General features: G+C 67.3%; 105 protein-coding genes and 2 pseudogenes. 38 read left to right on the top strand and 69 right to left on the bottom strand.

Features of this window, described 5'->3' with window-relative positions; translation table 11 throughout:
* The 10 genes from E4P42_RS05715 to E4P42_RS05760 all read right to left on the bottom strand — a co-directional run.
* A partial coding sequence (locus tag E4P42_RS05715; protein WP_135123959.1) for an MCE family protein occupies positions 1-1,416 on the bottom strand: 1,416 nt, incomplete at its 3' end.
* Complete coding sequence (locus tag E4P42_RS05720) at positions 1,416-2,612, bottom strand: MCE family protein (RefSeq protein WP_135123961.1); 1,197 nt, start codon at positions 2,610-2,612, stop codon at positions 1,416-1,418. The genes E4P42_RS05720 and E4P42_RS05715, both read right to left, overlap by 1 nt.
* On the bottom strand, positions 2,609-4,006 hold the full coding sequence (locus E4P42_RS05725; protein WP_135123963.1) for an MCE family protein: 1,398 nt from the start codon (positions 4,004-4,006) through the stop codon (positions 2,609-2,611). Before E4P42_RS05725 ends, E4P42_RS05720 begins: the two co-directional genes overlap by 4 nt.
* Entirely contained in the window at positions 4,003-5,061 is a 1,059-nt protein-coding gene (locus tag E4P42_RS05730; protein ID WP_135123965.1) for an MCE family protein, read from the bottom strand. Before E4P42_RS05730 ends, E4P42_RS05725 begins: the two co-directional genes overlap by 4 nt.
* Entirely contained in the window at positions 5,054-6,091 is a 1,038-nt protein-coding gene (locus E4P42_RS05735) for an MCE family protein (RefSeq protein WP_135123967.1), read from the bottom strand. Before E4P42_RS05735 ends, E4P42_RS05730 begins: the two co-directional genes overlap by 8 nt.
* A gap of 30 nt (positions 6,092-6,121) precedes the next feature.
* Positions 6,122-7,324 (bottom strand): MCE family protein, encoded by a 1,203-nt coding sequence (locus E4P42_RS05740; protein WP_135123969.1) that lies wholly within the window; start codon positions 7,322-7,324, stop codon positions 6,122-6,124.
* A gap of 9 nt (positions 7,325-7,333) precedes the next feature.
* Positions 7,334-8,176 (bottom strand): ABC transporter permease, encoded by an 843-nt coding sequence (locus E4P42_RS05745; RefSeq protein WP_135123971.1) that lies wholly within the window; start codon positions 8,174-8,176, stop codon positions 7,334-7,336.
* Between the two features lie 2 nt (positions 8,177-8,178).
* Positions 8,179-8,943, bottom strand: coding sequence for an ABC transporter permease (locus tag E4P42_RS05750; RefSeq protein WP_135123973.1), 765 nt, complete (start codon positions 8,941-8,943; stop codon positions 8,179-8,181).
* Between the two features lie 261 nt (positions 8,944-9,204).
* Positions 9,205-10,128 (bottom strand): 3-oxoacyl-ACP reductase, encoded by a 924-nt coding sequence (locus tag E4P42_RS05755; protein ID WP_135123975.1) that lies wholly within the window; start codon positions 10,126-10,128, stop codon positions 9,205-9,207.
* 13 nt (positions 10,129-10,141) lie between these two features.
* Positions 10,142-10,333, bottom strand: coding sequence for a ferredoxin (locus tag E4P42_RS05760; RefSeq protein ID WP_135123977.1), 192 nt, complete (start codon positions 10,331-10,333; stop codon positions 10,142-10,144).
* 172 nt (positions 10,334-10,505) lie between these two features.
* Between E4P42_RS05760 and E4P42_RS05765 the strand changes: the two genes are divergently transcribed.
* Genes E4P42_RS05765 through fadD17 form a run of 3 tightly spaced genes read left to right on the top strand, consistent with a single transcriptional unit; the run spans position 10,506 to position 14,304 of the window.
* Positions 10,506-11,687, top strand: a complete 1,182-nt coding sequence (locus tag E4P42_RS05765) for an acyl-CoA dehydrogenase family protein (protein ID WP_135124363.1) — start codon at positions 10,506-10,508, stop codon at positions 11,685-11,687.
* 11 nt (positions 11,688-11,698) lie between these two features.
* Positions 11,699-12,796 carry an acyl-CoA dehydrogenase family protein gene (locus E4P42_RS05770; protein WP_135123979.1) on the top strand — a complete coding sequence of 366 codons (1,098 nt, stop codon included), beginning with the start codon at positions 11,699-11,701 and terminating at the stop codon, positions 12,794-12,796.
* A gap of 2 nt (positions 12,797-12,798) precedes the next feature.
* Positions 12,799-14,304, top strand: coding sequence for a long-chain-fatty-acid--CoA ligase FadD17 (gene fadD17 / locus E4P42_RS05775; RefSeq protein WP_135123981.1), 1,506 nt, complete (start codon positions 12,799-12,801; stop codon positions 14,302-14,304).
* On the opposite strand, the gene E4P42_RS05780 is transcribed toward fadD17, so the two are convergent.
* A complete protein-coding gene (locus E4P42_RS05780; RefSeq protein WP_245233902.1) occupies positions 14,301-14,888 on the bottom strand; it encodes a hypothetical protein in 588 nt (195 codons plus the stop codon). The genes fadD17 and E4P42_RS05780 overlap by 4 nt on opposite strands.
* Positions 14,889-14,912: 24 nt before the next feature.
* Here E4P42_RS05780 and E4P42_RS05785 point away from each other — a divergent pair, with 24 nt between their 5' ends.
* Complete coding sequence (locus E4P42_RS05785; protein ID WP_245233903.1) at positions 14,913-15,629, top strand: AraC family transcriptional regulator; 717 nt, start codon at positions 14,913-14,915, stop codon at positions 15,627-15,629.
* Here E4P42_RS05785 and E4P42_RS05790 read toward each other — a convergent pair.
* The 3 genes from E4P42_RS05790 to E4P42_RS05800 are packed head-to-tail and all read right to left on the bottom strand — an operon-like array spanning position 15,566 to position 18,798.
* Entirely contained in the window at positions 15,566-15,961 is a 396-nt protein-coding gene (locus E4P42_RS05790; protein WP_135123984.1) for a VOC family protein, read from the bottom strand. The genes E4P42_RS05785 and E4P42_RS05790 overlap by 64 nt on opposite strands.
* A gap of 60 nt (positions 15,962-16,021) precedes the next feature.
* Entirely contained in the window at positions 16,022-17,143 is a 1,122-nt protein-coding gene (locus E4P42_RS05795; RefSeq protein WP_135123986.1) for a nitronate monooxygenase family protein, read from the bottom strand.
* 2 nt (positions 17,144-17,145) lie between these two features.
* Positions 17,146-18,798, bottom strand: a complete 1,653-nt coding sequence (locus tag E4P42_RS05800) for an acyl-CoA synthetase (protein ID WP_135123988.1) — start codon at positions 18,796-18,798, stop codon at positions 17,146-17,148.
* A 69-nt stretch (positions 18,799-18,867) separates the two neighbouring features.
* On the opposite strand from E4P42_RS05800, the gene E4P42_RS05805 reads away from it, so the two are divergent.
* Both E4P42_RS05805 and E4P42_RS05810 read left to right on the top strand, forming a co-directional pair.
* Complete coding sequence (locus E4P42_RS05805) at positions 18,868-19,668, top strand: crotonase/enoyl-CoA hydratase family protein (protein ID WP_135123990.1); 801 nt, start codon at positions 18,868-18,870, stop codon at positions 19,666-19,668.
* Positions 19,669-19,783: 115 nt separating this feature from the next.
* Positions 19,784-20,647 (top strand): hypothetical protein, encoded by an 864-nt coding sequence (locus tag E4P42_RS05810; RefSeq protein ID WP_135123992.1) that lies wholly within the window; start codon positions 19,784-19,786, stop codon positions 20,645-20,647.
* On the opposite strand, the gene E4P42_RS05815 is transcribed toward E4P42_RS05810, so the two are convergent.
* From E4P42_RS05815 to E4P42_RS05825, 3 genes are all read right to left on the bottom strand, one after another.
* A complete protein-coding gene (locus E4P42_RS05815) occupies positions 20,619-21,815 on the bottom strand; it encodes a cytochrome P450 (RefSeq protein ID WP_167759383.1) in 1,197 nt (398 codons plus the stop codon). The two genes, E4P42_RS05810 and E4P42_RS05815, sit on opposite strands and share 29 nt — an antisense overlap.
* A gap of 8 nt (positions 21,816-21,823) precedes the next feature.
* Positions 21,824-22,504 carry an acetoacetate decarboxylase family protein gene (locus E4P42_RS05820; RefSeq protein WP_135124369.1) on the bottom strand — a complete coding sequence of 227 codons (681 nt, stop codon included), beginning with the start codon at positions 22,502-22,504 and terminating at the stop codon, positions 21,824-21,826.
* Between the two features lie 94 nt (positions 22,505-22,598).
* Positions 22,599-23,630, bottom strand: coding sequence for an LLM class F420-dependent oxidoreductase (locus E4P42_RS05825; RefSeq protein ID WP_135123996.1), 1,032 nt, complete (start codon positions 23,628-23,630; stop codon positions 22,599-22,601).
* Between the two features lie 69 nt (positions 23,631-23,699).
* On the opposite strand from E4P42_RS05825, the gene E4P42_RS05830 reads away from it, so the two are divergent.
* The 5 genes from E4P42_RS05830 to E4P42_RS05850 are packed head-to-tail and all read left to right on the top strand — an operon-like array spanning position 23,700 to position 28,239.
* Complete coding sequence (locus E4P42_RS05830; protein ID WP_135123998.1) at positions 23,700-24,689, top strand: Zn-ribbon domain-containing OB-fold protein; 990 nt, start codon at positions 23,700-23,702, stop codon at positions 24,687-24,689.
* A 16-nt stretch (positions 24,690-24,705) separates the two neighbouring features.
* Positions 24,706-25,770, top strand: coding sequence for a thiolase domain-containing protein (locus E4P42_RS05835; protein WP_167759372.1), 1,065 nt, complete (start codon positions 24,706-24,708; stop codon positions 25,768-25,770).
* Between the two features lie 2 nt (positions 25,771-25,772).
* A complete protein-coding gene (locus E4P42_RS05840) occupies positions 25,773-26,954 on the top strand; it encodes a thiolase domain-containing protein (protein ID WP_135124000.1) in 1,182 nt (393 codons plus the stop codon).
* 2 nt (positions 26,955-26,956) lie between these two features.
* Positions 26,957-27,838, top strand: a complete 882-nt coding sequence (locus E4P42_RS05845; RefSeq protein ID WP_135124373.1) for a TIGR03619 family F420-dependent LLM class oxidoreductase — start codon at positions 26,957-26,959, stop codon at positions 27,836-27,838.
* Positions 27,835-28,239 (top strand): nuclear transport factor 2 family protein, encoded by a 405-nt coding sequence (locus tag E4P42_RS05850; RefSeq protein ID WP_135124001.1) that lies wholly within the window; start codon positions 27,835-27,837, stop codon positions 28,237-28,239. The genes E4P42_RS05845 and E4P42_RS05850 overlap by 4 nt, the downstream gene beginning before the upstream one ends.
* Here the strand turns inward: E4P42_RS05850 and E4P42_RS05855 are convergent.
* Positions 28,236-29,219 (bottom strand): MOSC domain-containing protein, encoded by a 984-nt coding sequence (locus E4P42_RS05855; RefSeq protein ID WP_209305705.1) that lies wholly within the window; start codon positions 29,217-29,219, stop codon positions 28,236-28,238. The genes E4P42_RS05850 and E4P42_RS05855 overlap by 4 nt on opposite strands.
* 156 nt (positions 29,220-29,375) lie before the next feature.
* Between E4P42_RS05855 and E4P42_RS05860 the strand changes: the two genes are divergently transcribed.
* Together E4P42_RS05860 and E4P42_RS05865 are read left to right on the top strand one after the other, a co-directional pair.
* Positions 29,376-30,533, top strand: coding sequence for a Rieske 2Fe-2S domain-containing protein (locus E4P42_RS05860; RefSeq protein ID WP_135124002.1), 1,158 nt, complete (start codon positions 29,376-29,378; stop codon positions 30,531-30,533).
* Positions 30,530-30,997 carry a hypothetical protein gene (locus E4P42_RS05865; RefSeq protein WP_135124003.1) on the top strand — a complete coding sequence of 156 codons (468 nt, stop codon included), beginning with the start codon at positions 30,530-30,532 and terminating at the stop codon, positions 30,995-30,997. The genes E4P42_RS05860 and E4P42_RS05865 overlap by 4 nt, the downstream gene beginning before the upstream one ends.
* Here the strand turns inward: E4P42_RS05865 and E4P42_RS05870 are convergent, their stop codons facing one another.
* The 3 genes from E4P42_RS05870 to E4P42_RS05880 are packed head-to-tail and all read right to left on the bottom strand — an operon-like array spanning position 30,998 to position 34,061.
* Positions 30,998-32,143 (bottom strand): sulfotransferase, encoded by a 1,146-nt coding sequence (locus E4P42_RS05870; protein ID WP_135124004.1) that lies wholly within the window; start codon positions 32,141-32,143, stop codon positions 30,998-31,000.
* Positions 32,140-32,934: an SDR family oxidoreductase gene (locus E4P42_RS05875; RefSeq protein ID WP_135124005.1), complete on the bottom strand. Its 795-nt coding sequence runs from the start codon at positions 32,932-32,934 to the stop codon at positions 32,140-32,142. Before E4P42_RS05875 ends, E4P42_RS05870 begins: the two co-directional genes overlap by 4 nt.
* Complete coding sequence (locus E4P42_RS05880; RefSeq protein ID WP_135124006.1) at positions 32,934-34,061, bottom strand: hypothetical protein; 1,128 nt, start codon at positions 34,059-34,061, stop codon at positions 32,934-32,936. The genes E4P42_RS05875 and E4P42_RS05880 overlap by 1 nt, the downstream gene beginning before the upstream one ends.
* 84 nt (positions 34,062-34,145) lie before the next feature.
* On the opposite strand from E4P42_RS05880, the gene E4P42_RS05885 reads away from it, so the two are divergent.
* Complete coding sequence (locus E4P42_RS05885; RefSeq protein WP_135124008.1) at positions 34,146-35,078, top strand: IclR family transcriptional regulator; 933 nt, start codon at positions 34,146-34,148, stop codon at positions 35,076-35,078.
* On the opposite strand, the gene E4P42_RS05890 is transcribed toward E4P42_RS05885, so the two are convergent.
* Positions 35,069-36,520: a cytochrome P450 gene (locus E4P42_RS05890; RefSeq protein ID WP_135124010.1), complete on the bottom strand. Its 1,452-nt coding sequence runs from the start codon at positions 36,518-36,520 to the stop codon at positions 35,069-35,071. The genes E4P42_RS05885 and E4P42_RS05890 overlap by 10 nt on opposite strands.
* 138 nt (positions 36,521-36,658) lie before the next feature.
* On the opposite strand from E4P42_RS05890, the gene E4P42_RS05895 reads away from it, so the two are divergent.
* Positions 36,659-37,312: a TetR/AcrR family transcriptional regulator gene (locus E4P42_RS05895; RefSeq protein ID WP_135124012.1), complete on the top strand. Its 654-nt coding sequence runs from the start codon at positions 36,659-36,661 to the stop codon at positions 37,310-37,312.
* On the opposite strand, the gene E4P42_RS05900 is transcribed toward E4P42_RS05895, so the two are convergent.
* Both E4P42_RS05900 and E4P42_RS05905 read right to left on the bottom strand, forming a co-directional pair.
* Complete coding sequence (locus tag E4P42_RS05900; RefSeq protein ID WP_135124014.1) at positions 37,309-39,420, bottom strand: ATP-dependent DNA helicase RecQ; 2,112 nt, start codon at positions 39,418-39,420, stop codon at positions 37,309-37,311. The genes E4P42_RS05895 and E4P42_RS05900 overlap by 4 nt on opposite strands.
* 38 nt (positions 39,421-39,458) lie before the next feature.
* Positions 39,459-40,172 (bottom strand): hemolysin III family protein, encoded by a 714-nt coding sequence (locus E4P42_RS05905; RefSeq protein ID WP_135124377.1) that lies wholly within the window; start codon positions 40,170-40,172, stop codon positions 39,459-39,461.
* 131 nt (positions 40,173-40,303) lie between these two features.
* Between E4P42_RS05905 and E4P42_RS05910 the strand changes: the two genes are divergently transcribed.
* Positions 40,304-41,269: a glycoside hydrolase family 26 protein gene (locus E4P42_RS05910; protein WP_167759373.1), complete on the top strand. Its 966-nt coding sequence runs from the start codon at positions 40,304-40,306 to the stop codon at positions 41,267-41,269.
* Here E4P42_RS05910 and dmpG read toward each other — a convergent pair whose 3' ends face one another.
* The 3 genes from dmpG to E4P42_RS05925 are packed head-to-tail and all read right to left on the bottom strand — an operon-like array spanning position 41,270 to position 44,050.
* Positions 41,270-42,325, bottom strand: coding sequence for a 4-hydroxy-2-oxovalerate aldolase (gene dmpG, locus E4P42_RS05915; RefSeq protein WP_135124018.1), 1,056 nt, complete (start codon positions 42,323-42,325; stop codon positions 41,270-41,272).
* Positions 42,322-43,254: an acetaldehyde dehydrogenase (acetylating) gene (locus E4P42_RS05920; protein WP_135124021.1), complete on the bottom strand. Its 933-nt coding sequence runs from the start codon at positions 43,252-43,254 to the stop codon at positions 42,322-42,324. Before E4P42_RS05920 ends, dmpG begins: the two co-directional genes overlap by 4 nt.
* 10 nt (positions 43,255-43,264) lie before the next feature.
* On the bottom strand, positions 43,265-44,050 hold the full coding sequence (locus tag E4P42_RS05925) for a 2-keto-4-pentenoate hydratase (protein WP_135124023.1): 786 nt from the start codon (positions 44,048-44,050) through the stop codon (positions 43,265-43,267).
* 73 nt (positions 44,051-44,123) lie between these two features.
* On the opposite strand from E4P42_RS05925, the gene kstD reads away from it, so the two are divergent.
* Positions 44,124-45,830: a 3-oxosteroid 1-dehydrogenase gene (gene kstD / locus E4P42_RS05930; RefSeq protein WP_135124025.1), complete on the top strand. Its 1,707-nt coding sequence runs from the start codon at positions 44,124-44,126 to the stop codon at positions 45,828-45,830.
* Positions 45,830-46,690 carry a MaoC/PaaZ C-terminal domain-containing protein gene (locus tag E4P42_RS05935; protein WP_135124027.1) on the top strand — a complete coding sequence of 287 codons (861 nt, stop codon included), beginning with the start codon at positions 45,830-45,832 and terminating at the stop codon, positions 46,688-46,690. The genes kstD and E4P42_RS05935 overlap by 1 nt, the downstream gene beginning before the upstream one ends.
* A gap of 60 nt (positions 46,691-46,750) precedes the next feature.
* On the opposite strand, the gene E4P42_RS05940 is transcribed toward E4P42_RS05935, so the two are convergent.
* Both E4P42_RS05940 and E4P42_RS05945 read right to left on the bottom strand, forming a co-directional pair.
* Positions 46,751-51,661 (bottom strand): CapA family protein, encoded by a 4,911-nt coding sequence (locus E4P42_RS05940; RefSeq protein ID WP_167759374.1) that lies wholly within the window; start codon positions 51,659-51,661, stop codon positions 46,751-46,753.
* Positions 51,662-51,729: 68 nt separating this feature from the next.
* Positions 51,730-52,266: an SET domain-containing protein-lysine N-methyltransferase gene (locus tag E4P42_RS05945; RefSeq protein ID WP_135124031.1), complete on the bottom strand. Its 537-nt coding sequence runs from the start codon at positions 52,264-52,266 to the stop codon at positions 51,730-51,732.
* Between the two features lie 206 nt (positions 52,267-52,472).
* Here E4P42_RS05945 and E4P42_RS05950 point away from each other — a divergent pair, with 206 nt between their 5' ends.
* The 3 genes and pseudogenes from E4P42_RS05950 to E4P42_RS05960 all read left to right on the top strand — a co-directional run.
* Entirely contained in the window at positions 52,473-53,522 is a 1,050-nt protein-coding gene (locus tag E4P42_RS05950; RefSeq protein WP_135124033.1) for a hypothetical protein, read from the top strand.
* Between the two features lie 201 nt (positions 53,523-53,723).
* Complete coding sequence (locus E4P42_RS27180; protein ID WP_209305706.1) at positions 53,724-54,365, top strand: hypothetical protein; 642 nt, start codon at positions 53,724-53,726, stop codon at positions 54,363-54,365.
* A 997-nt stretch (positions 54,366-55,362) separates the two neighbouring features.
* A pseudogene (locus E4P42_RS05960) lies at positions 55,363-55,994 on the top strand (IS21 family transposase); the annotation flags it as partial.
* A 156-nt stretch (positions 55,995-56,150) separates the two neighbouring features.
* Here E4P42_RS05960 and E4P42_RS05965 read toward each other — a convergent pair.
* The 26 genes and pseudogenes from E4P42_RS05965 to E4P42_RS06090 form a co-directional block, all read right to left on the bottom strand.
* A complete protein-coding gene (locus E4P42_RS05965; protein WP_245233904.1) occupies positions 56,151-56,813 on the bottom strand; it encodes a glycoside hydrolase family 16 protein in 663 nt (220 codons plus the stop codon).
* An 88-nt stretch (positions 56,814-56,901) separates the two neighbouring features.
* Positions 56,902-57,705 carry a serine aminopeptidase domain-containing protein gene (locus E4P42_RS05970; RefSeq protein ID WP_135124037.1) on the bottom strand — a complete coding sequence of 268 codons (804 nt, stop codon included), beginning with the start codon at positions 57,703-57,705 and terminating at the stop codon, positions 56,902-56,904.
* Positions 57,702-59,003, bottom strand: a complete 1,302-nt coding sequence (locus E4P42_RS05975; RefSeq protein WP_135124039.1) for a lipopolysaccharide biosynthesis protein — start codon at positions 59,001-59,003, stop codon at positions 57,702-57,704. Before E4P42_RS05975 ends, E4P42_RS05970 begins: the two co-directional genes overlap by 4 nt.
* Positions 59,000-59,923: a glycosyltransferase gene (locus E4P42_RS05980; protein ID WP_135124041.1), complete on the bottom strand. Its 924-nt coding sequence runs from the start codon at positions 59,921-59,923 to the stop codon at positions 59,000-59,002. The genes E4P42_RS05975 and E4P42_RS05980 overlap by 4 nt, the downstream gene beginning before the upstream one ends.
* Entirely contained in the window at positions 59,923-61,119 is a 1,197-nt protein-coding gene (locus tag E4P42_RS05985) for a glycosyltransferase family 4 protein (RefSeq protein WP_135124043.1), read from the bottom strand. The genes E4P42_RS05980 and E4P42_RS05985 overlap by 1 nt, the downstream gene beginning before the upstream one ends.
* Positions 61,116-62,282 carry a hypothetical protein gene (locus tag E4P42_RS05990; protein ID WP_135124045.1) on the bottom strand — a complete coding sequence of 389 codons (1,167 nt, stop codon included), beginning with the start codon at positions 62,280-62,282 and terminating at the stop codon, positions 61,116-61,118. Before E4P42_RS05990 ends, E4P42_RS05985 begins: the two co-directional genes overlap by 4 nt.
* Before the next feature lie 76 nt (positions 62,283-62,358).
* Positions 62,359-64,173, bottom strand: coding sequence for a hypothetical protein (locus E4P42_RS05995; protein ID WP_135124047.1), 1,815 nt, complete (start codon positions 64,171-64,173; stop codon positions 62,359-62,361).
* Entirely contained in the window at positions 64,124-67,015 is a 2,892-nt protein-coding gene (locus tag E4P42_RS27365; protein ID WP_245233905.1) for a glycosyltransferase, read from the bottom strand. The genes E4P42_RS05995 and E4P42_RS27365 overlap by 50 nt, the downstream gene beginning before the upstream one ends.
* A complete protein-coding gene (locus E4P42_RS06005) occupies positions 67,012-67,929 on the bottom strand; it encodes a glycosyltransferase (protein WP_167759375.1) in 918 nt (305 codons plus the stop codon). The genes E4P42_RS27365 and E4P42_RS06005 overlap by 4 nt, the downstream gene beginning before the upstream one ends.
* 41 nt (positions 67,930-67,970) lie before the next feature.
* On the bottom strand, positions 67,971-69,203 hold the full coding sequence (locus E4P42_RS06010; RefSeq protein ID WP_135124051.1) for a class I SAM-dependent methyltransferase: 1,233 nt from the start codon (positions 69,201-69,203) through the stop codon (positions 67,971-67,973).
* A gap of 9 nt (positions 69,204-69,212) precedes the next feature.
* Complete coding sequence (gene rfbF, locus E4P42_RS06015; RefSeq protein ID WP_135124053.1) at positions 69,213-69,992, bottom strand: glucose-1-phosphate cytidylyltransferase; 780 nt, start codon at positions 69,990-69,992, stop codon at positions 69,213-69,215.
* Positions 69,992-71,125: a DegT/DnrJ/EryC1/StrS aminotransferase family protein gene (locus E4P42_RS06020; protein WP_135124055.1), complete on the bottom strand. Its 1,134-nt coding sequence runs from the start codon at positions 71,123-71,125 to the stop codon at positions 69,992-69,994. Before E4P42_RS06020 ends, rfbF begins: the two co-directional genes overlap by 1 nt.
* A complete protein-coding gene (locus E4P42_RS06025; protein ID WP_135124057.1) occupies positions 71,122-72,186 on the bottom strand; it encodes an NAD(P)-dependent oxidoreductase in 1,065 nt (354 codons plus the stop codon). Before E4P42_RS06025 ends, E4P42_RS06020 begins: the two co-directional genes overlap by 4 nt.
* Positions 72,183-73,127: a hypothetical protein gene (locus E4P42_RS06030; protein WP_135124059.1), complete on the bottom strand. Its 945-nt coding sequence runs from the start codon at positions 73,125-73,127 to the stop codon at positions 72,183-72,185. The genes E4P42_RS06025 and E4P42_RS06030 overlap by 4 nt, the downstream gene beginning before the upstream one ends.
* Complete coding sequence (locus E4P42_RS06035; RefSeq protein ID WP_371286992.1) at positions 73,115-73,981, bottom strand: glycosyltransferase family 2 protein; 867 nt, start codon at positions 73,979-73,981, stop codon at positions 73,115-73,117. The genes E4P42_RS06030 and E4P42_RS06035 overlap by 13 nt, the downstream gene beginning before the upstream one ends.
* A gap of 158 nt (positions 73,982-74,139) precedes the next feature.
* Positions 74,140-74,811: pseudogene (locus E4P42_RS06040) on the bottom strand (glutamine--fructose-6-phosphate transaminase (isomerizing)); the annotation flags it as partial.
* Between the two features lie 89 nt (positions 74,812-74,900).
* Positions 74,901-75,635 carry a response regulator transcription factor gene (locus tag E4P42_RS06045; RefSeq protein ID WP_135124064.1) on the bottom strand — a complete coding sequence of 245 codons (735 nt, stop codon included), beginning with the start codon at positions 75,633-75,635 and terminating at the stop codon, positions 74,901-74,903.
* A gap of 508 nt (positions 75,636-76,143) precedes the next feature.
* The gene (locus tag E4P42_RS06050; protein ID WP_135124066.1) at positions 76,144-77,019 is read right to left on the bottom strand and encodes a response regulator transcription factor; all 876 of its coding nucleotides are present in this window, start codon (positions 77,017-77,019) and stop codon (positions 76,144-76,146) included.
* Positions 77,020-77,621: 602 nt separating this feature from the next.
* Positions 77,622-78,368 carry a PE domain-containing protein gene (locus E4P42_RS06055; protein ID WP_135124068.1) on the bottom strand — a complete coding sequence of 249 codons (747 nt, stop codon included), beginning with the start codon at positions 78,366-78,368 and terminating at the stop codon, positions 77,622-77,624.
* Between the two features lie 24 nt (positions 78,369-78,392).
* Positions 78,393-79,526 carry a hypothetical protein gene (locus E4P42_RS06060; RefSeq protein ID WP_135124070.1) on the bottom strand — a complete coding sequence of 378 codons (1,134 nt, stop codon included), beginning with the start codon at positions 79,524-79,526 and terminating at the stop codon, positions 78,393-78,395.
* 78 nt (positions 79,527-79,604) lie between these two features.
* Positions 79,605-80,771 (bottom strand): lipid-transfer protein, encoded by a 1,167-nt coding sequence (locus E4P42_RS06065; protein WP_135124072.1) that lies wholly within the window; start codon positions 80,769-80,771, stop codon positions 79,605-79,607.
* Positions 80,768-81,202 (bottom strand): MaoC family dehydratase, encoded by a 435-nt coding sequence (locus E4P42_RS06070; protein WP_135124075.1) that lies wholly within the window; start codon positions 81,200-81,202, stop codon positions 80,768-80,770. The genes E4P42_RS06065 and E4P42_RS06070 overlap by 4 nt, the downstream gene beginning before the upstream one ends.
* Positions 81,199-82,179 (bottom strand): bifunctional MaoC family dehydratase N-terminal/OB-fold nucleic acid binding domain-containing protein, encoded by a 981-nt coding sequence (locus tag E4P42_RS06075; protein WP_135124077.1) that lies wholly within the window; start codon positions 82,177-82,179, stop codon positions 81,199-81,201. The genes E4P42_RS06070 and E4P42_RS06075 overlap by 4 nt, the downstream gene beginning before the upstream one ends.
* Positions 82,176-83,339 (bottom strand): acyl-CoA dehydrogenase FadE29, encoded by a 1,164-nt coding sequence (fadE29, locus tag E4P42_RS06080; protein ID WP_135124079.1) that lies wholly within the window; start codon positions 83,337-83,339, stop codon positions 82,176-82,178. Before fadE29 ends, E4P42_RS06075 begins: the two co-directional genes overlap by 4 nt.
* A 1-nt stretch (position 83,340) precedes the next feature.
* Positions 83,341-84,357, bottom strand: a complete 1,017-nt coding sequence (locus E4P42_RS06085; protein ID WP_135124081.1) for an acyl-CoA dehydrogenase family protein — start codon at positions 84,355-84,357, stop codon at positions 83,341-83,343.
* Between the two features lie 30 nt (positions 84,358-84,387).
* Positions 84,388-85,635, bottom strand: coding sequence for a cytochrome P450 (locus E4P42_RS06090; protein WP_135124083.1), 1,248 nt, complete (start codon positions 85,633-85,635; stop codon positions 84,388-84,390).
* A 122-nt stretch (positions 85,636-85,757) separates the two neighbouring features.
* Between E4P42_RS06090 and E4P42_RS06095 the strand changes: the two genes are divergently transcribed.
* Positions 85,758-86,921 (top strand): steroid 3-ketoacyl-CoA thiolase, encoded by a 1,164-nt coding sequence (locus tag E4P42_RS06095; protein WP_135124085.1) that lies wholly within the window; start codon positions 85,758-85,760, stop codon positions 86,919-86,921.
* Here E4P42_RS06095 and E4P42_RS06100 read toward each other — a convergent pair.
* Entirely contained in the window at positions 86,918-87,325 is a 408-nt protein-coding gene (locus tag E4P42_RS06100) for a hypothetical protein (RefSeq protein WP_135124087.1), read from the bottom strand. The two genes, E4P42_RS06095 and E4P42_RS06100, sit on opposite strands and share 4 nt — an antisense overlap.
* Before the next feature lie 12 nt (positions 87,326-87,337).
* Here E4P42_RS06100 and E4P42_RS06105 point away from each other — a divergent pair, with 12 nt between their 5' ends.
* From E4P42_RS06105 to E4P42_RS06115, 3 genes are read left to right on the top strand one after another with little or no spacing between them, the layout of a single operon-like run.
* On the top strand, positions 87,338-87,790 hold the full coding sequence (locus tag E4P42_RS06105; RefSeq protein WP_135124089.1) for a nitroreductase family deazaflavin-dependent oxidoreductase: 453 nt from the start codon (positions 87,338-87,340) through the stop codon (positions 87,788-87,790).
* Positions 87,787-88,509, top strand: a complete 723-nt coding sequence (locus E4P42_RS06110) for a hypothetical protein (RefSeq protein WP_135124091.1) — start codon at positions 87,787-87,789, stop codon at positions 88,507-88,509. Before E4P42_RS06105 ends, E4P42_RS06110 begins: the two co-directional genes overlap by 4 nt.
* A gap of 37 nt (positions 88,510-88,546) precedes the next feature.
* On the top strand, positions 88,547-88,990 hold the full coding sequence (locus tag E4P42_RS06115) for a nitroreductase family deazaflavin-dependent oxidoreductase (protein WP_135124093.1): 444 nt from the start codon (positions 88,547-88,549) through the stop codon (positions 88,988-88,990).
* 4 nt (positions 88,991-88,994) lie between these two features.
* Here the strand turns inward: E4P42_RS06115 and E4P42_RS06120 are convergent, their stop codons facing one another.
* Together E4P42_RS06120 and E4P42_RS06125 are read right to left on the bottom strand one after the other, a co-directional pair.
* Positions 88,995-89,900: an SDR family oxidoreductase gene (locus E4P42_RS06120; RefSeq protein WP_135124095.1), complete on the bottom strand. Its 906-nt coding sequence runs from the start codon at positions 89,898-89,900 to the stop codon at positions 88,995-88,997.
* 39 nt (positions 89,901-89,939) lie between these two features.
* A complete protein-coding gene (locus E4P42_RS06125) occupies positions 89,940-90,704 on the bottom strand; it encodes an SDR family oxidoreductase (protein WP_135124097.1) in 765 nt (254 codons plus the stop codon).
* A gap of 63 nt (positions 90,705-90,767) precedes the next feature.
* Between E4P42_RS06125 and echA20 the strand changes: the two genes are divergently transcribed.
* The 4 genes from echA20 to ipdC are packed head-to-tail and all read left to right on the top strand — an operon-like array spanning position 90,768 to position 94,220.
* Positions 90,768-91,523 carry a (7aS)-7a-methyl-1,5-dioxo-2,3,5,6,7,7a-hexahydro-1H-indene-carboxyl-CoA hydrolase gene (gene echA20, locus E4P42_RS06135; RefSeq protein WP_135124101.1) on the top strand — a complete coding sequence of 252 codons (756 nt, stop codon included), beginning with the start codon at positions 90,768-90,770 and terminating at the stop codon, positions 91,521-91,523.
* Entirely contained in the window at positions 91,520-92,410 is an 891-nt protein-coding gene (gene ipdA / locus E4P42_RS06140; RefSeq protein ID WP_135124103.1) for a cholesterol ring-cleaving hydrolase subunit IpdA, read from the top strand. The genes echA20 and ipdA overlap by 4 nt, the downstream gene beginning before the upstream one ends.
* The gene (gene ipdB / locus E4P42_RS06145; protein WP_167759376.1) at positions 92,410-93,156 is read left to right on the top strand and encodes a cholesterol ring-cleaving hydrolase subunit IpdB; all 747 of its coding nucleotides are present in this window, start codon (positions 92,410-92,412) and stop codon (positions 93,154-93,156) included. Before ipdA ends, ipdB begins: the two co-directional genes overlap by 1 nt.
* A gap of 2 nt (positions 93,157-93,158) precedes the next feature.
* Positions 93,159-94,220, top strand: a complete 1,062-nt coding sequence (gene ipdC / locus E4P42_RS06150; protein ID WP_135124107.1) for a (3aS,4S,5R,7aS)-5-hydroxy-7a-methyl-1-oxo-octahydro-1H-indene-4-carboxyl-CoA dehydrogenase — start codon at positions 93,159-93,161, stop codon at positions 94,218-94,220.
* On the opposite strand, the gene E4P42_RS06155 is transcribed toward ipdC, so the two are convergent.
* Positions 94,221-94,427, bottom strand: a complete 207-nt coding sequence (locus E4P42_RS06155; RefSeq protein ID WP_135124109.1) for a zinc-ribbon domain-containing protein — start codon at positions 94,425-94,427, stop codon at positions 94,221-94,223. It lies immediately after the preceding gene.
* A gap of 81 nt (positions 94,428-94,508) precedes the next feature.
* On the opposite strand from E4P42_RS06155, the gene E4P42_RS06160 reads away from it, so the two are divergent.
* From E4P42_RS06160 to E4P42_RS06170, 3 genes are read left to right on the top strand one after another with little or no spacing between them, the layout of a single operon-like run.
* Positions 94,509-95,141 carry a SatD family protein gene (locus tag E4P42_RS06160; protein WP_135124111.1) on the top strand — a complete coding sequence of 211 codons (633 nt, stop codon included), beginning with the start codon at positions 94,509-94,511 and terminating at the stop codon, positions 95,139-95,141.
* Positions 95,138-95,887 (top strand): hypothetical protein, encoded by a 750-nt coding sequence (locus E4P42_RS06165; protein WP_135124113.1) that lies wholly within the window; start codon positions 95,138-95,140, stop codon positions 95,885-95,887. The genes E4P42_RS06160 and E4P42_RS06165 overlap by 4 nt, the downstream gene beginning before the upstream one ends.
* Positions 95,888-95,932: 45 nt before the next feature.
* Positions 95,933-97,045: an NDMA-dependent alcohol dehydrogenase gene (locus E4P42_RS06170; RefSeq protein WP_135124115.1), complete on the top strand. Its 1,113-nt coding sequence runs from the start codon at positions 95,933-95,935 to the stop codon at positions 97,043-97,045.
* An 11-nt stretch (positions 97,046-97,056) separates the two neighbouring features.
* Here E4P42_RS06170 and fadA6 read toward each other — a convergent pair whose 3' ends face one another.
* The 7 genes from fadA6 to ipdE1 all read right to left on the bottom strand — a co-directional run bounded on the left by fadA6 (position 97,057) and on the right by ipdE1 (position 104,141).
* Positions 97,057-98,214, bottom strand: coding sequence for a steroid 3-ketoacyl-CoA thiolase FadA6 (gene fadA6, locus E4P42_RS06175; RefSeq protein ID WP_135124117.1), 1,158 nt, complete (start codon positions 98,212-98,214; stop codon positions 97,057-97,059).
* Complete coding sequence (gene kstR2 / locus E4P42_RS06180; RefSeq protein ID WP_135124119.1) at positions 98,207-98,833, bottom strand: TetR family transcriptional regulator KstR2; 627 nt, start codon at positions 98,831-98,833, stop codon at positions 98,207-98,209. Before kstR2 ends, fadA6 begins: the two co-directional genes overlap by 8 nt.
* A gap of 55 nt (positions 98,834-98,888) precedes the next feature.
* Positions 98,889-100,424, bottom strand: coding sequence for a DUF4173 domain-containing protein (locus E4P42_RS06185; protein ID WP_135124121.1), 1,536 nt, complete (start codon positions 100,422-100,424; stop codon positions 98,889-98,891).
* Positions 100,421-101,452, bottom strand: coding sequence for a HAMP domain-containing sensor histidine kinase (locus E4P42_RS06190; protein WP_245233906.1), 1,032 nt, complete (start codon positions 101,450-101,452; stop codon positions 100,421-100,423). The genes E4P42_RS06185 and E4P42_RS06190 overlap by 4 nt, the downstream gene beginning before the upstream one ends.
* Positions 101,449-102,123, bottom strand: coding sequence for a response regulator transcription factor (locus tag E4P42_RS06195; protein WP_135124123.1), 675 nt, complete (start codon positions 102,121-102,123; stop codon positions 101,449-101,451). The genes E4P42_RS06190 and E4P42_RS06195 overlap by 4 nt, the downstream gene beginning before the upstream one ends.
* A gap of 78 nt (positions 102,124-102,201) precedes the next feature.
* On the bottom strand, positions 102,202-102,990 hold the full coding sequence (gene ipdF / locus E4P42_RS06200) for a (5R,7aS)-5-hydroxy-7a-methyl-1-oxo-2,3,5,6,7,7a-hexahydro-1H-indene-carboxyl-CoA reductase (RefSeq protein ID WP_135124125.1): 789 nt from the start codon (positions 102,988-102,990) through the stop codon (positions 102,202-102,204).
* Positions 102,987-104,141 carry an acyl-CoA dehydrogenase IpdE1 gene (gene ipdE1 / locus E4P42_RS06205; RefSeq protein WP_135124127.1) on the bottom strand — a complete coding sequence of 385 codons (1,155 nt, stop codon included), beginning with the start codon at positions 104,139-104,141 and terminating at the stop codon, positions 102,987-102,989. Before ipdE1 ends, ipdF begins: the two co-directional genes overlap by 4 nt.
* Positions 104,142-104,186: 45 nt before the next feature.
* On the opposite strand from ipdE1, the gene fadD3 reads away from it, so the two are divergent.
* Genes fadD3 through E4P42_RS06235 form a run of 6 tightly spaced genes read left to right on the top strand, consistent with a single transcriptional unit; the run spans position 104,187 to position 111,253 of the window.
* Positions 104,187-105,722, top strand: a complete 1,536-nt coding sequence (fadD3, locus tag E4P42_RS06210) for a 3-((3aS,4S,7aS)-7a-methyl-1,5-dioxo-octahydro-1H-inden-4-yl)propanoate--CoA ligase FadD3 (protein ID WP_135124129.1) — start codon at positions 104,187-104,189, stop codon at positions 105,720-105,722.
* Complete coding sequence (locus tag E4P42_RS06215) at positions 105,723-106,865, top strand: acyl-CoA dehydrogenase family protein (RefSeq protein ID WP_135124131.1); 1,143 nt, start codon at positions 105,723-105,725, stop codon at positions 106,863-106,865.
* A complete protein-coding gene (locus tag E4P42_RS06220) occupies positions 106,862-107,833 on the top strand; it encodes an acyl-CoA dehydrogenase family protein (RefSeq protein WP_135124133.1) in 972 nt (323 codons plus the stop codon). Before E4P42_RS06215 ends, E4P42_RS06220 begins: the two co-directional genes overlap by 4 nt.
* Positions 107,830-108,771: an acyl-CoA dehydrogenase family protein gene (locus E4P42_RS06225; RefSeq protein ID WP_135124135.1), complete on the top strand. Its 942-nt coding sequence runs from the start codon at positions 107,830-107,832 to the stop codon at positions 108,769-108,771. Before E4P42_RS06220 ends, E4P42_RS06225 begins: the two co-directional genes overlap by 4 nt.
* A gap of 10 nt (positions 108,772-108,781) precedes the next feature.
* Positions 108,782-109,942, top strand: coding sequence for a pyridoxal phosphate-dependent aminotransferase (locus E4P42_RS06230; RefSeq protein WP_167759377.1), 1,161 nt, complete (start codon positions 108,782-108,784; stop codon positions 109,940-109,942).
* A 30-nt stretch (positions 109,943-109,972) separates the two neighbouring features.
* Complete coding sequence (locus tag E4P42_RS06235) at positions 109,973-111,253, top strand: DUF222 domain-containing protein (RefSeq protein WP_135124138.1); 1,281 nt, start codon at positions 109,973-109,975, stop codon at positions 111,251-111,253.
* On the opposite strand, the gene E4P42_RS06240 is transcribed toward E4P42_RS06235, so the two are convergent.
* The 3 genes from E4P42_RS06240 to E4P42_RS06250 are packed head-to-tail and all read right to left on the bottom strand — an operon-like array spanning position 111,234 to position 115,305.
* Positions 111,234-113,171, bottom strand: coding sequence for an acetoacetate--CoA ligase (locus E4P42_RS06240; RefSeq protein ID WP_135124140.1), 1,938 nt, complete (start codon positions 113,169-113,171; stop codon positions 111,234-111,236). The two genes, E4P42_RS06235 and E4P42_RS06240, sit on opposite strands and share 20 nt — an antisense overlap.
* A complete protein-coding gene (locus tag E4P42_RS06245; RefSeq protein ID WP_135124142.1) occupies positions 113,168-113,914 on the bottom strand; it encodes a 3-hydroxybutyrate dehydrogenase in 747 nt (248 codons plus the stop codon). Before E4P42_RS06245 ends, E4P42_RS06240 begins: the two co-directional genes overlap by 4 nt.
* Entirely contained in the window at positions 113,911-115,305 is a 1,395-nt protein-coding gene (locus E4P42_RS06250; RefSeq protein ID WP_135124144.1) for an MFS transporter, read from the bottom strand. Before E4P42_RS06250 ends, E4P42_RS06245 begins: the two co-directional genes overlap by 4 nt.
* Positions 115,306-115,343: the final 38 nt, after the last annotated feature.

Genomic DNA, 115,343 nt, shown 5'->3' on the forward strand with positions numbered 1-115,343 from the left:
TGGCAGCGGTGGCGGGACGCCGGGCTCGTTCGGCGGGACCGGCAGCGGGAACGGCGCGTGCGGCGCCGGGCCCGGCCCCGGCGCGGCACCGGGCGGCAGCTGCACCACCGGCGGGCCCGGATCCGGGTCGACCTGCGGCGGGATGAAGGGGAACTTGTTCTGCGGCAGAATCATCCGCGGATCGGTGATCGGTTCGCCGATCGGGACGGGCGGCCCGCGCCACGGGTTGCTGCCGATCGGCACGTAGCCCCGGGGATCGCGGCACAACTGGATGGTGGGCGCCCGCTTGCCGGGGAACTCCTGGCACGGGTAGTTGCGCGCACCGCGCACCACGGCCGGATCGTTGTGCGGGGTCTTGCAGTACAGATCGGTCGGCAGGTCACGCACGGTCTCGTCGGCCGGCGAGCGGATCGACGTGGGCGGCAGGAAGCCGACCGAGCAGGTCGGCGGATCGTTGAGGTGGATCTTGAAGTCGAGCTTGCCGCCCTCGTCGGTCGGCACACCGCCTGCGACGGTGTTCAGCGCCGCCATCAGCGCCGGGAAGATCACCAGCGCCTGTTCGAGGGACTTGTGGTAGATGACACCGATACGGCCGAAGTTGGCCAGGTTGGCGGCCAGGATCGGGAACGTCGGGCGGATGCCCTCGAACGTGCGGTTCGCGACCGCGGTGGTGCCGGGCACGGTCTGCAGTGTGGCGAGCAGCTGCGGGTCGGCGGCCGCGACCTGACCGGTGAGCCGGGCCAGCCCGTCCGACAGTGACCGGATGTCCTCGCCACTGCGGATCTGTGCGTCGAGGAACGGGCCCACCTGGTCGATCAGTTGCGACGTCTGCGCGTAGTTCGAGTTGGCCTCGTCGACGAGCAGGCGCGACGACTGGATCAGCCGTGCCAGCTCCGGACCGGTGCCGTTGAACGCGTTGAACGTCTCCTGCAGCAGGTCCTGGATCCGGCTGTCGCCGACGCTGCTCACCAGCTTGTCGGCCTCGCCGAGCAGCCCGGAGATGTCCTGACCGATCGCGGTGCGGTCCATTCCGATGTCCGAACCGTTGCGCAGCATCGACGACGACGCCGTGTCCGGCGGCACCAGGTCGATGTACTGCTCGCCGACCGCCGAGACGCTCTTGACGGTGGCGGTGACGTTCTCGGGCACCGGGGTGTCACTGTTGAGCCGCATGTGCGCGACCACGCCGTCATCGGAGAGGCCGACCTTCTCGACACGGCCGATCGTCACACCGCGGTAGGTGACGTTGGCGTTCTCGTACAGTCCGCCGCCCGCGGTGAAATTGGCCGTGACGTCGTAGGAACCGATGCCGACGGCCGACGGCAGCCGCAGATAGAACAGGGAGATCGCGCCGACGGTCAGCACGGTGACGACCGCGAAGATTGACAGCTGCAGACGGGTGAGCCGGGTCAGCATTACGGCGCCCCCTCGTGTTGCGTGGCCGTACCGGGCGGGATCTTGAACGGATCGGCCGCCTGTCCCGACAGGTTGGCCATCGCACCGGTCAGGAAGTCCGGCGGGTTGACCACCTCGCCGATGCGCTTCATGTTCGGGTCCAGCCCCAGCGACGTGGTGAAGACCGACTCGCCCATACGGCGCAGCGTCAGGTCGAACGTCACGAACACGTTCATGTAGTCGCCGCGCACGGCTTGGCGCAGGTACTTGTAATGGAACGGGAACGTCGGCAGCAGTTCGAGGTCCTTGATGAAGTCGTCGACGTTGTCGTTGAGCGCCTTGATGACCGGGAACAGGTCCTTGAGGTTGGCCGCGAACTCGGTCTTGGTCTCGGACAGGATCCGCGACGCCACCGTCGCGAAGGTGCCCAGCGCACCGAACGCCTCGACGATGTGAACGCGGTTGTTGTTGAGCACCTCGAGCGCGGCGGGCAGCGTGTCGAGCGTGCGGCCGAGGCTGTCGCGGCTGCGGGCGAGGATGCCGGCGAACCGGTCGAGCCCCTCGGCCGCCCGGATGATGTCGGCGGTCTGCCGGTCCAGCGAGCTGGTCAGCTCCGCCAGGCGCGGCACCAGGTCGGTGAAGCTGCCCTCCCGGCCGGCCACCGCGGCGTAGAGCTCATCTGTGATGTCCTGCAGTGCACCGAGGTTGCCCTTGTTCACCACCACGCCCAGCGACGACAGCACCTCCTCGGTGCTCGGGTAGCGCCCGGTGCGGTCCATCGGGATGCGGGAGCCCTCCTGCAGCCGGCCCACGCCCGCCTCGCCCTGCGGCTCGGCGAGTTCGACGTGCTGCGAGCCCAGCAGCGAGGTCTGCGCGACCTTGGCGGTGGCGTTGTCGGGCAGGGTGACGTCGCCGTCCAGCGACAGCTGCACCGCCGCGTAGAACGTGCCGTCCGGCCGCTGCACCGCGTCGATACCGGACACGCTGCCGACCGTGACGTCGTCGATCATCACCGGCGAGTTCTGCGGCAGCGTCGCCACATCGGGCAGCTCGACCGTGATGGTGTAGGAGCCGGACCCGTGTCCGGCGGTGCCCGGCATGTCCAGCGAGTTCAGCCCGCCGAACTGGCAGCCGGCCAGGACCAGCACGCCGGTGCCCAGGGCGACCGACCGGTAGCCGACACGAAAGACGCTGCGGCGCAGCGATGGACGGGTCATCCGGCACCTGCCTCGGCCGGCAGCGGCGCTTGCGGTGCAGGCGCCGCGTCCGGACCTCCGTTGTGGGATGTCGCCGCACCCGGCTGTCCTTGCGCGGCACCGTCGGCTGCCGGCGGCACCAGCAGTGAGGTGAGGTCCGTGCCGGGCGGCAACTGCGGCGGGGTGACCCCGGGTGCGTTCTGCCACTGCAGGTACGGCACTGGCGTCTCGGACTTGGCCTCGGTGGCCGGGGTGTCGTAGAGGATCTGCCCCTTGTACGCGGTGATGCTGTTGATCGGGTGGAACAGCAGCGGCGGGAAGTTCATCGCGATCCGCTTGAACACCGGGCCCATACGCTGGCGGCAGATCTCCGCGCGCTTGTAGTTGTCCGGGGTGGCGCCGACGTCGAAAGTGCCGCCGCAGATGAACTGCACCGGGTTGGCGAAGTTGGGCAGCGTCAGCAGACCACCGACGGTGCCCTGCGCCGGGTTGTAGATGTTGTAGAAATTCGCCAGACCGTTCGGCGTGATGTGCAGGATCTGCTCGATGTCGTCACTGTGATCGGTGAGGATCTGGGTGAAGTCGGCGAGCTTGCCCACCTGCGCGATCAACGCCTCGTTGTTCTCGCCGAGCAGCTCCTGCACATCGGCGAGAGCCTGGTTCAGCGTGCCCAGCGTGTCGTCGAGCTCGACGGTGCTGTCGGCCAGCACCTGCGACACCGATGCCACGTGGTTGCTGAACTGCACGATCTGCTCATTGCTGTTGGACAGCGCGTTGACCAGGACCTGGAGATTCCGCACGGTGCCGAAGAGGTCGGTGCGCGAGTCGCCGAGCCGGCCCGCGGTCTGCGACAGTTCCCGCAGTGCCTGACGGAACGAGTCGCCGTTGCCGTCGAAGGTGTCGGCGGCCTGGTTGACGAAGGTGCTCAGCGGGCCCTGCATCGACCCGGCCTGCGGGCCCAATTGGGTGCTGAGCGCGGTGAGCTGCTCCTTGACCTCGTCCCACTCCACCGGCACCGCGGTGCGGTCCAGGCTGATGCCGGCGCCGTCGGCCATGGCCGGGCCGCTGGTGTAGGCGGGGGTCAGCTGGATGAACCGGGCGGCCACCAGGTTCGGCGCGATGATCAAGGCCTTGGCGTCGGCGGGCACCTGCACGCCGCCGTCGACGGTCATCGTGATCTTGACGTCCTGGGCCCGCGGTTCGATCGTGTCGATCGTGCCGACCGGCACGCCGACGATGCGCACCTCGTCGCCCGGGTACAGGCCGACCGCCGAGGTGAAGTACGCGGTCAGCTTCGTTCCGGCCCGCGACGGCCACACCAGGTAGACGCCGACCGCCAGCGTCACCACCAGCACGGCGGCCAGGGCGATCCGACCCCAGCGGCTGCGTGTGCTCACCGAATTCTCCTGTGTCATGGCGACTTCGGCCTGATGATCAGCCGCTCGGAGATGAACCCGCGCAGGTAGTCGGCCAGGCTGTCCGGCAGCTTGCCGGGCTGGAAGTACGTGTCGAGCAGCACCTCCGACAGCGAGGCGGGCGGCAAACCGTAGAGGTTGATCTGGAAGCCGGGTCCCGAGCCGACCACCTCGCCGAGCGCGGTGGCGTACGGCGGCAACCGGCGCAGCGCCTCACCGATGTGTTCCCGACGTTCGAGCAGGTTGTCCATCACGAGGTTCAGCTTCTCGAGCACGGGGCCGAACTCGCGGCGGTTGTCGGCGACGAGCCCCGAGAGCTGTTCGGAGACATCGTCGATACCGGCGATGAGGTTGCTCAGCGCCTGGCGGCGTTCGTCGAGCGCGGCGAACAGCAGATTGCCGTCGGTGATCAGCTGGTTGACCTGTCCGGCCCGCTGCGCGAGTGTGTCCGAGACCCGCTTGGCGTGGCCGAGCAGCTGGTCGAGCGCCTCGTCGCGGGCGTTGATGCTGCGCGACAGGTTGGTCACGCCGTCCAGCGCGTTGCGCAGTTGGGGGGTGGCGTCGCGCAGCGAGTCGGTCAGCGTTTGCAGGGCCTGCTCGAACCGCGGCTTGTCCAGCTCACCCACGTTCTGGCCGAGGTCCTGCAGCGCGGTGTTGAGCGTGTACGGGGTCGTGGTGCGGCCCAGCGGGATCACGGTTGACTTCCCCGAGCCCTGCGGGGTCACCGACAGCGATTTCTCGCCGAGCACGGTGTCGGTCTTGATGGCGACCAGGGACTGGTCCCCCACCTGGACGTCGCGGTCGACCGTGAAGTTCACCTTCGCGGCGTCGCCGGCCAGTGACACGCCGGTCACCTTCCCGACCGTGATCCCCGAGACGTTGACGTCGTTGCCCGGAGTGATGCCGCCGGCATCGGTGAAGTAGGCCTCGTACGGCTTGCCCTGCGGCCAGAACGGCAGGCCGGTGTAGCCGAACGAGACCAGCACCAGGCACACCACGATGACGATGCCGAAGATGCCCGTGCGCAACGGGTTACTGCTGTCGGGTCTACTCATCGGTGGGTGCGCACCTCCCCTTCGACGGGTCCGGCGGGCCGCCGAACGGGATCAGGATGTCGCTGCCGGCGGGACCGTTGATCTTCATCCGGATCGAGCAGTAATAGATGTTGAAGAACGATCCGTACGCACCGAGCTGGTTGAGCCGCAGGTAGTTCTCGGCGAGTGGCTCGATCACCTTGTTGACGTCGGCCTTGCGTTCGTCGAACCGCTGGGCGAACGGCCGGGCGTTCTCGATGACCCCCTGCAGCGGCCGCCGCGACGTCTCCAGCATTTCGGTGAGGTCGACCTCGGCCTGCGCCAGCGGGCCGATGGCCCCGGCGATCGGATCCCGTCCCTGGGCCAGGCCGGTGATCAGCTGCTGCAGCCGGTCGACGCTGGCGTCGAACTCGGCGCCCTTCTCGTCGACGGTACCCAGCACGGTGTTGAGGTTGTTGATCACATCGCCAATCAACTGGTCCCGGGCGGCGAGGTTCTGGCTGAACGAGCCGGTGGTGGCCAGCAGGTTCGACAGCGCGCCGCCCTGACCCTGCAGCATCTCGATCACGGCGCTGCTGACCTCGTTCACCTTCGCGCCGTCGAGGCCCTTGAGCACCGGGCGCAACCCGCCGAGCAGGGCGTCGAGATCCAGCGCCGGCTGGGTGTTCTGCTTGGGGATGGTCGCCCCGGCCGGCAGCTTGCGCAGTTCGCCCGGCCCCGAGGTGATCTCGAGGTAGCGGTCGCCGACCAGGTTCTCGTAGCGCACGACCGCCCGGGTCGAGGTGTAGAGCTGGTAGCGCTTGTTCACGTCGAATGCGACGTCGACGGTGTTGTCCGGCTGCAGGCTGACGCTCTTCACGGTGCCCACCGGCACACCGGCGATGCGCACGTCCTGGCCGGGCTTCAGCCGCGAGGCCTCGGTGAAGTTCGCGTGATAGCTGTTGCCGGAGGCGAAGCGGAACTCGCCGAACACCACCACGAGCATGCCGGCGACCAACAGCATCGCCACCGTGAAGATGCCGACGTTCAGCAGGGTGCGGTCACGGCGCATCCGGCCCTCGCTTCTTCGCGCAAGCGCTCATCAGTAGTCGTCCCTTTCGGCGAACGCGCCGTTGAACAGGAACTGGAGGGTGGACGGCGCATCGAACTGCAGCTCGGTGTTGGGCTGATAGGGCACGTAGGCGTTGTCGGTCACCACGAACGGCGAGTGGTACCACGAGCCGCCGAACTGCTTGGTGGGTGGTTCGGGAAGGCCGCGGCAGTTGGGACCACCCGAGGCGTTGACGATCGGCAGGCTCTCGGGATACGTGTAGGCCGGCGCGCCGGGCAGGAAGTTCGAGGCGACGAACAGACCGGGCCGGGTGCCGCCGATGATCGGTGCGAAGCGGTCCACGCCGATCGCCACACCCTGCAGCGTGCAGGGAATGATCGGTGAGTAGTCGGCGGCGACCTTCAGTGGTGCGCGCAACCGCTGCATCGCCGCGATGTAGTCCTCCGCGGCCGGTTGGAGGGTGGCCGTGCCGTTGTTGGCCAGCCCGGTGGCGGCCAGCAGCGTGGCGTTCAGGTTGTCCTGCTGGTCGACGATCGTATTGCTGATCGTCGGGGCGTTGTCGAACACCTGCACCAGATCCGGGCCGGCGTCGGCGTAGATCGCGGCCACCTCCGCGGTCTTGCGGAAATCCTCCTGCAACGTGGGCAGCTTCGGATTGAGCTGCTGCAGGTACTGATTCAGCCCCGCCATGGTCGCGCCCAGATCGTCGCCGTTACCGCGCAGGCCCTCCCCCAGCGCACTCAGCGTCGCGTTGAGGTTGATCGGATCGATCTTGCCCAGCACGTCGGTCAGGGTCTGGAACAGCGTGTTGACCTCGAGTTGCACGTCGGCGGCCTGCACTTCGGCGCCCGGCCGCAACGAGCTCTGCTGCGGATCCTCCGGCGGGATGAACTCCACGGATTTGGCGCCGAACACCGTGGTGCCGGCGATCCGGACCGCGGCGTTCGACGGGATGTAGCGCATCTCGTCGCTGCGGATCGCCAGGGTCAGCTTGGCCTGGTCGCCGGCGTACTCGATCGACTTCACCTCGCCGATCTGGATGCCGCGGTACTTGACCTTGGCGTCGGTCTCCATCACCAGACCGGCCCGCGGCGACATCACCGTCACCGTGTCGGTCGAGGTGAATGCCGCGGTGTACGAGAGGTACGTGAACACGGTGGCGGCCACCAGGATCGCGGCCAGGATCGCAGCCGCGATCCGGACGTGGCTGCGCTTCGCCTCAATGTCGGCCATCGGTCACCCCTACCCGGACAGGTTGAAGTTGCCGGACGCGCCGTAGACGGCGAGTGAGATGAACAGGGTGATGGTGACGACCACGATGAGCGAGGTCCGCACGGCCTGGCCGACGGCGATGCCCACACCCACCGGACCGCCGGAGGCGTTGTAGCCGTAGTAGGTGTGCACGAGCATGACGGCGATCGACATCACGATCGCCTGCAGGAATGACCACAGCAGGTCACTCGGGATGAGGAACGTGTTGAAGTAGTGGTCGTAGAGGCCCGCGGACTGCCCGTTGATGAACACCGTGGTGAACCGGGCCGCGAAGAATGCCGCGAGCACCGACAGCGAGTACAGCGGGACGATCGCGATGAGCCCGGCCATCAGCCGCGTGGACACCAGATAGGACACCGAGTGCACGGCCATCGACTCGACCGCGTCGATCTCCTCGGCCACGCGCATGGCGCCCAGCTGCGCGGTGGTGCCCGCACCGATGGTCGCGGCCAGGGCGATGCCGGCGATCACGGGTGCGACGATGCGGACGTTGAGGAAGGCGGACAGGAATCCGGTCAGGGCCTCGATGCCGATGTTGCCCAGCGAGGAGTACCCCTGCACGGCGATGACGCCGCCGGAGGCCAGCGTCAGGAATGCCGCGACGCCGACGGTCCCGCCGATCATCACCAGTGCGCCGGCGCCCATGGTCATCTCGGCGATCAGCCGGATGGTCTCCTTGCGGTAGCGGGTCAGCGCGTTGGGGATGTAGCGCATCGTCTCGCCGTAGAACAGCGCTTGTTCGCCGACGGTGTCGATGGCCTTGGGCACGCCGCGGAACATGCGGCGGAAGCGGAGGGTGGCGTCGTAACTCATGATTACCGCACCAGGACCCGGACGCCGATCGCCGTCATGATCACGTTGATCACGAACAAGCAGATGAACGCGTAGACGACGGTCTCGTTGACGGCGATGCCGACGCCCTTCGGGCCGCCCTGCACGGTCAGGCCGCGGTAGCAGCCGACCAGCCCGGCGACCACACCGAACAGCAGTGCCTTGATCTCGGCCAGCACCAGCTCACCGAGGCCGGTCAGCACGGTCAGGCCGTTGATGAACGCGCCCGGGTTGACGCCCTGCAGGAAGACGGAGAACACGTAGCCACCGGCCAGGCCGATCATGCAGACCAGGCCGTTGAGGAGCAGCGCGACGAAGGTGGACGCCAGCACGCGCGGCACCACCAGGCGCTGGATGGGGTCGATGCCCAGCACCCGCATCGCGTCGATCTCCTCGCGAATGGTGCGGGCGCCCAGGTCGGCGCAGATGGCGGTGGCGCCGGCGCCGGCGACGACCAGCACCGTCACCACCGGGCCGAGCTGGGTGATGGTGCCGAATGCCGTTCCGGCGCCGGACAGGTCGGCGGCACCGATCTCGCGCAGGAGGATGTTGAGCGTGAACGCCACCAGCACGGTGAACGGGATGGCGACCAGAAGGGTCGGGATCAGTGAGACCCGCGCGATCATCCACGTCTGGTCGAGAAACTCCCGGAACTGGAACGGCCGGCGAAAGATCTTGACGAACGTGTCGATGGACATCTCGACAAATCCGCCCACGGCCCGTGCCGGGGCCGCGAGCTGTTCCCTCAACCTCGGCTCCGTTCTCGGCGCGGGGTGCCGCGAATACCGGCCGCGGCGAATTCTCGTACTGTACTCGCCGGGACGGCGTTCCCACCCCTGTTTCAGACGATGCTCTGCGTGAGCCGGATCATATTAACTAGAACACGTTCGCAGTGTCAAAGAACGGAGAAATCCGTCTTCACCACACCAAATATGCTGGTCAGAGCCGGTGTGATCCAGGTCATTCTGTAACGTGTTCTAGTGCCCGGACGCGCGTGACAACCGAGACTGTCAGTCTCGCGACTCCATCAGCGCGGTGGCGGAGAATCCGCGCTCCGGGTCACGGTCAGCAAAGTACTCACGCAACGTGACGCTGAGGTCGCCGAGGTCCCAGGCTTCGGCGTCCGCCGCGAAATGCGCTTCCGCGACCGGCGCCGCCACCAGCGTCACCTTCGGACCGTAGACGATGAACAGCTGTCCGTTGACCCCTTCCGATGCGGGGGACGCGAGGAACTGCACCAGCGTGACGACGTGATCGGTCGACAGCGGGTCCACCGATCCCTCTGTGAGGGCGGGGGCGTCCCCGAAGACACCGGCGGTCATCGCGGTCCGCGCACGGGGCGCGATGGCGTTCGCGCGGACGCCGAACCGCTCGAGGGCCCGGGCGGCGGACAGCGTCAGCGCGGTGATTCCCGCCTTGGCCGCCCCGTAGTTGGGCTGACCGACCGGCCCCGACAGACCCGCCTCCGACGAGGTGTTGACGATGCGGCCGTAGACCCGGCCGTCGCCCGCCTTGGCTTTCGCGCGCCAGTAGGTGGCGGCGTTGCGGGTGAGCAGGAAATGGCCGCGCAGATGGACGGCGATGACCGCGTCCCACTCCTCGTCGGACATGTTGAACAGGATGCGGTCGCGGGTGATGCCGGCGTTGTTGATGACGATGTCGAGGCCGCCGAGGCCGTCGGCGGCCTCGACGAGCTCATCGGCCGTCGACCGCTCGCTGATGTCACCGGCGACCGCAATCCCTTTCGACCCCGCGGCGGCGATCTCGTCGAGGACGTCGGAGCGGTCCAGTGCGCCGGCCATGTCGTTGACCACGACGGTCGCGCCTGCGGCGGCCAGCCCGATCGCCTCGGCCCGGCCGAGGCCGGCGGCGGCCCCGGTCACCACCGCGACGCGGCCGGACAGATCAGTGAGCTCATTCTTGGGAGTCGACAATTTATGAATACCTCTAGTCTTTGCGGATCAGGGCGGCGCGGGGGCACTCCGCGATGGATTGCTCGGCGACGGCCTCCTGGTCGGCCGGCACCGGATCGGCCTTGACCACGGCGTAGTCCTCGTCGTCGAGATCGAACAGTTCGGGCGCTATTCCCACGCAGACCGCGTTGCCCTCACACCGGTCCCGGTCGACTTCCACCCGCATGACACCCTCCTTGCGACACCTGTCCGAACCAGCCCGGGCGAGCTTGGGGGTCAGAATACGACCGACCCGGGTCACGTGCGTGCAACACCGGCCTGGACCCCAAGACTAGAACGTGTTACAACCGGGTGGAGTGAACGGGTCCCCGGTGACCCTCAGGACAGTGAGGATTCGCATGCGCATCGGCTACACCCCCGAGCAGGAGGAGTTGCGGCGCGAGCTGCGCGCGTACTTCACCAAGCTGATGACGCCGGAGCGGGCCGAAGCGCTGGCGAGCAACGACGGTGAGATGGGCCGCGGCAACGTTTACCGGGAGACCGTCGCCCAGATGGGGAAGGACGGCTGGCTGACCCTGTCGTGGCCGAAAGAGTTCGGCGGACAGGCCCGCCCACCGATGGACGGGCTGATCTTCAACGACGAGGCAGCGATCGCCAACGTGCCGGTGCCGTTTCTGACCATCAACAGCGTGGCGCCGACGATCATGCACTTCGGCACCGAGGAACAGAAGAAGTTCTTCCTGCCCAAGATCGCCGCGGGCGATCTGCACTTCTCGATCGGCTACTCCGAGCCGGGCGCCGGAACGGATCTGGCGTCGTTGCGCACCACCGCGGTCCGCGACGGTGACGACTACGTGATCAACGGCCAGAAGATGTGGACGAGCCTCATCGCCTACGCCGATTACGTCTGGCTGGCGGTCCGCACCAACCCGGACGCCAAGAAGCACCGCGGCATTTCGATGCTCATCGTGCCGACCACCGCCGAAGGCTTCTCCTGGACCCCGGTGCACACCATGTCCGGTGTCGACACCAGCGCCACCTATTACCAGGACGTGCGGGTGCCGAAGTCCGCGCTCGTCGGCGAGGAGAACGGCGGCTGGAAGCTGGTCACCAACCAGCTCAACCACGAACGCGTCGCGCTGGTCTCCGCCCAGCCGATCTTCGTGGCGCTGAACGGGGTCCGGGAGTGGGCGCAGAACACCAAGGACAGCCACGGCAAACGGCTGATCGACTCGGAGTGGGTGCAGCTCAACCTCGCCCGCGTACACGCCAAGGCCGAGGTGCTCAAGCTGATCAACTGGGAACTCGCGTCGGCCGAGGACGAGGCGCCGTCACCGGCGGATGCGTCGGCGGCCAAGGTCTTCGGCACCGAACTGGCCACCGAGGCCTACCGGCTGCTGATGGAGGTGCTGGGCACCGCCGCCACGCTGCGGCCCGACTCCCCCGGCGCACTGCTGCGGGGCCGCATCGAACGGATGCACCGGTCCTGCCTCATCCTGACCTTCGGCGGCGGCACCAACGAGATCCAGCGCGACATCATCGGGATGGTCGCGCTCGGCCTGCCCCGCGTGAACCGATAGGACTCTGCGACATGGACTTCAAGACGACCGAAGCCTCCGACGACCTCGGCGGGCTGGTTCGCACCATCACCGAATCGGTGTGCACTCCAGAGCACCAACGGGAGCTCGACGGACTCGACCAACGCTTCGACCGGGACCTGTGGCGCAAGCTGATCGACGCCGACATCCTGACCACCACGGCGCCGGAGGCGCTGGGCGGCGGCGGTTTCGGTGTTCTCGAAGAGGTGGCCGTCCTGGTGGCGCTGGGTCGCCAGCTCAGCGCGGTGCCGTATCTCGAATCGGTGGTGCTCGCGGCGGGTGCACTGGCACGGTTCGCCCCGGACGGGCTGCGTGAGCAGTGGGCCGCGCCCGCCGTCGCGGGCGAGAAGATCCTGGCGGTCGCGCTGGACGGTGAGATGGGGCAGGGTCCGGTGCAGGCGCAGGTCGCCGGCGCCGGCTACCGGCTGACGGGGTCGCGCACGCTGGTCGCGTACGGACCGGTCGCGGACGCGTTCCTGGTGCCCGCCGAGGGTGACGACGGGGTGCAGGTCTTCCTCGTCAGCGCCGGCGATACGGGGGTGACGGTCAGCGCACTCGACACCACCGGCCACGGCAGCGCCGGGCACGTGGAGTTGTCCGGGGTCGAGGTGGGCGGTGACCGGGTCGTCGGCGGCGCCGAGGTACTGGGCTGGCTTATTACGCGGCACAGCCTGGCCCGTGCGGCATTCCAGCTCGGCGTGCTGGAGCGGGCGCTCGAGCTGACCGCGGTGTACGCCAGGGAACGGGAGCAGTTCGACCGGCCGATCGGCAGCTTCCAGGCGGTGGCCCAGCGGCTGGCCGACGGCTACATCGACGTCAAGGGTTTACGCCTGACGCTCACCCAGGCCGCCTGGCGGATCTCGGAGGACCTGCCTGCCGACATCGACGTGGCGAGCGCCGCATTCTGGGCGGCCGACGCCGGGCACCGGGTGGCCCACACCGCGGTGCACATCCACGGCGGCGTCGGCATCGACACCGACCACCCGATCCACCGGTACTTCCTGGCCGCCAAGCAGAACGAGTTCGCCGTCGGCAGCGCGACCGGCCAGCTGCTGCGCATCGGCCGCGAACTGGCCGACACCCCGGTGTGACGATGGGCTCCCCGGGGCCCACCGTCACCGCCCTGCTGGCGCCGCTTGCCGACGTCACCGACCGCGGGGTGTACACCGGCGACACCTTCGTCAGCTGGAGTGACCACCTCGCGTCGGGCGCCGCGGTCGGACGGGCCCTGCGGGCCCGGATGGATCCGGACCGCCCGCCGCATGTCGGTGTGCTGCTGGGCAACACCCCGTTCTTCTCCAGCGTGCTGGTTGCCGCCGCACTCACGGGGGTGGTGCCGGTCGGGCTCAACCCGACCCGGCGCGGGGCGGCGCTCGCCCGCGACATCGCCCGCGCCGACTGCCAATTGGTTCTCGCCGACGAGGACGCCCATGTCCCAGAGGGCGTGGACGCCGTCGATGTCGCGTCGTCCGAGTGGGCCGCCGACGTGGCGGCGCAGGAATGCCGGCCCGTCGAGTTCCCCGAGCCCGATCCCGACGACCTGTTCATGCTGATCTTCACCTCCGGCACCAGCGGTGAGCCCAAGGCGGTGCGGGTGACCCACGAGAAGGTGGCGTTTCCCGGCCGCATGCTCGCCGACCGTTTCAGGCTCGGCCCGTCGGACACGTTTTACCTGTCGATGCCGCTGTTCCACTCGAACGCCGTCATGGCCGGGTGGGCCGTCGGCGTCGCGGCGGGCGGGTCGATCGCCCTGCGTCGCAAGTTCTCGGCGTCGCAGTTCATCCCCGACGTACGCCGCTACGGCGCCACCTACGCCAACTATGTCGGCAAGCCGATGTCCTACATCCTGGCCACCCCGCCCCGCGACGACGACGCCGACAATCCGCTGAAGTTCCTGTACGGCAACGAGGGTGCCCCGCGGGACATCGACCGGTTCGCGAAGCGATTCGGTGTGGTGGTGGTCGACGGCTTCGGCTCCACCGAGGGCGGGGTGTCGATCGCTCGGACGCCGGACACCCCCGACGGCTCGCTGGGACCGCTCACCGAGGACGTCGCGATCGTCGACGTCGACACCGGCCGGCCGTGCCCGCCCGGGGTGGTCGGCGAACTGGTCAACCCGAACGGCCGCGGCCAGTTCCGCGGGTACTACAACGACGAGGGCGCCGAAGCCGAACGGATGGCCGGCGGCGTCTACCACAGCGGCGATCTGGCCTACCGCGACGCGGACGGCTTCATCTACTTCGCGGGCCGGCTGGGTGACTGGATGCGCGTAGACGGCGAAAACCTGGGCACCGCGCCGATCGAACGGATCCTGTTGCGGCACAGCGTCATCGTCGAGGTGGCGGTGTATCCGATCCCCGACCCCGCGGTGGGCGACCGGGTGATGGCGGCGGTGGTGCTGACTCCGGGTGCGGAATTCGACGCCGGGAAGTTCGGCGCCTTCCTCGCCGAGCAGTCCGACCTCGGGCCCAAGCAGTGGCCGTCGTTCGTGCGGGTCGCCGAATCGCTGCCCAGGACAGAGACGTTCAAGGTGCTCAAACGTCACCTGTCCGCCGAGGGCACCGACTGCGCCGACCCGGTGTTCGCGATCGGCCGTTAGGTGCGCGGCTGATGGGTGAACGGCCCCCGCCACACGTGCGGGCGGAACCGCTGCACGGCCCGCTCCACCCGTCGGGCCGCGTCGCCGTACGGGGAGACGGTGAACCGGTAACACCCGGCGGACAGGCCCGGCTGCGGCGCCGGCACCTCCTGCCAGTCGCCGCGCAGGCCGGGATGGTCGGCGGTGTAGCCGGCGTCCATCAGGTAGATCTCCAGGCCGGACAGTCGACGGGTCACCCCGCCGCGGTACCTGCCGAGGTACTGGCCGAAGCCGACCGCCCCGATCTCGTGCCAGCCGATCGTGCCGGTCCGCGCTCCGTCGAACGGGTGGATGCCCTCGGCGTCGATCTCGACGCCCATGCCGCGCAGCACCTTCGGTAGCCGCCGGCACACCCACAGGAACGGCACGGCCAGCACGGCGGCGATGACGCCGAGCACGATCTGCTCGCCGCGGCGGTAGTCCCCGAAACCCGCTTCCAGCGCGGGGAACACCCACAGCATGGCGGTCACCGACAGCATCAGCACGGCCACGGGCACGTTCCATTTGGTCAGCACGATCCGTTCGCCGGAACCGATCGCTGTCATGGGCCAACGGTAGCGTGGCCCAACGTGGGATACCGCGAGCTCCCGGTGACCGGGCCGATGCGTCCGCTGGTCGAATGCGGCTGGCTCAGTGACGGTCCCGGCCGGCCGGTGCACGTCCTGCCCGACGGCTGCATGGACCTGATCCGGATGGACGGCCGGGTCGTCGTCGCCGGGCCCGACACCGTCGCCTCCCGGTCCGTCCACGGCGAGGCGCCGGTCGCCGGGCTGCGGTTCCGGCCCGGGGTGCTGCCGCGCCTGCTCGGGGTGCCGGCATCGGCGCTGCGCAATGTGCGGGTGCCGCTGGCCGACGTCGTACGGGTGCCCGAGGCGCCGACGCTGACGGCCTTGGCGCTCACGTTGGCCGCCGATGCGGAGCCGGCGCAGTCGGCGCCGTGGACGCTGGGCGCGCTGCGGCACGTGACCGGCAGGGTGGCGGGTGGGGCATCCGTGGCCGAGGTCGCGGCCGAGCTGGGGCGCTCGCCGCGCACGCTGCAGCGGCAGTGCACCGCGGTGTACGGCTACGGTCCGGCGACGCTGCGGCGGGTGCTGCGGTTCCGCCGCGCGGTGCGGATGCTGCGCGACGGCGTGCCGTATTCGGAAGTGGCGGCCCGCACCGGCTACGCCGACCAGCCGCACCTGCACCGCGAGGTGCGGGCGCTGGCGGGGATGTCGCTGAGTCAGTTGGCCAGCGGCGCGTACAGATCCACCGAGGTGCCGTCGGGATCGGCCACCGTCGCGTAGCGGTGCCCCCAGAATGCGTCGAAGGGGTCGAGCACGCTCGGATGGCCGGCGGCCGTGAGCTTCTCATGCAGGGCGTCGACCGCCGCCGCGGCGTGCAGTTCGAACCCGATCACCACCCGGCCGGCCTGGGTCGGCGGCGTCCAGCCCGGGTGCAGCCCGGCGATGGTCTCCTCGGTGTCGAACGCCAGCTTCCCGCCGCCGGGCAGACCCACCTCGACATGCGGCCCGTCGGCGTCCGGGATCTCCAGGCCGAGCAGGCGGTAGAAGTCCAGGGAGCGATTCAGGTCCTTGGCGACGATCTCGATGGCGGTCGACGTGAGGCGAATATCCATGCCCGCGACGTTAGGCGGGACGCTGCGGTCCGTCGTGAACGAATCGGACACGCGCAGGCCTCAGCCCTCGCGGATCCCGTCGAGCCGCTTGCTGGCCTTCTCGAAACCGTCCACCAGTTCGGCGATGATGTCGGCGACCGGGCGGATCTCGTTCATCCGGCCGACGATCTGGCCCACGGGCATCGAGACGGTGTCGGGGTTGTCCGATTCGTTCATCCGCTGGTGGGCCTCGCTGACGAGGATGTTCTGCAGCGGCATCGGCAGCGGCTCCGGCGCGTCGGGCGCGTCCCACGCCTCGGTCCACTTCGTCTTGAGCAGCCGGGCGGGCTTGCCGGTGTAGATGCGGCGGCGCACCGTATCGCTGGAGGTGGCGCGCAGCATCGCCTCCTGGATCGTGGAGACACCGCTGTCCTTGCGGTGTCCGAGGTCGTACTCCGCGGATGTCAGGAACGCCGACCCCATCCACACACCCGACGCGCCGAGGGCGAGCGCGGCGGCGACCTGCCGTCCGGTGCCGATCCCGCCGGCGGCGAGCACCGGGGCGCGGCCGTCCAGGGCGTCGACGATCTCCGGCCACAGGACCATCGAGCCGATCTCACCGGTGTGCCCGCCGGCCTCGTGGCCTTGGGCAACGACGATGTCGACGCCGTTGTCGACATGTCGTTGGGCATGTTTGGCGCTGCCGGCGAGCGCCGCGACGGGGACGCCCGCTTCGTGGACCTGGTCGATGACGTCCTTGGGCGGTGAGCCGAGCGCGTTGGCGATCAGCTTGATGGGGTGTTTGAGCGCGACCTCGACGTGCGACCGGGCCACCGAGTGCAGCCAACCCAGCACCCCTTCGTTGCGGTCCCCCTCCTCGGGCAGCGGCGGGACGCCGAGGTCGGCCAGCGTCTTGTCGACGAAGTCGCGGTGGCTCTGCGGGATCAGCTTGTTGATGTCGACCGCGGTGCCCTCGGTGGGGATCTTGGCGGGCATCACCACGTCGACGCCGTAGGGCTTGCCATCGGTGTTCTCGTCCATCCAGCACAGGATGTTCTCGAGGTCGTCGGCGTCGTTGAACCGCACACAGCCCAGCACTCCCATGCCGCCGGCGCGGGTGACCGCCGCGGCCACCTTCTCCGAGGGAGTGAACACGAAGATCGGGTAGTCGATGCCGAAGCGGTCACACAGTTCGGTTCTCATGTCTATGCCCCTGCTGCCGCGTGCTTGGCGTGCACCTCGTCGGCGGGGCGCGCCTCGGTCTGATCCTTGGCCCACCGGTAGTCCGGTTTCCCGGCCGGTGAGCGTTTCACCTCGTCGACCAGCCACAGGCTGCGCGGCACCTTGTAGCCGGCGATCTCTTTACGCACGAACGCGTCCAGGTCGGCCAGCGTCGGCCGGGTTCCTTCGCGCGCCTGCACGACGGCGGCCACGCACTGGCCGTAGCGCTCGTCGGGGACTCCGACCACCAGCGCGTCGAACACGTCGGGGTGTCCCTTGAGCGCGGCCTCGACCTCTTCGGGATAGATCTTCTCGCCGCCGGAGTTGATCGACACCGAGCCGCGGCCCAGCATCGTCACCGTGCCGTCCTCCTCCACCTGGGCGTAGTCGCCGGGGATGGCGTAGCGGACGCCGTTGATGGTGCGGAAGGTCTCGGCGGTCTTCTTCTCGTCCTTGTAGTAGCCGACGGGGATGTGGCCGCGCTTGGCGATGATGCCGCGCACCCCGGAGCCCGGCTTGACCTCGTTGCCGTCTTCGTCGAGCACGACGGTGTTCTTGTCGATGGTGACGCGGGGACCGCCGGTGTGCGACTGCCCCTTGGCCACGATGCTGGTCCCGCCGAACCCGGTCTCCGAGGAGCCGATCGAGTCGGTGATGATGCGGTTGGGCAGCAGTTCGAGCAGCTTCTCCTTGATGCTGGTGGAGAACAGCGCCGCGGTGCTGGCCAGCAGGAACAGGCTCGACAGGTCGTACTCGTTTCCGGCGTCCTGATGTTCGAGCAGCGCGTCCAGCAGTGGGCGGGCCATCGCGTCGCCGGTGAAGAACAGCAGGTTGACCTTGTGCTCGTGGATGGTGCGCCACACCTCGTCGGCGTTGAATTCCGGTGCCAGCACCACGGTCTGGCCGGAGAACAGCGACATCCAGGTGGCCGACTGCGTGGCGCCGTGGATCATCGGCGGGATCGGGTAACGCACCATCGGCCCGTTCTCGACCGCCTGCTTGGCCAGGCCGTATTCGTCGGCGATGGGCTCACCGGTCGCGAAGTCGGTGCCCCCGAACAACACCCGGTAGATGTCCTCGTGCCGCCACATCACGCCCTTGGGGAACCCGGTGGTGCCGCCGGTGTAGAGCAGGTAGATGTCGTCCTGGCTGCGCGGGCCGAAGTCCCGCTCGGGGCTGCCCTGCTCGAGCGCCGAATAGAACTCGACGCCGCCGTATTGGCGGAAGTCATCGTCGCTGCCGTCCTCGACCACCAGGACCGTCTTCACATTCGGCGTCTCGGGCAGCACGTTGGCCACCCGGTCGGAGTACCGGCGCTCGTGCACCAGCGCCACCATGTCGGAGTTCTCGAACAGGTACTTCAGTTCGCCCTCGACGTAGCGGAAGTTGACGTTGACCAGAATCGCGCCCGCCTTCACGATGCCCAGCATCGCGATGACGATCTCGATCCGGTTGCGGCAGTAGAGCCCGACCTTGTCGTCCTTCTTGACGCCCTGATCGATCAGGTAGTGCGCCAGGCGGTTGGCCTTCTCCTCGAGTTGGCCGTAGGTCAGCTGTTCGCCGCCGCTGATCAGGGCGACACGGTCAGGCACGGCGTCGATGGCGTGCTCGGCAAGATCGGCGATGTTCAGGGCCACGAGACCTAAACTAGAACGTGTTACATTTCGTGACAAGTCTGTGGCAGCGACGCGGAGAGGCGGACATCTGTGAGTCAACCGGAAAAGGGCCCCGACGCCCTCGTTGAGCAGCGCGGACACACGTTGATCGTGACGCTCAACCGACCGGAGGCACGTAACGCGCTTTCGACCGAGATGCTCTCGATCATGGTGGCCGCATGGGACCGGGTGGACAACGATCCGGAGATCCGCACCTGCATCCTCACCGGAGCGGGCGGCTATTTCTGCGCCGGCATGGACCTCAAGGCCGCGACGGCCAAGCCGCCGGGCGACTCGTTCGCCGACGGCAGCTTCGATCCGTCGCGCATCGACGGACTGCTCAAGGGTCGTCGCCTGACCAAACCGCTGATCGCCGCGGTCGAGGGTCCCGCCATTGCCGGCGGCACCGAGATTCTGCAGGGCACCGACATCCGCATCGCCGGGGAGAGCGCCAAATTCGGAATCTCCGAGGCGAAGTGGAGCCTGTATCCGATGGGTGGGTCGGCGGTGCGTCTGGTGCGGCAGATCCCCTACACCATCGCCTGCGATCTGCTGCTGACCGGACGGCACATCACCGCGGCCGAGGCTTTGTCGTACGGCCTCATCGGTCACGTCGTGCCGGACGGTACCGCGCTGGAGAAGGCGCTGGAGATCGCCGAGGTGATCAACAACAACGGACCGCTCGCCGTGCAGGCGATCCTGCGGTCGATCCGCGAGACCGAGGGGCTGCACGAGAACGACGCATTCAAGATCGACACCAAGATCGGTATCGAGGTGTTCCTGTCCGAGGACGCCAAGGAGGGTCCGCGGGCGTTCAAGGAGAAGCGGGCACCCAACTTCCAGATGAAGTAGGCGCCCCGCAGCGGGGTCTCCCCGCCGAACGTGCGTCTACTGCGATTTTCCGGCCAGATTTCCGCAGTGAGCGCACGTTCGGTGGCGTGTCGGTGCCTGTCGGCACGATGCCCGCATGGCGGAGGATCCGTTCATCGGCAGTGAGGCTCTCGCGGCCGGCCGCCTCACGCCCCATGCCTTGCGCACCCGCTTCCGCGCCGTCTATCCCGATGTCTACGTGAGGCGGGACGTCGAGTGGAATGCGCGCCGGCGCGCGATGGCGGCCTGGTTGTGGACTCGCCGCGACGGCATTGTCGCCGGCCAGTCGGCGGCCGCGCTGCACAAAGCGAAGTGGGTCGACGCGGCTCGGCCGGCAGAGGTGCTGTGGCCCAACCGGCGGCCGCCTCCCGGTGTGCACACCTGGTCGGATCGTGTCGCCGGCGACGAGATTCAGATGATCGACGGCATGCGGGTCACCACCGCCGCCCGCACGGCGCTCGACCTGGCGTGCCGGTATCCGGTGGGGCGCGCGGTCGCGGCGATCGATGCGCTGGCCCGCGCCACGCGGCTGAAGATTCCCGACGTCGACCTGCTGGCCGAACGATACAAGGGCCGCCGCGGTCTCCGGCAGGCCTGCACCGTGTTGGGCCTCGTGGACCCCGGCGCGGAGTCACCGCGGGAGACGTGGTTGCGACTACTTGTCATCCGCGCGGGCTATCCGCCGCCCACGACACAGATCCCGGTGCACGATAGATGGGGAACGCTGGTGGCGGTGGTCGACATGGGTTGGGAGCACCTCAAGGTCGGACTCGACTACGAGGGTGCGCACCACGGCGAACCCAGCCGATACAAGCCAGACATCCGGCGGTACGACGCGCTCACCGACCTCGGCTGGATCGACATCCGGGTCACATCTGAGGACACCGAGGCGCGCATCCTCGATCGCCTGCAACGCGCCTGGGCGTCAGCGTCTAGTCGAGCACTCGCTTCGTCGGGGTGAACACCACCGGCATCGACTCGGGCCCGCTGACGAAGTTCGCCGGCCGCAGCGGCACGTCCGCGTCGTCGGCGAGCCGCAGATCCGGCAGCCGGGCCAGCACCTTGGTCAACATCAGCCGCAACTCCAGGCGGGCCAACTGATTGCCGAGGCAGAAGTGGGTTCCGAAGCCGAACGCCAAGTGGCTGTTCGGTTGCCGGTCGATCCGGAAGTTCTCCGGGTCGCCGAACACGGCCTCGTCGAAGTTCGCCGACTCGAACATCAGCATGAGCTTCTCGCCCGATTTGAGATCGGCACCGTGGAACGAGGTGTCGGCCGTCAACGTGCGGCACATGTTCTTCACCGGAGAGGTCCAGCGCAGCATCTCCTCGATCGCACCCGGCAGCAACTCCACATCCGCGACCAGCCGGTCCCACTGATCCCGATGCCGCAGCACCTGTTCGGTGCCGCCCGAGAGCGTGTGCCGCGTGGTCTCGTCACCGCCGATCAGGATGAGCAGCGTCTCGAAGACGATCTCGTCGTCGCTCATCCGCTGACCCTCGACCTCGGCGTTGACCAGGATCGAGAACAGGTCGTCGGTGGGTTCGGCGCGGCGCTTGGCGATGACGTCCATCGTGAACGCGGTGTAGGCGGCGAAGGTGTCCATCAGCTTCTGGATCACCAGCTCGTCGACGTGCGAGCTCAACCCGCACACCAGATCGTCGGACCAGGTCAGCAGCATCTCGCGTTCGGACGGCAGCACGCCGAGCATGTCGCCGATGACCGCCATCGGCAACGGGGCGGCGATGTCGCGGACGAAGTCGCACTCCCCCCGCTCGCACACCGCGTCGATCAGCGTGTCGCACAGCCGCTCGATCGACGGCACCTTGTCCATCACCCGCTTGCGGGTGAACCCCGAGTTGACGAGCTTGCGCCGCAACAGGTGTGCGGGGTCGTCCATGTCGATCATGTACGGCATCCCCGGCTGGTCGGGCCGGATACCGCCGGTCGACGAGAACAGCTCGGGATTGCGTTCGGCGTCGAGCACCGCCTGATACGTCGCCGCCGCCGCCAGCCCGTTGCGGTCCCGGAACACCGGCTCGTTGGCCCGCATCCACCGGTAGGCCTCGCGCGCGTTGCGGTCGGCGTAGAACGTGCCGTCGGTGAGGTCGACGTCCGGCTTGGTGGACAAGACCTGTGTCATCGAACCTCCTGTGCGTCCCCGAACGTCATCTCGACATTGGCAGATGCCTGGCTGGCGAACGGGCGTTTCGGTAAACCGAGCGCAAGAAGCTCCCTGGCATAGGCGTGGTCACCCAGCCGCAGCCGGGCGCCGCCGAGCCGGACCGACATCCCGGTGTTGCGCATCTCCCACGGGATCTGCCGCGTCACGCCGTCCAGACAGCTGAACGTCGTGAGGACCTGCGGCCGCGAGGTCAGCCGGGACGGGACCGGCACCCCGCGGCTGTACTCGATCCCGGCGATGAACTTCCCCTCGTGGGTGACCTCGAAGTCGAACTTCGGCGTCTCGCGAACGGTGAAGTCGGCCATGATCTTCGGGAAACCCCAGATGCGGCGCCCCGCCTCGAGCGTGAAGCTCTGGTCGACGGGCAGGTGGTGGATGAACGCCGCCGCGGATCCCAGCGCCTTCGGTCCGCGCGCGGTGACGCCGGGCGGGTTGACCATCACCGCGGTGCCGAACTCGTGGTACTGCCCGAGGTCGCCGTCGACGTACCGCACCAGCATGAGCATCGTGACCGCCCGGCCCGGCAGGTACTCGCACACCTGCAACCCGCTGTAGTCGATCATCCGCTGCGCGGCGCGCGCGTCGACGGAGAACATCGCGACGTGGGTATTGGCTTTGCGGATCCGCACCGGCATGGTCAGCACGGTGCCGGCGATGGTGTGTTGCGAGACGGGGCTGGTGGTCACGCGCCAAATCTAGAACGTGTTCTAGACAGATCGCAAGAAGTGTCTACACCAGCGCGGCGAGCTCCCGGACCTGCTCGGCCGAGCGGGCGCTGACCACCATCATCGTGACGCCGGAGGCCTCCCAGACCTTGATCTGCTCCCGCACGTAATCGGCGTCGCCGACGATCGCGGCGTCGTCGACGAGTTCGTCGGGGATCACCTTCGCGGCCTCGTCCTTGCGTCCACTGCGGAACAGCTTCGTGACGTCGTCGACGACCTCCGCGTACCCCATGCGGCGGTAGACGTCGGCGTGGAAGTTGGTGTCCTCGGCGCCCATCCCGCCCATGTAGAGGGCCAGGAAAGGCTTCATCATCTCGAACGTGGCGGGGCGGTCGTCGGTGATGACAACCTGGGCGGTCGCGCAGATCTCGAAATCCTCGCGGGTGCGGCGGGCGCCGGGCTTGGCGAAGCCCTCGTCGAGCCAGGAGTTGTAGGTGCCGGCCATCCGCGGCGTGTAGAAGATCGGCAGCCAGCCGTCGCAGATCTCGGCGGCCAGCGCCACGTTCTTCGGGCCCTCGGCACCCAGCATGACCGGGATGTCGGCGCGCAGCGGATGGGTGATCGGCTTGAGCGGTTTGCCCAGCCCGCTGGTGCCCTCGCCGGTCAGCGGCAGCGGGTAGTGCGGACCGGGACTCGTCACCGGGGCCTCCCGGGCCCACACCTGGCGCAGGATGTTCACGTACTCCCGCGTGCGGGCCAGCGGCTTGGGGAAGCGCTGCCCGTACCAGCCCTCCACCACCTGGGGGCCGGACACCCCGAGGCCCAGGAGGTGGCGGCCGCCGGAGAGGTGGTCGAGGGTCAGCGCGGCCATCGCGCACGCGGTGGGCGTGCGGGCCGACAACTGGATGACCGAGGTGCCCAGCCGCATCCGGGTGGTCGACGCACCGAGCCAGGCCAGTGGGGTGTAGGCGTCCGAACCCCATGCCTCGGCGGTGAACACGGTGTCGAAGCCGGCGTCCTCGGCCGCGGCCACGAGTTCGGCGTGGTTGGCCGGCGGCTGCGCGCCCCAGTAACCGAGCTGGAGTCCAAGCTTCATTCCGTTGCCTCTCTAGCCTGTCTAGACGGTCCCTTGAAACCGTTCTTAGAACCTGTTCTACTCGATGCCGTGACCGCCAGCCAAAGCAGCCCGGCGCTGATCGAGACGCATGAGCCGCCCCTTTCCGCGCCGCTGAAGTTGTCCTTCGACTACACCCGTTCGGTCGGGCCACTGCTCGGCCAGTTCTTCACCGCGCTGCGTGAGAAACGCATCGTCGGCGTACGGGGCTCCGACGGGCGTGTGCTCGTGCCGCCGGCCGAATACGACCCGGTCACCTACGAACGGTTGACGGAGATCGTACCGGTGGCACCCGTCGGAACCGTGGTGTCGTGGACGTGGCAGTCCACGCCGCTCGAGGGTCAGCCGCTGGACCGTCCGTTCGCCTGGGCGCTGATCCAGCTCGACGGCGCCGACACCCCGATGCTGCACGCGGTCGACGCCGGTGAGTCCGGGAACATCAGCACCGGCGCCCGGGTGCACGCGCACTGGGTCGACGAGCCCGAGGGCGCGATCACCGACATCGCGTGGTTCTCGCTCGGTGAGGATGCGGAGCCGGAAGGCCAACCCTCCGATAAGGATCCGGTCACCATGCTGGTGGTGCCGAGCAGCATCGAGATTCAGCACACCGCCTCTGCGCCGGAGAGCACGTTCCTGCGGGCGCTCGAAGAGGGCAAGCTGCTCGGCGGCCGCGCCGGCAAGGACGGGAAGCTGTACTTCCCGCCGCGCGAGGCGGATCCGGCCACCGGCCAGCCCATGACCGAGTTCGTCGAGCTGCCCGACAAGGGCACGGTGACGACGTTCGCGATCATCAACATCCCGTTCGCCGGTCAACGGATCAAACCGCCCTACGTCGCGGCCTACGTGCTGCTCGACGGCGCCGATATCCCGTTCCTGCACCTGGTCACCGAGATCGAGGCCGATCAGGTGCGCATGGGCATGCGCGTGCAGGCGGTGTGGAAGCCCCGCGAGGAGTGGGGCCTGGGCATCGACAACATCAGCCACTTCCGGCCGACCGGTGAGCCGGACGCCGACTACGACACCTACAAGCACCACCTGTAGAGAGAGGTCACACGTGATGACTGGCTCGACTGACATTGCAGTGGTGGGCTTCGCGCACGCGCCGCACGTGCGACGCACCGACGGCACCACCAACGGCGTCGAGATGCTGATGCCGTGTTTCCATCAGCTCTACGACGAGCTGGGTCTGCAGCAGACCGACATCGGCTTCTGGTGCTCCGGGTCGTCGGATTACCCTGCCGGGCGCGCGTTCTCGTTCATCTCGGCGATCGACTCGATCGGCGCCGTGCCGCCGATCAACGAATCGCACGTCGAGATGGACGCGGCGTGGGCGCTGTACGAGGCCTACATCAAGTTGCTCACCGGTGAGGTCGAGACCGCACTGGTGTACGGCTTCGGCAAATCCAGTGCGGGCACGCTGCGCCGGGTACTGGCCCTGCAGACCGATCCCTACACCGTCGCGCCGCTGTGGCCGGATTCGGTGTCGATGGCCGGTCTGCAGGCGCGCATGGGCCTCGACGCCGGTAAGTGGACCGCCGAGGACATGGCGCAGGTGGCGCTGGACTCGTTCGCCGCTGCCGGGCGCACCGACTCCGAGAAGCCGGCGAAGACCATCGAAGAGTTGCTGCAGCGCCCCTATTTCGCCGACCCGCTGCGCCGCCACGACATCGCCCCGATCACCGACGGCGCATCGGCGATCGTGCTCGCCGCCGGTGACAAGGCCCGCGAGCTGCGCGAGAACCCCGCCTGGATCACCGGTTTCGAGCACCGCATCGAGACACCGATCCTGGGCGCACGCGAGCTGACCACCTCACCGTCGACCGCGGCGGCCGCGCAGGTGGCGACCGGCGGCGACGCCGGCTCCATCGACGTCGCGGAGATCTACGCACCGTTCACCCATCAGCACCTCATCCTCAAAGAGGCGATCGGGCTGACCGATTCGACGCGGATCAACCCGTCCGGCGGCACGCTTGCGGCCAATCCCATGTTCTCGGCCGGGCTGGAGCGGATCGGGTTCGCCGCCCGGCACATCTTCGACGGCTCGGCGCAGCGGGTGCTCGCGCACGCCACGAGCGGCCCTGCGCTGCAACAGAACCTCGTCGCCGTGCTGGAAGGGAAATAATCATGGCGGGCCAACTGGCCGCGGTGCTGGGCACCGGGCAGACCAAGTACGTCGCCAAGCGTCAGGACGTGTCGATGGCCGGCCTGGTGCGTGAGGCCATCGACAAGGCACTCGCCGATTCCGGTGCGACGATGGACGACATCGACGCCGTGGTCGTCGGCAAGGCGCCCGACTTCTTCGAGGGCGTCATGATGCCCGAGCTGTTCCTCACCGATGCCGTCGGTGCGACCAACAAGCCGCTGATCCGCGTGCACACCGCCGGGTCGGTGGGCGGGTCGACGGGTGTGGTGGCGGCCAGCTTGGTGCAGTCGGGTAAGTACCGGCGCGTGTTGGCGATGGCGTGGGAGAAGCAGTCGGAATCGAATGCCATGTGGGCGCTGTCGATCCCGGTGCCGTTCACCAAACCGGTCGGCGCGGGGGCGGGCGGCTACTTCGCGCCGCACGTGCGGGCCTACATCCGCCGCTCCGGTGCGCCGGAGCACATCGGCGCGATGGTCGCCGTCAAGGACCGCATCAACGGCGCCAAGAATCCGCTCGCCCATCTGCATCAGCCCGACATCACGCTGGAGAAGGTGTTGTCATCGCAGATGCTGTGGGACCCGATCCGGTTCGACGAGACGTGTCCGTCCAGCGACGGTGCCTGCGCGGTGGTGATCGGCGACGAGGAGACGGCCGATCGCCGCGTCGCCGAGGGGCATCCCGTCGCGTGGATTCATGCGACCGCCCTGCGCACCGAGCCGCTCGCGTTCTCCGGCCGCGACCAGGTCAACCCGCAGGCCGGCCGCGACGCCGCCAAGGCGCTGTGGAAGGCCGCGGGCATCAGCAGCCCGATCGACGAGATCGATGTCGCCGAGATCTACGTGCCGTTCTCGTGGTTCGAACCCATGTGGCTGGAGAACCTCGGCTTCGCCGGTGAGGGCGAGGGCTGGAAGCTGACGGAGGCCGGCGAGACCGCGATCGGGGGACGGCTGCCGGTCAACCCGTCGGGTGGAGTGCTCTCGTCCAACCCGATCGGCGCGTCGGGCATGATCCGGTTCGCCGAGGCCGCGATCCAGGTGATGGGCAAGGCCGGTGACCATCAGGTCGACGGCGCCCGCAAGGCGCTCGGCCATGCGTACGGCGGCGGTTCGCAGTACTACTCGATGTGGGTGGTCGGATCCGACAAGCCCGCGGACAGGCCATGACCATGAAGTACACGGTCAGCATCGCGATGGGCCCCATCGAGGAACTGACCGAGATCGCGAGATGCGCCGAGGAGACCGGCTACGACGCGATCGCGCTGCCGGATTCGCTGTTCTACATGGAGAAGCAGGCGGCCGACTATCCGTACACCCCCGACGGGTCGCGGATGTGGAACGCCGACACCCCGTGGGTGGATCCGCTGATCGCCGCGGCCGCGATGGGCGCGGTCACCTCGACACTGCGGTTCTACACCAACGTGATGAAGCTCGGCTCACGTAATCCGCTGCTGCTGGCCCGCCAGGTCGGATCGGTGGCGAATCTGACGAACAACCGGTTCGGCTTCGGCGTCGGGATCGGCTGGGCGCCCGAAGAGTTCGAGTGGTGCGGGGTGCCGTTCGCCCGGCGCGGCAAGCGCGTCGACGAGATGATCGAGGTCATCAAGATGGTGCTGGCCGGCGGCATGGTCGAGTTCCACGGCGAATTCTTCGAGTTCGACAGGTTGCAGATGAGTCCCGCGCCCTCACAGCCGGTGCCGTTCTACGTGGGCGGGCACACCGACGTCGCGCTGAAGCGCGCGGCGCGGGTGGGTGACGGCTGGACCAGCGCGATGATGACCGGTGAGCAGCTGGCCGAGACCATCGGCAAGATCGAGGCGCTGCGCGCCGAATACGGCCGTGCCGATACACCGTTCGAGTACCAGGCGGTGTGCATCGACAAGTTCGGCGTCGACGGGCACCGGGAACTCGCCGAGGCCGGGGTCACCGACAACATCGTGATCCCCTGGATGTTCGACGGCTTGAGCTTCGACGCGCCGCTGGAGAAGAAGAAGGACTCGATGAAGCGCTTCGCCGACACCTACATCCACTCCGGCTGGCAGGAGAAGTGACCGAGCATCCGGCCTCGGCGGCGGGCCGCCGGTCCCGGGAGGCGGCGATGGCCCACGACAAGCAGGCGTGGCTGGACAACTTCGCCGACGACGCGATCGTCGAGGACCCGATCGGCCCGTCGCATTTCGACCCCGAGGGCAAGGGCCACCGCGGGCGCGACGCGATCGCGGCGTTCTGGGACAAGGCGATCGCGCCCAACAAGCTGCGCTTCGAGTTCGACGACTCGTTCCGCTGCGGCAACGAGGAGGCCAACGTCGGGCGCATCCTCATCACCACCAATGGACTGCGGGTGACGTGCGAGGGCGTGTTCACCTATCGGGTGAACGACGACGGGAAACTAGCGGCGCTGCGGGCGTACTGGGAGCTCGACCGGGCGGCGGCCACCGCGCGCGAGACCTAGCGCGACAACCGGTCGGCGGCCGCGGTGGCCAGGCCGAACGTGACCCGTTTGGCGCGCCGCGTCACATCGGCCATGACCTTCTTCGGGCCGGCCACGGACGTCAGCTCCACCGCGTCACCGGTCGTGACGGCGCCGTCGGCGGCCACCCAGCAGTAGACACCCAGGCAGCGCTGCGCCCGTCCGGCGACCGCGCGGGTGATGCGGCGGTCCACCTCGAGGCCGGGTTGGCTGCGGCTGGGCACCACACAGCGGATCGTCGGCATCGTCACCTCGAGTACCGCGCCGCCGACCGAGAGCCGGCCTCCGGTCCAGTGCGATTCCGGCAGCCCGTCACCGGAATCGTCGAGCGCCAGCAGGATGTTGGGCCGGAACCGGCGCACGTCGACGTCCGCACCGATCTCGGCACCGATCGTGGTGAGGCTGGCCCGGGACATCACATGCACGGGGGCCAGGTCGACGAAGGCGCCCGGCGGGGTCGAATAGCGGGCGAACATGGCCAGATCCGCCATCCGGAACATCGACACATCCGGGAACCGCTCCCCGTCTGCGACACCGAAATCCTTGCGCAGCGCGGCGATCGAGGCGTTCTCCCGCTCGTGTCGGCTCAGCCGGTGCAGGCTGGTGTCGCCCACCGGCGGCAGCGCGGTCAACCGCATCTCCCGCCCGACCAGTTCGGAGAGTTTGGCGTGCACGCCGTCGTCGCTGCTGGACCGGACCGCGCCGTCCGGGAAGGTGATGTGCACCTCGGGGGCGTGCCCGGGCCCGGCGTCGTCCGCGACCGGCCCGGCGTAGTGGGCCGTCGCGCCCAGCAGCGCGGGGATCCGGCGTGCCGTGGCGGTCACGTCGTTCGCCACGTCGCGCACCGCCCACAATCGGTCGCCGTGGACCCCGCGGGCGCCGATCGCGACGCGGTCGACGACCTCGCCGCCCAACGATTTGACGGGATAGCGCCACAACCCGGCGACCTGACCGACACGCATGGGCTCACCGTACGGCGCGGGCGGCCGATCGCGCCGATCTCCTCGAATAGCCGCCCGTCAGGCGGGTATGCCACACCTCACGCGCCAATCGTTGCGAGACCCTCGGGCAAAACTGTAACGTGTTCTAGTTAGAGGCCAATTTTCTGGAGGCGCCACGTGAGCACCGACACCGCACACAGCGGCATCCGCGAGATCGACACCGGTTCGCTGCCCGACCGCTATGCCCGGGGCTGGCACTGCCTGGGCCCGGTGAAGGACTACCTCGACGGCAAGCCGCACGGCGTCGAGATCTTCGGCACCATGCTGGTGGTGTTCGCCGACTCCCACGGGGATGTCAAGATCCTCGACGGCTACTGCCGGCACATGGGCGGCAACCTGGCCCAGGGCACCATCAAGGACGACACCGTGGCCTGCCCGTTCCACGACTGGCGCTGGGGCGGCGACGGCAAGTGCAAGCTGGTGCCGTACGCCAAGCGCACGCCACGGCTGGCCCGCACCCGGGCCTGGCATACCGACGTGCGCGGCGGCCTGCTGTTCGTCTGGCACGACCACGAGGGCAACCCGCCGCAACCCGAGGTGCGCATCCCCGACATCCCGGAGTTCGCCAGCGACGAGTGGACCGACTGGCGGTGGAACACGATGCTCATCGAGGGCAGCAACTGCCGCGAGATCATCGACAACGTCACCGACATGGCGCACTTCTTCTACATCCACTACGGTCTGCCGACGTACTTCAAGAACGTCTTCGAAGGCCACATCGCCAGCCAGTACCTGCACAACGTCGGCCGGCCCGACATCGACGACATGGGCACCACCTACGGGGAGGCCCACCTCGACTCCGAGGCGTCCTACTTCGGCCCGTCGTTCATGATCAACTGGCTGCACAACAACTACGGCGGCTTCAAGGCCGAGTCCATCCTGATCAACTGCCACTATCCGGTGACCCAGGATTCGTTCGTGCTGCAGTGGGGCGTCATCGTCGAGAAGCCCAAGGGCCTCGACGAGCAGACCACCGACAAGCTCGCCCGGGTCTTCACCGAAGGCGTCAGCAAGGGCTTCCTGCAGGATGTGGAGATCTGGAAGCACAAGACCCGCATCGACAATCCGCTGCTGGTCGAGGAGGACGGTGCCGTCTACCAGATGCGCCGCTGGTACCAGCAGTTCTACGTCGACGTCGCCGACGTCACTCCGGAGATGACCGACCGCTTCGAGATCGAGGTCGACACCACCGCGGCCAACGAGTACTGGCACGGTGAGATCGAGGAGAACCTCAAGCGCCAGGAGGCGGAGAAGGCCGAACAGCCGACGTCATGACCGACCACGACAGGCAGGACGACGAGGTCGACCGGCTGGCCCGGTCGATGCTCCTGCTGCACGGCGGTCACGACGACGACGATCATCCCGAGCCGTCGTCCGCCGGCGGCCGCCGGAGTTGGTCCAAGGCGCCCGACTTCGCGAACGACGAGGCACGGGCCGCGGCCGTCCGCGAGGCCACCGCGCGTGATCGCGAGCGGTACCTCAATTCGGGCCTGGTGTCGGTGGACTGCCGGTTCTGCCACGTCGCGGTGAAGGTCAAGAAGCTGGGGCCGGCGCACACCTCGGTGCAGTGGAATTCCGAAGCCGCGCAACGGTGTGCGTACTTCACCGAGGTCCGGGAATCCGGCGGTCAGCCGGCGCGCAGCCGGGCCTGCCCGAAACTCGCGGACAGCATCAAGCACGCCGTCGCCGAGGGATGCCTCGAGGAGATGTCCTCGGCGCCCTCCCCCGGCGACGGGTGATCACAGCCCGGCGAAGCGCTCCCTGACCTGCTCGTCGGTCAGGCCGTAATCGGCCAGCGAGTACGTGTGCTTGGGCGCGCGGGGACCCTGCTGGCTCGCGGTGTGGCTCGCGGCGATCGCCTCGCGCGCCGCGTCGGTGAACTCGAGGCCGAAGCGCCGGTAGATGCCCTCGACGCTGGCGACCGGATCCTTGATGAACTCGAAGTAGTCGACGTCGCAGAACTGGTCCGGGTTCTGTTGCGCGCGAACCTCGTTGAACCGCCGCAGCCCTCGCGACCACGTCTCCATCGCGTCCTCACCGATGCGCGTTCCGACGAACGAGTTCGACCAGCCGGCAGTGGTGTGCTGCGACAGCGAGCACATCGACGCCATGATGGTCTCGACCGGCCGGTGGCACTGCACCACCAGCGCGTCGGGATAGGTGGCGAACAGCGCATCGAGCGCGAACAGGTGGCTCGGATTCTTCAGCACCCAGCGCTTCTCGACGTCGTTGAGCCCGATCAGCTGCAGGTTCTTGCGGTGGCGCTGGTAGGGCTTGGTCCAGTCCTGTCGTGCCAGCCACTGTGAATAGGTGGGCAGGTGGGCCAGGGTCTCGTAGGACACCGAGTGCAGCGACTGCCGTAGCAGCTGCCAGCATTCCTCGACCTCGTCGGGGGTCATGAAGTGCAGGCCGGTGTAGTCGGGGTCTTCGGCGTGCGCCTTGGCGAACTGTGCGTCGAGCTGCTGGAAAACCGGGTTCTGCGACCACGTCTCACGTGGCGGACGCGGCTGCGGGAACTCCGCGAGCCACAGTTCCAGCCCCTGGTGACGTGGATCGGCGGTCAGCAGCCGGTGGATGACGGTGGTTCCGGTGCGCGGGAGACCGGTCACGAAGATCGGCCGCTCGATCGCGACGTCGGCATGCTGCGGGTACTGCTTCCACGCCGCTTCGGAGACCAGCCGGGCCACCAGCGCGTTGCGGACGAAGAAGCGCTGCATCTTGCTGCCGAACTCGGTCAGGTCCGCATCGCGTTGGAAGGACTCGAGCAGAACGCCGAGCGCCTCACGGTAGTTGTCGTCGTCGCCGCCGAAGTCGTCGAGCCCGCACGCCTTCGTCGCGGAGGCATGCAGGTCCTCGACCGTGCCGACGTCCGTGCGGGGGCTCACGCCTTGTACTCCCCGCAGTTCACGTCGAGCGTCTGGCCGGTGATGCCGCTGGACAGATCGCTGGCCATGAACAGGATCGCCGAGGCCACCTCGTCCTCGGTCGGCAGCCGCTTGAGGTCCGACGCCGCCGCGGTGGCCTGGTAGATCTGGTCGACGGTCGTGCCGTACTTGCCGGCCTGGTGGGTGAAGTAGCTCTCCAGCGTGCCGCCCCAGATGTAGCCGGGCACCACGGAGTTGACCCGGATGCCCTGCTCGCCGAGTTCGGTGGCCAGCGACTGCGACATGGCCAGCAGCGCGGACTTGGCCATCTTGTAGGCGCCGTACTTGGCCTGCGAATGCCGCACCACCATCGAATTCACGTTCACCACCGATCCATTGGCCTCGGCGAGTGCGGGGGTGAAGCCCTGGGTGAGCCGCAGCGCACCCAGCACGGTCAGCTCGATGGCCTCGCGGATGTGCTCGAAGGTGGTGTTGGCCAGGGGCTTCATCGACGGCACCCGGAACGCGTTGTTGATCAGGACGTCGACCTTGCCGTAGGCCTGCATGGACTGTTCGACCAGGTTGGCCACCTGCCCGTCGTCGGTGATGTCGGTGCCGACGGCGACCGCGCGCCGCCCCATGTCGGTGATCTGCTTGGCGACGTCGTCGAGGCGCTCGACGGTCCGTGCGGCCAGCACCAGATCCGCTCCTGCCTCGGCGCACCGCCGCGCGAGCGTGGTGCCCAGCGCGGGACCCACCCCGCTGATCACGACGACTTTGTCTGCGAGCAGGCCGTTCCCGATTGCGCTCATCAACCCACCATCCTGTTGCCGATCTGCTTCTGGCGCAGCGCGATCCGCGCGCGCCAGTCCTCGTCCGAGATCTTGTTCTGTTCGTGGTAGGGCAGGGCGCCCGCCACCTGATCGACGTCGACGATCTCCACCGTCGGGCCGTCCGCCTCGGTCAGCTCGCGCGAGACCCGCTGCCACCGGAACTGCACGTAACCCTTGCGGTGGCCGAGGGTTTCACACCAGTTGGTGACACCCGGGTTCGCCTCGGAGACGACGATGCGGATTTTGCCGTCCGGATCCGGTTGCGCCTGAGTGCCGTTGAGCGAGGTCTGATGGTTGATGTAGTCCAGCGAGATGTACCAGAGGCTGCCGAGCTGGAAGCCCATGTAGGGCGCGTCGGAGACGGGAACCGTGATGACCATGGCTTGCGCGGGGTCGAGGTCGTAGTGCCCGGCCGACGAGTATTGCGTGGCCAACCCGCCCGGGGTCAGGCGTGGGGCGACCAACGTGTTCACCGGCAGGTTGTCGTAGAACCACTGCGGGAACTGCAGCCACGTCTTGACCCGCTGCACCAGCTGCTTTCCGGCGACGGCGTAGCGCTTGTCGATGAGTTCGCGGGTCAGCGGTGGCGGCGCGGTGCCTTCGGTGTCGGTGCGGGCGATCGCGAAGGTGCCGCGCCGGGCGGCCCAGTCGTTGTAGACCTCCCGGATCACCAGCTGCGACGGCACGTCCGGGGTGAACCGCCACTCGAAGGTGCCGTCGTCGGCGATGGTGAGTCTGCGGTCGTCGAAGGCGGTCTCGCTGTCGGGAACCACCTCGTCGGTGTATTCGCCGCCGAGCAGCTGGAAGCTGACATCGGTGGTGGTGCCGCGGGTTCCGGTGACCACATATTCGTGCCCGGGCTGCACCCGGGTGCCGAAGTAGAGGGTGTCGGGGTTGTCGAGTCCCATCTTGGTGAACGGGCCGGTGCCGCTGTGCAGGAACGGGCGGTCACGGTCGTAGTCGAACGCGACGTGGGTGCATGCGGCGATACAACCGGCGAGGTACTGCAGGCCTTCGAGCAGATCGGCCTCGGATTCGATGAACGGGGCCTCGGACACCAGTTTCTCCGCCTCGGCGATCGCCTCGGCCAGCGGCTGTGAGAACACGCCTCGAAACTAGAACGTGTTCTCATCACAGTCAATATACGAACCGCTTCGTTCCAACTGTGGAACGCGCGCTAGTGTCGCGGCATGTCTCCGACACAGGCCGAGACGTCCGGCCGCACGTCGCCGCCGTCCGAGCGCGTGATGCGCATCCTCGACTTCCTCGCCGACCATCCCGACCGGCGCTTCGGTGTGTCCGACCTGGCCCGCCGGGTCGAGCTGAGCAAGCCCACCTGTCTGGGCATCGTGACCGCCCTGACCGACGCCGGATACCTGCTCCGCGACGCGGCGGACAAGACGTACCGGCTCGGGCCCGCGCTGATCAGGCTGGGACACAAGGCACAGGAGTCGATGCGGGTCAGTCCGGCGGCCCGGGAGGAGTTGCGTCGGCTGTCAACCCGATTCCGCGTCACCGCGGCGCTGTCCGGTGTGGTTGAGGATCGGATCACGCTGCTCGACCTCGTCGCGCCGGCAGGCGCCCGGCCCGGCGTCGAGGTGGGCCAGAGCTATCCGTTCGCTCCGCCGGTGGGGTTGATGTTCGTGCTGTGGGACGACGATGCGGTGCGCAGCTGGCTCGCCAGAGAGCCCACGATCCCGTTGCGCACCGGCACCGAACGGCTCGACCGAGTGATGGCCGAATGCCGTGCGGACGGCTATCTGGTTGAGCGGCAGACCCCCGGCGGACGACGGCTGTACCGGTTGATGGCGGGTATGTCGAGCGATCTTCCCGAAGAGTTGAGAGCCCTGCTCGGCGAACTCGTCTCCGACATCGGTGAGCGGGTGTACCTCCGCAGCGAACGTTCGCAGGGACGGAGACGGCATGACATCAGCGTCATCTCCGCCCCGGTCTACGACCATCACGGGCGCCAGGTCATGGTGGCCTCGATGCACATCGGCACACCACTGAGCGACAACGAGATCCAGGAGCGCGCCCGCGCAGTGGTCGCGACAGCCGATGCGGTGACCCGCCAGCTCGGCGGCACCCCGCCCAGCGGTGGCCACGGACGGGCTCAGCGGTGACCGCCGGACGTTCTGCGCCGCAACGTCACGGGTAGTCCGTCGGCCGGCGTGGGGCCGGTGCCCCAGCTCAGCACCGGGCGGTAGTCGGCGGGCACGCGCCAGTCGAAGTGACGCAGAAGTTGCTGCATGACGGCCTTGACGTTCATGTCGGCGAACCGCTCCCCGAGACACTTGTGCACCCCGCCACCGAAGGGCGCGAACGCGTAGCGGTGCACCGGGCCGGCGTCCGCGCCGTCGAGGAACCGGCGCGGATCGAACCGATCCGGCTCGGGCCACCAGTCGGCGAGCCGCATCGAGGCATAGACGTTGATCGCGATCTGACTCCCGCGCGGAATGAAGTGACCGGCCACGTCGGTGTCGGCGATCGCCTGGCGGAACAGAGTTCCGGCCGGGGCGTACATCCGCAGCGTCTCCTTGAACGCTGCGTCGAGCAGTGGATAGCCCTCGTCGAGGTCGCGAATGCCGAAGCCCCCGCGTGCGTTTCCGAGTGCCTCGTCGCGCAGCTGGTCCTGCCATTCGACATTGCGGCCGAGTTCGTAGACCAGCATCGAGATGGCGATGGCACTGGTGTCGTGGGCGGCCATCAGCAGGAAGATCATGTGGTTGACGATGTCGGCATCGCTGAAGCGCTCCCCGGAGTCGCTGCGGCTGCGGCACAGCATCGAGAGCAGGTCTGTGCCGTCACCGGCCCGCCGCGCCGGGAGCTGAGCGGCGAAGTAACGTTCCAGCCGTTCGCGCGCGCGCAGACCGCGCGCCCAGGCGCCGCCCGGGACGTCGGCGCGGATCACCGCCTGGCCACCGCAGACCGTATCGTGGAAATCGGCGGCCAGCTGGGCCGATTCGGTGCCGAGCCGGACGCCGACGAAGACCTCGGCGGCCTGGTCGAGGAGCAGGCGCTTGACCGCGGTGTAGACGGGGAAGTTCGGCGACGCCGGCCAGCCGGTGACGGTTCGCTCGATACCCGGCCGCATGAGGTCGAGGTATCCGTCGAGTGCGCTGCGGGTGAACGCCTGCTGCATGATGCGGCGATGGTCGCGGTGTTCTGCAAAGTCGAGCAGCATGATGCCGCGGTGAAAGAACGGCCCGATCACCGGAGCCCAACCGCGCGTGCTCGAGAAGGCCTTGTCCCTGTTGACCCACGCCGCCTCCAGAGCGTCGGGACCCATCAATTGCACGATGCGGAAACCGATCCCGCCGGCCCACGACACCGGCCCGTAGCGCTCGTAGCGTCGCCGGGCGAAATCGAGCGGGTCGACGATCGAACTCATGATGTGTCCGAGCACGGGGAATCCGTAGTTGCCCAGCACCGGTTTCAGGTGGGAGCCCGCGGGCGGACGGGCCAGGGCACGGTCTCGGCTGGGATACCGAGCCGTCACGCCCGCCGCCGCCGACTGCAGACGGTGTTTGGCGAACGCCACGGGGTCGGCGGCCGAGCTGGTCATCGAGTGAGTCCCATCGGAGCTCCTCACCTCACGTCTGGCACGAGCCGTGCCAGATAATGTGGTACTGAACCGTGCCAGATATCGGGCCCGGGGTCAAGGGTCCTCCGTCGCACCGAACCGGGGTGCGACGATCATGCGGTGGCCGACACACCGGGACGGAGTTACGGCGGGCAGACCGCCGACTCACGCCGCATGCAGCGGCGCGCCCGATTGGTGGATGCCGCGATCGAGGCCATCGCCGACGATGACTGGCGCACCATCACGGTCGACCGCCTGTGCGCCGAGGCCGGCCTCAACAAGCGGTACTTCTACGAGAGTTTTGCCGGCCTCGACGAGGTCGCGACCGCCGCGGTCGACGACATCGCCGGCGAGGTGCGCGACGCGACGACGACCGCGATCGCGGGCACCTCGGGCCAACCGCTGGAGGCGCAGGCGACCGCGGCCGTCGACGCGCTGGTGCGCACCCTGGTCGAGGACCCCCGGCGCGGCCGGGTTCTCCTGGGTGGCGTCGCCGGTTCGTCGGTCCTGCACGGTCATCGGGCAGCCGTGATGCGGCAATTGACCGCGGTGCTCATCGGTCATGCGCGCACCGTCCACGACGTCGAACTCGAGTCCGACCCGCTCGCGGAGGTGACTCCCGCGTTCATCGTCGGCGGAACCGCCGACGCCATCCTCGCGTACCTCGATGGTCGCGCTGACGTCACCGTCGAGGAGCTCGTCGCCGGCCTGACCACGCTGTGGCTCATCACCGGCAACGGCGCCGCCGAAGTGGCACGGAGGCGCAGGCGCTAACTGACCGCGGCGATCGCGAACGGCAGCACCTCCGGCGCGCCGGCCGCCCGCACCACCCGGGCCGCCATCGTCAGCGTCCACCCGCTGTCGGCGAGGTCGTCGACGAGCAGGACCGGGCCGCCGACCGCGGACAGATCCGGCGACTCCCACGAATCCTGCAGTGCCGCAACGCGGTACGCCGAGTTCGCCGCCGTCACCGGCCGGCGCTCCGGCCGGTAGCGCAGGGTGCCGAGGTCGGTGAGCCGGCCGAGTTCGGCCAGCCGCGCCGACAGCGAGGCAATCAGCCGCGGCCGGGTCGCCGAGTCCATCGCGAGCACGGCGACCGGACGCGTCTGCCAGTCCCAGGCGGCCAGCACGTCGACGGCGGCGCGCACCACGTCGTCGGTGACGTCGCCATCGGGTTCGTCGAGGACGCGACGCAGCCGGGCGCCCCAGCCCAGATCGGTCAACCGCCCGATCACCCGGCCGGTGGCGGGCCCGTCGCCGATGCGGCCGGACAGCTCGAGGCCGAGCTTGGCCAGCCCGGACGGCCACTGCTTACGCGGGCTGAGTTCGACGCCGGGACGCATCAGCCGCTGCCGGGCGTCCTCGGCCGCGGCCGCATCGACCTCGCCACCCAGCCGGGTGCCGGTGCAGTTGTCGCAGCGTCCGCACCGCTCACCGTCGGCCAGCTCCGGGTCGTCGAGTTGCGCGCGCAGGAATGCCATCCGGCAGCCGTCGGTGCCCTGGTAGTCCAGCATGGCCTGCTGTTCGCGGCGGCGGGCCTCGTCGAGCTTGCGGTAGCGCTCCTCGTCATAGGTCCACGGCTGCCCGGTGCTCACCCAGCCGCCCTTGACGCGGCGCACCGCACCGTCGACGTCGAGCACCTTGAGCACCATCTCCAACCGGCTGCGGTTGAGGTCGACGAGCGGTTCGAGCGCGGGCGTGGACTGCGGCCGCTCGGCGTCCAACGCGCGGATCACGTCGCGCACCATCGCCTCGGACGGGAACGCGACGGACGCGAAGTACCGCCACACGTCCTGATCCTCGCGGCCGGGTAGCAGCACCACCTCGGCGCTGTCGGTCGCGCGCCCCGCACGCCCGACCTGCTGGTAGTACGCGATCGGCGAGGACGGTGCGCCGAGGTGGACGACGAAGCCCAGATCCGGCTTGTCGAACCCCATCCCCAGCGCCGAGGTGGCCACCAGCGCCTTGACCCGGTTGCCCAGCAGGTCGGCTTCGAGCTGTTCGCGTTCGGTCGCGTCGGTCGAACCGGTGTAGGCGGCGACCGGATGGCCGTGTTCGCGCAGCAGCGTGGCCATGTCGTGGGCCTGGGCGACGGTCAGCGTGTAGACGATGCCCGACCCCGGCAGCTCACCGAGATGGGTGGCCAGCCAGGCCGCCCGCTGCGCGGGGTTGCCGGCCCGGACCACCGACAGCCGCAGCGATTCGCGGTCCAGGCCGCCGCGCAGCACCAACGTGTCGCGTCCGCCGACCCCGAGCTGTCCGCGGACGTCGTCGACCACCCGGTCGTTGGCGGTGGCGGTGGTGGCCAGCACCGGGATGCCGTCGCCGAGCTCGCCGATCAGGGTGCGGATCCGCCGGTAGTCGGGACGGAAGTCATGACCCCAATCCGAAACGCAGTGCGCCTCGTCGACGACCACCAGACCGGCGTCGGCGGCCAGCGCGGGCAGCACGTTGTCGCGGAAGTCGGGGTTGTTCAGCCGTTCGGGGCTGACGAGCAGCACGTCGAGGTCACCGTCACGCACCCGCTGCTGGATCTCGTCCCATTCGGCGACGTTGCCGGAGTTGATGGTCGCCGCCCGCACCCCCGCACGCTGGGCGGCGGCCACCTGGTTGCGCATCAGCGCCAGCAGCGGAGACACGATGACCGTGGGCCCGCGGCCGGCGTTGCGCAGCAGCTTGGCGGAGATGAAGTACACCGCGGACTTCCCCCAGCCGGTGCGCTGCACGACGAGGGCCTGCCGCCGGTGCACCACCAGCGCCTCGATGGCCGTCCACTGGTCGTCGCGCAGGGTGGCGTGCGGACCGGCCAGTTGTTCGAGCAGAGCCTGGGCGTCGTCGCGGGTCGCGGTCTCGGGCGAGCGGAGCGACGGTGGGGTCGACATGCCCCCATCGTGCCCGGCGGCGGTGACAGTCCGGACGCCTACCGGATGACCAGCCAGATGGCGGCGAAGTGGCAGACCGCCGCGGCCGCGGTGAACGCGTGGAACACCTCGTGGTGCCCGAAGGTGCTCGGCCACGGGTTCGGCCACCGGGTGCCGTAGCAGACGGCACCCGCGTTGTAGAGCACCGCGCCGGCGACCAGCAGCGCAACGGCGGTGGCGCCCGCACCCAGCAGCAGTACCTCGGCGAAGAAGATCGCCACGTATCCGAGGGTCAGGTAGAGCGGCACCCCCACCCATCGCGGGCTCGACGGCCACAGCATCTTGAGCAGCACGCCGGCGGCCGCACCGGTCCATACGATGGCCAGCACCTCGTATCCGGTCTGCGGGGGCATGGCCAACAGCGCGAAAGGGGTGTAGGTGGCGGCGATGAACACGAAGATGGCCGAGTGATCGACACGCTTCATCCACTTCTGGGCGGCGGCCGAGGTCCAGCGGACGCGATGGTAGGTGGCGCTGACCGTGAACATGCCGACGATCGCGGTCACGTAGACCAGGGCGGCCCAGATGGCCAGCGGCTCGTCGGCAGCGGTCCAGGCCACGCCGAGAAGGGCCGTCCCGCCGATCACCGCGCCTGCCGCGGCGACGACGTGGATCCAGCCCCGGGCGCTGGGCGGGCGCAACACCTCGACGGGCAGGCCGACACCGGCCAACTGATCGTTCAGAGCATCTCCGATGTCGCAGCGGCCGGTCATGCTCACGGCGCCGTCGCAGCGGCGACAGCGCTGCACAGCCTACCGGCGGCGGGCCGCCCCGACGCGGGGCCACGCGGTGGCGCCGAGCGATGTGTCAGCTCACGGATTCGCGGGAACGCAGCGGTGTGCACGTGAGAGCTCTCGCCCGGCGACTGCTGACCGTCCTGGTGGTGAGCGTGGCCGTGGGGGCGTGTTCGCCCGAACCGTCGGCACAGTCGTCGCAGAGCGCCCCGCATGCCCTCGACTGGGGGGTGTTCGTCCCGGACGATCAGGCCGGCTCGAGCGACCTCGCGGTGGTCACCGACATGGCCGGCGCGACCCCCGGCTACGTCCTGCGCTTCGCCGCGATCAACGATCAGGTGCCGCTCGGCGCGCTGTCCGCGATCACCGCCGGCGGCGCCGTCCCGATCCTCACGCTCGAGCTGTGGCAGCCGGGCGCGGGACCCGAGCAACCCGCGTACTCGCTGCGTCGCATCCTGGCCGGCGACTTCGACAGCCGCCTCGAGGCGTGGGCGCGGATCCTCGCCGACTGGGGTTCCCCGCTGATCCTGCGGACCGGCCACGAGATGAACAGCACCTTCTACCCGTGGTCGGTGCGGGTGAACGGGAACACGGCCGTCGAATCGGCCGCGGCGTGGCGCCACGTCCGCGAGATATTCCGCCGGGCCGGCGCCGACAACGTCGCGTTCATGTGGTGCCCGGACGCCTCGGCCGACGGGCTCGGCGACATGGCGGCCGCGTTCCCGGGCGCCGACAGCATCGACGTCCTGGGGCTCGACGGTTACAACTGGGGCGAGGGCGACGGCCGCAGCTGGCGCAGTGCGGCCGAGATCTTCGGTGACAGCCTGGCGCAGCTACGCCGCCTGGATCCGCGCCACGACATCGTGATCGCCGAGACCGCCGGCGTCGAGGGTCCGCGGTCGGGCATCGACAAGGCCGACTGGATCTACGGCCTGTTCGACTACCTCGCCACCCAGGACCGGGTGACCGGCGTGGTCTGGTTCCAGGCGGTCAAGGAACGCGACTGGCGGTTCAACTCCTCACCGCAGGCGCAGGAGGCGTTCCGCCAGTCGGTCGCCAAACACTCCGGCCGCTGATCAGCTCGCCGGCGCGGTGTCCATTTCCCGCTTGATCTCGAGTGCGATGTCGATGAGTTGGTCTTCCTGGCCGCCGATCAGCTTGCGCTGACCGGCCCGGTGCAGCAGCTGGTGGGCGGGCACGCCGTAGCGTTCGGACTGGCGGATGGCGTGTTTGAGGAAGCTGGAGTACACCCCCGAGTAGCCCATGATCAGCGCGTTGCGGTCGAGCAGGCATTCGGCCGGCATCGCCGGGGCGACCACCTCCTCGGCGGCGTCGGCGATGTCGAAGAAGTCGATCCCGGTCTTCACACCGATCTTGTCGAACACCCCGATCAACGCCTCCACCGGGGCGTTGCCCGCACCGGCACCGAACCGGCGGCACGACCCGTCGATCTGCTTGGCCCCGGCCCGCACCGCCTCGATCGAGTTCGCCACCCCCAGGCCGAGGTTCTCATGGCCGTGGAAGCCGACCTGCGCATCGTCGCCGAGCTCGGCGACCAGCGCCGCGACCCGGTCGCGCACCCCTTCGAGCACCAGCGCCCCGGCCGAGTCCACCACGTACACGCACTGACAGCCCGCATCGGCCATGATCCGGGCCTGTGCGGCGAGCTTCTCCGGCGCAATGGTGTGGGCCATCATCAAAAACCCGACGGTCTCCAGCCCCAGCTCACGCGCCAGCCCGAAGTGCTGGATCGACACGTCGGCCTCGGTGCAATGGGTGGCGATCCGGCAGATCGCCCCGCCGTTGTTCTGCGCCTGTTTGATGTCCTCCTTGGTGCCCACCCCGGGCAGCATGAGAAACGCGATCTTGGAGTTCTTCGCCGTCTCGGCGGCGAGCTTGATCAGCTCCTGCTCGGGGGTTTTGGAGAACCCGTAGTTGAAACTCGACCCGCCCAGCCCGTCGCCGTGGGTCACCTCGATCACCGGCACGCCCGCGGTGTCCAGGGCCGCGACGATCGCGCCCACCTCATCGGTGGTGAACTGATGGCGTTTGTGATGCGACCCGTCGCGCAGCGACGTGTCGGTCATCCGGATGTCCCACATCGGATCGAAATAGATGTCATTGATGCTCATGATTGGCCTCCCGCCGGAACTGCCACCGATTCCTTGGCGATCTCCTCGCCGACCTTGGCCGCCGCGGCGGTCATGATGTCGAGGTTCCCGGCATACGGCGGCAGGTAGTCCCCCGCACCCTCGACCTCGATGAACGTGGTGACCACCGCCTGGCCGCCGGAGTTCATCGACGGCTCGTCGAACTGCGGGTCGTTGAGCAACCGGTAGCCCGGCACGTAGGTCTGCACCTCGGCGACGACGTCGCGGATCGACTGCGCGATCGCATCGCGGTCGGCGTCCTCGGGAATCGCGCAGAAGATGGTGTCGCGCATGATCATCGGCGGATCGGCGGGGTTGAGAATGATGATCGCCTTCCCCCGCTTGGCGCCCCCGATGTTCTGCACCCCCGCACTCGTCGTCTTGGTGAACTCATCGATGTTGGCCCGCGTACCCGGACCCGCGGACGCCGAGGACACCGACGCCACGATCTCCCCGTAAGGCACCTCCACCACACGGCTCACCGCATGCACGATCGGAATGGTCGCCTGCCCACCGCAGGTCACCATGTTCACGTTCGGCGCATCCAGATGCTCGCGCAGATTCGCCGGCGGGATCACCCCCGGCCCCACCGCCGCCGGTGTCAGGTCGATCGCCCGGATACCCGCCTCGGCATACCTCGGCGCAGCGTCGCGATGCACATAGGCACTGGTCGCCTCGAACACCATGTCCGGCTTCTCCGACTGCCCCAACAGCCAGTCCACCCCCTCATGAGAGGTCTCCAACCCCAACTTCCGCGCCCGCGCCAACCCCTCGGACTCCGGATCGATCCCGATCATCCACCGCGGCTCGAGATACTCCGACCGCTGCAACTTGTACAACAAATCAGTACTGATGTTGCCCGACCCGACGATCGCGACTGACATCTTCTTCCGGAGAGCGGTCTCCGTCATAGTCTCTCCCCTATTCGAAACTCAGCTGTACTGAACCTAACCCGGCGAAGTCGGCGACGAAATGGCTGCCGGGTGGTGCATCTATCGCACGGGTGCACGACCCGGGCAGCACGATGTCTCCGGCCTTCAGTCGTACGCCGAACCCCTCGACCTTGCGGGCCAGCCAGGCCACCGCGGTGACCGGATTGCCCAGCACCGCATCGCTGCGCCCCTCGGCCACGGTCTCCCCGTTGTTGGTGAGCACCGCGTCGATGGCTCTGATATCGATGTCCTTCGGCGACACCCGCGCCTCGCCGAGCACCCACCCGGCCGACGAGGCGTTGTCCGCGATGGTGTCGCAGAGCTTGATCTTCCAGTCGGTGATGCGGGTGTCGATCAACTCGATCGCCGGAGCGAACGCCGCGGTGGCGGCGAGCACGTCCTCCTCGGTGCACCCGGCGCCGGGCAGGTCGTCGGCGAGGATGAACCCGACCTCCACCTCGACTCGCGGATAGAGGTAGTTCGCGCTCTTCACGGGTCGGTCCTCGTAGACCTGCATCTCGTCGAGCAGGTGCCCGTAGTCGGGTTCGTCGACGCCCATCATCTTCTGCATGGCCTCTGACGACAGGCCGACCTTGTGGCCGATGACGCGGGCGCCCTCGGCGACCCGCTGCCGGATGTTGATCAGTTGGATCTCGTAGGCGTCCACAACATCAATGTCGGGTTGTCCGTCGGTCAGGGGTGTGATCGGCACGCGGCTGCGCTCCGCCTGCGCCAGGTCGGCGGCCAGCTGCTCCCGCACCTCGGAACTGAGCATCTCGATGAATTCCCCTCGTTTCGTCGACCGGCGCAGTTGTGGGTCGGCCGCGCAATTCTATAACGTGTTCTACATGACCGGACAGGAGTACGACGTCATCGTGGTGGGCAGCGGAGCCGCCGGCATGGTCGCCGCCCTCACCGCAGCTCACCAGGGCCTCTCGACGATAGTCGTCGAAAAGGCTCCGCACTATGGTGGTTCCACTGCGCGGTCAGGCGGCGGCGTGTGGATCCCGAACAACGAGATCCTCGAGCGCGACGGGGTCAAGGACACGCCGGAGGCCGCCCGGCAGTACCTGCACGCGATCATCGGCGACGTTGTCGAACCGGAGCGCATCGACACCTACCTCGACCGCGGGCCCGAGATGCTGTCGTTCGTGCTCAAGCACTCGCCGCTGAAGCTGTGCTGGGTGCCCGGGTACTCCGACTACTACCCGGAGACGCCCGGCGGCAAGCCGACGGGCCGATCGGTGGAACCCAAGCCGTTCGACGCCAAGAAGCTCGGCGAGGACATGGCCGGCCTGGAACCGCCGTACGGCAAGGTGCCGCTCAACGTCGTGGTGATGCAGCAGGATTACGTGCGGCTCAACATGCTCAAGCGGCATCCGCGCGGAGTGCTGCGCAGCGTCAAGGTCGGCGCCCGCACCATGTGGGCCAAGGCCACCGGCAAGAACCTCGTCGGGATGGGCCGCGCGCTGATCGCCCCGCTGCGCATCGGCCTGCGCCAGGCCGGTGTGCCGGTGCTGCTCAACACCGCGCTCACCGACCTGTACGTCGAGGACGGGGTGGTGCGCGGCATCTATGTCCGGGACATGAACGCGCCGGAAAGCGCCGAGCCACGGTTGATCCGGGCGCGCCGCGGCGTGATCCTGGGTTCGGGTGGGTTCGAGCACAACGAGCAGATGCGGGTGAAGTACCAGCGCGCCCCGATCACCACCGAGTGGACGGTCGGCGCGAAGGCCAACACCGGCGACGGGATCCTCGCGGCCGAGAAGCTCGGCGCGGCGCTCGATGTCATGGAGGACGCGTGGTGGGGCCCGACGGTGCCGCTGGTCGGTGCGCCGTGGTTCGCGTTGTCCGAACGCAACTCTCCCGGGTCGATCATCGTGAACATGAACGGCAAGCGGTTCATGAACGAGTCGATGCCGTATGTCGAGGCATGTCATCACATGTACGGGGGCCAGTACGGCCAGGGCGCCGGGCCCGGCGAGAACATCCCGGCCTGGCTGGTCTTCGATCAGCAGTACCGCGATCGCTACATCTTCGCCGGATTGCAACCGGGTCAGCGCATTCCGAACAAGTGGCTGGAGTCGGGCGTCATCGTCAAGGCCGACACGCTGGCCGAGCTGGCGGCGAAGGCGGGGCTGCCGGCCGAGGCGCTGGCCGCCACGGTGGACCGGTTCAACGGCTTCGCCCGCTCCGGGGTCGACGGGGACTTCCACCGCGGCGAGAGCGCGTACGACCGGTACTACGGCGACCCGACCAACAAGCCGAACCCGAACCTCGGCGAGATCAGCCACGGCCCGTTCTACGCCGCCAAGATGGTGCCGGGAGACCTGGGCACCAAGGGCGGTGTGCGCACCGACGTGCACGGCCGGGCGCTGCGCGACGACGGGTCGGTGATCGAGGGTCTCTACGCGGCGGGCAACGTCAGTGCGCCGGTGATGGGCCACACGTATCCGGGCCCCGGCGGCACGATCGGGCCCGCGATGACGTTCGGCTATCTGGCGGCGCTGCACCTGGCTTCCGCCGGAACGGCGGCATCGGGCACGGTGAACTGATGCCGATCAACCTGGACGAGGCGCTGGGCGCCGAACTGCCTCCGGTCGAATTCTCTTGGAGCAGCAGCGATGTGCAGCTCTACCACCTTGCGCTCGGCGCGGGGGTGGACCCGATGGACGCGCGGGAGCTGCGGTACCTGGTCGACAACACCCCGCAGGTGCTGCCGACGTTCGGCAGCGTGGCGGCCAGCTTCCACATGACCGAACCGCCGTCGGTTCAGTTCCCCGGCATCGAGATCGAACTGGCCAAGGTGCTGCACGGCAGCGAGGCGGTGACGGTTCCGGGCCCCATCCCGCCGTCGGGCACCGGCACCGCGGTCACCCGGGTCACCGACATCTGGGATAAGGGCAAGGCCGCGGTGATCTGGTCGGAGACGACGGTGACCGACGCGTCGGGCACCCCGCTGTGGACGCAGAAGCGGTCGATCTTCGCCCGTGGTGAGGGCGGCTTCGGTGGTGAGCGCGGGCCGTCGTCGTCGACCGAACCGCCGCAACGCACCCCCGACACCCAGGTCGACCTTGCGATCCTGCCGCAGCAGGCGCTGCTGTACCGGCTCTGCGGTGACCGCAACCCGCTGCACTCGGACCCTCAATTCGCCGCGGCAGCAGGCTTTCCGCGCCCGATCCTGCACGGGCTGTGCACCTACGGCGTCGCGTGCAAGGCGATCGTCGACACGTTGCTCGACGGTGACGTGGCGCGGGTGAAGTCCTACGGCGCCCGGTTCGCCGGTGTGGTGTTTCCCGGCGAGACGCTGCGCGCGAACATCTGGCAGCACGAGGGGCGCTACGTCGCGACCGTCACGGTGCCTGCGCGCGACGATGCGGTGGCGTTGTCGGGTGTGGAATTGGTGCCGGCGTAGGGGACGGGTCACAGCGGGGTTTCGGCGGGATGAGGGTTTGGAGTCGCCCCGGAGCTTGGGTCAACCGTCGCTGGCAGTGCGCGTATCGCCCCTGTGCCGACCGGTCCACACCTCGGCGAATGCGTCGAACCGCTTGCCTGCAATCACGTCACCGATCAACCGCGCTTCAGCTCTTGCCCACGCCTCCCCCATCCGTCGATCCCACATCGTGGAGTAGGTGTGGAACTTTCCATCCCTCGGGGTGAACTCACCGAAGACGAGATCGTCTTCACCGCGCAACATGTCGATACGCATGAACGGTGCGGGGATCTCTCGGCTGAGCTGCTCGACCAGTGCCACCTGCTCGTTCGTGACACCGTCGCCGTCGAACCGATGCTCATCCCAGGCGACGCTGAGGGGGTCGCCATCCCGTGACCAGTAGCAGGCTTCGATACCGGGAGAGCGCCGCACCTCGAGAACGAAGAGCACCTCACCATAGAAGGTGTAGAACTTCAGGTTGCGGGCAGGACGCATGGCGGTGGCGTCCTCGAGTACCAATTCCTCCGTGATCCACTTCTTGTCGCGCGCCCGACGACCGCCGTAGGACATGGTGCCGGCATGTGCAATCATCTCCTCCCAGGAGGACAGCGTCTTACCGTCCCGGACGTGATAGATATGGTCTTCGGCGTACACCAGGAATACCCCGTGGCCACCGGTGCCGGAGATCGGCTTCACACAGCAGGGGACTTTTGGTCGCAGGCGGTTGAGGGGAACAGGATCGGAAGACCGCGGCCGTCGGATGCCCAGGGAATCGACGAATATGTATGCCGCGCTCTTACTGTCCAACGCCCAGGCGGCTTGCCGGACTCCCAGTTTGCGCGCCTCAGACTGCTCGATGAGTTTCCCGGCGAAGGATAGCCCAGCCCGCACGGGCAGGCTGTGACTCTCCATGACCCTGACCATGTAATGCGTTAGGTGCCTGGGCTCAGCGAGGTCGAGGAGCGCCCTGATTTCTTCGAGGCGGTCAATGCCACCAGTCTCAATGGATTTCCGCGTGAGCGTCTTCAGCAGTCTGCCGCCGAGTTCAGCGTCGTACGCGTCGCGTGCCGCGAGAACCTGCGCGACATTGTCCGCAGCACGGATGGAAGCCGGACTTCGCTCACCGGCCCGCCCGGACATCACCGCACTGTCGCTGGGTCGTGGCGCACCCAACCTGGAACTGATGTCGGTGGTGCACGTCAGATGCCATCCTCGTCCGTCATGTCCGAGGACGAAGTCGTCGCGAAAGGTGCCGCCGCTATGGCATTCCATGATGTCGTACACGCCAGCCGCCTCCGATTCCAGAATCGGCCGCGGACGGAAGCCAGTGGCTCGGTTGTCCGAGACAAGGGGGTAAAGGCGAAGAGACCCAGTGAGTCCTTCCCCCCGTTGCTCAATGTCCACTCGGGCTACCAGGCTGAACGGTGGTGCGTTGAACTTGCGATACCGGCCCAGCGAATTGAAGATGAAGTTGCCCAGGGAGAAAACAGTCGTTCCATCTGAGCCGGAAACGACTTCTTGCATCCGGTGCGCTCCGTGGCCGATCACGAGATCCGCTCCCGCAGACCACAGCTCCCGATTGAAGTTCACCATCCCGTCGGTGGCCCACTGGTAATTCGAAGGCCCACTCCAGTGCGGGAACACAACGATCACCGAATTGGGATCCTCTGCACGAATTTTGGCGACAGCCTGCATAAGGGATGACGCCCGGCCGTCTGACAGTGGGTTCACCCCCGCGCGTTCTTCGGAGGCATAGAACGCCCACTTACGGGCGTAGCTCGATCGGAACTCGAATCCCGCGAACACATGCAGATTGCCGAAGGGCGCGGGCAGAGTCAACGGTTCCGCCGCGGTGGCGGAATTCGGACCCGCACCGAGAACGCTGATTCCCGCGCCACCGAGTTGGGCGATGGTCTCGAGCAACGGCTTGGCTCCGTAATCCATTGCGTGATTGTTGGCGAGAGATACAACGTCCACGCCGAGCAACTGCAGGACCGATATGGTGCGTTGAGGCTGATCCCAGCCCTGGTATCCCTTCCTCCCACCGAACGGATCGGGTGGTCGCTCACTGAGCACAGTCTCGAGATTCGCTACCAGCAACGATTTGTCCTGGACCAAGGGAGCCACCAGCTCAGCGAAGCTCCACGGGTCCGCCTCCAGTCGACGAAGCTGGTTGGTCAGCCGTGGGTCGGAGAGATAGTGGTCACCCAAGCTCATGTCGCCGACGAACACCAGGCTGACGAGCGACGACGCCTCACCCGGAAGTGGCCGGATCTGGCGCACGGAAAGTGGAGATCTGCGGTCAGCACGTTGAGCGGCATCGGCCCGGGAAGCCCGTGGGCGAGCTGGAGCGGGCTCGGTGGGCGACTGCCCCTCCTTCTTGAGCTTGGCGACGACTTTGTGGAGGTCCGTACCGTGTGAGCCTTTGAAGAGGACGACGTCGCCGTCAGCGAGGGCCGGCTCGAGAATGGCCCACAGGTCGGCCGCCTTGGCGCTATGCGCGCCGCGCACGCCAGGGGGCAGGACATCCCACAATGCGCGCATGTGGGGACCCACAAGGTATACGCTGTCAGCTCCTGACCGTCGGACTGATTCTGCAAGACCGATGTGCAAGTCATCACTGTCGGGACCCAACTCCAGCATGTCGGCCAGAACCGCGATGCGCCGCCCTCCGTCGGGTACCGGGCGTTGTGGCAGGGTGCTCAATGCCGCACGGACCGATGCCGGATTCGCGTTGTACGAGTCGTCGATGATCGTGACCGTGCGGCTCCCGATTTCGGCGACGAACCTGCCACCGCGACCTACCACCTCTTCGGTGGTGGCGAGGGCCGCTGCCGCGTAACGCCAATTCAAGCCCAGGACGGCGACGACAGTGAGTGCGGCAACACTGTTGAGGGCCAAATGTTGACCGCACGGTCCGAGTTTGTAGCGAATCAGCTCTCCCAGGATGCTCGCCTCAACGATCCCGTCTGCTGCGGAATATGACAACAGCCGTGAATCGGCGTCGGCGCTCGTACCGAAGGAAACCGGTACTGCGCCGGCCTGCGAGGCGCGGCGCGCCATGTAGTCGAAGGTATCTGCATCCCGCGGGATCACCGCCGTGCCGTGAGACATCAAGTCGAAGAGGTTGCTCTTCACTTCGGCGATACCTCGCGAGGATCCGAAGTACTCCATGTGCGCCTCGCCAATACTGGTGATTAGCGCAACATCGGGCCGTAGAACGTTGCGCGGCAGCTTGCGGCCGTTTCGCCGGCTCAGGTAGCTCGCCGCCACCTCTAGCACCGCGACTGGCTCGCCGGCCAGGTTCGCCACCTCGCCGTTGATGCCGTCCACGATGTTGAAATTCCTCGTCGGTCGCTTGGGAACTCCGAATTCAGCGAGGAGATTCCCGATCATGTCGCAGGTGCCGGTCTTACCGGCGCTGCCGGTGACAGCCACGAGACGGCCGTGGTATCGAGCTCTGGCGGCGAGGGCCATGGCGGCCACAGCGTTTCGAACAGACGGGACCTTGAGGCGCGGTATGTCATCCGGGATGCCGGCGGCACTCCCGTCGGTAAGCACAGCATGATCGATCCCGGTTATGGCGCATACGGTTTTGAGATTGACTCCGTACCGGAAACTGCGACACCTCGGGATCACAAGCGCATGCCGCTGCACCCGTGACCGCTCGAACGCCAGAGCCGACATCGACCAACCCTCGTCAGGCATGACCTCCCACGTACCACCGGTGACTTCGGCGAGTTCCTTCACCGTCCATGGCGGCGCAGTGGTCTCCACCTGCGCCCTGGCATCCGCCGTCGGCGAACCTGCGCTCATCGTCACCGCCGGCTCGATTGTGCCGCCGGCACAGCGATGTCCGGCAGCCTCGACGCCATACCGCCGGGCGAGGATCAGCGCGTGCAACTGGTGTTGCGTCACGTCGACCCGGAGCGCCGACTCCTTCCTGTGGTTCTGAACCGCGCCATGGAAGCGCGCGGGGGCGGACCGCAGTGCCGCGGGCGCGAGCGGATGACCGAGTTGCCACGAGCACAGTTTGCGAAGTCCGCGGTGTATCACGCATGCGAGTTTTCGAGCAGTTTCGTCATCTCCGATTCGTCGTGCCCATTCCCAAGCCGGAACGATGCCTTCATAGGCGTAGCCGGTATTGCGTGTACGTTCCAGCGTCCGGTGGACGTCGACCATCCACAGCGCTTGCTCGATCAGCCGGCGACCCCAAATAGTCTCGCACTGACCGCAATCAGCGAATGCGAACCAAATCAATGAGCCCCACTGGTAGTACCCTTTGGTCACGTCGGGGTCCGGCTCCCGTGTGAGTGGTTCCCTGACGAAGATCTCGTAGTCCTCTTCCGCCCACTCGAGCGCCCGGGAAATACGGTCGTGCAGACCGAGCTCGAGCGCTGAACGGGTAAGCAGTAGTAGAGCCTCACCACTCGAATAGGGGTCGGCGTCTTTCCCGTGGGTACCGCTCGACGAATCGTAGGTTCCGCTGAATCCACCGTCCGGCAGACGGGCCGCGGACACGAACTCGCAAATGGCATCCAGCGAGGCTCTGACTCTCTCCTGCTCCGCCGGCCCGTCGGAGACGGCGAGCCTCTCGAGGAGCGACAGACCGACCAGGGCCGAAGCCCCGAGTTTGCCCCGGCGGGCGCCCGGCTGTGGCTGCCAACGCCTTCCGCCCTCAACCCGGGCGGTCTCCTCCCACCGTGCGAGCGAGAGGTCGAGCGCTGCCTGATACGCCGGTTCACCTACATCGCGATACAGCAGCGCCATCCCCCAGGTGGCACCAGCTTGTCGCACGACGTTGTCATCGTCGGTCTCTCTGCCGGTCATCCAATCGACCTCGTAGACGAACCGCCCTGCCGGGCGTTGAGCTCCGAGGAGGTAACGCCCGCCCAGATTGATTCCGACGTCCAGGTCGGCGCGTGTGAGCGGGGCGCATCGGGAGTCGGTCATTGGTCCTACGCTCGACGCTGCGGAGCCCTGCCGGGGCGGTTCCGGTTCCATCTTCTCCTGCACCACGGTCATCTCAGACGTACGTGAGTGTTGTCGGCCAGGAGAGGCACAAGATGCTGCGCGAGCAATGGCAGCAACAGTTGCCGATCCTCGGTCGACAGGTAACGGAAGCCACTGACGGCTCCCACACAACTTGTGCTCGCGCAGCGACATTCGAACGGCTCGGCCATGTCGTACTCAGTGGTGTTGTAGTTGAAGGTGATCTCTTGCCACGGCTCAATTCGGGTCATCGCGACCAACCTGCGATCCCGGATAACCGCATTGGGCTCGCAGCTGTGGTTGGTGAAGCGCCACGCGTAGCGACCGAACAGATCGTCCGAGTTCGGTTGACCTTCGGCGTCTATGTGCGCACTCGTGCCCACCTGGACCGAATACCGCGTCGGCGTTGCCGTGATATCGCCGGCGATATCGATCAGCGGGGTTCCAGGTGGAACCGCCATGGTCGCCACCAGCTTGTATCCGCCGAAGCCGTCCTCAGCGCCTACGGCACAACGGGCAGCGGAGCTCGGTTCACGAACGTCCTCCATCGGATCCCCCAGATCCACGATGTTTGACAGCGAAACTTGTCTGTCCCTCCATTGAGCAAACTACTCGGAGGCGGACGTCTGCGTCAGACATTCAGCCGACGGATTGCTTTTGGGCGCGCGTCTCGGCTGTGCCGCGAGATCGAGACGGCAACGCTCATTCAGGTGTCGCCGGGGGATCGTTCGTTATTGTGAATCGACGCTGCAGCCGGCGGGAGGGGGCGTCAATGCGGCCACTGGGCCAGGTCGAGCGGTCGGTCGCCGAGGAAATCGCCACGGCGTGCGTTGATCACCTGTTTTCACAGCTCAAGTCCCGCGGGAAATTCGTCTATGCGCATCAGTATCAGCAGCCGAGCGTGGTCCACGGGGGTTACAACCTTCTCCGGCACTGCGGCACGGTGTGGTTCATGTGCAGAGCGATCCGAAGCCTTGATATCCACCTCACGGCGCGGCAGGAGCGACGTCTTGGGGCGGCTGTGGGGTATATCCGAGGTAAGACTGCGACACCGAGTTGGATCCCGCAGACCACTCCGGCTCTCTGCATCACGTCGCGTGGCGTGGTGAAGCTGGGAGGCGTTGCGCTAGCGACGTTGATGTTCCGTGAGTTCGGCCGACTCCACCAAGTCGACGGAGAGGCGCTGGCCGCCCACTTCCCTGATGGCGTCGAGCAGCACTGCATTCAGCTGGATAACTACATCGTCTCCCAACTCAGGGGCGATGACTTCGTCCACAAGCGTGTTCTCAGCACCGGCGAGGTCCTCCCTTTTAGGAGCGAGTACTACACGGGCGAGGCGATGCTCGCCCTCATGCAGTCGACACGGCAGGTCCTCGGTGTCAGGATCGCCTTGGGGAAACTGCTCGACCGGGGGTACGGGTTGACCGAGCAGAGTCACTGGATGGCATATACCGCCTGCGCCGCATTGAGATCCGGCTACAGCAACGAGAGTAAGGTGGCGCTGTACCTCGAACGACTCATCGAGAGCATTGCGTCGGATCCAAGCTATCGGGAGCGTCGAGAGTCTACGCCGATAGCGTGCCGGACCGAGGCGCTCGTCGAGATTCTCCGGACATACCAACAGGACAACTACCTGAACGCACACCTTCCGCGCAGTGCAGCCGACACCGCTGAGGCAATCGCCGCGGAGAACCTCGCACTTCAGATGAAATACTACGGCGAGGGCCAATTCAGAAAGGGAGATGGATCAGACAAGGTCCAGATCGACTACATCCAACACAACGCAGCGAGCTTCCTGGGCTGGTTCGAGCTCGGGCATTAACGGCCACACCATCTTCGCGCCGAAGCTCGAATCCCGCGTGGGACGGCTGATTCCTTTCTTGTAGCGACTATCTCCCAATCTCCACGGATCGATCAGACGACAACCACGTAGGCGGATCCGAGGCTCCGATAAGCGCTTTATGCGACGCAGCGCCCTCCTGCCAGCGGCAACGGTGATCCCACCTCGGATCCCCTAGATACCTTGTTCGCTCGAATCGTCCTGCGCGTCGGCCGCTTCCAAGTCGTCATCATCGTCATCGTCATCGTCATCGTCGTCATCGTCATCGTCATCGTCATCGTCATCGTCGTCATCATCGTCGTCATCGTCATCGTCGTCATCGTCATCGTCATCATCGTCATCGTCGTCATCATCATCGTCATCGTCATCATCATCGTCATCATCATCGTCATCATCATCGTCATCATCATCGTCATCATCATCGTCATCGTCATCGTCGTCATCATCATCGTCATCGTCATCGTCATCGTCATCGTCATCGTCATCATCATCGTCATCGTCATCGTCGTCATCGTCATCGTCATCGTCATCGTCATCGTCATCGTCATCGTCATCATCGTCATCGTCATCGTCATCGTCGTCATCGTCGTCATCGTCGTCATCGCCATGGTGGATCGCGAAGAGCCGATGTATGAACTCGATGAAATCCCTGATCACGGAATGGATGTGGTTGAAGACGGCGCGGAAGATCCCGTGGACAGAATGCTCCGCCTCAGCGAAGTCCACGCCCGCGCGGCTCGCCAAATGGAAACCACCCGACGAAGGGGCAAGGCTCAGGCGCACCAGGGCGCCACGCAGCTCCGCATCGTGGTCACCACTCAGTGACGCACCATTGAGGCCGCCTCCCTGAACGTCGTTGACTGCGCGCGGGCTTCCGTCGCGCGACTGCAGATACCACAGGAACGGAAGCGGAGTCTGTTCCGATGCCGGGTGCTCCGATCGATAGGCCGCAGGCAGAGAACTGCCCTCGCGGCCGGTCAGGACGACACCGCCAGCGTTGTCCCCGTGAGTGGCCGTACGTGCTGCTTCCAAAGAGCCGATCGGACCCATGAAACTGCCGGCGACGTAGAGCCCGCTCGCAGCCAAAGCGGCGGCGAGCCGCTTGTTGATGCCGTTGGTGTTGTCGTCCTGCTTCCGGTGCTTGCTCATCGGACCGTCCTCCCCACGATTGCCAATCTGTGGTCCGGCATCGGCATCGCCGTGTGTCCGCTGCTCCGGTGCTGAACGAATAGACGGGATGTTAGTAGTTTGCTGGCGCGCCTACAATAGAACCGGTTAGTAGTTTCAGCGAATGTTTCCTAGGTCAAATTTTGCGCCCATACGGTAGTGGACGTTGCCATACCGTCGAAGGCTCCATAACGCCTGATCATAGGCGGGCCGTGTGATCGGCTCCTCCGCCTTCCGACCCAGGGAGCGCAAAAATGCGCCGCTGAACTGGATATTTCCTTCCTAAAGGACTTGGCGATGCAAACCCGGTGAAGGCGACCCGATCGCGGAGTACGGCGTGTTTGCGTCACGATGAACGCGGCACCATCGCTGAAGCTCGCCGACTCTGGCGGTCGAGACAGCAAGGGTAACCGCGCGCGTATTGATCTTCGCCGCGCGATGAGCGTGCAGCGCTTCCTCGGCGCAAATCACGCTTGGTCGTACGCGGACGCCTGTCAGTCGCTTACCGGGTTCGGCGATGTTTTCCCGGGCGCACCGACACCTACCGGTGTGACGGTGTGGCAGCACGAGGGGACTCTGTCTCGTGACCGTCGCGGTGCCCTTCGCGACAATACGGTCGAAAAGTGAGCACCCTCGTGATTGGAGAGTGATCACTGTGGAGGATTGGGCGGAGAGTCGCCGGCTGCATCGGTCGGAGAACCTGTCAGGCTGCGATCGCGCGGAGATCGTCGCTGTCGCGCAACACCGTGGCGAAGGCGATCAACGCCGAGGCGCCACCACGCTATGAACGCGCACCGTCGACGACGTGGGCGTGGGCGCGGGTCGAGATGGCGGTGCGGGTGCTGCTGGGGCGGTTCCCGACAAAGCCGGCCAGGTGCTCGCGCAGCGGGTCGGTTGGACTGGCGGGCATTCCTGGTTCGCCGAGAACGTCGCGCGGATCCGCAGGGAGTACGCCCGGCCGATCCGTGTGACCGGCTGGTACAACTGGCCGGCGAGCAGGTGCAGTGCGACCTCTGGTTACCCGGTGCGCTGGTGCCCGATCAGCCGGAGTCCTGCGGTCGTTTCCGGTGCTGGTGATGGTGGCTGCCTATTCGCGGTTCATCGCGGCGATGTGATCCCGTCGCGGATGACCGGCGGTCTGCTGGCAGGGATGTGGCAGCTGCTTCAAGATATCTGCGCGGTGCCTCGATCACTATTGTGGACAACGACTCCGGTATCGGACAGCGTGGGCGTCTGGCCGAGGATGTGTCGGGGTTCCGCGGGGTGCTGGCCACTCGGTTGATTCAGAACACACTGCGATCGACACACTGCCCTCCGTGGAAGTCGATCGTCAGGCAAACTCAACCCTGTAATACTGCTCACTTTTCAACCGGAGCAGGCTGCTCAGGAGTAAACCGGAACCGACAAGCCCCGGGGCGAGCCTCCCGGGGGCGACCCGGCGAATCAGGCCGGGTACTGCCGCGCCCAGTCGACCATCAACTGCCCTCCTTGGCTGCTGTCACCGCCGAAGTTGTCCAGCTGAATGCAGAGATGCATCGGACGGGGTGGGAAGTGCGCGGTGTTCGTCGTGCGCCACCACGGCCGACCGTCGACGAAGTAGACAATTGCCTCAGGTGTCCACTCGACCGCCCAGCTGTGCCACTGGGTGGCGTCGATGGCGACGACGCTGCCCTCGCGCCGATCATCGGGGCCGTAATGCAACCAGCCTTCGACGAACTGGCGGGCGGGGTCGGTGATCTCCATGAAGTCGATCTCGCCGCCCACCGGGAAGTCTTCGGCATCGGGCCACAACAGCAGCACCGGATGATACGTCGCGGCGCCTGCCGTCGAGCGCGCGCAGACCTCCCACCGCCCGTGGAGCTGGCCGGATTGCCAGCCCATGCCACCCGAATTGCCTGCCCCGTCGGCGGAGATGGTCAGGATGCCGCCTGAGGTCGAGACCGCCGCAGGCGTGCGTCGGCCGTTTCCGTTATGCCCCGGACCGCTATACACATTCCAGCCACTAGGTGTCGAATCACTGAAGTCCGACGTCATGTTCGGCGGACCCCAACCGTTCGATGCGGCAGCGGTCAGTCCGCAGCCGTCGGGTTCGGCCTGGGCGGTCATGGCCGGGCCTGCGCAGCCCTGGACGGCGGCAATGCAAGCCAGCAGCGCGGCGACCAAGCCACGGCTTAACGCCTTTCTGCACTCTTCACTATTCGGCATCGGACTCCAATTGGGTGAACCATTTCACGAGGTCGTCGGCCTGGACACACGATGGATCCCCGTGCGGGCCGGTGCAGGACACCATCGAGATGTCGGCAACTTGGCCAAAGCGAGCTTGGAAGGCAAGCGCGTTGGCGTCGCGCGAGACCAGCGGATCCTCCGGTGACGCATATATCCGAATCTTCTTGCTTTGAAAGTTGTCTGTCGGCAGGCCGATTGGATCAACTGACTCGATAGACTTGTCAGGAAAACTCAGGGCGATAGCCTCCCGGTGTTCGGCAGGTGGGTGGGCAAGATTCAGGACGGGGCTGATTGCGGCAAGCCCCAGCATCTGCGGCGGGTCGCCCGATGCCAGCAGGTTAGCCGCCGCGATTGCGCCCATCGACTCGGCGAGGAGGAACACATTCGCGACGCGGTAGTGCTCCACGGCCTCCTTGGCCAGTTCACGGTAGTTTCGTTGCGAGGCAGAGTTCCCGTACGCGTTGCCGCCGGCCTTGCTTGCGACCACCGCGAAACCCGCGTTGACAAGGGTTTCGGTCAGCTCCTGATGCGGCTCGTCCTCGATGAGGGAGTACTCCTGGTGGTCTAGGCCATGGAAGAAAACGACCACGCCCCTGGCCTCCACATCCCTCTTGACAATCCCGAGCGTGGGCTGGCCATCAATCGAGACCCGCATGTAGTCGAGTTCTGGGGGGGGCTGCGGTGCACACGACGCCACCACCGTGGCGACGGACACCACAAGCGCCGCAATCGACCTGCGCACGACCGCCGTTTCGGGCGACTGGGACTTCATCGCTGTACCAACGCCTTACCCGATTGCGCGCGGCGAATCCACAGCACAGCAGGACCCAGCAAGGCGGTGGCCGCCACCGACTCCGCTGCCAGGCACGCCCACCCCACGCCGGATACTCCTACTGCTCGGGTGAGGATCAGCGAGCCGCCCACCATTACCAGCATGGCCACGAAGCGCGCGGCCAGCAGCAACCGCAGTCTGCGTTGCAGGCGCGCAAAACCCTCGTATACGGCGGTCACGGCTGCGAGCGGCAGGAAGATGCCAGCCAGATAGAGCAAGCCTTGACCCTCGTCTCGGTACTGCGCACCCACGACATTCAGCATGGCCGGCGCAACGACCACGAGGCTGATGCTGCCGACGCACGTGACCAACGTCAACGTGCGAATCATCCGCCAGGTCAGCGACATGACCTTGTCCGGGTGGGCAGCGACCTCTGCCACGTACGGACTGACAATGAGGTCCAGGGTGACGTAGAGCGCGATGATGATAGCCCAGGCGACAGCGAAATACGCATTTGCCTCTGCGCCAACCTGAGTGAGCACGATCAGAGGAACGGCAAGATTCCCGATGGCCCAGCACGCCGTCAGCCCGAACGACGATTGGAAGTATGACCAGAGTTGTTGTCGTGACGGCAGATAGGGGATCCCCAAGAATTGGGGATTCGAGCGGGAACGGTGCTCGAGAGCGATGAGGAGGTACACAGCTGCCACCGCGGCGGTCGCACCCCAGGCCGCCACGATCGTCACGGCCTCGTCGGTCCAGGCCAGCGCCACGATGACAATCAGTTTGGCCAGCGAGTGCACGGCATTCTTCGCAGCCGACCAGCGCGCCACCCCGAGACCGGCGGTCGCCTTGTCCAGCAAGGCGAACACCGTAAGCACCACTACGAGTAGCGGATAACTCGCCATCGTCCAACCAGAGTCGAACAGAGATTCCTTCGGGCCGAACACCACCAGCGCGGATCCGGCCACCGCCGCTACCGCGGCCACCAACAGGAAGCCGCGTTTGAGAAGCGATCGCGCGTGGGTGCCGGCGACCGGCAGGAAGCGTTCGTAGATGGCGTCGATGCTCAGGATCGACAAGAACGACAACATCACCGCGGAGTTGATCTGTGCGGCGGCAATACCTACTTCTCTCGCCGGAAACAGCCGGGCGGCGGCGATCCAGAACACCAGACCAAGCGCTCCGGTGAGCAGATTGGAGACAATCAGGGCGTAGGTGTTGAGGCGAAGGTTCCGCTCCGCGGGGTGCTCGGCGTCGGGGTCCCGCGGTTTGGTTTCGGGTCTACTCAGGCTCATCGCGGAACCACTTCGATTGTGGCGGCGCATCCGTCGGCGGCGCGCCGTCCACGCCATGAGGCGCGCATTGCGCTGATTAGGTAGAGAAGGTTGCGCCTCAGCGCCATGTCGTAGCACCTGACCCGACCGACGATGCGATCGGTCAGGGTGATCTGCCAGCGGGTATCATCTGACAACCGACGTGCGATTTCGATCTGTTGGAAGAGTTGCGAGCGTGTCGGCATCAAGGCCGTCGTCGTCCCACTGGTGATGCGGAACGCGGCAAGCACCCGTGGTATGCCGACGAAGTCGCCACCGCGCAACAAGCGCGTCCACAGGTCCATTTCCATCACGAACGGCAGATCTCCGAAAAAGCCACCACACCGGTCGAAGTCGGTACGCCTGAACATCGCCACCACCGGAGCCCCGATGGGATTGCTTCCGCTGCGCACTATTTCCTTGACGACGCGTTGTGCCGAATGCCGACCCGCAATGCGCGCCACTCCCCGCGCGCGTCGCAGCAGCTTCCCGGCGTCGTCGATGAAATCCGTTCGGACGGCGACCAAAGCGACGTCGGGATTGTCCGCGAGAACAGCGCACTGTGCCGCAATGCAGTCCGGCTCGAGTGTGTCGTCTGCGCACACCAGCTTCACGAACTCGCCGCGGCTTTGCCGGATCGCGTGGTTGAAGTTATCGACCATCGGCAGAGTGGTCTCGTTCCGGATCACCCGCACGCGATCATCGTCCAGCTTCTCGAGGATCCGTCGAGTGCCATCGGAGCTGTTGTTGTCGACGATCACGATTTCGAGATCGAGGCCGGCGTCGTCCTGCGCCAAGACACTGTCGATCGTCGTCTGCAGGTGGCGCTCGGCTTGGAACGCCGGAATGCAGATCGACACCTTGGTTCGCCGATTCGACTCGGTCCGCGCAGAATTCGCCATCACGTGGCTCCCATCCGAATTGCGGTCGCCTCGCGTCCCGCGCCAATCTGTCGGTACAGCGACATCACCTTTTGTGCTCGAGCCTCTGCGCTATAGCTGGTTCTGACCCGGGCGCGACCCTCTCGGGCGATCTGTTCACGCAGGCGTGGATCGTGCACCAGTCGTTGAAGGGCGTCGGCGTAGCCGAGCGGATCATTGGACAGCACAAGCATTCCGGTCCGGCCATGGGCTATGAACTCCCGGGGTCCGCCGGCCGCGCTCGCCACAACAGGCACCCGGCACGCCTGCGCTTCCAGCAGGATCAATCCGAAAGGCTCTTCGACGGAGGGACAAACGAGGACGTCGGTAGATCGAAGCACCCCTGGAACATCCTCAACCTGGGGCAGCATGCGAAACGCACCGGGCAGCAGCTCCTGACCGAGGGCTTTGAGTTCCTCGCGGTAGGTGCCGTTGTCCTTGCTCGGCGCACCGACCAGCGCGAGGTGCAGATTGGCGCCGGCCTCCCGGGCGATCGCCACCGCGCGAATGAGCACGTGTAGATTCTTCTCCGGGTCGATGCGTCCAATGGCGGCAACCAGGGTGCAGTCCGGTTCGGAGGTGAGTTGGCGTCGCCACTGGCCGGGCCCGTCATCTACGTCGAACCGATCGGTGTCGATGCCTTGCGGAATCACCACCACTCGACTTCTGGCCCAACGCGGAAGCTGGTTCTTGACCGCGGAGCTGACCGCGATCGCCCTTCCGGACAGCCGCACCGCCACCCCCATCATCAGCCGACCAACTCCGGGAGCGACGATATCGTGGAGCTCCAGCACGGACGGAGTGCGTGTGATCATGCCCGCGGCCGCGCAGTCGAAGTGCGTCATGAGGCAGCTGGAATGAATGATCTCCGGCCGAACAACCCAAGTTGTCCTGATGATTCGGCGTACCGCGAGGAGCGTCCGGTACGGCAGGCGCGACAGCTCTGTGATGCCGTGGTACCCCTTCCCGGTGGACGGCCGAAAGCCGCGGCGGCTCGGCAGCGCCACCACCTGGAATGGCAGACCGAGAGCACGCCACCGCTGCTCCAACGAACGGCCGCCACGGGCGGCTAACGTCATCTCGACGTCGGCCGACAACAGCTTCTCGGCCAGATTCAGCAGACTGTGCTCCGTGCCGCACACCTCAGCAGCATCGGTCACCGCAAGGACGCGGATCATGAGCCCCGACCAGTCTCACGCAAGATGCCGGCTGGGTCGGAAGCGACCAGCCGCAGTGCTCGTTCCACCGCTGCGGCGTCGATGACATTGTCGTGAAAGGACGCACTGATCCAGGTGGACAGGGCCATCTGCGACATCAGGAAGGTCAGGCCCAGCGGGCCATCGGGTTCCACACTGCCCGCGACTACCGAATTGTGGCCCGGCAGGAACGGCAGATCGTTGAACTCCGGGGTGGGAAGGCCGCTGAAGGTCACCCGGATCGCACCGTCCGGGTCCACCGAGCGGACGGACGCGCTGTTCGCACCACCGCTGCGCATGGAGGAGAGCATCTGAGTGGCGAGCGGCCGGCCCGAGCGCACGGTCGCCCTTATGGTCGCTGCCACCTGTTCCCGTGCCATGTCCGGTCCCACCCTCACCGGTACGCCGGCGAGGAAGTTCCCGTCGATGAACCGCCAGCCGAGATACCGACGCAGGTCGACGACCAGGTTGACATCGCGGCTCACATTCAAGCCGACAGCCCGCAAGGCCGTCAGCGTCGAACACACCTGTGCCGCAAACCTGTTCGACCCCTGCCCCGCGTTGGCCGCGACGGAGTTCATCTCGTCGAAATCAGAGTGCTTGATCGGCACGGCGATGGTGCGCCGGGATGGCGTCCAAGGCAGTGTCGACGCAGGTGCTTGCCCGCGGTCCTTCGCATAGCGGTCGGCTACTGCCGCTCTGACCAGAGACGGGTGCCGGCCGAACGTCAGGCAGACCGCGGTAGCCAAGGGAGCGCGACCCCCAGGTTGCAAGGGCCACGGCCGGACTTCCGAAGTCATCGCGGTATGCAAGACCGCAGCGAGGATCGTGCTGAAGACGCGGCCGTCGCCAATTCCGTGGGACATTCTGAGTCCGAGATAGTTCGGGAACCGGATGAGCGACAGCGGCGGGTCAAGCGAGTTGTCTGCGACGATGGCGTCGAGTGCTTCCCCGACCGACATGTGGTCCCGCGAAGGCGCTTGGCTCACCATCGCTTCGGCTGTTCGGGTCGCCTGCCATCGCCGTCCGGTCGCATCGAGGCACCAGTTGAGGCGACTATCCGGATACGTCTGCGTCAACGTGGTTACCGCTTCGCGGACCTGGGCCAGCGACGGCATCACAAAGGGCCCGATCAGTGCTCCCACGTAGGCCCCGAGCCATGGTCGGTCACGCCGCTGCACAGGCGGGGTTCGATACGTCGATCTAGAGGCGTTGGCCATGTCAGCTAACTACCACTCGGTGTAGATAAACGGATATTCCTTGGTCGTCGTAGACCAATTGCCACTCTGGGTCATTCTTTATGCGCCCCTCCAGGTTTGGCAGCGCATCTAGCGGCATAACTCCGTAGTACCAGGTGTACAGCCGCGCCTGCTCGGTGAACAACAGGTAGGTCGATGCATTGGATCGTTGGGCCACCGTGTAACGGAATCTCTGGTAGTCGGCGTCGGTCGAGAAGTCCATCAGCACCAGATCCGACACGTCGATCATGGACCCGTCAAATCCTTTGTCGAACCGCGCGAAATCGACGTATCGCCATGAGCTTCGTTCCGGCCACACGGGGGCAATCGCCGTGATGTAGGACGGGAACTCGGCTTGCTCCAGCAGCCGTTTGGCTCCCTCCACTTGTTCGGTGGGCATGATGTTGGCGAACCACGATCCGGTATTGCCCTGCGCCGACAGGCCGGTGACTACCGACAGCACCAACAGCGCACCCACGAATGTCGGGATCCCGCGCTGCAGACCGGCAACGAATACGGGTGCGAGGACGATCGAGCATCCGATCAACGAATACAAGAAGACGCGGAAGATCGCCTCGTTGCCGTAGCCCTGGCCACCGAGAATCACCATCGGGCTCATTGCCAACACACCCAGTGCCCAGAACGGCTGCTTGCGCCGCCAACGGATCAGCAGCACGACCGCGGTCGTGAACCACATGGAACCGCTGAGCATTCGAACGCCGAGGCTGGTGAGTTCTTGGCCGGGGGTGCCAACTGCCGGGATGTTCGACTTGGAATTATCTACAACGTCGAACGACAGTAGCCCGTAGCCGCTGACTTCGTTCCAGTTGTAGAGCAGAATGCCGAACAACAGTATGGCCAACGGAAATACGATCCACCACGGCTTGAGTTTGCCAGTGGCGGCGAGGGCTCCGATCACCAGCAGGGTCCAGAAAGGGGTCAGCTGGTGGGTGATGGTCGCGGTGGCGAATGCGACGACGAGGAGCCACGTACCTACCGGCCGATCTCGGGACAACCCGACCAGCGCGACAATTCCGGCGGTGAAGAGCATCGTCACGGCCTGCGGCGAATAATAATCTTGCTCAACCCAGTTGAGGGTCGCGACCAGAAAGGTCGCGGTGATGGCCGCCGTCGGCGCGAGTGTCCATGCGCGCGCTGCGGCATACACAATCAGAGCGAAGCCGACATGGAAACAGACGGTGAACCAATGCGCGATTGAGACTGGGTCGACTCCCGTGAGATCGCAGAACCATGCCGTAAGCGCGAACAGGCCCGGCCACCCGTGGTAGACGTCCACACCTCGCGCCAGGGAATGCGAGTGCTGCAGGTAATCGACCACGCCGAGGTGCTTGTAGGTCCATGCGTACATCGGGTAGTCGGTCACCAACGCCCTCGGTAGGCGTTGCACAACGATCATGAGGACCGTGGCGGCCACCGCCGCCGAGAAGTTCGCCCGCCGAATCGCGACCGCGAATCCGACCACCGTCAGCAGGATCGAGGCACCGTATGCGGGTGATGCGGCCGCGAGAAGACCCCATTGCGTGCCCGCCGCCGACCGCAGCGTCGTTGCGCCGTAGCAGAACGAGGTCAGACCGACGCCGAGCACCAGCCATGGCCACCAGGGGTGGGTTCGCGAGGCAGCCAGGACTGGGCCAGACAGCCGGCGTGGTGCGGGTCGAGTACCCGACCCGTCGTCAGTCGGCGCCTCGAGCGTATTGCCGGTGATCGAATGCAAACTGGTGGTCATCTCACGCGCCGACTCTTTCGCGCGCAGTAAGGCGACCGATCCGTAGCGCACCGACTATCACCGTCGCGCAGGTCAGACCGACGAGAACCCGGGTGGGGCTGTAGACGTCCAGCATCAGTAGCGTCGTCACGACGAGGAGGCAAATCGCCAGGCTGACGACTGGTACCAGCGCGGCCACCGCATAAGACGGAAGCTGCGGGTACCAGGACAGCAGCACGCTGCCCGGACCGGCGAACATGAACATGGCAATCGCCGACTCCAGCAATGGGCTTGGCAGCATTTGCACTGCGCCCAGTGCGCCCACCAAGCCCACGACGACCGCCGCTACGGCCAGGCGAGCCGCTCGAAGTCGATGTCGGGGCTCGCCCTGCGTCCCCGCGTCACCACTCAACGGCGCCGCATGCCGGCCGGCCATCCTGCTGCGGAGCAGCGCCCGCGGCCCGTGCAAGACCCCGTTCAGCTCGCAGCGGCTCAGCCCATCGAGCGTCGCGTCGGGCTGGCTGTCCACCGCCCGGTCGACTACGGTGATCACCCGCAGGTGGCGGACTCCGTTGACCGAACGACGAATGATCATTGCCAGCGTCTTCGGGTGCAGCAGCAGTTTGCAGATCCACGCACCGAGACCCAGCCCGTAGTTGTAGATCTGCGTCTGCAGGTCGGCTGGGCTGCGCCGATGCCGGTGCCACACGACGGCGGAGGGCTCTCTGGCCAGCTCATGTCCTGCCAGCACAATGCGAACGAACATGTCGATGTCCTCGCCGCCGCCGGCGGGTGATCCGACGCCGAGCCCCTCGTCGAACCCGCCGAGATCTAGGATGACGGCCTTGCGGACCGCGAAGTTTGCGCCGGTCCCGTAGTTGGCCACCCGCAGTGGGAACAGTGGGTCGTCCTTCGGCGGATCGGCGAGGCTATAGATCGCCGGCTCGCAATCGCCCGCCCACCCGACGCGGCGGTCGAAGTACGATTGCGCAGGCGTCACCACCTCGGCACTGGGCACCATGCCGCAGACGCACACCACGCCCTCGGACCGACAGAATCCCAACGCCAGTCTCTTCAGCCACCGATGGTCGACGATCACGTCATCGTCGGTGAACGCCACGATGTCGTAAAGGGCGTTCATGATCCCTACATTGCGGGCGATCGATAAACCGGCGGCCGGCGCATCCACCCGCCGAACCCGCGGCGAGGCATACGAGTCGACGATCGGCCGAGTCAGGCCGCTAGCCGGGTTGTTGTCGACGACGACGATTTCGAAGTTCGGATAGTCGAGCGCGACCAGACCTTCCAATGCATCACGCAGCTGAAGGGGCCGGTCCTTTGTGCACAGCACCACCGAGATCGGGTGCAGCTCCACTTCTGGTTCAACAAGTGCGCAGGGCAATTCGCAAATAGCGGCACGCAAGTCGGCCGCGTTCACCGCGCTGTCGTCGACGGCGACCTCGACCGAACCGCGTACCTGGTCGTTGCTCCACACCAACAGCCGGGCCCGGCGAAACCCACCGCCGCCGTGCAGAAGCACGCGGTCATCGGCCAGCTGGCCGTCATCTACCTGGCCGACCCAGACGGCGTCCTGCCACGGTGCGCCCGGCTCACCTAATTCACGATGATCGGCGATCTCGGGTTCGTCCGTCCCATGGCCCTGCCCCTGTCGGCGGGTGACGATGATGTGTGCGGCCGCCCCGGCACTGAGCACCGCCTGTGCGACGAGCAACACCAGCGCACCGCCGAGCGCCCCATGGCTCGCGGCCATGGCCGGGATGGCGGCAAAGAAGAGTGCCGCAGTGACGACGTTGAGGGCCAACAGCGCCTTCATCTTCCGTTGTGCCAGTTGCATCGACGCCCACGTCATGTACACGACCCGTATGACCGAACCTGCGCACATCACAGCGATGACGCCGAATGCGCCCATCGCGCCATACGCGGGATCGAGTCCCGTCAGTACGATCGGGGCCAGCACCGCGATCACAACACCCCCGGAGGCCACCAGTGCCGCCGTCCGCACCAGGACGGGCTGTGCCATCGTCCAGGTGTGCGTGGACGATCCGGAAGCATGGACGACGAGCGACACCCCCATCGCGGCACCGATCAAGTCGATCGCCTGCACGATCGACAGCGACAGCGCAAAGAGCGCGCCTTGACTCGGCCCGCCGAATGCGGTGACGAGCAATGGGGACATGAGCAGAACGCCCAGACTCAATCCGACCGACGGCACCGACCTGACGACGAGCCGGTTGAACTCCGTGCGTGACCGTGCCACTGACAACACAGTCGTCGTCGGCAAGTTGTCGGCCGTGACAGCACGCCGAATCATCGGCGCAAGAACCACCACCACAACTGCTGCCGACAATACGGTGGCCAGTTCGAGGCTATGCCGGCTTGCGGCGAAGACTAGTGCCGGCAGCAGCACGATCTTGCCCACGCTTGCCGCCACGTTGGCCGGGGGCAACCAGTCGGCCCGGGCCAGCGCGGCAAGCGTGGAGTTCTGCAGGACGAAGGCCGACCACACGACAACGCCTGCCGCCACCAGCAGGCCGACGCCAATTGAGCCGCGAACCTCTTCCAAGAATAGGGTCACACCCAAAGCGGCGGCGACGCCGCCAATCCCGGCCGACACGAAGAACATGCGCTGCCCGTGTCGATACAGGGCCGCCCGTGCCGGGCCGGCGGCGGGCAGCATCGCTGTGTACGCGTTGCCGATACCGGATCCAATGACAAGCCCTACGGCGACGATCACCGCAAGTACGGCTGTCATCACCCCTAGCTGCTGTGGCGGCACCAGCGTGGCGGCGAGCGCCCAAAACGCGACGCCCAGCACCACGTTTGCGGCCGAGGATGTCGCGATCGAACGGGCGTCGCGATATAGACGCTGATGGCCACCGAACGGCGCGGTCATGCTGGCCGCTGCTGTACTGGGACCAGTGGCGGTCCGAAGAAGCCGCCGGCCCGACCGACAAGGTAACCGCATGCCGCGCTGCTCAAACCGAGCAACATCACTACTGCCTGCAGGCCGAGAGCCAGCCGACGCGAGCCCAGCCGGAGCGCCACGGCGCGCAGAGCTCGTTCGGCGTGGGCACGCTCTGTATCAAGGATCGAGCCGGCGCCAAGCGAGCGCCTCATCATCGCTTTTCCCACTCCTTCCGAGAAGCAGCGAGAGGCGAAGAAGCGCAGTGACGTTCGCGTGGCCGGCACATCGTGATAGATCACCGCGGATGGCACGTACATCCACCGACCCCCAGTCGTCGCCGACATTCGGATGCACAGGTCGGTGTCCTCCGGACGCGGGATGGAACCGCATTTGCCGAAGCCGGTCTGAAATCCGCCCACCTGCCGGAAGGGCGATGTCCGAACCGCCATGTTTCCGGACCAGACATTGCGAACCTCCGACGTCGTCGTCGGAAGTCCTTCGTAGGCTCCTCCCACGACCCATGCGAACTCGTCGGGAAACCACGAGGGTTTGCCGGCGAGCCATGTCGCTTCGTACTTGCCTCCGGTGCCGACCACCTCTGGGTTCTCGAAGGGCTGCATCAGCTCGAGGAGCCAATTCGGGTCCGCGGCTTCGTCGTCGTCGATGAAGGCGGTGTAGGTGGTGTCGACGATCTCCACGCCCCGATTGCGTGTGGCCGAAGCGCCGCGTTCGCCGCGATTGAATACCACCGTGACCCAGGAGAATCCACTCCTCAAGTATTCGGCAAGGGGCTCGTTGTTGTCGACGGCGACGATTACGCTGCGGGGTGGCAACGACTGCCCTTTCAGGGAATCGAGCGCGGCCTCGATATTGGTGATGCGCTGCTCGGTGTAACACGCCATGACGACCGATATGTCGAAGCAATCCCTCATTGCGGACCCACTCAATCCACGACGACGAGATCTGGAATAGGGATGACGAACTTCCCACCCCACTCGCGGATGTAAGATATGTCCGCGATGATTTCGTCCCGTAGATTCCACGGGAGGATCAACACGAAGTCGGGCCGCGTTTCACGAATGTGGTCGGGAGCGCAGATCGGCAGGTGGGTGCCCGGCAGGAATCGGCCCTGTTTGTGAGGGCTGCGGTCGACGGTGTACTGCAGGAGGTCGGTCCCGATACCGCAGTAATTGAGCAAAGTGTTTCCCTTGGCCGGCGCACCGTAGCCGACGACGGATAGGCCATGGTCTTGGACGTCGAAGAGAAAGGACAGCAGCGCACGCTTAGCGCGCTTCACCCGCTCGGGATATGCCACATGGGCTCCCAGTCGGTCCAGGCCGCGCGCACGCTCAATCTCGATCAACTCCGGGACCCGGCGCGTTGTCGGGTGCCCGCCGTAGTCGTAATGGCACGCGTAGATGCGCAACGATCCGCCATGAGTCGGCAGTTGCTCGACATCGAACACGCGTAGTCCGTGGATCTCGAAGAAGCGCGTCACGGTCAGCAAGGAAAAATAGGAGAAATGCTCGTGATAGATCGTGTCGAATTGGTTCAACTCGATCAACTCGAGCAGGTGTGGGAATTCCAGGGTGATGAGCCCGTCAGACGCCAGCACGATTGACATTCCCTGGACGAAATCGTTGAGGTCGGGCACGTGCGCGAGAACATTGTTGCCGATCAGTAGGTCGGCGTAGGTCTCTTCGCCGGTGAGTTCCTTCGCCAACGACGTTCCGAAGAACGCCACCTTGGTGTTGATGCCGCGGCCACGGGCGACGGCAGCCACGTTCTTGGCCGGCTCGATGCCCAGAGTGGGAACACCTGCTTGATCGAAGTACTGCAGCAGATAACCGTCGTTGCTTGCGATCTCGATTACCTGGCTGTCGCCGTCGAGGTGGAACCGACCTATCGTGTCCGTTACATACTTGCGCGCATGGTCGAGCCAACTTTGCGAGTAAGACGAGAAGTAGAGATAATCGCCAAAGATTGCCTCCGGCGATTGGAACTCAGCGAGCTGGACCAGATGGCACTCCATGCATACGTAGGCGTGCAGCGGGTAGAACATTTCCCCATGATCCAAATCTGCCTCGGTGAGATAAGAATTAGCCAGCGGTGACATTCCGAGGTCGCAGAAGGACTGCCTCAGCGGCGTGCTGCATTGACGGCATAACGAGTCCATGGTCGGCCCCTACACGATTTCGCTAGCCCAGATGCACCACGGCGCCTTATCGTTCTCCCACAACTCGTTGAGATAGATTTTGTCCCAAAGGGTGTCCATCCCCCGCCAGAAGCCATGGTGCTGATAGGCGGTGAGTTCACCATCCATGGCCAGACGCTGCAACGGTGCCTGCTCGAAGACGGTGTCGTCGCCGTCGATGTAATCGAGAACCGTTGGCGACGCGACGAAGAATCCGCCGTTGACCCAGCCACTTTCGCCCTGCGGCTTCTCCTGGAACCGAACTCGGTCCTCGTCGAACTGCAGCGTGCCGTACCTGGCCGGTGGCTGAACCGCCGTCACCGTCGCTACCGACCCTGTCGCCCGATGGAATTCGATGACCTTGCGGACATCCAAGTCGGTGACACCGTCGCCGTAAGTAAACGCAAACACCTCGTCGCCGATATACTCCTTGGCACGCAGCAGGCGCCCGCCCGTCATGGTGTCCGCGCCCGTTTCGAGCAGGGTGACCGTCCATGGTTCGGTCTTGGACTGCAAGGTGCTGATGGTGTCCGATGCCAGGTCGATCGTGACGTCCGACATGTGCAGGACGTAGTTGGCGAAGTACTCCTTGATCATGTAGCCCTTATAGCCAAGCAGGACGATGAACTCGTTGATCCCGGCAGCGGAATAGATCTTCATGATGTGCCAGAGGATCGGGCGCCCACCGATTTCGACCATCGGTTTCGGCCTCGTTTGCGACTCTTCACTTATCCGGGTGCCACGGCCCCCGGCGAGAATGACAGCTTTCATCAGGACTCCCTGCTCAACAGGAACATTCGCAGCAGGTCACATACCTTGGCGACCTGTGCTTCGGTGAGATTGAGTGCGGATGGAAGATTGATCGACCGATCCGCGAGGTCGTACGCAGCCACATTCTGCGCTGCCGCGTTGACAGACTCGCGGTACTGCGCGAACGCCGGCAGTGAGCTTAGCGGCGGCAAGAACGGCCGGGTATCGACACCATGTTCGTCGAAAAGCGCCATCAGCTCACGGGTGGCCAGCCCGTATGACCGGTCGAGGACTACGGTGGTCATCCAGCAGGTGTTCCTGACGCCAGGCTGGCGGGGATTCAACCCGACGCCAGGCATGTCGCCCAACCGTTCCTCATACCATGTGAAGATCTGCTGCTTCTTGCCCACGAGCTCATCGATGCGTGCCAACTGAGCCCTGCCAAACGCCGCCTGCAAGCTGCTCATCCGGTACTTGTACGCGAGTTCTCTGGTGACGAAGTATTTGAAGTCTGTTGCGGTACGGCCGTGGTCGCGCAGCCGGGCGATCCGCTCGCCGATCTCGGCCCGATCGGTCACGACCATCCCACCCTCACCGGTGGTCATCGTCTTCGTACCGTGAAAGCTGAAGGTGCCGACTTCTCCCAATGTTCCGGCCGGACGGTCGAAGTATCTCGCGCCCACAGCTTGTGCGGCATCTTCGATCACCGGAATCCCGTCGGCGATCAAATCGATGGCATCCATGTCGGGCAGTCCGCCATACAGGTCGACGGTGACGATTGCCTTGGTGCGCGGGCTGATGCGCCGATCCAGCGATTCGGCGGACATGCACCAGGTCTTGGCATCGATATCGGCGAATATCGGGGTAGCCCCGAGGTACTTGATCGGCGCTGCGGTCGCCACCCACGTCGACTCGGGGACGATGACCTCGTCCCCCGGCCCCACCTCGAGTGCGGCCATGGCCAGGTGCAGTGCGGAGGTGCCGTGCGGCACCGCCGCGGCGAAGGAGGTACCGAGGTAGTCGGCGAACTCAGACTCGAACAGCCCCACCGACCTGCCTGCGTTGCCGTACCAGTCGGTGACGGCAGCCTCAGCGACGTAACGCATCTCGAGATCGGTTACAGATGGACCTGCTATCGGGATCCTGTCGGTCATGCGGATTGCCTCTCGCTGGTTCGCGTGTCGCGCTTAGAACGAACCCAGCGCAAGTCGCTGTCGAGCTCGCCATCCCGGAGGCGCTGTCGAATGGATCGCAGTCGGAAGAAGGTGGGTGCTTCGAATGCGTCGCGTGACAGCCCGCCATCGGAGAACGCCGCCCACAGTTGGGCTATCCCTTGGCGCAGAGTCCACTGAGGTTGGTAGCCGGGTAGTTCGCTTTCGATCTTGCCGAAATCCACCCGGTAATCACGAGTGTCCGCGGTGGCGCCGACGCCATACTGCACGACACACCCGTCGGCGACCTCGGCCACAGTGTCGGCGACCTCGCGGATCTGGTAGTTCTCGCCGACTCTGCCCACATTGAACGCCTGATTGTGGATGGCTCCCGTCGGTGCATCGAGCGCCCTGGCGAATGCCTGTGCAACGTCGAGGACGTGCACAAGGGGTCGCCACGGGGTGCCGTCACTTTGTAGTATGAGCGTGCCGGAGGTGGCTGCGTAACCGACAAGGTTGTTCACGACGACGTCGGCGCGCAGCCTTCGGGAAAGCCCGTACACCGTGGCATTGCGCAAAAACACCGGTGAGAAATCTCGGTCTGCAAGCCGTGATACCTGCTGTTCTACCGCGGCTTTCGTCGCGCCGTACGCTGTCACGGGGGCCAAGCACGCCTGTTCGTCCACCTCTTCGTCGCCACCTTTGCCGTAGAGGCTGCACGATGACGAGTAGACGAAGCGATTGACGCCGGCCGCCTTGGCCGCCTCGGCGAGCCGCACGGATGCATGCAGGTTGATGTCATACGTCAGGCCTGGATTGAGATCGGAAAGCGGATCGTTGGAGAGAGCGGCGAGATGCACCACGGCGTCGAAGCCAACCAGATGAGCTGGAGTGATATCCCGAAGGTCGATATCCAGCGCGGGAAGCCACTCCGGCGGGGTGGAAAAGTCGCATCCGGCAAAATAGTTGGTGTCAAGCCCGACCACCTCGTGGCCGAGCTGCCGGAGTACTGGCGTCATCTCCACGCCCAAGTAGCCCAGATGGCCCGTGACGAGAACTCTCATCGCCGGTTCGCCACGGAGCTCAGGACCGACGGGTCGAACACCAGCACGCCGTCGACACTGCCGTCGTGGTCGTACTGCTCGATCACATGATCGGGAAGCGGATCGAGGTTGTCGGCACGCCGGAAGTCCCGCAGCGAGGTACCCGTCGAGTCCGAATCGATGTTCTCCGGGCCGGCATGCGCAACGAGATCGTCGACATTCACGGTGCGGAAGTCGAAACTGATCCGGGCCTCGCGCGTGGTGTTGGGCACCGTGGCGTGCAGTTGAGCTGCCGAGAACGAGATAATGGACCCCGGGTCACCGATGATTCGGATTTCGGTACCGGGTTCCCGCCCGTTTTCGAGACGGGGGTGCGGCCGTGGGTCGTCCTTGACATAGCGCGCCGCGTCACGGCGTGATGTCCGATTCCATTCGTAGGCATCGAACCTGCAACTGGTGTTGTGCGTCGGTTGCTGCCAGAACTCCGGGTGAAAACACATGCAGCTGTCGGCGCTGACCCCACGGACCGGAACCCACCAGTTGTTTTGACACTGCGGGGCGGAATACCAGACATCGCGATGCGGCGTGTAGTTGTAGCCCAGTCCCGCATTGAGGTAGGTTGCCGGCGGCACGATGCGCAGCTTGGGCACATCGAAGTAGGTCCGCCGGAGATCGGCGCCCAGGTCGGCGAGCACGTTGCGCAGAAGTTCCTTTGATGTCGCGCTGTGCGTGAACTGAGTCTTCAGCGGTCCCAGGATGTCGACGTACTCCTCGACGGGAAGTTCCTCGTGGGCCTTAAGCGGATCAATTCCGCCGAAGGCCTCGACGATCACCTGCCACGCGAACTCCGCGAAGTCGACGACTGCATCGCGCGGGGGCATGCAAAACACCTCGCCCGCGTAGATGCGCGAACGTCGCTCTGCGTCAGAGAGTTTCGACTGAGTCGAGATCATGAATGCCATGGTTCCGTCCTCTCCAACAGGTGAATATTGATCGAAGGCCGTACCACTCGGTACGGCAGACGTGGTGCTATGTGGTTGGAGCGAGTTCGGTGCTGTACCCGACTCATCGCTTCAACGTCGAGCGGTCGGCGACGGCCGCCCACGACCGTGCTCAACACGCGCTTCCCGTCTCGGATCGCACGCAAATTTGATTTGCCCGCCCGGCGCGGCATCTCGAGGCTGGGCACCTCGGCGATCCGTAGCCCGGCCTGCATCGCGCGAACGGTCATCTCCGCCTCAATCTCAAATCCGGTTGCCGTGAGCTCGAGCAGGTCGAGGTAGCGGCGATGGAAGGCGCAGAATCCGTAGCACAGATCGGTGAGCTCGGATCCGTAGAGGGAGTTGAAGACTCCGAGCAGGAATCGGTTACCCATTCGCCGGAACCGGGTGATGTCCAATGACCCACCGCCACCGATGAATCGCGAGCCTTTGACGAAGTCGTAGCCGTTGGCGAGGAAGTGGAGATAGTGACGAATCTCCTGTGGGGCCATGCTGCCGTCGGCGTCCATCATGACGATGATGTCGCCTGAGGCAGCCAGGAATCCGGTCCGCAGCGCGCTTCCCTTGCCGACTCCCTCTTGGGTGACGACCTTGATGTCCGGTCGGTAGCTGCGGGCAGTTATCAGTGTGGCGTCGGTCGAATTGCCGTCGACCAGGATGATTTCGTTCACCTCGTCGGCGATCTGCTCGAGCACCCAGGCGATGTTCCTGGCTTCGTTTCTGACCGGTATCACCAGGCTGACGGTGGGTGCGGTCTGCGCTGCACGGGGATGTCCCGGCTGGTGAATGAGGGCTAGGGGCTCCGGAAGTGGCATACCGGTACGTGTCCCGTTGCCGTTCGTGGACAAAACCTCGGTCATATCTGTTCCTCACTAATTTCTGACGATGTGGTCTGACTTGCCATCGAGGTGGGGACACCGCACCTGATGACCTGCATCGGTACGACCCGCCGAGCCGTTCGGACGCTGTTGCGCCAGCGGTTGGTACTGGTCAGATCGACGACGTCACCGTCACTGAGAACCTGGAACTCGTCGGCCCACTCCGCGATCGCAGCGATGTCACTGGTCGCGAAGTCGCCATGTGGCGTCCGCGCGATGAGAAGCGGCGAGCGGTGGGCGGCCAGCACGATTCGGCCGGTGCGGTGTTCGAGCACAGCGAGCGCCCAGGAACCGTCGACGGGCGTCAGCGCCGCGTCCACGGCATCGAACAGATCCCCGGAGACCTTCAGCTGATCTTCGACAAGGTGGCACAGGACCTCGCTGTCGACTGACGTGGCGATGCGGTGACCCGACATCGTCAGGGCCTGCCGCAGCGTGTCGGCGTTCTCGATCGTGCCGTTGTGCACGACGCTGATCCGGCCGGCGCAGTCGGTGTGCGGATGTGCGTTCCTCTCGGTGACCGGCGCGCCGGTCGCCCACCGGGTATGACCGATGCCGGCACCGTCGAGCTCGGGTCCGGCCCACTTACGCATCACCTCGGCGAGCGCGCCGAGTCGCCCCACCGTCCGCAGTCGCGCAACGTCGCCGCGGGTGGTCCGCACCGCGAGCCCTACCGAGTCGTAGCCGCGGTATTCCAGCCGGCGGAGCCCGGTGAGAAGGTAATCAACCGCCGGCGTGTACGTGCGACACGCGATGATTCCACACATCAGCGATGTCCCTGAAGCAGGGTTGCCAACTCGAAAAGCATTCCCCCACTATCGATGCGGACGATGCCCACGTATATGGACCATCGGACCTAACTTTGGCTAGTCCGAGGTCTAGATCTCGAGTCGCCGCGCGCGGTGCGGGAGAGTGCCGCGGCTTCGACGCGCGTGCCGACACGAAGTTTGGTGAGGACGCCGTGTACGTGGATTTTCACCGTGTGTATCGATATGGACAGCTGCACTGCGATGTCCTGATTCGAAAGACCCAGTTCCAGCATCTTGAGGATCTGGGTTTCTCGCGTTGTCAGAGCTAGTTCTCTGACCGCCGGCAGCTGCCTCGGCGCAAGGTTCGAGATTCGACGCATCAGCATCGCCAAAGCCGCAGGCGAACACCTCGAGTCACCCGAAACGACGTCCCCGATCAGTACGACCAGGTCGTCAAGATTGTCAGTTCTCATGTGATAACCAGCCACCCCGGCCTCGGCGCACGCGACGATGTCGAATTCGTCGTCTTCCGACGCGCCGAGCGCGATCACCTTCGTGTGTTGACTGATGTTCGTCGCGGCTTCCAACAGCAGATGACTGCCTCGAGCAGCCATGGTGAGAAGGAGAATGCCCGGCGCGGCGGCTCCGGCCGCCTCCAGAAGCGAAGGTAGATCCCATGCGGTTGCTGGCTTTCTGACCCCGATGAGCTCCAGCACGGCAGCGAGGTTCTCGCGATGCAGCCGGCAGTCGTCAACGATGAGGATCCGCTCGTCGCGCAGGTGCGCCCGGTACGCCATGCGCGCTCGAGCCGCCGCCAATCCGGTGCTGTCGATAGAGTTCATGTCGCTGCCGTCACGATCGCGGTGACAGCGGAATTCGGATCTGGCCGGTCCATCGGAGGCGCGGGCGATCCGTGCCTGGCACCCGCCGGCGTTTCAGGGATCACCATCCGGCCCGCCTGGCTTACCCCCGGCGGATCTAGCTGCCGTCCTCATTGGCCCGCCGACGACGATGGAAGGGATGGAAGGGGTGACCCGTTCAGTCCTGGAAACGTCGAGATGTTCTCGCGGTCCGGCGGGGAAGGAGCGAGGAGGCGAGTGTCGTCGTTCGGCATGGGCAGCAGCGAGACGCTGAGGGCGAGGGACCCGGCGAACGCCGCAGCCGCGACCGAACGGTTGGCTGACCTCGGCGCCGGCTGGGGGCGCCGTTGCACTCTCTCATCAAGGGAGTGCCGCCCTTCGCTGACGCATCGAGCGTGTGACACCGCTTCACTATCGACCCTGGTCACCGGGCCGTACATGGACCGTTGGGGCTATTTCCGCATCGGTTCCAGGACTAGTCCTTGAACGGTCAGATCGGTATGCCGGATCGCCGAACATACGCCGCGGCCTCGGCGCGGGTGCTCACTCCCAACTTGCCGAGCAGGCTGTGCACGTGATTTTTTACCGTATGCAGTGCAATGCACAGGTGATCTGCGATGTCTCTATTCGAGAATCCCGACTCGAGCAATCGCAAGATCTGAATCTCCCTCGCGGTGAGAACTAGTTCCTTGGTCTCCGGCTTTCGTTGTGCGGCAAGAGCGGAAAGACGCCGCAAAAGTATGGCGGAGACCTTCGGCGAGCAGGACGACTCGCCGCGAGCCACTCGGGCCATGAGAGCGAATAAGTCCTCGAGCGATTCCGCCCGCAAGTGATATCCGTCGACGCCGGCCTCTGCGCACGCGACGATGTCGGGTTCGTCGTCCTCGGAAATGCCGACAACGATCACTTTTGTGTCCGGGCATGCCTCTCTGACCAGGCGGACGAGGTTCGTCTTCTCACGGCTCCCCATGTTGACGAGAGCGACATCCGGGGGGGAGGCGCTCAACGCCGCGCAGAGCGACTGCAGATCGCCGGCGACTGCCGGCGTGGTCCCAGCGTAGGCACGGAAAACGGCCGCGAGGTTCTCCCGCTGCAAGGTGCAGTCGTCAACGATGAGGATATTGATCGCGGCGAGTTCGCCCTCGCCGTCACAGGGCCCGACTGACTGTTGAACTGCTGTCTCGGTAAGGATCTCATCGGTATACCGATAATTTGCCCTCGTCAGGAATGCCTTCGAGGAGGTCGATGGGCGAAGGAGAGCGCTGGGGATCGATGCGACGTTGCCCTCGCGCCGAGCGCCATCAAGGCGGAATGAGGTGATTTCATGGCGCCGCCCCTGGTCGGCGCCATGTGCTGGATGAGCCACTTCTCGACTGCACTTTCATATGACGATCTGTTATTCAGTTCGGTGAGCGAATCAGGCCTGTCAGGTTGGTGGGACGGCGACTGACGGCACACCGTAGTCAAAGGAGAGGAAGCCCCCCGCCTCGCACATACCCCGCTTCGTCGGTTTGCCTCCTACGGGGTTCGCCTATGGTAGGCGTTTGCCAGCAATGAGGTCAACCGTATGACCGAGTGCGAACTCGCAAACATTCCGTTGGGAACTAGACCGAACTAGGACCAAGAGCCACCCCCGACACAAACTAGCTGCTGAGGGTTAATCTCCGTCGCAGTCAACTCCGCTAAGGTCAAAAATGACCTGCTCAAAATGTTGACAATCGTGAGCACCCAACAGTGGACGGGTTCCGAACCGCCGCAAAGTGAGAGATCCTCAGGCACGCACAGCAGTGTTTGCTTGACCATCCGCTTGAGCACTCGACGCGGACCGTCGAGTTAGGCGAACCATTTCGGAGATCTTGATAAAGTTCGTCAAAATTTGCTGGATCGGGTTGCGGCTGGGCTGTGCGCGCTCACCGCTCGGCGGCGACCCTCGCTGCATTCTGGACGTCGCCCGGGCGCGCGACTGCCCTACAGCATCCGCCGCGCGAGATCCTCGATCTCGGCGTCCGTTGCAGGCGCAGGCGGCGGAATCGGCGCCGGACCCGCGCTCGGGCGGTGCTCCGACGGCCCGGCTTCGGCCCGCTCGAGCAGTGGCGGTTTCTCGCGGTCGCGTGATTCCTTATCGTCGCGATGATCGGCATCGCGAGAGACAGGTTCGGGCTCTCGCGCCTGCGGCGCGGCACCGGCACCCGGCTGACCCGAACCCGGCTGTCCCGCAGTAGGTTGCGCCGCGCCGGACGGCGGCGGACCTGCCGGCGCGCCTGCACCGCCCGCCGGTGCACCACCCGCGCCCGGCGAGCCGCTGCCGCCCTGACCGCCGAACTGCTGCGCCATCTGCATGGCCTGCTGCATCATCTGGCCGAACATGCCGCCGCCCTGCCCACCGCCCCCGGCCTGGCCGGCCTGGCTCGCCGCCTGCCCGCCCATCTGGCCGAGCTGCCCCAGCATGCCGGTGATCTGGCCGACCGACTGCGACCCGGCGTCGTCGGCGTTCTGGTACGCCGATTGCGCGGTGACCAGCTTCCCGGAGAACATGCCCTCCTTCGCCTGCAGCGCAGCCACATTCGCGGTCAGCGGCGCGGCGAGTGTGGGCAGCACGGCGGAGATGGTCGCGCTCATCGCGTCCTCCCCCGGCGGCAGCATCGGCATCTGCGGCAACTCCACCGAGGCGGCGTTCCAGGAGATGCCCTCGGGCTTCTTGAGTGGATCGGTCACCGGAGGGCCTCCTGCGCTGTGCGATCACCAGTCATCGTCGACGTCCTCGTCCAGGTCGTACTCCAGCGGCGGCGGCGCGGACAGCCCGGCGGTGGTGGTGCCCCCAGACGTACCGCGCTGCCCCATCATCGGCGTGCCCATGCCGCCACCCATGGCACCCGCGGCGACCGGCGCCGCACCTCCGACGGCCGCAGTACCAGCCATCGCCACCTCGGCCGGCGCCGTTGACACCGGGCTGGTGCCAACCAGACCCGCCATCAGCGGCGTCTGCGCTGACACCCCGCCCGAACCCGGTAGCGACGCCGCCCGGACCATCCCGCTGCCGCCGCCGGCCCCCGAGCCGCCGGCCAGGGGATGGTTCGAGAACGACGAGAACGGCAGACCCGCCGCCCCGAGCGAATCAGCCTTACCGCCCTTACCGAACATCGACGTCAACTGCTGCAGCGGCTGCGAGATCTGCTGCAGCGGCTGCGACAACTGCTGCGGCACCTGCCCGATCATCTGCCCGAAGTGCTGCGGCAGCTGCGCGGCCATCGACGCCATCTGGGTCATCATCTGCATGCCCTGCTGGGACTGGTCGGCGCCCGCCTTCCCGGCCTCCTTCGCCGCATCCTGCGCCTGCTGCTGACCGGGCACCGTCGGCGGGGCGCCGGGGGTGGGGATGCTCGGCGGCACGCCGAAGGTGTTGGCCAGTTCGGTGGAGTTCGCGGTCACGTTCGCGATGTTCTGCGACAACCCCATCTTGATCCGGCTCTGCACGAGCTCCTGGATGTTGCTGAACGGCAGCGCCGAGATGGCCTCGCATTCGTGCTGCGTCTCCTGCGCGATGGTATTGACCAGCGTCTTGGTGCGTACGACGGCGACCTCCATGGCGCGAAGCTTCGCCGCGATCGCGGCGGCGTGGGCGCCGTTGGCCTCGTGACCGCCGATGATCGTGCTGGCCTCCCCCGCCGCGGCGAGCGCGCCGCCGCCCTCCCACGCGTCGGACAGCTTCATCAGCTGGCTCTGCTGCTGCGGCACCACCGTCCCGGACAGCTTGGCCGCCAACGCCTCATACGACGCGGCGGCCGCGGCAAGGGTCTCCTCGTCCACGTTCGGCCAACCCGGCCCCGTGACGGTCTGCGAGCCGTACGGGCTGCTGTCAGGCATGATTCCCACGAACACGGCCCCCTTCCGCGCGCCTGCACACTACGCAGCAAACTCTACCGCGTTGCCGGAGGGCGACCGGACGGGAATTCAGCCCAAGATCAGACCCGACGTCGGCACACCGGTACCCGCAGTGACCAGGACGTGCTCGACGTTGTCGACCTGGTTGACCGAGGTGCCCCGCAGCTGACGCACGCCCTCGGCGATGCCGTTCATCCCGTGGATGTAGGCCTCGCCGAGCTGACCGCCGTGGGTGTTGATCGGCAACCGGCCGCCGATCTCGACGGCACCGTCGGCGACATAGTCCTTGGCGTCGCCCTTGGCGCAGAACCCGAGTTCCTCGAGCTGGATCAGCGTGAACGGCGTGAAGTGGTCGTAGAGGATCGCGGTCTGGATGTCTTCGGGCGTCAGGCCGGACTGTCCCCACAGCTGGCGGCCCACCAGGCCCATCTCGGGCAGGCCGAGTTCCGGCCGGTAATAGCTCACCATCGAGTACTGATCCGGGCTCGCGCCCTGCGAGGCGGCCTCGATGACCGCCGGCCGATGCTTGAGATCCTTTGCGCGCTCCGGAGTCGTCACGACCAGCGCCACCCCGCCGTCGGTCTCCTGACAGCAGTCCAGCAGCCGCAGCGGTTCGGCGATCCACCGCGAACTCTGGTGATCCTCAATCGTGATCGGCTTGCCGTAGAAATAGGCGTTCGGGTTGTTGGCCGCGTGCTTGCGGTCGGCCACCGAGACCGCGCCGAAGTCGCGGCTGGTGGCGCCGGACAGGTGCATGTAGCGCCGGGCGATCATCGCCACCTGCGCGGCCGGTGTGGACAGGCCGTGCGGGTAGGAGAACGAGTTGTCGACCCCGGTGGAGTCGGCGTTCTCCACCAGCCGCATCTGCACCTGGCCGAACCGCATCCCGGAGCGCTCGTTGAACGCCCGGTACGCCACCACGCACTCCGCGACGCCGGTCGCCACCGCGAGCGCCGCCTGCTGGATGGTGGCGCAGGCCGCGCCGCCCCCGTGGTGGATCTTGGAGAAGAACTTCAGCTCACCGATGCCGGTCGCCCGCGCCACGGCGACCTCGGTGTTCGAGTCCATCGTGAACGTCACCATGCCGTCGACGTCGGCAGGTGTCAGGCCCGCATCGTCGAGCGCGTCGAGCACCGCCTCGGCGGCCAGCCGCAGCTCGCTGCGCCCGGAGTTCTTCGAGAAGTCGGTGGCGCCGATGCCGACGATCGCGGCCTTGCCGGACAGGCCGTCGGTCATGCCGCACCTCCCATCATCAGCGTCGCGGTGGCGATGACGTGATCGCCGAGGCTGTTGGCGCCCACGATCTTCAAGGTGATCAGCCCGTCCTGGACCGCGGTCACCTCGCCGGAGAAGACCACGGTGTCGTAGGCGTACCAGGGCACCCCGAGGCGCAGTGAGATCGACTTGATCCGTGCCGTCGGCCCGGCCCAGTCGGTGATGTAGCGCTGCACCAATCCGGTGTCGGTGAGGATGTTGACGAAGATGTCCTTCGAGCCCTTGGCCTGCGCCTTGTCCCGGTCGTGGTGCACATCCTGGTAGTCGCGGGTGGCGATGGCCGTCGAGACGATGAACGTCGGGTCGCCGTAGAGCGACAGCTGGGGCAGCGTGGTCCCGACTTCGACCGTCACCTCAGCGGCCGTGTCGACGACCTCGGAATCGGTGCTCATGCGGCGTCCTCCTGCGCGGGCTCCCAGGCGTAGAGCGTCCAGGCGGGCCCGGAGGCGCCCTCCGGGAAGTCGATGTACGTGGCGCGCACGGGCATTCCGATCTCCACCGTCGACGGGTCGACGCCGCGGAGCTCACCGAGCATCCGCACGCCCTCCTCGAGTTCGACCAGAGCGATGACGAACGGCAGGGTGCGGCCGGGCACCTTCGGCGCGTGGTGGGTGACGAAGCTGAACACGGTGCCCCTGCCGCTGGCGACCACGTAGTCGGTCAGGGCTTCCTTGTCCGCCCACAGGGCGGGCACCGGCGGGTGCTGCAGGCTGCCGTCGGGACGCCGCTGGATGCGCAGCTCGTGCGCGTTCACGCCGTCCCAGAAGAACTTGGTGTCCTTCGACGACGCCGGCCGCATCATCGCGTCGGCGTCGAGATCCTCGGGCACCCGGCTTCCCGCGGCCTTCTCGGCCGGACGGAATTTCATGATGCGCCAATTCATCTCGGCGACCGGCGCTTCGCCGTCGTCGCCACTGAGCCAGGTGATCTTCTGGTTGATGAAGTAGCCCTCACCGAGCGCCGTCCGCTTGGGGCCGATCACGTCGGTCAGCTCGGCGCTGATGCTGACCTCCTCACCGGGCCGCAGGTAACGGTGATAGGTCTGCTCGCAGTTGGTCGCGACGACGCCGACGTAGCCGGCGTCGTCGAACAGCTTCATCATCCTGCTCAGCGGGTCGTCGTCGTCACGCCGGCCGTGCAGACCGGCCATCGTCCACACCTGGATCATGGCCGGCGGCGCGACGATGCCGGGATGCCCGGCCGCCCTCGCGGCCTCCTCATCGACGTAGATCGGGTTCTTGTCCCCGATCGCGTCGACCCAGTGGTGGATCATCGGCAGATTCACCGGATCCGGGCCGACCCGAGGATCGCTGCGCCCGGCCGCCTTGATCTGCTCGACGGACGCCTGCAGGTCCTGCGGCGCGGTCACCTCGGCACCCTCGGCACCTTGAGCCCAGACGCCGCGATCATCTCGCGCATCACCTCGTTGACCCCGCCGCCGAACGTGATGACGAGGTTGCGCTTGGTCTGGCTGTCCAGCCACACGAGCAGATCCGCGGTCTGCGGCTCGGCCGGGTTGCCGTAGGCGCCGACGATCTCCTCGGCCATCCGGCCCACCTTCTGGATGCGCTCGGTGGAGAAGACCTTGGTCGCCGCGGCATCGGCGACGGCGATGGTCTCCCCGGCCGCGGCGACCTGCCAGTTCAGCAGTTCGTTGACCCGCCAGATCGCCCGGATTTCGGCGAGCAGACGGCGCACCGCCTCGTGTTCGATCGGCGTGTCCCCGTTGCCACCGGGCTTGGACGCCCAGGCGTGCACGCGGTCGTAGATCCCGGCCACCTTGCCGGCCGGGCCCAGCATCACGCGTTCGTGGTTGAGCTGCGTGGTGATCAGCTTCCAGCCCGCGTTCTCCTCACCGACGAGCATGTCGGCGGGCACGTGGACGTCGTTGTAGTAGCTGGCGTTCGTGTGGTGGGCGCCGTCGGACAGGATGATCGGCGTCCACGAGTACCCCGGGTCCTTGGTGTCGACGATCAGGATCGAAATACCCTTGTGCTTGGCCGCTTCCGGGTCGGTGCGCACCGCCAGCCAGATGTAGTCCGCGTCGTGCGCGCCCGTGGTCCAGATCTTCTGGCCATTGACGATGTACTCGTCGCCGTGGCGGACCGCCGAGGTGCGCAGCGAGGCCAGGTCCGTTCCCGCCTCGGGCTCGGAGTAGCCGATCGCGAAATGCACGTCACCGGCCAGGATCGCGGGCAGGAACTTCTTCTTCTGTTCCTCGGTGCCGTACACCTGCAGCGTCGGGCCGACGGTCTGCAGCGTCACCGCCGGCAGCGGCACGTCCGCGCGGGCGGCCTCGTTGACGAAGATCGACTGTTCGACCGGTCCGAAGCCCAGGCCGCCGAACTCCTTGGGCCAGCCGACACCGAGCTTGCCGTCGGAACCCATCCGCTTGATGATCGCGCGGTAGGCCTCGTTGTGCCGGTCGGACTCCATGGCCTTCGCCTCGTCGGGCGAAATCAGGGTCGAGAAATACTGCCGCAGTTCGGCTTGCAACTGCCGCTGCTCAGGGGTGAGGTCGATGAACATGTCAGGCTCCTACCAGATCCGAGGCGCCGAGCACGTCCAGACAGTGCGACGGGCCGCCCAGTGCGCGGGTGAGGTCCTTGATCGTCGAGTAGTAGCGGTTCATCGGGTAGGTGATGTCCATGCCCATACCGCCGTGCAGGTGGTGACAGGTCTGCATCACCGGCGGCGCCTGCGAGGTCAGCCAGTAGGCCAGGATGTCGAGATCCTCGTCGGCGTCCCGGCCGTCCGAGAGCCGCCAGACCACCGAGGTGGCCGCCAGGTCCAGTGTGCGCGAGGCGATGTACACCTCGGCGAGCTGGGCGGCGACGGTCTGGAAGGTCGACAGCGGGCGGCCGAACTGGTGCCGGTTGGCGACGTAGTCGGCGGTCAGCCGCAGCGCCCCGGCGACCAGGCCGGCCGCGAAGGCGCCGAGCGTGGCGAGTGTGAGCTGGTTGACCCGGCGCACCTCCCCGGTGAGCACGTCGTCGTCGGCGACCGCGACATCGCTGAACGTGACCACGTACTCGTCGGCGCCGTTCGACGTCGGCGTCCTGGTGGCCTGTACGCCGTCCGCGTTGGCCGGCACCACCGCGACGCCAGTATCGGCGGTCACCAGGATCCACTCCGCCACTTCGGCATACCGCACTGCGACCTTGGTGCCGTTGAGGCGTCCGCCGCGCAGCGTGGTGGCCGGGCGGTCCGGTAGCGCCGCACCCGGTTCGTTGAGCGCCGCCGTCAGCACCGCACCCTTCGCGACGCCGGCGAGATACCGGTCCTGCTGGGCGTCCGAGGCCAGGCCGAGCAGCACCGCCGTCGCCCCGAGTGTGGCAGGCGCCGGGCTGATGGTGCCGTGCCTGCCGATCTCGGTCAGTGCGGTCGCGATCTCGGCGAGGCCGACCCCGTCACCGCCGAGCCGCTCCGGTACGGCAAGCGCGGGTACGCCTCCGGATACCAGTGCCTCCCAGCTGTTGTCGCGCTCGAGCACCGACGTCACCACATCGGCGACGGCCTGCTGCCCCTCGTCCCGACTGAAGTCCACCCGAATCCTCCTTGATCCCGGGATTTTCGCTCAGTGGCTGACCGGGCACTTGCCGGTGTAGTCGACCTGCCAGTGCTTGATCCCGTTGAGCCACCCCGACCGTAGCCGTTCGGGCTCGCCGACGGGCTTGAGATCGGGCATGTGGTCGGCGACCGCGTTGAAGATCAGGTTGATCGTCATCCGCGCCAGGTTCGCGCCGATGCAGTAGTGCGCCCCGGTGCCGCCGAAGCCGACGTGCGGGTTCGGGTCACGCAGGATGTCGAACGTGTGCGGATTCTCGAACACCTCGTCGTCGAAGTTGGCGGAGCGGTACGACATCACCACCCGCTCGCCCTTCTTGATTGCCACGCCGCCCAGCTCGGTGTCCTCCAGGGCGGTGCGCTGGAACGCCGACACCGGTGTCGCCCAACGGATGATTTCGTCGGCGGCGGTCTCGGGGCGGTCCTTCTTGTAGAGCTCCCACTGTTCGGGGTTGTCGGCGAACGCGATCATCCCGTGGGTGATCGAGTTGCGCGTGGTCTCGTTCCCGGCCACCGCGAGCATGATCACGAAGAATCCGAACTCGTCGTCCGAGAGTTTCTCGCCCTCGATGTCGGCCTCGATCAGCTTGGTGACGATGTCGTCGGTCGGGTTCTTGGCCCGCTCCTCGGCCATCTTCATGGCATAGGTGATCAGCTCGAAGGACGACATGGCCGGATCGATGTCCGCGTACTCCGGATCCTCGCCGCCGGTCATCTCGTTGGACCAGCGGAAGATCTTGTCGCGGTCGTCCTGCGGCACACCCAGCAGTTCCGCGATGGCCTGCAGGGGCAGTTCGGCCGAGACCTGTTCGACGAAGTCGCCCTCCCCGTTGGCCAGCGCCGTCTTGGCGATGTTCTGCGCGCGCTGGTTGAGCTCGTCCTGCAGGCGACCGATGGCGCGCGGGGTGAACCCGCGGGAGATGATCTTGCGCAACCGGGTGTGCTGCGGCGCATCCATGTTCAGCAGCACGTTGCGCTGCAGATCGATCGCGTCGCGCGTCATCTCCTGCGGCCACACCGGGATGGCGCCGTCCGGCGAGCTGCCGAAGATGTCGCTGCGCTTGGACACCTCCTTGACGTCGGCGTGCTTGGTCACCAGCCAGTACCCCTTGTCACCGAAGCCGCCGGTGCCGCCGGGTACGTCCACCCAGTGCACGGGTTCGGACTTACGCAGTTCGGCCAGCTCCTCGACCGGGAGTGCCGCTAGATTGACGTCCGGGTCGAGGAAGTCGAACTGGGGCGAAATAGGGCATGGCATACGCGTGCGCTCCTCCGATTGCAACGTGTTCTAGTGCCAGTAAAACATGCCTCCACCGCAGATCAAAGGCGTGGATCCATCGTCGCTTGTCAGACTAATGAAACGTGTTCTAGCCTGGCGGAATGGGTAACCCTGTCATCGTTGAAGCCACCCGCAGCCCGATCGGCAAGCGGAACGGATGGCTGTCGGGCCTGCACGCCACCGAATTGCTCGGCGCCGTGCAGAAGGCGCTCGTGGAGAAGTCCGGGATCGACGCCGGCGAGGTGGAGCAGCTCATCGGTGGCTGTGTCACCCAGTACGGCGAACAGTCCAACAACATCACCCGGGTGGGGTGGCTGACGGCCGGGCTGCCCGAGCACGTCGGCGCCACCACCGTGGACTGCCAGTGCGGCAGCGGTCAGCAGGCCAACCACCTGATCGCCGGGCTGATCGCGGCCGGCGCCATCGACATCGGGATCGCGTGCGGGGTGGAGGCGATGAGCCGCGTCGGCCTGGGCGCCAACGCCGGGCCGGACCGCTCGAAGATCCGGGCCGAATCGTGGGACATCGACATGCCCAATCAGTTCGAGGCCGCCGAGCGGATCGCCAAGCGGCGCGGCATCACCCGCGAGGAGATCGACCAGTTCGGGTTCGCCTCGCAGGCCAAGGCCAAGCAGGCGTGGGCCGAGAACCGCTTCGACCGCGAGATCTCGCCGATCGTCGCGCCCGTCCTCGACGAGAACAAGCAGCCGACCGCCGAGCGCGCGCCGGTGTCCAAGGACCAGGGTCTGCGCGACACCACGCTCGAGGGACTGTCCCAGCTCAAGGCGGTGATGGACGGCGGTATCCACACCGCGGGCACGTCCTCGCAGATCTCCGACGGCGCCGCGGCGGTGCTGTGGATGGACGAAGAGGTGGCCAGGGCGCACGGGCTGCGGCCGCGGGCCCGCATCGTCAGCCAGGCGCTGGTCGGCGCCGAACCGTACTACCACCTCGACGGCCCTGTGCAGTCGACGGCCAAGGTGCTGGAGAAGGCCGGGATGAAGATCGGCGACATCGACCTGATCGAGATCAACGAGGCGTTCGCCTCGGTGGTGCTGTCGTGGGCGCGGGTGCACGAGCCGGATCTGGACCGCGTCAACGTCAACGGCGGCGCCATCGCGCTCGGCCACCCCGTCGGCAGCACCGGCAGCCGCTTGATCACCACCGCACTGCACGAGCTGGAGCGCACCGACAAGTCGACGGCGCTGATCACGATGTGTGCCGGCGGCGCTCTGTCCACCGGCACCATCATCGAGCGGATCTAAGCCCCGTCGGTCGCGATCTGCGGACGGATTCGCGCGCGGATGTGGTGGATCCTGCCGTCGGCGGCCGGGATCAGGAACGTCTCGTCGACCTTGGCGACCACCCGCCGGCCGGCGACGGCGGCCTTGGTGACCACCGTGAACGTCGCGTGCACGTGATCGCCGTCGACACGGAACTCCCGGTCGGTGGTGGCGGTGATGATCTTGTACTGCGGGCCGCGATTCAGGCTGCGCCGCAGATGATCTCCGGAGAAGCCGGTCTTGAGGCCCACCTCGATGCGCACACAGTCCGGCGCGAAGGGCACCGCGTCGGCGCGGTGGGTGGCGAGTGCGTCGATGTAGGCGTCGGCCGCAGCGATGCGCTCGGCGACAGACACTTCCGGAACCGTGTTCACACCTGCGAGCATAGGATGACGAGCATGCCGAAGTCACCGCCCCGCAACCTCAATTCGCCCGCCGCCGACTTCTTCATCAAGTGGATGGCCCGGGGAAACACGTTGGTGTACAAGGTGAGCGGGGGCCGGATCGGCGGTAGCTTCGGCAACGCGCCGGTGGCGCTGCTGACCACGATCGGCCGTAAGACCGGCGAACCGCGCGTCAGCCCGCTGATCTACCTGCGCGACGGCGACCGCGTCATTCTCGTGGCCTCGCGCGGTGGCAGTGACAAGCATCCGATGTGGTACCTCAACCTGCGCGCCAATCCCACAGTGCAGATCCAGATCAAGGACGAGGTGCTGACCCGGACCGCCCGGCTGGCGACCGACGAGGAGCGTGCCGGGTACTGGCCGCAGCTCACCGCGTTGTATCCCAGCTTCGCCGACTACCGGTCGTGGACCGACCGGGAGATCCCGATCGTGGTGTGCGAACCGTGAGCGGGCCGGATCTGCACTTCTACTTCGACCCGGTGTGTCCGTTCGCCTGGATGACCAGCAAGTGGGTGCGGATGGTCGCCGAGCAGCGCGACTACGCGGTGCAGTGGCGGTTCATCTCCCTGCGCATGGTCAACGCGAACGTCGACTACGCCGCGCACTTCCCGCCGGGCTACGAGGAGGGCCATACGGCGGGACTGCGGTTGCTGCGTCTGGCCGCGCAGGTCCGCGCCGAACGCGGACCCGCGGCGGTGGGCTCGCTCTACACGGCGTTGGGCACCTTCATCTTCGACACCCCGCGCGAGGTCGAGCTCAGCGGCGCCGATCAGGGCACGCGCGAGTTCGTCGAACCGGTGCTGCGGGCACTGGCACTGCCCGACGAACTCGGCGACGCGCTCGAGGACCCGTCGTATGACGACGTGATCCGCGCCGAAACCGATGAGGCGCTGGCGCTGACCGGCAAGGATGTCGGCACCCCGATCCTGCACTTCAACCCGCCCGACGGGGCGGCATTCTTCGGACCGGTGATCAGCCGGTTGCCGAGTCCCGAGGACGCGCTGCGGCTGTGGGACCACGTCACCGGCCTGGCCGGCTTCCCCGGTTTCGCCGAGCTCAAGCGCAGCCTGCGGGAACGCCCGCAGCTGGCCGCCTTCGGCGTCGACCCGGGTTCGGTTGGCGCCGAGGAGGACTGGCACGGCGGGAGCCGGCGACTCAAGAAGTAGACGTTTGCCCGGTGTCGACGGCGGCTACTTGGGGGCCATGGCCGGCGATTTCCGTAACTCGCGCGCGCTCGCGCTGATGATGAAGTACTTCGCGCGGGCGCACATCTGGGCCTACCGGCACACCGACGGTCTTCTCGGCTCGCGACTGCTGTGGTTCCCCGCCGCGCTGCTCACCACGACGGGCCGCAAATCCGGCGAACCGCGCACCACGCCGACGCTGTACCTGCGCGACGGTGACCGGGTGGTGCTGCCCGCATCGTTCGGCGGCCGGGACAGCAACCCGTTGTGGTACCGCAACCTCAAGGCCGACCCGCATGTCCAGGTGCAGATCGGCGGTCAGAGGCTGGAGCTGACCGCCCGCGACGCCACCGATGCGGAGCGGGCCCGGTACTGGCCGAAGCTGACCCGCATCTACCCGCCGTACCGCAACTACCGGGAGGCCACCGACCGGGTGATCCCGCTGGTGATCTGCGAGCCGTGAGCGGCTACGCGCCGTAGACGGGCACCGGCGGACGCGCCTTGGCGAGCAGGTCCTTGACCACGGGGCCGAGTTCGGCCGGATCCCAGCGGGCACCCTTGTCGACCTGCGGTCCGTGCGCCCAGCCCTCGGCGATGCGGATCTTGCCGCCCTCGATTTCGAACATCGTGCCCGTGACGTCGCGGGACTCCACGCTGCCCAGCCACACCACCAGCGGTGAGACGTTCTCCGGCGCCATCGCATCGAACTCCCGGCCCTGGGTGGACATCATCTCGGCGAACACGGTCTCGGTCATCCGGGTGCGGGCCGACGGGGCGATCGCGTTGACGGTCACGCCGTAGCGGCCCATCTCCGCGGCGGCCACCAGCGTCATCGCGGCGATGCCGGCCTTGGCGGCGCTGTAGTTGGCCTGCCCCACACTGCCCTGCAGGCCGGCGCCCGAACTGGTGTTGATGATCCGTGCGTCGGGCATGTCGCCCGCCTTGGACCGGGCGCGCCAGTAGGCGGCGGCGTGGCGCATGGTGGCGAAGTGTCCTTTGAGGTGAACGGCGATCACGGCGTCGAACTCCGCCTCGCTGGTGTTGGCGAACATCCGGTCGCGCACGATCCCGGCGTTGTTGACCAGCACGTCGAGCCCGCCGAAGGCGTCGACGGCGGTCTGGATCAGCCCCTCGGCCTGCGTCCAGTCGGACACGTCGGCACCACTGGTGACGGCTACCCCACCCGCAGAGGTGATTTCGTCCACCACGGACTGCGCCGCGCTGCCGCCGCCTGCCGGTGAGCCGTCGAGCCCGACGCCGATGTCGTTGACCACCACGCGCGCCCCTTCGGCGGCGAACGCGAGTGCATGCGCACGGCCGATGCCGCCGCCTGCGCCGGTCACGATGACCACACGGCCGTCGAGCAGTCCCATATCGTGTCTCCTCAGGGTTGTCGCTTGGGAATTGTTGGCTTACTTGTTGGCAGATGACGCCTCGAGGTAGGACGGCGGCTCACCGCCGCCGTGCACCTCGAGGGTGGCGCCGCTGATGTAGGACGCCGCATCAGACGTGAGAAATGCTGCTGCCCAGCCGATGTCGTCGGGCGTGGCCAGCCGTCCGAGCGGAACGGTGGCGGCGACGGCGGCCACCGATTCGGCGTCACCATAGAACAGCTCGGACTGCTCGGTCTCGACCATGCCGACCACCACGGAGTTCACCCGCACCCGAGGCGCCCATTCGACGGCCAGCGTGCCGGTCAGGTTGTCGACCCCGGCCTTGGCGGCGCCGTAGGCCGCGGTGCCCGGCGTCGGCCGCCGCCCGCTGACGCTGGAGATGTTCACGATCGCCCCGCCGGAGTCCTGCTTCTGCATGACCGCGTTGGCGTGCTGTGACACTGACAGCGGGCCGAGCAGGTTCAGTTCGATGATCTTGCGGCTGAACGTCGCCGACGCCTCGTCGGCGCGCACATAAGGTGATCCGCCGGCGTTGTTGACCACCGCGTCGAGGCGGCCGTGCCGATCGACGATCGCGTCTATGAGGGCGCGGACCGACTCGTCGTCGCGTACGTCGCAGGAATGGAATTCGTAGGGCAGCCCGTCGACGGGCCGCCGGGCACACGTCACGACGGTGGCGCCCTGGCGGGCGAAGACCGCGCTGATGCCGGCGCCGACCCCTCGCACGCCGCCGGTCACCAGAACGACCCTGCCGTCCAATCCCAGGTTGATCGCGTCGGTCACTGTGCTAGCGTACCAAGCAAGTGCTTGCTTAGGTAGCGACCCCTGAAGTGACAGGACTGCGCGATGACGATCACCTCCACCTCACCCGAACCGGGCATAGTCGCCGTCACGGTGGACTATCCGCCGGTCAATGCCATCCCCTCGCGCGGGTGGTTCGACCTGGCCGACGCCATCACCGCCGCCGGCCGCGACCCCTCGACCCACGTGGTGATCCTGCGGGCCGAGGGCCGCGGGTTCAACGCCGGTGTCGACATCAAGGAGATGCAGCGCACCGAGGGCTACACCGCCCTGATCGACGCCAACCGCGGTTGCTTCGAGGCGTTCCGCGCCGTGTATGAGTGCGCGGTGCCGGTGGTGGCCGCGGTCAACGGGTTCTGCGTCGGCGGCGGCATCGGCCTGGTCGGCAACGCCGACGTCATCGTCGCCTCCGACGATGCGACCTTCGGCCTGCCGGAGGTGGAACGCGGCGCCCTCGGGGCGGCCACCCACCTGTCGCGGCTGGTGCCGCAGCACATGATGCGACGGCTTTTCTTCACCGCCGCGACCGTCGACGCGGCCGCGCTGCACCACTTCGGATCCGTGCACGAGGTGGTGCCGCGGGCCGACCTCGACGAGGCCGCGCTGCGGGTCGCCCGCGACATCGCCGCCAAGGACACCCGGGTGATCCGCGCGGCAAAGGAGGCGCTCAACTTCATCGACGTGCAGAAGGTGAACTCGAGCTACCGCATGGAGCAGGGCTTCACGTTCGAGCTCAACCTGGCGGGCGTCTCCGACGAGCACCGTGACGCGTTCGCGGGGACGAACAAGGGGAAGCAGTGACCGACAAGAGAACCACCCTGGATGCGGCCGTCGCCGGCATCGAGAGCGGGATGACGATCGGCATCGGCGGCTGGGGCTCGCGGCGCAAGCCGATGGCGTGGGTGCGAGCGCTGCTGCGCACCGGCGTCACCGACCTGACCGTCGTCACCTACGGCGGCCCGGACCTCGGATTGCTCTGCAGCGCAGGCAAGGTCAAACGCGTGTACTACGGCTTCGTCTCACTGGACTCGCCACCGTTCTACGACCCGTGGTTCGCCAAGGCGCGCACCACGGGTGCGATCGAGGCGCGCGAGATGGACGAGGGCATGCTGCGGTGCGGGCTGCAGGCCGCCGCCCAGCGGCTGCCGTTCCTGCCGATCCGTGCCGGTCTGGGCAGTTCGGTGCTCGACTTCTGGGCCGGTGAACTCAAGACGGTCACCAGCCCCTATCCCGCGGCGACCGGTGCCGCGGAAGAACTGATCGCGATGCCCGCGCTGAACCTCGATGCGGCGTTCGTCCATCTCAACCTCGGTGACGCTCGCGGCAATGCCGCCTACACCGGCATCGACCCGTACTTCGACGACCTGTTTCTGATGGCCGCGCAGCGCCGGTACCTGTCGGTCGAGCGAGTGGTGTCCACCGAGGAGCTGGTCAAGGCCGTACCGCCGCAGGCGCTGCTGGTCAACCGGATGATGGTCGACCACGTGGTCGAGGCGCCCGGCGGCGCGCACTTCACCACGGCGGCACCCGATTACGGGCGCGACGAGAGATTCCAGAGGCACTACGCCCAAGCCGCCGAATCCGACGAGACGTGGCAGCAATTCGTGGCCACCTACCTGTCCGGCAGCGAGGCCGATTACCAGGCCGCGGTGCGTGCCTTCGGCGAGCAGAAGGGTGACGCGAAGTGATGTCCGTATACCGCGCCGAGGTGTGCGTCGTCGCCTGCGCCGAGCTGTTCCGCGACGCCGGCGAGATCATGGTCAGCCCGATGACCACGGTGGTGTCGGTCGGCGCCCGGCTCGCGCGGCTGACCTTCTCCCCCGACATCCTGCTCACCGACGGCGAGGCACAGCTGCTCGCCGACACCCCGGCGATCGGCGCGGCGGGAGCGGTCGAGGGCTGGATGCCGTTCGGCCGGGTCTTCGAGACCCTGGCCTGGGGCCGCCGCCACGTGGTGATGGGCGCCAATCAGATCGACCGCTACGGCAACCAGAACCTGTCGGCGTTCGGCGCGCTGCAGCAGCCCACCCGCCAGATGTTCGGCGTGCGCGGCGCACCGGGGAACACGATCAACCACATCACCAGCTACTGGGTCGGCAACCATTCCAAGCGGGTGTTCGGCGAGACGGTCGACATCGTGTCCGGAATCGGATGGGACAAGGTCGATCCGGACAATCCGGCTTTCCGGTTCGTCAACGTCCACCGTGTGGTGAGCAACCTCGGGGTGTTCGACTTCAACGGCCCCGACCACCAGATGCGGGCGGTGTCGCTGCACCCCGGCGTGACGCCGGACCACGTCCGGGAGAACACGTCGTTCGAGGTGCACGAGCTGGACTCGGCGCAGGCCACCCGTCTGCCGACCGCCGAGGAGCAGCAGCTCATCCGCGAACGCATCGATCCGAAAGCGCTGCGAGACAAGGAAGTGCGGGTCTGACCATGGCGAGGTTGCGCACACCCCTGACCGAACTGATCGGCATCGATCACCCCGTGGTGCAGACCGGGATGGGCTGGGTCGCCGGTGCGCGGCTGGTGTCGGCGACTTCCAACGCCGGCGGGCTGGGCATCCTGGCCTCGGCCACCATGACGCTCGAGGAACTGCGCGCCGCCGTCGCCAAGGTGAAGGCCGCGACCGACAAGCCGTTCGGTATCAACATCCGCGCCGACGCCGGGGATGCCAACGAGCGCGTCGACCTGCTCATCCGCGAGGGCGTGCGGGTCGCATCGTTCGCGCTCGCCCCGAAACCCGAACTGATCGCCAGACTCAAGGACGCCGGCGTCGTGGTGATCCCGTCGGTCGGCCTGGCCAAACACGCCAAGAAGGTGGCGGGCTGGGGCGCCGACGCGGTGATCGTGCAGGGCGGCGAGGGCGGTGGGCACACCGGTCCGATCGCGACCACGCTGCTGCTGCCCTCGGTCCTCGATGCGGTCGACATCCCGGTGGTCGCCGCGGGCGGGTTCTTCGACGGCCGCGGACTGGCCGCCGCGCTGTCCTACGGCGCGGCCGGCGTGGCGATGGGTACCCGGTTCCTCCTGACGTCGGATTCGACGGTGCCGGACGCGGTGAAGCAGCGCTACCTGCAGGCCGGCCTGGACGGCACCGTGGTGTCCACCCGCGTCGACGGGATGCCGCACCGGGTGTTGCGCACCGGTCTGGTCGAGAAGCTCGAGAGCGGTTCGCGCGTGCGGGGTTTCGGCGCCGCGGTGCGCAACGCACAGAAGTTCAAGAAGATGTCGGGGATGACCTGGCGGTCCATGGTCACCGACGGTCTGGCGATGCGGCACGGCAAGGAACTCACCTGGTCACAGGTCGTGATGGCGGCCAACACCCCGATGTTGCTCAAGGCCGGGCTGGTGGAGGGCAACACCGATGCGGGCGTGCTCGCCTCCGGACAGGTCGCCGGGATCCTCGACGATCTCCCGTCGTGCGCGGATCTGGTCGCATCGATCGTCGACGACGCGATCAAACATCTGCAGGCGGCTGCCGCACTGGCGGAGTGACTAGGCGGCGACCGCCACGCCGCAGATGCCGCAGACCTCGAACTCCCTGCGCTTCCAGCGGGCGATCGGGATGAAGAACAGCGTGAACTGCCGGAACTCCCGCATCCGCTGCCATTGGGTGGTGTTGTGGCACCGCGGACAGGTGCGGACCTGCCCCGCGCCGAGGTACTTCTGTCTGGTGCCGAAGCCGAAGAGGAGGAAGAGCACCTCACCAGCGTACGGGTGGCCGATCGGCCACCCGGTGAAGCGTATTACTGAATCGACGTCGAATTAAGCTATGATCTTCATGTGACACGAATGAAGCCGGAGGCTTCATCAGCCGCGGCGGTGATCGGCGACGTCGTCGGCTCGCGACGCGCGCCCGACCGACGGGCGTTGCACCGGCGGCTCGATGACGCGCTGGGCACCGCGGGATTCGCCTTCACCGTCGGCGACGAGTTCCAGGGCACCCACCCGAGCGTCGGCGCCGCCATCGACGCGGCCCTGTCGGTGCGTTTGGCGGTGGCCCCCGACATCGACATCCGGTTCGGCATCGGCTGGGGTGCGGTGACGATGCTCGACCCCGACACCGGCATCCAAGACGGCCCCGGATGGTGGGCCGCCCGCGAGGCCATCCAGTGGACCGCCTCGGCGCAGCGCCAACCCGGTCTGGCGCTGGTGCGCACGGCGTACCGGCCGGCCCCGGACACCGCCGGCCCGGACGCGGACGCCGTCAACGCCGCCCTGCTGTGTCGGGACCATCTGCTTGGATCACTCGATGACCGATCCCTGCGAATCCTGAAGGGCCTGTTGACCGAGCGTACGAAGAAGGACATCGCCGCCGAGGAGGGCATCAGCCCCTCGGCGGTGTCCCAGCGCGCCGGACGCGATGGGCTCGATCTGCTCGTGCTGGTCTCGACCCGGCTGCGGAGCCTGCGGTGAGCGCGCTGGCCGTGCTGCTGGTGGCGGTCGGCGTCGCGGACATGACCCGGCGCATGACGCAGCGGACGTGGCTTCCGGTCGCCGTCGTCCCCATGGTGGTGCTCGCCTGCGCGCTGCTGGGTGGCCTCTGGCACCGCGGCGACCTGCCGCTGCTCGCCATCGCGACCGCCGGAGGGGTCGGCTGGCAGATGCTCGGGGCGCGCGCCGAACGCACGGGCGAGCGGCCGTGGGCGCCGCTGCTGGTCTTCGGCGCCGCCGCGGCCGCGGTGATCCTGCTGTCCGGCTGGGCGTCCGAGGTGAGTGGACTGATCAGCCGGTGGGCGACGTGGACGCAGCTGCCCGCGGTCGGGACCCTCACCGGCGACCGGTTGCTGATGGTCGTCGCCGTCGTGCTCCTGCAACTGGTGACCGGCAATCAGCTGGTGCGGTTGGTGCTGGCCTCGGTGGGCGCCGTCAAGCCCGCCGGGCAGCCCCAGCCGTCGGACCGGCTCAAGGGCGGACGCCTGCTCGGCCCGATGGAGCGGTTGCTGATCCTCGGGCTCGGGCTGGCCGGACAGCTCGCGATGGCCACCGCGGTGGTGGCCGCCAAGAGCATCATCCGGTTCCCGGAGCTCAACGCGCAGAAGGCGAAGGCCAACGGCGCCGGCGATCTGGGCATCGGCATCGACGAGGTGACCGAGTACTTCCTGGTCGGCAGCTTCGCCAGCTGGATCATCGCGCTCGGCGGTCTGGCGCTGGCACATTGACCCATTCGCCGGTGCCCAACCCCGCGGCTTCCTACACTCACCGGCATGAAGATGGACGCGGCAGTGTTGTGGGAAGTCAACGGGGACTGGACCATCGAGGAGGTCGACCTCGACCCGCCGCAGGACGGTGAGGTCCTGGTCTCCTTCGAGGCCACCGGCCTGTGCCACTCCGACCACCACGGACGCACCGGCGACTTCCCCGGACCCATGCCCGTGATCGGCGGCCACGAGGGTGCCGGCATCGTGCAGGAGGTGGGCCCCGGGGTCCGCGACCTCAAACCCGGCGATCACGTCGTCGCGTCCTTCCTGCCCGCGTGCGGCCGCTGCCGGTGGTGCGCCAGCGGTCACCAGAATCTCTGCGACCTCGGCGCTTTCATCCTCAACGGCACCCAGCTCGACGGCACCTACCGGCGCCACATCGGCGATGTCGACGTCAATGTGGCGCTCCTGTTGGGCACATTCGCCCAGTACGGCGTCGTATCAGAGGCATCGGTGGTCAAGATCGACGACGACCTGCCGTTGTCAAGAGCCTGTCTGATCGGCTGCGGCGTCACCACCGGGTGGGGCTCGGCGGTCAACACCGCCGACGTGACGCCCGGCGACACCGTCGTGGTGATCGGCTGCGGCGGCGTCGGCAGCGGGGCGATCCAGGGCGCCCGGCTGGCCGGTGCGGAGAAGATCGTGGTCGTCGACATCGTTGCGGACAAGCGGGACAAGGCCTTCGAGTTCGGCGCCACCCACTTCACCACGTCGATGGCCGAGGCCACCGCGCTGGTGGCGGACCTGACCCGCGGGGTGATGGCGGATTCGGCGATCCTCACAGTAGGCCTCGTGGAGGGCCCGATGATCGGCGAGGCGCTCGACATCATCCGCAAGGGCGGCGCGGTGGTGTTGACCGGCATCGCCGCGATGGCCGACGTGACACCGACGTTGCCCATGGCGATGTTCACGCTCTTCCAGAAGCGACTGCTGGGCAGCCTCTACGGCGAGGCCAATCCGCGCGCGGACATTCCACGCCTGCTCAGCCTCTACCGCGAGGGCAAGCTCCTACTCGACGAGACCGTCACGCACGAATACAAACTCGGTGAGATCAACGAGGCCTACGACGACATGCTCGCCGGCCGCATCATCCGCGGTGTGGTCGTCCACGACCACTGAGGGCGCTGGGACTAGAGGCGCTCGATGATCGTCACGTTGGCCGTGCCGCCACCCTCGCACATCGTCTGCAGGCCGTAGCGGCCGCCGGTGCGCTCGAGCTCGTTGAGCATTGTGGCGAACAACTTGGCGCCGGTCGCGCCGAGCGGGTGGCCCAGCGCGATCGCCCCGCCGTTGGGGTTCACCTTCTCCGGATCGGCCTTCAGCTCTTTCTGCCAGGCCATCACTACGGGCGCGAACGCCTCGTTGATCTCGACGACGTCGATGTCGTCCATCGTCAGGCCGGTCTTCTCCAGTGCGTAGCGCGTCGCAGGGATCGGGCCGGTCAGCATGAACACCGGATCCGCGCCCCGGGCGCTGATGTGGTGGATGCGCGCGCGCGGCTTGAGCTTGTGCGCCTTCACCGCGCTCTCCGAGGCCAGCAACACCGCGCTGGCGCCGTCGGAGATCTGGCTGGCCACCGCGGCGGTCAGCCGGCCGCCCTCGGCGAGCGTCTTGAGGGAGGCCATCTTCTCCAGCGTGGTCTCCCGCGGGCCCTCGTCGACGCCGAAGTCGCCGACCGGCAGGATCTCGTTGTCGAAGTGACCGCCGCGGATCGCGCCGAACGCGCGCTCATGGCTGGTCAGCGCGAACTGTTCCATCTCCTCGCGGGTGATGTCCCACTTCTCGGCGATGAGTTCCGCGCCGCGGAACTGGGAGATCTCCTCGTCACCGTAGCGGTGCCGCCAGTGCTCGGACTCCCCCGTCGGCGAGGTGAAGCCGAACTCCTTGCCCACCACCATCGCCGAGGCGATCGGGATCTGGCTCATGTTCTGCATGCCGCCGGCCAGGATCACGTCGGCGGTGCCGGACATGATCGCCTGGGCGCCGAACGAGATGGCCTGCTGGCTGGACCCGCACTGCCGGTCGACGGTGACGCCCGGCACCTCCTCCGGGTAGCCCGCGGCGAGCCAGGCGTTGCGGCCGATGTTGCCGGCCTGCCCGCCGATCGCATCGACGCAGCCGACGATCACGTCGTCCACCGCGGCGGGGTCGACGTCCACCCGGTCGAAGATCCCGCGGAAGACGTGCACCCCGAGGTCGATCGGGTGCACGTGCGCCAACGAACCCCCACGTTTGCCGACCGGCGTCCGCACCGCATCGATGACATACGCCGCTGATGTCTCAGCCATGTGACTGGTCTCCTTCGGATGTGCCCGCGGCAATCCCGCCGAGGACGATGGTCAGGTACTGCCGGCCGACCTGTTCGGCCGTCATCGGCCCGCCGGGTTGGTACCAGCGGACGGACACCCAGGTGGTGTCCCGGATGAACCGGTAGACGAGGTCGACGTCGATGTCGGGCCGAAAACAGCCCTGCTCGACGCCCTGGCTCAGCACGCTCATCCACATCTTGCGCTGCTCGACGTTGCGCTCCTCGACGAAGGAGAACTGCGGCAGCGCCGAGAGTCGCTTGGCCTCGTCCTGGTAGATCACGACCTGGGCGTGCCGGTGCTCGATCGCCTCGAACGACGCCATGAACAGGCCTTTGACCCGCTCGAGCGGATCGGATTCGGTATCGACGATCTCCTGGTAGCGGCCGAACAGCCAGTCCAGAAAGTCCCGCAGCACCTCTTCGACCATCTGCTCTTTGGACTTGAAGTGGTGATAGAGACTGCCGGAGAGAATTCCGGCGGAGTCGGCGATGTCGCGGACCGTGGTGGCTTTGAGGCCGCGTTCGGCGAACATCGCCGCGGCGAGCTCGAGCAGTTCGCCGCGCCGGGTCGGCGCCTGGCTCAGTGCGTCGTCGCTCACCGCACCAGCGTATCAACCAAGCGCTTGCTAGGTAAGCGGGGCCGGGACCGTGCGGTCAGCGCAGTGCGTCGTACGAATGGTGCGCGCAGGTGTCGGACACGTCGCTGAGCGACGGCCGGTCGGCGCGCGACCGCGACAGGTTGAACAGGTACCAGGCGTCCTCGGGCTGGTCGTAGGCGGTGACGCAGCTGCGCAGATGGTCGGGCAGCCGGTGCAGAGCCGGGTCGATGTCCGACGACAGCCGGGTCAGGTAGCCGGTGTCGAGTAATCCGGTCTGCTCGTAGCGGTCGATGTTCCGGTCGGCGATGAGGCGTTCGGGGTTGAGCGCGGCCAGCCCGAGCAGCGCCAGCACTCCGGCGATCAGCACGGCCCGGGGCAGCCACCGTCCGGTCAGCCGGATCCCTGCGGCGGCGACGAGCAGGAACACCGCGCCGAGCCAGAGTTCGATGGTGATGACCAGCAGGCGCTCGGTGCTGAACCCGTACGCCTGCTGGTACAGCCACATCCGGTGGATCGCCGACACCACCACGACCACCGACGCGGCGCACAGCAGCCCGACGAAGATCCGCAGCAGCGTGCGGTCGGCCACCGTCGCCCGCGCCGCCACCCGGATCACCACTGCGAGCACCACCATGGTCAGCGCCGACACCCCGAGCAACTGCCAGAAGCCCTGCCGGGCGTACTCGGCGTAGGTCAGCCCCTCGGTCTCCAGCACGTGGGTGTCCCCGCCGAACAACACCGTGGCCTGCACCGCGACGAACGCGACGAACAGCGCATCGAGGACCGCGAGTGGTACCGCCCATTCCCAGCGCCGCAGCGGCTTACCCGTGGCGGGCGCCATCGCGTCCAGGCGCGGCGGACAGCGCACGAGGTAGCCGCCGGTCAGCAGGAGGAGCAGGACGAACACGAAGACGACTGCGCGCGCGACGAATTCGTCGAGGCGCAGCGCCGGCGTGACGCTGGCCAGCAGGTGCGCGAACGCGGCGTCGGCAGCGGCGAACAGCCCGCCGAAGACGAGCGCCACGACGACGGTCACCGCGATCACCACGGCCGCACGACCGATGTCGGGCATGCGCCGGCCGGTGACCGACCCGCGCACACCGCGCCGGGCCCAGCCCGTCGCCCGGGCCACCGCCGCCCACGGGGTGAACGACGCGGTGAACACCGCGGTCCAGGTGCGGCCGCCGGCGATCGTCAGCCACCCGGTGATCCAGGCGGCCATGATGCACAGCGCGCCCAGCCATTCGGCGGCCAGCACCCCGGGCACCGTCAGCAGGGCCAAGGTCAGCGCGATACCCACTGCATCACGCGCGGTGGGTCGCCGCCCGGCCGTGCCGAGAACGACGGCGACGACGAGGACACCGGCCACCAGGTAGCCGATGCTCAGCACCGACGGCCGCCAGACCGCGGTGCCGGCCAGCGCGGCCGGCACCGCGGCGAGCAGAAGGCGGGGCGGCGCCGACGCCAACGGGTCGATCGGCCAGAGCCGCCGTGACCACAGCGTCCACCCGGGCTCGCCGTGGCGCGGCAGCAGCGGGCCGAACGGCGGGGGCGGCATCGTGGGGTGTGCGCCCGGGGCGATCATCGTCATGCCTGGGCCTCCGGTTCCGGTTCGGGGATCGTGACGGTGATGCGACAGCCGGTGGGAGCGTCGGCGACGGCGATGGTGCCGCCGTGGAGTTCGACGGCCCAGCGGGCGATGGCCAGGCCGAGGCCGGTTCCGCCCGCCGAGGTGGCGCCCCGGGTGAACCGCTGGAAGACGCGTTCGCGTTCGGCGGGTGGGATGCCGGGGCCGTCGTCGTAAACGTCGAGCCGCAGCCCCGACGGCGCGGCCGGACACGCCAGCACCGTCACGCGCCCGCCGGGACGGCTGTGCCGAATCGCGTTGTCCACCAGGTTGACCACCACCTGGCGCAGCCGCGCCGGGTCGGCGAACGCGGTCAGCGCGGGCGGGGAGACCTCGAGATGTACGCGTGATTGCGCGTCCGGGACATGGGCGACGATGTCGCACAGAAACCGCTCGACGGCGAAGCGCTCGGGACGCAGCGGGATGGCGCCGCCCTCGAGGCGGGACAGGTCGAGCAGGTTGGCAACCAGTTCGCCGAGGCGTTCGGTCTGCGCCAGCGCCATGCGCAGTGTGTCGGGGTCGGGGTCGGCGACCCCGTCGACGAGATTCTCGAGCACCGCGTGCAGCGCGGTGATCGGCGTACGCAGTTCGTGGGAGACGTTGGCGATCAGGCCGCGGCGGTACTCGTCGGCCGCGCCGAGATCGGCCGCCATCTGGTTGAACGCCGTTGCCAGCTGGCCGATCTCGTCACGCGAGGTGGCATGGACGCGGATGCTGTAGTCGCCGCGGGCCATCGCCCGCGCCGCGGTGGTCATCTGGCGCAGCGGTGAGGTCATCCCGTGGGCGAGGAACTGGGTGACCACCAGCGACGTCGCGAGCGCGGCGAGCAGGGCATAGCGGAACTGCCAATTGGCGCCGATGTAGAACGTGAAGGCCGCGACCGTGATCGCACCCGTCACCAGCAGGCCGGTCTTGACCTTGAAGGACGCGAACGGATCCAACGGTCGCGGCAGTCGCTCCCAGAAGACTCCGGCCAGGCCGCGCGCGGTCACCGCGGCGTCTCCAACGCGTATCCGACACCGTGCACGGTGCGGATCAGGTGCGCGCCGAGTTTGCGCCGCAACGCCTTGACGTGGCTGTCCACCGTGCGGCTCTCCACTCCCGACGCCCAGCCCCAGACCTGCTCGAGCAGCACGTCGCGGGACACCACCGCCCGGGGCCGGTCGGCGAGGAAGGCCAGCACGTCGAACTCGGTGCGGGTGAGGTGGATCTCGGCGTCACCGCGGTGCACGCGGCGGGCCCGCAGGTCGATGCGGCAGTCACCCACCCGCAGGGGCTGGGACGAGGCGGCCCCGGGGGCGCGCTCCATACGGCGCAGCAGCACCCGGACCCGGGCGACCAGTTCGCGCATGCTGAACGGTTTGGTGAGGTAGTCGTCGGCGCCCACGCCGAGCCCGATGAGCATGTCGGTCTCGTCGTTGCGGGCGGTCAGCATCAGGACCGGAACCGGCCGGTCGGCCTGGATGCGGCGGCACACCTCCAGCCCGTCGAAGCCGGGCAGCATCACGTCGAGCACCACCAGATCCGGGCCGGTGTCCGCGGCCGTCGCCACCGCCGACGGTCCGTCCACCGCGGTGACGACGTCGAACTCCTCGGCGCGAAGCCTGCTGGCGACCTGAGCCAGGATGGTCGGCTCGTCGTCGACCACCAGGATCCGCTTCACATGACCGACTGTAAGGGCCGGGTGTGGTGCTTTCGGGCAGCGAATGTGAAGGTTCTGTGGAGAACTCCCCGGGCGCGCCTAGGCCCGCTGGCTGGACACCGAGATGACCTCGCCGGTGAGGTAGCTGGAGTAGTCACTGGCCAGGAAGGCGATGGTGGCCGCGATCTCCCACGGTTCGGCGGCGCGGCCGAACGCCTCGCCCTCCGACAACCGGTCGAGCAGCTCCGATGAGCTGGTCCTCTCCAGGAACTTGTGGCGGGCGATGCTCGGTGACACGGCGTTGATGCGCACGCCGTGCTCGACGGCCTCGATCGCGCTGCACCGGGTCAGCGCCATCACGCCGGCCTTGGCGGCGGCGTAGTGGGACTGGGAGTGCTGCGCCCGCCAGCCCAGCACGCTGGCGTTGTTGACGATCACCCCGCCGTGGCCGGCCTCGCGGAAGTACCGCAGGGCGGCGCGCGTCGCCCGCATGACCGAGGTGAGGGTGACGTCGAGGACCCGGTCCCACTCCTCGTCGGTCATGTCGATCACCGGGGTCTGACCGCCCAGGCCGGCGTTGTTGACCAGTACGTCGAGCCGGCCCAAGCGTGCGGTGGTCGAGGAGATCAGCGCGTCGACCTGCGCGGTGGACGTCACGTCGCACACCACGCTCTCGACCCGGCCGAGGCCGAGTTCGGTGAGCTGGTCGCGGGTTTCGCCGAGCCGGCGCTCGTGATGGTCGGAGATCATCACATCGGCGCCCTCGGCCAGCGCCCGCCGCGCCACCGCCGACCCGATGCCGGTGCCGGCCGCCGCGGTCAACACGACCACCTTGCCGGTCAGCAGACCGTGACCGTCGATCTCCTTCGGCGCTTCGCTGAGGCTCATCCCTTTGGCTCCCTGGGTAGGCCGAGCACCCGCTCGGCGATGATGTTGCGTTGGATCTCGTTGGACCCGCCGTAGATCGTGTCCGACCGCGAGAACAGGTACAGCCGCTGCCACTCGCTGAATTCGCCGTCTTTCAAGGCCATCCCCGCTGCGCCTTCGATGTCCATCGCGATCTCCCCGAGTTCGCGGTGCCAGTTGGCCCACAACAGCTTCGAGATGTTGTCCTGACCGGGCCGCTCCTCGTCCATGGTGGCCAGCGCATACGACCGCATGGTGCGCAGGCCGACCCATGACCGGGTGAGCCGCTCGCGGATCAGCGGATCGTCGGCGGCGCCGGTCGTCTTGGCCAGTTCGGCCACTCCGGACAGTTCACGCGCGTACTCGATCTGCTGGCCGAGCGTCGAGACACCGCGCTCGAAGGTCAGCGTGCCCATCGCCACCCGCCAGCCGTCGCCGGGCTCGCCGACCACCATCGACGCGTCGGTGCGGGCATCGGTGAAGAAGACCTCGTTGAACTCCGAGTCGCCGGTCAGCTGGATGATCGGGCGAATCTCGACACCCGGCTGGTCGAGCGGCACCAGCAGGTACGACAGCCCGGCGTGCCGTTTGGAGCCCTTCTCGGTGCGCGCGACCACGAAGCACCACTGCGCCCAGTGCGCCAGCGACGTCCACACCTTCTGGCCGTTGATGAGCCACTGCTCACCCGCCTCGTCGAGCACCGCGGTGGTCGAGACGTTGGCGAGGTCGCTGCCCGCACCGGGTTCGGAGTAACCCTGACTCCACAACTCGGTGACGTCGACGATCTTCGGCAGGAAGCGCTGCTGCTGCTCGGGCGTGCCGTAGGCGATCAGGGTGGGCCCGAGCAGTTCCTCACCGAGGTGGTTGACCTTCGCGGGCGCGTTGGCGATCGCGTACTCCTCGTAGAACGCGACGCGGTGTGCGACCGAAAGACCCCGCCCGCCGTGCTCCTCCGGCCAGCCCAGACAGGTCAGCCCGGCCGCGGCGAGGTGGCGGTTCCACGCCAGCCGCTCCTCGAACGCTTCGTGCTCACGCCCGGGTCCGCCGAGCCCTTTGAGCGCGGCGAATTCGCCGACCAGGTTGTCGGCGAGCCACTGCCGGACCTCGGCCCGGAACTCCTGGACCTCTATCACTCTTGTAGGCTAACCTACCAAGCACTTGCTTTGTTAGGAGCCTCGATGACACCCGCTCCGAGGACGATTCCCGCGGTTCTCGACCGGATCGCCCAGCATCACGGCGATCACGAGGCCCTGGTCACCCTCGACCGTCGCCTCACCTACACCCAATTGCGCGACGAGGTGCGGCGCGCCGCCGCGGCGATGATCGACCTGGGCATCACCGCCGGCGACCGGGTCGCGATCTGGTCGCCCAACACCTGGCACTGGGTGGTGGCGTGCCTGGCCACCCACTACGCCGGCGGCGTCGTCGTCCCGCTCAACACCCGCTACACCGCCTTCGAGGCCACCGACATCCTGGCGCGCACCGAGGCGCGGCTGCTGATCGCCTCGGGCGCCTTCCTCGGCGCCGACAAGGCCGCCTCGATCGACCGTGACGCGCTCCCATCGCTGCGCCACGTCGTGCGGGTGCCGGTCGAGAAAGCCGACGGTACGTGGGACGAATTCGTCTCTCGGGGGAGAGATCTCGGCGCTGTCGACGAACGGGCCGCGGCCGTGCGACCGGACGACGTGTCGGACATCCTGTTCACCTCCGGCACGACCGGACGCAGCAAGGGCGTGCTGTGTGCGCACCGGCAGTCGCTCGACGCACCCGCCGCGTGGGCGGAGTGCGGGCAGCTCACCAGCGCCGACCGCTATCTGTGCATCAACCCGTTCTTCCACAACTTCGGCTACAAGGCCGGCATCCTGGCGTGCCTGCAGACCGGCGCGACGCTGATCCCGCAGCTCACCTTCGATCCGGAGCAGGCGATGCGCGCCGTCGAGGAGCAGCGCGTCACCGTGCTGCCCGGCCCGCCGACGATCTACCAGACGCTGCTCGACCATCCGAAGCGTGGCGAATTCGACCTCAGCTCGCTACGATTCGCGGTCACCGGCGCCGCGGTGGTGCCGGTGGTGCTGATCGAGCGGATGCAGTCCGAACTCGACATGGACATCGTGCTGACCGCCTACGGCCTCACCGAAGCCAGCGGGTTCGGCACCATGTGCCGGGCCGACGACGACGCCGTCACCGTCGCCACCACCTGCGGCCGCCCGATCGCGGGCTTCGAACTGCGCATCGATGCCCCCGACGAGCACGGCGCCGGTGAGGTGCTGCTGCGCGGTCCGAACGTCATGCTCGGCTACCTCGACGACCCGGACGCGACCGCCAGGACCATCGACGCCGACGGGTGGCTGCACACCGGTGACATCGGCACCGTCGACGAGCGCGGCAACCTGCGGATCACCGACCGGCTCAAGGACATGTACATCTGCGGCGGGTTCAACGTTTACCCGGCCGAGATCGAGCAGGTGCTGGCCCGGCTCGACGGTGTCGCCGAATCGGCCGTCATCGGCGTCCCCGACGAACGGCTCGGCGAGGTCGGTAAGGCGTTCGTCGTCACGAAACCGGGGGCCGACCTCGACGAGCAGGCCGTGATCGCCTATACGCGCGAACATCTCGCGAATTTCAAGACACCGCGCTCGGTGGAGTTCCTCGACGCGCTGCCCCGCAACCCCGGCGGCAAGGTCGTCAAACCGCTCCTGAGAGAAAGAGCCTGAATGGACCTGACGTTCGACGACGCCTGCGAGGAGTTCCGCGCCGAGGTGCGCGAGTTCCTCGCCGCCCACCGCGACGACTTCCCGACCGAGTCCTACGACACCGCCGAGGGGTTCGCACAGCACCGGCGCTGGGACAAGGTGCTGTTCGACGCCGGACTGTCGGTGATCACGTGGCCGGAGAACTACGGCGGCCGTGACGCCACGCTGCTGCAGTGGATCGCCTATGAGGAGGAGTACTTCCGCGCCGGGGCACCGGGCCGGGCCAGCGCCAACGGCACGTCGATGCTGGCGCCGACGCTGTTCGCCCACGGCAGCACCGAGCAGCTCGACCGGATCCTGCCGAAGATGGCCAGCGGCGAGGAGATCTGGGCCCAGGCGTGGTCGGAACCCGAGTCCGGCAGCGACCTGGCCTCACTGCGCTCCACCGCGACGCGCACCGACGGCGGCTGGCTGCTCAACGGGCAAAAGATCTGGAGCTCGCGGGCCGTGTTCGGCGACAGGGCGTTCGGGCTGTTCCGCTCGGATCCCGACGCCCAGCGGCACAAGGGCCTGACGTACGTGATGTTCGACCTGAAGGCCGACGGCGTCACCGTTCGGCCGATCGCCCAGCTCGGCGGCGATACCGGATTCGGCGAGATCTTCCTCGACGACGTATTCGTCCCCGACGCGGACGTCATCGGCGAGGTGAACGACGGCTGGCGGGCGGCGATGAGCACGTCGAGCAACGAGCGCGGGATGTCGCTGCGCAGCCCGGCCCGGTTCCTGGCACCCGCCGAACGGCTGGTCGCCGAATGGGCCAGGCACCGCGACCCCGCCTACGCCGAGCGGGTGGCGGACGCCTGGATCAAGGCGCAGGCCTACCGGCTGCACACGTTCGGCACGGTCACGCGGCTGGCCGGCGGCGGTGAGCTCGGCGCGGAGTCCTCGGTGACCAAGGTGTTCTGGTCGGACCTCGACGTCGCGCTGCATCAGACCGCGCTCGACCTGCGCGGCGTCGACGCCGAACTCGCCGACGACTGGACCGACGGTCTGCTGTTCGCCCTGGGCGGTCCGATTTACGCGGGCACCAACGAGATTCAGCGCAACATCATCGCCGAGCGTCTGCTGGGCCTGCCCCGCGAACCGAAAGGCTCCGCGAAGTGAACTTCGAACTCGACGACCAGCAGCGGGATTTCGCGGCCAGCATCGACGCCGCGCTGACCACCGCCGACGTTGCAGGCGCGGTCCGGGCGTGGGCGGGCGGTGACACCGCACCGGGCCGCAAGGTGTGGGCGCGGCTCGCCGACCTCGGCGTGACCGCGCTGATGGTGGCCGAGGAACACGACGGGATCGGTGCCACCGCGGTCGACCTGGTGGTCGCCGCCGAACGGTTGGGCCGTTGGTGTGTACCGGGTCCGGTGGTGGAATCGCTGGCGGTGGCACCGGTCCTGCTCGCGGGCGACGAGCGCAGCGCCGCGCTGGCCGCCGGGGAGCTGATGGTCACCGTCGCGCTGCCGCCGCACGCCCCGCGCGCCGTCGACGCCGACAGTGCCGGGCTGGTGCTGCTGGCGCAGGACGGGTCGGTGCGCGACGCCGTCGCGGGAGCCGCGCACGAGTCCGTCGACCCGGTCCGAATGCTGTTCGACGTCAGTGCTTCCGGCGACGGTCGCACCGCCGACGTGGGCCGCGCCTTCGAGTTCGGCGCGCTGGCCACCGCGGCGCAGCTGGTGGGGGCCGCGCAGTCGATGCTCGACCAGTCCGTCGAGTACGCCAAGCAGCGTCAACAGTTCGGCCGCACGATCGGCTCGTACCAGGCGATCAAGCACAAACTCGCCGACGTGCACATCGCCGTCGAGCTGGCACGGCCGCTGGTGTACGGCGCCGCGCTGTCGCTCGGCGAACACTCCCCCGACACGGCCCGCGACGTCAGCGCCGCCAAGGTCGCCGCCGCCGAGGCGGCACTGCTGTCCGCCCGCTCGGCGCTGCAGACCCACGGTGCGATCGGCTTCACCCACGAGCACGACCTGTCGCTATGGCTGCTGCGGGTGCAGGCGTTGCGCTCGGCGTGGGGGGACCCGACGTGGCACCGCGGCCGGGTGCTCGATGCGCTGACGCAGGGGGCGCCGGCATGAGCGAGGAACGGAAACTGCTGCGCGACACCGTCGCAGCACTGGTCGAGAAGCACGCGTCGCCTGCGGCGGTGCGCGAGGCGATGGCCTCGGAGCGCGGATATGACGAATCGCTGTGGCGGCTGCTGTGCGAACAGGTCGGGGCGGCCGCGCTGGTGGTTCCCGAGGAGCTCGGCGGTGCCGGTGGCGAGCTCGCCGACGCCGCGGCGGTGCTCGAACAGCTCGGCCGCAACCTGGTGCCCACGCCGCTGCTCGGCACCACGCTGGCCGAACTGGCGCTGCTGGCCGCCGACGAACCCGACGGCGAGGCCCTCGCGGGGCTGGCGGAAGGATCGTCGATCGGCGCCGTCGCCTTCGATCCGCACTACGTGGTCAACGGCGACGTCGCCGACGTCATGGTCGCCGTCGACGACGGCCGGCTGGTCCGGTGGACGTCGTTCGAGGTGCAGCCGCTGCACGCGATGGACCTGACCCGGCGGCTGGCGCTGGTGCAACCCGGCGAGGTGACCGACCTCGGCGCGGATCCGGGTCTGGCCGACTACGCGGCGCTGCTGCTGGCCGCCGAGCAGATCGGCGCGGCCACCCGATGCCTCGAGCTGACGGTCGAATACACCAAGGACCGTGTGCAGTTCGGCCGGCCGATCGGCAGTTTCCAGGCGCTCAAGCACCGGATGGCCGACCTGTACGTCAAGGTGCAGTCCGCCAAGGCCGTCGTCGACGAGGCGCTCGGCGACCCGACCCCGGTGTCGGCGGCGATGGCCCGGTTCTCGGCGTGCGAGGCCTTCACCGCGGTCGCCGCGGAGGCCGTGCAGATGCACGGCGGTATCGCGATCACCTGGGAGCACGACATCCAGCTGTACTTCAAGCGGGCACACGGCAGCGCGCAGCTGTTCGGGCCGCCCCGCGAGCAGCTGCGCCGGCTCGAATCGCAGGTGCTCTAGCCTCGAACGGGTGGACGATCGCGTGGCGCTGCGCGCCGGTATCCCGCCGTTCTACGTCATGGACGTGTGGCTGGCCGCCGCCGAACGGCAACGCAGCCACGGCGATCTGGTGAACCTGTCGGCCGGTCAACCCAGCGCGGGCGCGCCGTCGGCGGTGCGGGAGGCCGCCGTCGCGGCGCTGCACGGCAATCAGCTCGGTTACACGGTGGCGCTGGGCATTCCGGAGCTGCGGGCCGCGATCGCCGGCCGCTACGCCGACCAGTTCGGCCTGGCGGTCGGGATCGACGACGTCATCCTCACCACCGGCTCCTCCGGCGGGTTCCTGCTGGCGTTTCTGGCCTGCTTCGACGTCGGCGACCGGGTCGCGATCGCGCGCCCCGGCTACCCCTGCTACCGCAACATCCTCACCGCGCTGGGCTGCGAGGTGGTCGAACTGCCCTGCGGCGCGGAAACCCGCTTCCAACCGACCGCCGCGATGCTCGCCGAACTGGACCCGCCGGTGCAGGGCGTGATCGTCGCGAGCCCGGCCAACCCCACCGGCACCGTGATCGCGCCCGAGGAGCTGGCCGCGATCGCCACCTGGTGCGAGCGCAGCGGTGTCCGGCTGATCAGCGACGAGGTCTACCACGGCCTGGTCTACGAGGGCGCGCCCGCCACCAGCTGCGCGTGGCAGACGTCGCGGGAAGCGGTGGTGGTCAACAGCTTCTCGAAGTACTTCGCGATGACGGGCTGGCGGCTGGGCTGGCTGCTGGTGCCCGCCGAGTTGCGCCGCGCCGTTGACCGGCTGACCGGGAACTTCACGATCTGCCCACCGGCGCTGGCGCAGCACGCGGCGGTGGCGGCGTTCACGGCGGAATCGATCGCCGAGGCCGACGGGCTGCTGGCGCACTACGGGGACAATCGCCTGTTGCTGCTCGAGGGCCTGCGGACGCTGGGCATCGACCGGCTCGCGCCGACCGACGGCGCCTTCTACGTGTACGCCGACGTCTCGCACCTGACCGACGACTCGCTGTCGTTCTGCTCGCGGCTGCTGGCCGACACCGGCGTGGCGATCGCACCGGGTATCGACTTCGACACCGCGCACGGCGGCTCGTTCGTCCGGCTGTCGTTCGCCGGGCCGACGGCCGACATCACCGAGGCCCTGAGCCGGATGGGCGGCTGGCTGAACTGACGTGTCGGAGGTGTGCGCTACCGTCGAGGCATGTTCGAACGCATGTTCGATGTCGACCCGGCCGCCGACGAGGCGCAGCTGCGGGCGATGGTCGACGAGTTCGAACGGTTGAAGTCCGCGGCCGCGGCCGCGCAGGCGCGCGCGACGGCGCTGTGGGCGGCCAAACGCCGAGCCGCTGAGACCGCTGCGGGGGTGCCGAAGTCCAAGCAGGGCCGCGGGCTGGCCGCCGAAGTCGCGCTGGCCCGCCGGGACGCCCCCGCGCGCGGCGGCCGTCACCTGGGACTGGCCACCGCACTGGTCGAAGAGATGCCGCACATGCTCGCCGCCCTAGAAGGCGGGCACCTGTCCGAGTGGCGTGTGACGCTCATCGTGCGGGAATCGGCGTGCCTGAGCGTCGAGCACCGCCGCGAGTTGGACGCCGAACTGTGCGCCGACGTCACTCGGCTCGACGGCTGGGGTGACAAGCGGGTGGCAGCAGAGGCCAGGAAGATCGCGTCGCGCCTCGACGTCGCGGCGGTCGTCGACCGGTCGGCGAATGCGGCCGCGGATCGCCGGGTCACCATTCGGCCCGCACCGGATTCGATGACCATCGTGAGCGCGCTGCTGCCGGTCGCCCAGGGCGTGAGCGTGTACGCCGCGTTGAAGCGATCCGCCGACACGACGTTCGACGACCGCTCGCGCAACCAGGTCATGGCCGACACGCTGGTCGAGCGGGTGACCGGCAGGGGCGCGGACGAGGCGGTGAGCGTGGCGCTGAACCTCGTCATGGCCGACACCACGCTGGTCGGTGACGACGAGGCGCCCGGCTGGTGCGACGGCTATGGCCCGGTGCCGGCAGCGGTGGTGCGCGCGCTGCTCAGCGACGCCGTCACCGACGAGAAGGCCAAGGCGACCCTGCGACGCCTCTACCGCCACCCGAGCAGCGGCCAGCTCGTGGCCATGGAGTCCAAGGCCCGCGCGTTCCCGAAAGGGTTGGCGGCGTTCATCGGGCTGCGGGATCAGACCTGTCGCACCCCGTACTGCGACGCCCCGATCCGCCACCACGACCACGCGGTCCCCCACCGCAGCGGCGGGCCGACGAACGCGGTCAACGGCCTCGGCGAGTGCGAAGCCTGCAACTACGCCAAGGAAGCGCCGGGCTGGGCCGTCACCACCAGTGAGGATGCGGGACAGCACCGCGCCGAGTTCGTCACCCCCACCGGCGCGGTCTACCGGTCCACGGCGCCACCACTGCCCGGGCCCCCCGTGCGGACGGTGAGCGTGCTCGAGTGCGGGCTCAGCATCGACCTGGTCAGGTTCGCCGCTGCGTGACGTACCAGTCGAGCAGCGCCGGGTCGTCGACGGCGCTGCGCTCGACGACCTTCGCCGCGTCGCCACCCTGGAACAGCTTCTTGATCGGCACCTCGAGCTTTTTACCGGTGCGGGTGTGCGGGATACCGGGCGCGGCGATGATCTCGTCGGGCACGTGCCGCGGCGACACATCGGTGCGGATGGTCTGCTTGATGGCGTCGATCAGCTCGTCGGTGAGTTCTGCGCCGTCGGCGAGCGTGACGAACAGCGGCATCCAATAGCCGCCGTCGGGCTTTTCGACTCCGATCACGAGCGCCTCGGCCACCTCCGGGATCCGCTCGACGCACTGGTAGATGTCGGCGCTCCCCATCCGGATGCCGTGGCGGTTGAGCGTCGAATCCGACCGGCCGTGCACGATGATGCTGCCGTGGTCGGTGATCGTGATCCAGTCACCGTGTCGCCACACGCCGGGGAACATCTCGAAATAGGCGTCGCGATAACGGGTTCCATCGTCGTCGTTCCAGAACCGCACCGGCATCGACGGCAGCGGCTTGGTGACGACGAGCTCGCCGACCTCACCGTGGACCGGCCGGCCGGCTTCATCCCAGGCCTCGACGGCGGCGCCGAGGTAGGGCGCCGAGAGCTCGCCCGGCCAGACCGGGACGGTTCGTACCCCGCCGATGAACGCTGAGACGACGTCGGTTCCGCCGCTGATCGACGCCACCTGCACGTGCTCGCCGACGTTGTCGCGCAGCCACAGCGCCGACGCCGGCGGCAGCGACGAGCCGGTGATCCCGACCGACCGCAGCGCGCTCAGGTCGTGGTCCTTGCGCGGCACCGAACCGGCCTTGTCGCACGCCAGCACGTAGCCCGGGCTGGTGCCGAGCACCGTCGCGCCCACGTCGGCGGCGATGCGCCACAGGGTGTCTGCGGCGGGCACGGTCGGGCTGCCGTCGTAGCAGACGATGGTCGCGCCGACCAGGAGGCCGGCCACCTGGAAGTTCCACATCATCCAGCTCGGGCTGGTGTACCAGAAGAAGGTGTCCTCCGCGCCGATGTCGCACTGCAGCGCAACGGCTTTCAGGTGCTCGACGAGGACACCGCCGTGTCCGTGCACGATGCCCTTCGGCAGACCGGTGGTACCCGAGGAATACAGCACCCACAGCGGATGGTCGAACTCGACCCGCGCCGTGCGCAGTTCGCCACCTCGCGCGGCGCTCTGCGCCCAGTCCAGCCAATCGCCCTCGGGGGCGGCGGCGCCGATCCGCGACACCAGCACCCCGGTCCGCACGGTGGGCAGGCCGGCGCGCAGCGCCGCCACATCGAGGGTCTTGTCGTGGGTCTTCCCACCGAAGCGGTAACCGTCGGCGGCCACCAGCAGCGTCGGTTCGAGCTGGCCGAGTCGGTCGAGGGCGGCCTTGGCGGTGTAGTCCTGACCGCAGGCGCTCCAGATTGCGCCGAGGCTGGCGGTGGCCAGGAACGCGATCACCGCCTCCGGCACGTTGGGCAGATACCCCGCCACGCGGTCCCCGGGTCCGACACCGATGTCGCGCAGCGTCTCGGCGAAACCGGCCACGCTGTCGAGTAGTTCGCGCCAGGACATCTCGGTGACGTCGCCGCCCTCGGCGACATACAGGATCGCGGGTCGGTCGGTGCGTGCCTGGCGGATCACCTGGTCGACGTAGTTCAGGCGGACGCCCTGAAACCAGCGCGCGCCGGGCATGTCGGCGTCTGCCAGCACCACCTCCGGCGGCTCACCGACCTCGAAGTACTCCCACAGCGCACCCCAGAAGCCGGGGAGGTCGTCGACCGACCACTGCCACAGCGACCGATAGTCGGGATACGTCCCGCCGGTGCGCCGCTCGGCGAATCGGGCGAAGTCGGTGACCCGCGCCAGGGCGATGTCCTGCTCGGTCGGCACCCACTGGGGTTCGCTCACCGGGCGCTCCACCCGCCGTCCATGCTGTAGGCGGCGCCGGTCACCATGCCGGCGTGCGGGGAGGCGAGCCACCCGACCAGCGACGCCACCTCGGCCGGTTCCACCAGCCGCTTGATGGCGCTTTCCTTGAGCAGAATGTCGGTCACGACGTCATCCTCGCCGATGCCGTGCACCTTCGCCTGATCGGCGATCTGTTTGGTGACCAGCGGAGTCCGTACATAGCCCGGGTTCACGCAGTTACTGGTGACATGGTGCGGCCCGCCCTCCAGCGCGGTCACCTTCGACAGACCCTCCAGGGCGTGCTTCGCGGTGACATAGGCCGATTTGAACTCCGAGGCGCGCAGTCCGTGCACGGACGAGATGTTGATGACACGGCCGAACTCCTGGGCGTACATGTGCGGTAACGCGGCGCGGATCAGCAGGAACGGCGCCTCGACCATCAACGTCATCAGCTTGCGGAAGTCGGCGGGCGGGAAGTCGACGATCGGGCTGATGCGTTGTACGCCGGCGTTGTTGACCAGGATGTCGACGTCGAGCGCCAGGTCCTCGAGCGCCGCGACGTCGAGCAGGTCGACCGCCCATGCGGTTCCGCCGAGCTCGTCGGCCAGCGACTTGGCCGCCGGTTCGTCGACATCGGCCACCGTGACCGTCGCGCCCCGGGCGGCCAGTTCCCGCGCACACGCCTCGCCGATACCGCTGGCGCCACCGGTGACCAGCGCCGTCCGTCCCGCGAGTTCGCTCACGCGACACCGCTTCTCGACGCGCCGGCGGCCCGAGCGAGATCCTCGCGGTCGGCGACGTCCAGGTCCACGAGGTCCATGCCGCGGGTCTCGCGGGTGAAGAACACCGCGACCAGGGTGATGGCGCAGGCCACCGCCAGGTAGATCGCGATGGGCACCGACGAGCCGTAGATGTCGAGCAGCTTGACCGCGATCAGCGGCGCCAGCGAGCCCGCCACGATCGAGGTCACCTGATAGCCCAGTGACACACCGGAGTACCGCATCCGGGTCGGGAACATCTCGGCCATGATCGCCGGCTGCGGCGCATACATCAGCGCGTGGATGACCAGACCGATCGTCACCGCTGCCGTCACGACCACATAGCTGCCGCTGTTCATCATGGGGAACGCGAAGAATCCCCAGCTGGCGCCGGCGACGGCGCCGACCATGTACACGGGCCGGCGGCCGAAGCGGTCCGAGAGCCAGCCGACCACCGGCACGACCGCGAAGTGCACCGCGTGCGCCACCAGCAGGTACCAGAGGATGTCGCTGGTGTCCGCGCCGACCTGCACCTTGAGGTAGGTGATCGAGAACGTGACCACCAGGTAGTACATGATGTTCTCGCCGAAGCGCAGGCCCATCGCGGTGAAGACGCCGCGGGGGTAGCGCTTGAGCACCTCCACCACGCCGAACGAGGTCGCCTTGGTGCGCTCGACCTCCTGTTGGGCGGCCACGAAGATCGGGGCGTCGGTGACCTTGGTGCGGATGTAGTAGCCGATCAGCACGACCACCGCGGACAGCCAGAACGCGACGCGCCAGCCCCACGACAGGAACGACGACTCGGGCAGCGTGGTCGTCAGCACCAGCAGCACCACGGTCGCCAGCAGGTTGCCGACCGGGACGCCGGCCTGCGGCCAGCTGGCCCAGAACCCGCGTTGGCGGTCGGGGCTGTGCTCGGCAACGAGGAGCACCGCGCCGCCCCATTCGCCACCGACCGCGAAGCCCTGGATGAAGCGCAGCGTCACCAGCAGCGCCGGCGCCCAGTAACCGATCTGGCCGTAGGTGGGCAGGCAGCCCATCGCGAACGTGGCGACGCCCACCAGCAGCAGGCTGAACTGCAGCAGCTTCTTGCGGCCGTACTTGTCGCCGAAGTGTCCGAACACCACCCCGCCCAACGGGCGCGCGACGAACCCGACCGCGTACGTGGCGAACGCCAGGAAGATCGCGTTCAGCTCACTGGTCGTCTCGGAGAAGAACACCTTGTTGAACACCAGCGTCGCTGCGGTGCCGTAGAGGAAGAACTCGTACCACTCGACGACGGTGCCGGCCATCGAGGCGACGACCACGCGCTTGAGGCCGGTGGAGATCGATCCGGCCGGACCGGTGTCCGGCTGAGAGGGGTTCTGCACGCTCATCGGAGGCTCCGTTCATGACCGGCGGCATAACCGCCAGG

The sequence above is a fragment of the Mycobacterium sp. PS03-16 genome (assembly GCF_004570325.1).
In the GTDB taxonomy this organism is placed as follows: domain Bacteria; phylum Actinomycetota; class Actinomycetes; order Mycobacteriales; family Mycobacteriaceae; genus Mycobacterium.

What these genes read in the sequence shown, in the direction of transcription:
- E4P42_RS06025 (WP_135124057.1), bottom strand. Translation starts at nt 72,186, where the DNA reads ATGAGAGTTCTCGTCACGGGCCATCTGGGCTACTTGGGCGTGGAGATG.
- E4P42_RS05890 (WP_135124010.1), bottom strand. Translation starts at nt 36,520, where the DNA reads ATGACCAGCTCGGCCGCCGACCCCGTGGCGTTCGCCAAACACCGTCTG.
- E4P42_RS05810 (WP_135123992.1), top strand. Translation starts at nt 19,784, where the DNA reads ATGGCGGAGGATCCGTTCATCGGCAGTGAGGCTCTCGCGGCCGGCCGC.
- E4P42_RS05730 (WP_135123965.1), bottom strand. Translation starts at nt 5,061, where the DNA reads ATGAGTAGACCCGACAGCAGTAACCCGTTGCGCACGGGCATCTTCGGC.
- E4P42_RS05790 (WP_135123984.1), bottom strand. Translation starts at nt 15,961, where the DNA reads ATGGATATTCGCCTCACGTCGACCGCCATCGAGATCGTCGCCAAGGAC.
- E4P42_RS05940 (WP_167759374.1), bottom strand. Translation starts at nt 51,661, where the DNA reads ATGACCGACTCCCGATGCGCCCCGCTCACACGCGCCGACCTGGACGTC.
- E4P42_RS06070 (WP_135124075.1), bottom strand. Translation starts at nt 81,202, where the DNA reads ATGAGCACCGATTCCGAGGTCGTCGACACGGCCGCTGAGGTGACGGTC.
- E4P42_RS05950 (WP_135124033.1), top strand. Translation starts at nt 52,473, where the DNA reads ATGCGGCCACTGGGCCAGGTCGAGCGGTCGGTCGCCGAGGAAATCGCC.
- E4P42_RS05840 (WP_135124000.1), top strand. Translation starts at nt 25,773, where the DNA reads ATGGCGGGCCAACTGGCCGCGGTGCTGGGCACCGGGCAGACCAAGTAC.
- fadD17 (WP_135123981.1), top strand. Translation starts at nt 12,799, where the DNA reads ATGGGCTCCCCGGGGCCCACCGTCACCGCCCTGCTGGCGCCGCTTGCC.
- E4P42_RS06095 (WP_135124085.1), top strand. Translation starts at nt 85,758, where the DNA reads ATGGGTAACCCTGTCATCGTTGAAGCCACCCGCAGCCCGATCGGCAAG.
- E4P42_RS05795 (WP_135123986.1), bottom strand. Translation starts at nt 17,143, where the DNA reads ATGAGAACCGAACTGTGTGACCGCTTCGGCATCGACTACCCGATCTTC.
- E4P42_RS06100 (WP_135124087.1), bottom strand. Translation starts at nt 87,325, where the DNA reads ATGCTCGCAGGTGTGAACACGGTTCCGGAAGTGTCTGTCGCCGAGCGC.
- fadD3 (WP_135124129.1), top strand. Translation starts at nt 104,187, where the DNA reads ATGACACCCGCTCCGAGGACGATTCCCGCGGTTCTCGACCGGATCGCC.
- E4P42_RS05720 (WP_135123961.1), bottom strand. Translation starts at nt 2,612, where the DNA reads ATGACCCGTCCATCGCTGCGCCGCAGCGTCTTTCGTGTCGGCTACCGG.
- E4P42_RS06030 (WP_135124059.1), bottom strand. Translation starts at nt 73,127, where the DNA reads ATGGCATTCATGATCTCGACTCAGTCGAAACTCTCTGACGCAGAGCGA.
- ipdF (WP_135124125.1), bottom strand. Translation starts at nt 102,990, where the DNA reads ATGAGCCTCAGCGAAGCGCCGAAGGAGATCGACGGTCACGGTCTGCTG.
- fadE29 (WP_135124079.1), bottom strand. Translation starts at nt 83,339, where the DNA reads ATGTTCATCGACCTCACCCCTGAGCAGCGGCAGTTGCAAGCCGAACTG.
- E4P42_RS06035 (WP_371286992.1), bottom strand. Translation starts at nt 73,981, where the DNA reads ATGCCACTTCCGGAGCCCCTAGCCCTCATTCACCAGCCGGGACATCCC.
- E4P42_RS06235 (WP_135124138.1), top strand. Translation starts at nt 109,973, where the DNA reads ATGTTCGAACGCATGTTCGATGTCGACCCGGCCGCCGACGAGGCGCAG.
- fadA6 (WP_135124117.1), bottom strand. Translation starts at nt 98,214, where the DNA reads ATGGCTGAGACATCAGCGGCGTATGTCATCGATGCGGTGCGGACGCCG.
- E4P42_RS06010 (WP_135124051.1), bottom strand. Translation starts at nt 69,203, where the DNA reads ATGGACTCGTTATGCCGTCAATGCAGCACGCCGCTGAGGCAGTCCTTC.
- E4P42_RS05985 (WP_135124043.1), bottom strand. Translation starts at nt 61,119, where the DNA reads ATGATCCGCGTCCTTGCGGTGACCGATGCTGCTGAGGTGTGCGGCACG.
- E4P42_RS06185 (WP_135124121.1), bottom strand. Translation starts at nt 100,424, where the DNA reads ATGACGATGATCGCCCCGGGCGCACACCCCACGATGCCGCCCCCGCCG.
- E4P42_RS06020 (WP_135124055.1), bottom strand. Translation starts at nt 71,125, where the DNA reads ATGACCGACAGGATCCCGATAGCAGGTCCATCTGTAACCGATCTCGAG.
- E4P42_RS05745 (WP_135123971.1), bottom strand. Translation starts at nt 8,176, where the DNA reads ATGAGTTACGACGCCACCCTCCGCTTCCGCCGCATGTTCCGCGGCGTG.
- E4P42_RS05905 (WP_135124377.1), bottom strand. Translation starts at nt 40,172, where the DNA reads ATGACCGGCCGCTGCGACATCGGAGATGCTCTGAACGATCAGTTGGCC.
- E4P42_RS05975 (WP_135124039.1), bottom strand. Translation starts at nt 59,003, where the DNA reads ATGAGCCTGAGTAGACCCGAAACCAAACCGCGGGACCCCGACGCCGAG.
- E4P42_RS06215 (WP_135124131.1), top strand. Translation starts at nt 105,723, where the DNA reads ATGGACCTGACGTTCGACGACGCCTGCGAGGAGTTCCGCGCCGAGGTG.
- E4P42_RS05825 (WP_135123996.1), bottom strand. Translation starts at nt 23,630, where the DNA reads ATGAAGCTTGGACTCCAGCTCGGTTACTGGGGCGCGCAGCCGCCGGCC.
- E4P42_RS06120 (WP_135124095.1), bottom strand. Translation starts at nt 89,900, where the DNA reads ATGGGACTGCTCGACGGCCGTGTGGTCATCGTGACCGGCGCAGGCGGC.
- E4P42_RS05935 (WP_135124027.1), top strand. Translation starts at nt 45,830, where the DNA reads ATGCCGATCAACCTGGACGAGGCGCTGGGCGCCGAACTGCCTCCGGTC.
- E4P42_RS05780 (WP_245233902.1), bottom strand. Translation starts at nt 14,888, where the DNA reads ATGACAGCGATCGGTTCCGGCGAACGGATCGTGCTGACCAAATGGAAC.
- E4P42_RS05765 (WP_135124363.1), top strand. Translation starts at nt 10,506, where the DNA reads ATGCGCATCGGCTACACCCCCGAGCAGGAGGAGTTGCGGCGCGAGCTG.
- E4P42_RS05970 (WP_135124037.1), bottom strand. Translation starts at nt 57,705, where the DNA reads ATGAAGTCCCAGTCGCCCGAAACGGCGGTCGTGCGCAGGTCGATTGCG.
- E4P42_RS05965 (WP_245233904.1), bottom strand. Translation starts at nt 56,813, where the DNA reads ATGACCGCCCAGGCCGAACCCGACGGCTGCGGACTGACCGCTGCCGCA.
- E4P42_RS05845 (WP_135124373.1), top strand. Translation starts at nt 26,957, where the DNA reads ATGAAGTACACGGTCAGCATCGCGATGGGCCCCATCGAGGAACTGACC.
- E4P42_RS05725 (WP_135123963.1), bottom strand. Translation starts at nt 4,006, where the DNA reads ATGACACAGGAGAATTCGGTGAGCACACGCAGCCGCTGGGGTCGGATC.
- E4P42_RS06225 (WP_135124135.1), top strand. Translation starts at nt 107,830, where the DNA reads ATGAGCGAGGAACGGAAACTGCTGCGCGACACCGTCGCAGCACTGGTC.
- E4P42_RS05770 (WP_135123979.1), top strand. Translation starts at nt 11,699, where the DNA reads ATGGACTTCAAGACGACCGAAGCCTCCGACGACCTCGGCGGGCTGGTT.
- E4P42_RS06045 (WP_135124064.1), bottom strand. Translation starts at nt 75,635, where the DNA reads ATGAACTCTATCGACAGCACCGGATTGGCGGCGGCTCGAGCGCGCATG.
- E4P42_RS06090 (WP_135124083.1), bottom strand. Translation starts at nt 85,635, where the DNA reads ATGCCATGCCCTATTTCGCCCCAGTTCGACTTCCTCGACCCGGACGTC.
- E4P42_RS05740 (WP_135123969.1), bottom strand. Translation starts at nt 7,324, where the DNA reads ATGGCCGACATTGAGGCGAAGCGCAGCCACGTCCGGATCGCGGCTGCG.
- E4P42_RS06065 (WP_135124072.1), bottom strand. Translation starts at nt 80,771, where the DNA reads ATGACCGACGGCCTGTCCGGCAAGGCCGCGATCGTCGGCATCGGCGCC.
- E4P42_RS05875 (WP_135124005.1), bottom strand. Translation starts at nt 32,934, where the DNA reads ATGAGCGCAATCGGGAACGGCCTGCTCGCAGACAAAGTCGTCGTGATC.
- E4P42_RS05980 (WP_135124041.1), bottom strand. Translation starts at nt 59,923, where the DNA reads ATGGCGAATTCTGCGCGGACCGAGTCGAATCGGCGAACCAAGGTGTCG.
- E4P42_RS05735 (WP_135123967.1), bottom strand. Translation starts at nt 6,091, where the DNA reads ATGCGCCGTGACCGCACCCTGCTGAACGTCGGCATCTTCACGGTGGCG.
- E4P42_RS06005 (WP_167759375.1), bottom strand. Translation starts at nt 67,929, where the DNA reads ATGGCGTGTTACACCGAGCAGCGCATCACCAATATCGAGGCCGCGCTC.
- ipdC (WP_135124107.1), top strand. Translation starts at nt 93,159, where the DNA reads ATGGCGAGGTTGCGCACACCCCTGACCGAACTGATCGGCATCGATCAC.
- E4P42_RS06105 (WP_135124089.1), top strand. Translation starts at nt 87,338, where the DNA reads ATGCCGAAGTCACCGCCCCGCAACCTCAATTCGCCCGCCGCCGACTTC.
- E4P42_RS27365 (WP_245233905.1), bottom strand. Translation starts at nt 67,015, where the DNA reads ATGACCGCGCCGTTCGGTGGCCATCAGCGTCTATATCGCGACGCCCGT.
- E4P42_RS06170 (WP_135124115.1), top strand. Translation starts at nt 95,933, where the DNA reads ATGAAGATGGACGCGGCAGTGTTGTGGGAAGTCAACGGGGACTGGACC.
- E4P42_RS05835 (WP_167759372.1), top strand. Translation starts at nt 24,706, where the DNA reads ATGACTGGCTCGACTGACATTGCAGTGGTGGGCTTCGCGCACGCGCCG.
- dmpG (WP_135124018.1), bottom strand. Translation starts at nt 42,325, where the DNA reads ATGAGCATCAATGACATCTATTTCGATCCGATGTGGGACATCCGGATG.
- echA20 (WP_135124101.1), top strand. Translation starts at nt 90,768, where the DNA reads ATGACGATCACCTCCACCTCACCCGAACCGGGCATAGTCGCCGTCACG.
- E4P42_RS05925 (WP_135124023.1), bottom strand. Translation starts at nt 44,050, where the DNA reads ATGCTCAGTTCCGAGGTGCGGGAGCAGCTGGCCGCCGACCTGGCGCAG.
- E4P42_RS05900 (WP_135124014.1), bottom strand. Translation starts at nt 39,420, where the DNA reads ATGTCGACCCCACCGTCGCTCCGCTCGCCCGAGACCGCGACCCGCGAC.
- kstD (WP_135124025.1), top strand. Translation starts at nt 44,124, where the DNA reads ATGACCGGACAGGAGTACGACGTCATCGTGGTGGGCAGCGGAGCCGCC.
- E4P42_RS05885 (WP_135124008.1), top strand. Translation starts at nt 34,146, where the DNA reads ATGTCTCCGACACAGGCCGAGACGTCCGGCCGCACGTCGCCGCCGTCC.
- E4P42_RS06250 (WP_135124144.1), bottom strand. Translation starts at nt 115,305, where the DNA reads ATGAGCGTGCAGAACCCCTCTCAGCCGGACACCGGTCCGGCCGGATCG.
- E4P42_RS05855 (WP_209305705.1), bottom strand. Translation starts at nt 29,219, where the DNA reads ATGCGTGTCGGTCAGGTCGCCGGGTTGTGGCGCTATCCCGTCAAATCG.
- E4P42_RS05865 (WP_135124003.1), top strand. Translation starts at nt 30,530, where the DNA reads ATGACCGACCACGACAGGCAGGACGACGAGGTCGACCGGCTGGCCCGG.
- E4P42_RS05820 (WP_135124369.1), bottom strand. Translation starts at nt 22,504, where the DNA reads ATGCCGGTGCGGATCCGCAAAGCCAATACCCACGTCGCGATGTTCTCC.
- E4P42_RS06115 (WP_135124093.1), top strand. Translation starts at nt 88,547, where the DNA reads ATGGCCGGCGATTTCCGTAACTCGCGCGCGCTCGCGCTGATGATGAAG.
- E4P42_RS05920 (WP_135124021.1), bottom strand. Translation starts at nt 43,254, where the DNA reads ATGACGGAGACCGCTCTCCGGAAGAAGATGTCAGTCGCGATCGTCGGG.
- rfbF (WP_135124053.1), bottom strand. Translation starts at nt 69,992, where the DNA reads ATGAAAGCTGTCATTCTCGCCGGGGGCCGTGGCACCCGGATAAGTGAA.
- E4P42_RS05760 (WP_135123977.1), bottom strand. Translation starts at nt 10,333, where the DNA reads ATGCGGGTGGAAGTCGACCGGGACCGGTGTGAGGGCAACGCGGTCTGC.
- ipdB (WP_167759376.1), top strand. Translation starts at nt 92,410, where the DNA reads ATGTCCGTATACCGCGCCGAGGTGTGCGTCGTCGCCTGCGCCGAGCTG.